At 74.4% G+C, this 112,709-nt stretch carries 112 protein-coding genes, 2 tRNA genes, 1 pseudogene and 1 riboswitch (2 of these 116 running past the window's edge); of the genes and pseudogenes, 76 read left to right on the top strand and 39 right to left on the bottom strand.

The window, feature by feature from the left end; all coding sequences use genetic code 11:
* Both topA and N555_RS0108370 read left to right on the top strand, forming a co-directional pair.
* A protein-coding gene (topA, locus tag N555_RS0108375; protein WP_034509367.1) for a type I DNA topoisomerase crosses the window boundary here: on the top strand, positions 1-455 show its 3' end. It extends 2,410 nt beyond the left edge of the window; only the last 455 of its 2,865 coding nucleotides appear in the window; its start codon lies beyond the left edge, outside the window; the stop codon is at positions 453-455.
* 8 nt (positions 456-463) lie between these two features.
* Entirely contained in the window at positions 464-1,225 is a 762-nt protein-coding gene (locus N555_RS0108370) for a class I SAM-dependent methyltransferase (RefSeq protein ID WP_231502654.1), read from the top strand.
* A gap of 1 nt (position 1,226) precedes the next feature.
* On the opposite strand, the gene N555_RS0108365 is transcribed toward N555_RS0108370, so the two are convergent.
* A complete protein-coding gene (locus N555_RS0108365; protein ID WP_029431042.1) occupies positions 1,227-2,030 on the bottom strand; it encodes a trans-aconitate 2-methyltransferase in 804 nt (267 codons plus the stop codon).
* A 113-nt stretch (positions 2,031-2,143) separates the two neighbouring features.
* On the opposite strand from N555_RS0108365, the gene tmk reads away from it, so the two are divergent.
* The 6 genes from tmk (at position 2,144) to N555_RS0108335 (ending at position 7,124) form a co-directional block, all read left to right on the top strand.
* Positions 2,144-2,794 carry a dTMP kinase gene (gene tmk, locus N555_RS0108360; protein WP_029431041.1) on the top strand — a complete coding sequence of 217 codons (651 nt, stop codon included), beginning with the start codon at positions 2,144-2,146 and terminating at the stop codon, positions 2,792-2,794.
* Complete coding sequence (locus N555_RS0108355; RefSeq protein ID WP_029431040.1) at positions 2,791-3,984, top strand: DNA polymerase III subunit delta'; 1,194 nt, start codon at positions 2,791-2,793, stop codon at positions 3,982-3,984. The genes tmk and N555_RS0108355 overlap by 4 nt, the downstream gene beginning before the upstream one ends.
* A gap of 50 nt (positions 3,985-4,034) precedes the next feature.
* Positions 4,035-4,107 (top strand) — tRNA-Thr (locus tag N555_RS0108350).
* Positions 4,108-4,326: 219 nt separating this feature from the next.
* The gene (locus N555_RS0108345; protein ID WP_029431039.1) at positions 4,327-5,196 is read left to right on the top strand and encodes an LLM class F420-dependent oxidoreductase; all 870 of its coding nucleotides are present in this window, start codon (positions 4,327-4,329) and stop codon (positions 5,194-5,196) included.
* A 64-nt stretch (positions 5,197-5,260) separates the two neighbouring features.
* Positions 5,261-6,529 carry an amidohydrolase family protein gene (locus tag N555_RS0108340; RefSeq protein ID WP_029431038.1) on the top strand — a complete coding sequence of 423 codons (1,269 nt, stop codon included), beginning with the start codon at positions 5,261-5,263 and terminating at the stop codon, positions 6,527-6,529.
* Between the two features lie 142 nt (positions 6,530-6,671).
* Entirely contained in the window at positions 6,672-7,124 is a 453-nt protein-coding gene (locus N555_RS0108335) for a hypothetical protein (protein ID WP_156036258.1), read from the top strand.
* Between the two features lie 169 nt (positions 7,125-7,293).
* Here the strand turns inward: N555_RS0108335 and N555_RS0108330 are convergent, their stop codons facing one another.
* Positions 7,294-7,788, bottom strand: a complete 495-nt coding sequence (locus N555_RS0108330) for an inorganic diphosphatase (protein WP_029431036.1) — start codon at positions 7,786-7,788, stop codon at positions 7,294-7,296.
* 56 nt (positions 7,789-7,844) lie between these two features.
* Between N555_RS0108330 and dacB the strand changes: the two genes are divergently transcribed.
* The 10 genes from dacB to N555_RS0108280 all read left to right on the top strand — a co-directional run bounded on the left by dacB (position 7,845) and on the right by N555_RS0108280 (position 17,233).
* A complete protein-coding gene (dacB, locus tag N555_RS0108325; RefSeq protein WP_051683846.1) occupies positions 7,845-9,272 on the top strand; it encodes a D-alanyl-D-alanine carboxypeptidase/D-alanyl-D-alanine endopeptidase in 1,428 nt (475 codons plus the stop codon).
* A gap of 36 nt (positions 9,273-9,308) precedes the next feature.
* Positions 9,309-10,400: a zinc-dependent metalloprotease gene (locus N555_RS0108320; RefSeq protein WP_081866070.1), complete on the top strand. Its 1,092-nt coding sequence runs from the start codon at positions 9,309-9,311 to the stop codon at positions 10,398-10,400.
* A 7-nt stretch (positions 10,401-10,407) separates the two neighbouring features.
* A complete protein-coding gene (gene tilS / locus N555_RS0108315) occupies positions 10,408-11,436 on the top strand; it encodes a tRNA lysidine(34) synthetase TilS (RefSeq protein ID WP_029431033.1) in 1,029 nt (342 codons plus the stop codon).
* Positions 11,433-12,020, top strand: a complete 588-nt coding sequence (gene hpt, locus N555_RS0108310) for a hypoxanthine phosphoribosyltransferase (protein WP_051683845.1) — start codon at positions 11,433-11,435, stop codon at positions 12,018-12,020. Before tilS ends, hpt begins: the two co-directional genes overlap by 4 nt.
* Before the next feature lie 295 nt (positions 12,021-12,315).
* Positions 12,316-14,325 (top strand): ATP-dependent zinc metalloprotease FtsH, encoded by a 2,010-nt coding sequence (ftsH, locus tag N555_RS0108305; RefSeq protein ID WP_029431031.1) that lies wholly within the window; start codon positions 12,316-12,318, stop codon positions 14,323-14,325.
* Positions 14,326-14,382: 57 nt separating this feature from the next.
* Positions 14,383-14,991: a GTP cyclohydrolase I FolE gene (gene folE / locus N555_RS0108300; RefSeq protein ID WP_369794018.1), complete on the top strand. Its 609-nt coding sequence runs from the start codon at positions 14,383-14,385 to the stop codon at positions 14,989-14,991.
* On the top strand, positions 14,988-15,851 hold the full coding sequence (gene folP, locus N555_RS0108295; RefSeq protein ID WP_029431029.1) for a dihydropteroate synthase: 864 nt from the start codon (positions 14,988-14,990) through the stop codon (positions 15,849-15,851). Before folE ends, folP begins: the two co-directional genes overlap by 4 nt.
* Complete coding sequence (gene folB / locus N555_RS0108290; RefSeq protein ID WP_029431028.1) at positions 15,844-16,206, top strand: dihydroneopterin aldolase; 363 nt, start codon at positions 15,844-15,846, stop codon at positions 16,204-16,206. The genes folP and folB overlap by 8 nt, the downstream gene beginning before the upstream one ends.
* Positions 16,203-16,706, top strand: coding sequence for a 2-amino-4-hydroxy-6-hydroxymethyldihydropteridine diphosphokinase (gene folK / locus N555_RS0108285; protein WP_029431027.1), 504 nt, complete (start codon positions 16,203-16,205; stop codon positions 16,704-16,706). The genes folB and folK overlap by 4 nt, the downstream gene beginning before the upstream one ends.
* Complete coding sequence (locus tag N555_RS0108280; RefSeq protein WP_029431026.1) at positions 16,703-17,233, top strand: DUF3180 domain-containing protein; 531 nt, start codon at positions 16,703-16,705, stop codon at positions 17,231-17,233. Before folK ends, N555_RS0108280 begins: the two co-directional genes overlap by 4 nt.
* A gap of 6 nt (positions 17,234-17,239) precedes the next feature.
* Here N555_RS0108280 and N555_RS0108275 read toward each other — a convergent pair whose 3' ends face one another.
* Positions 17,240-18,406: an ABC transporter ATP-binding protein gene (locus N555_RS0108275; protein ID WP_081866069.1), complete on the bottom strand. Its 1,167-nt coding sequence runs from the start codon at positions 18,404-18,406 to the stop codon at positions 17,240-17,242.
* 3 nt (positions 18,407-18,409) lie between these two features.
* Between N555_RS0108275 and N555_RS0108270 the strand changes: the two genes are divergently transcribed.
* From N555_RS0108270 to N555_RS0108255, 4 genes are all read left to right on the top strand, one after another.
* Positions 18,410-19,129 (top strand): ABC transporter permease, encoded by a 720-nt coding sequence (locus N555_RS0108270; protein WP_231502652.1) that lies wholly within the window; start codon positions 18,410-18,412, stop codon positions 19,127-19,129.
* A 10-nt stretch (positions 19,130-19,139) separates the two neighbouring features.
* Positions 19,140-19,877, top strand: a complete 738-nt coding sequence (locus tag N555_RS0108265; protein WP_029431023.1) for an ABC transporter permease — start codon at positions 19,140-19,142, stop codon at positions 19,875-19,877.
* A gap of 148 nt (positions 19,878-20,025) precedes the next feature.
* Positions 20,026-21,039, top strand: a complete 1,014-nt coding sequence (locus N555_RS0108260; RefSeq protein WP_029431022.1) for a glycine betaine ABC transporter substrate-binding protein — start codon at positions 20,026-20,028, stop codon at positions 21,037-21,039.
* A 115-nt stretch (positions 21,040-21,154) separates the two neighbouring features.
* The gene (locus N555_RS0108255; RefSeq protein WP_029431021.1) at positions 21,155-22,642 is read left to right on the top strand and encodes a DUF6779 domain-containing protein; all 1,488 of its coding nucleotides are present in this window, start codon (positions 21,155-21,157) and stop codon (positions 22,640-22,642) included.
* Between the two features lie 61 nt (positions 22,643-22,703).
* Here the strand turns inward: N555_RS0108255 and N555_RS0108250 are convergent, their stop codons facing one another.
* Positions 22,704-23,456 carry an SDR family oxidoreductase gene (locus tag N555_RS0108250; protein WP_029431020.1) on the bottom strand — a complete coding sequence of 251 codons (753 nt, stop codon included), beginning with the start codon at positions 23,454-23,456 and terminating at the stop codon, positions 22,704-22,706.
* A 288-nt stretch (positions 23,457-23,744) separates the two neighbouring features.
* On the opposite strand from N555_RS0108250, the gene N555_RS25750 reads away from it, so the two are divergent.
* The 9 genes from N555_RS25750 to N555_RS0108205 all read left to right on the top strand — a co-directional run bounded on the left by N555_RS25750 (position 23,745) and on the right by N555_RS0108205 (position 34,214).
* Positions 23,745-24,689 carry a Rossmann-like and DUF2520 domain-containing protein gene (locus N555_RS25750; protein WP_029431019.1) on the top strand — a complete coding sequence of 315 codons (945 nt, stop codon included), beginning with the start codon at positions 23,745-23,747 and terminating at the stop codon, positions 24,687-24,689.
* The gene (gene panC / locus N555_RS0108240; protein ID WP_029431018.1) at positions 24,686-25,540 is read left to right on the top strand and encodes a pantoate--beta-alanine ligase; all 855 of its coding nucleotides are present in this window, start codon (positions 24,686-24,688) and stop codon (positions 25,538-25,540) included. Before N555_RS25750 ends, panC begins: the two co-directional genes overlap by 4 nt.
* A gap of 8 nt (positions 25,541-25,548) precedes the next feature.
* Positions 25,549-25,962 (top strand): aspartate 1-decarboxylase, encoded by a 414-nt coding sequence (gene panD / locus N555_RS0108235; RefSeq protein WP_304412910.1) that lies wholly within the window; start codon positions 25,549-25,551, stop codon positions 25,960-25,962.
* The gene (locus tag N555_RS0108230; protein WP_029431016.1) at positions 25,959-27,641 is read left to right on the top strand and encodes an L-aspartate oxidase; all 1,683 of its coding nucleotides are present in this window, start codon (positions 25,959-25,961) and stop codon (positions 27,639-27,641) included. The genes panD and N555_RS0108230 overlap by 4 nt, the downstream gene beginning before the upstream one ends.
* Positions 27,638-28,543 carry a carboxylating nicotinate-nucleotide diphosphorylase gene (gene nadC / locus N555_RS0108225; RefSeq protein ID WP_231502651.1) on the top strand — a complete coding sequence of 302 codons (906 nt, stop codon included), beginning with the start codon at positions 27,638-27,640 and terminating at the stop codon, positions 28,541-28,543. The genes N555_RS0108230 and nadC overlap by 4 nt, the downstream gene beginning before the upstream one ends.
* Before the next feature lie 3 nt (positions 28,544-28,546).
* On the top strand, positions 28,547-29,368 hold the full coding sequence (locus tag N555_RS0108220) for a type III pantothenate kinase (RefSeq protein ID WP_029431014.1): 822 nt from the start codon (positions 28,547-28,549) through the stop codon (positions 29,366-29,368).
* A 59-nt stretch (positions 29,369-29,427) separates the two neighbouring features.
* On the top strand, positions 29,428-30,885 hold the full coding sequence (lysS, locus tag N555_RS0108215; RefSeq protein WP_156036297.1) for a lysine--tRNA ligase: 1,458 nt from the start codon (positions 29,428-29,430) through the stop codon (positions 30,883-30,885).
* 154 nt (positions 30,886-31,039) lie between these two features.
* Positions 31,040-31,393 carry a histone-like nucleoid-structuring protein Lsr2 gene (locus tag N555_RS0108210; protein ID WP_029431012.1) on the top strand — a complete coding sequence of 118 codons (354 nt, stop codon included), beginning with the start codon at positions 31,040-31,042 and terminating at the stop codon, positions 31,391-31,393.
* A 283-nt stretch (positions 31,394-31,676) separates the two neighbouring features.
* Positions 31,677-34,214 (top strand): ATP-dependent Clp protease ATP-binding subunit, encoded by a 2,538-nt coding sequence (locus N555_RS0108205; RefSeq protein ID WP_029431011.1) that lies wholly within the window; start codon positions 31,677-31,679, stop codon positions 34,212-34,214.
* Between the two features lie 132 nt (positions 34,215-34,346).
* Here N555_RS0108205 and N555_RS0108200 read toward each other — a convergent pair whose 3' ends face one another.
* Positions 34,347-35,258: an HhH-GPD family protein gene (locus N555_RS0108200; protein ID WP_029431010.1), complete on the bottom strand. Its 912-nt coding sequence runs from the start codon at positions 35,256-35,258 to the stop codon at positions 34,347-34,349.
* A 77-nt stretch (positions 35,259-35,335) separates the two neighbouring features.
* Between N555_RS0108200 and N555_RS0108195 the strand changes: the two genes are divergently transcribed.
* Positions 35,336-36,022, top strand: coding sequence for a hypothetical protein (locus N555_RS0108195; RefSeq protein WP_029431009.1), 687 nt, complete (start codon positions 35,336-35,338; stop codon positions 36,020-36,022).
* 12 nt (positions 36,023-36,034) lie between these two features.
* On the opposite strand, the gene disA is transcribed toward N555_RS0108195, so the two are convergent.
* The 3 genes from disA to N555_RS26715 all read right to left on the bottom strand — a co-directional run bounded on the left by disA (position 36,035) and on the right by N555_RS26715 (position 39,458).
* Entirely contained in the window at positions 36,035-37,120 is a 1,086-nt protein-coding gene (gene disA / locus N555_RS0108190; RefSeq protein ID WP_029431008.1) for a DNA integrity scanning diadenylate cyclase DisA, read from the bottom strand.
* A 79-nt stretch (positions 37,121-37,199) separates the two neighbouring features.
* Positions 37,200-38,564, bottom strand: a complete 1,365-nt coding sequence (radA, locus tag N555_RS0108185) for a DNA repair protein RadA (protein WP_029431007.1) — start codon at positions 38,562-38,564, stop codon at positions 37,200-37,202.
* A 102-nt stretch (positions 38,565-38,666) separates the two neighbouring features.
* Positions 38,667-39,458 carry a hypothetical protein gene (locus tag N555_RS26715; protein WP_029431006.1) on the bottom strand — a complete coding sequence of 264 codons (792 nt, stop codon included), beginning with the start codon at positions 39,456-39,458 and terminating at the stop codon, positions 38,667-38,669.
* 103 nt (positions 39,459-39,561) lie between these two features.
* Between N555_RS26715 and N555_RS0108175 the strand changes: the two genes are divergently transcribed.
* The 3 genes from N555_RS0108175 to N555_RS0108165 all read left to right on the top strand — a co-directional run bounded on the left by N555_RS0108175 (position 39,562) and on the right by N555_RS0108165 (position 42,810).
* Positions 39,562-41,109 carry a cryptochrome/photolyase family protein gene (locus N555_RS0108175; RefSeq protein ID WP_034509357.1) on the top strand — a complete coding sequence of 516 codons (1,548 nt, stop codon included), beginning with the start codon at positions 39,562-39,564 and terminating at the stop codon, positions 41,107-41,109.
* A gap of 88 nt (positions 41,110-41,197) precedes the next feature.
* A complete protein-coding gene (locus N555_RS0108170) occupies positions 41,198-41,818 on the top strand; it encodes an RNA polymerase sigma factor (protein ID WP_051683844.1) in 621 nt (206 codons plus the stop codon).
* Entirely contained in the window at positions 41,815-42,810 is a 996-nt protein-coding gene (locus tag N555_RS0108165; RefSeq protein WP_029431003.1) for a hypothetical protein, read from the top strand. Before N555_RS0108170 ends, N555_RS0108165 begins: the two co-directional genes overlap by 4 nt.
* A 19-nt stretch (positions 42,811-42,829) precedes the next feature.
* On the opposite strand, the gene N555_RS0108160 is transcribed toward N555_RS0108165, so the two are convergent.
* Complete coding sequence (locus N555_RS0108160; RefSeq protein WP_051683843.1) at positions 42,830-43,687, bottom strand: UbiA family prenyltransferase; 858 nt, start codon at positions 43,685-43,687, stop codon at positions 42,830-42,832.
* Between the two features lie 123 nt (positions 43,688-43,810).
* Here N555_RS0108160 and N555_RS0108155 point away from each other — a divergent pair, with 123 nt between their 5' ends.
* The 8 genes from N555_RS0108155 (at position 43,811) to N555_RS0108120 (ending at position 49,953) form a co-directional block, all read left to right on the top strand.
* Entirely contained in the window at positions 43,811-44,293 is a 483-nt protein-coding gene (locus N555_RS0108155; protein ID WP_029431001.1) for a CarD family transcriptional regulator, read from the top strand.
* Between the two features lie 42 nt (positions 44,294-44,335).
* Positions 44,336-44,998 carry a 2-C-methyl-D-erythritol 4-phosphate cytidylyltransferase gene (ispD, locus tag N555_RS0108150; RefSeq protein WP_034509352.1) on the top strand — a complete coding sequence of 221 codons (663 nt, stop codon included), beginning with the start codon at positions 44,336-44,338 and terminating at the stop codon, positions 44,996-44,998.
* Positions 44,995-45,504: a 2-C-methyl-D-erythritol 2,4-cyclodiphosphate synthase gene (ispF, locus tag N555_RS0108145; RefSeq protein WP_029430999.1), complete on the top strand. Its 510-nt coding sequence runs from the start codon at positions 44,995-44,997 to the stop codon at positions 45,502-45,504. The genes ispD and ispF overlap by 4 nt, the downstream gene beginning before the upstream one ends.
* Entirely contained in the window at positions 45,501-46,904 is a 1,404-nt protein-coding gene (cysS, locus tag N555_RS0108140) for a cysteine--tRNA ligase (RefSeq protein ID WP_029430998.1), read from the top strand. The genes ispF and cysS overlap by 4 nt, the downstream gene beginning before the upstream one ends.
* Positions 46,886-47,857 carry a 23S rRNA (guanosine(2251)-2'-O)-methyltransferase RlmB gene (gene rlmB / locus N555_RS0108135; protein WP_231502650.1) on the top strand — a complete coding sequence of 324 codons (972 nt, stop codon included), beginning with the start codon at positions 46,886-46,888 and terminating at the stop codon, positions 47,855-47,857. The genes cysS and rlmB overlap by 19 nt, the downstream gene beginning before the upstream one ends.
* Before the next feature lie 57 nt (positions 47,858-47,914).
* A complete protein-coding gene (locus N555_RS0108130; protein ID WP_029430996.1) occupies positions 47,915-48,325 on the top strand; it encodes a cupin domain-containing protein in 411 nt (136 codons plus the stop codon).
* Between the two features lie 96 nt (positions 48,326-48,421).
* The gene (locus N555_RS0108125; RefSeq protein ID WP_029430995.1) at positions 48,422-48,781 is read left to right on the top strand and encodes a YciI family protein; all 360 of its coding nucleotides are present in this window, start codon (positions 48,422-48,424) and stop codon (positions 48,779-48,781) included.
* Positions 48,778-49,953, top strand: a complete 1,176-nt coding sequence (locus N555_RS0108120; protein ID WP_197028933.1) for an RNA polymerase sigma factor — start codon at positions 48,778-48,780, stop codon at positions 49,951-49,953. Before N555_RS0108125 ends, N555_RS0108120 begins: the two co-directional genes overlap by 4 nt.
* On the opposite strand, the gene N555_RS0108115 is transcribed toward N555_RS0108120, so the two are convergent.
* Together N555_RS0108115 and N555_RS25740 are read right to left on the bottom strand one after the other, a co-directional pair.
* The gene (locus N555_RS0108115; RefSeq protein WP_029430993.1) at positions 49,942-51,222 is read right to left on the bottom strand and encodes a DUF445 domain-containing protein; all 1,281 of its coding nucleotides are present in this window, start codon (positions 51,220-51,222) and stop codon (positions 49,942-49,944) included. The genes N555_RS0108120 and N555_RS0108115 overlap by 12 nt on opposite strands.
* A 43-nt stretch (positions 51,223-51,265) precedes the next feature.
* Positions 51,266-52,573 carry a S1C family serine protease gene (locus N555_RS25740; protein ID WP_081866067.1) on the bottom strand — a complete coding sequence of 436 codons (1,308 nt, stop codon included), beginning with the start codon at positions 52,571-52,573 and terminating at the stop codon, positions 51,266-51,268.
* A gap of 230 nt (positions 52,574-52,803) precedes the next feature.
* Between N555_RS25740 and N555_RS0108105 the strand changes: the two genes are divergently transcribed.
* Together N555_RS0108105 and N555_RS0108100 are read left to right on the top strand one after the other, a co-directional pair.
* Positions 52,804-53,532 carry a hypothetical protein gene (locus N555_RS0108105; RefSeq protein ID WP_029430991.1) on the top strand — a complete coding sequence of 243 codons (729 nt, stop codon included), beginning with the start codon at positions 52,804-52,806 and terminating at the stop codon, positions 53,530-53,532.
* A gap of 90 nt (positions 53,533-53,622) precedes the next feature.
* A tRNA-Thr gene (locus N555_RS0108100) sits at positions 53,623-53,695 on the top strand.
* Positions 53,696-53,702: 7 nt separating this feature from the next.
* Here N555_RS0108100 and N555_RS25735 read toward each other — a convergent pair.
* Positions 53,703-54,122, bottom strand: a complete 420-nt coding sequence (locus N555_RS25735; RefSeq protein WP_051683894.1) for a DUF5313 family protein — start codon at positions 54,120-54,122, stop codon at positions 53,703-53,705.
* 102 nt (positions 54,123-54,224) lie between these two features.
* Between N555_RS25735 and N555_RS0108090 the strand changes: the two genes are divergently transcribed.
* The 6 genes from N555_RS0108090 to N555_RS0108065 all read left to right on the top strand — a co-directional run bounded on the left by N555_RS0108090 (position 54,225) and on the right by N555_RS0108065 (position 61,550).
* The gene (locus N555_RS0108090; protein ID WP_029430989.1) at positions 54,225-54,656 is read left to right on the top strand and encodes a CBS domain-containing protein; all 432 of its coding nucleotides are present in this window, start codon (positions 54,225-54,227) and stop codon (positions 54,654-54,656) included.
* 56 nt (positions 54,657-54,712) lie between these two features.
* Complete coding sequence (gene rarD, locus N555_RS0108085) at positions 54,713-55,630, top strand: EamA family transporter RarD (RefSeq protein ID WP_029430988.1); 918 nt, start codon at positions 54,713-54,715, stop codon at positions 55,628-55,630.
* An 82-nt stretch (positions 55,631-55,712) separates the two neighbouring features.
* Entirely contained in the window at positions 55,713-56,075 is a 363-nt protein-coding gene (locus N555_RS0108080) for a DUF3263 domain-containing protein (RefSeq protein ID WP_029430987.1), read from the top strand.
* 512 nt (positions 56,076-56,587) lie between these two features.
* Complete coding sequence (locus N555_RS0108075) at positions 56,588-57,742, top strand: LytR C-terminal domain-containing protein (RefSeq protein ID WP_197028932.1); 1,155 nt, start codon at positions 56,588-56,590, stop codon at positions 57,740-57,742.
* Positions 57,743-57,801: 59 nt separating this feature from the next.
* Entirely contained in the window at positions 57,802-60,681 is a 2,880-nt protein-coding gene (locus N555_RS0108070) for an alpha/beta fold hydrolase (protein WP_029430985.1), read from the top strand.
* A complete protein-coding gene (locus N555_RS0108065) occupies positions 60,678-61,550 on the top strand; it encodes an ABC transporter permease (protein WP_029430984.1) in 873 nt (290 codons plus the stop codon). Before N555_RS0108070 ends, N555_RS0108065 begins: the two co-directional genes overlap by 4 nt.
* Positions 61,551-61,592: 42 nt before the next feature.
* On the opposite strand, the gene N555_RS0108060 is transcribed toward N555_RS0108065, so the two are convergent.
* Positions 61,593-62,414, bottom strand: coding sequence for an HAD-IIB family hydrolase (locus tag N555_RS0108060; RefSeq protein WP_029430983.1), 822 nt, complete (start codon positions 62,412-62,414; stop codon positions 61,593-61,595).
* A gap of 58 nt (positions 62,415-62,472) precedes the next feature.
* Positions 62,473-62,610: riboswitch (SAM riboswitch) on the top strand.
* Between the two features lie 12 nt (positions 62,611-62,622).
* Between N555_RS0108060 and thrC the strand changes: the two genes are divergently transcribed.
* The 3 genes from thrC to groL all read left to right on the top strand — a co-directional run bounded on the left by thrC (position 62,623) and on the right by groL (position 66,333).
* The gene (gene thrC / locus N555_RS0108055; RefSeq protein WP_029430982.1) at positions 62,623-63,924 is read left to right on the top strand and encodes a threonine synthase; all 1,302 of its coding nucleotides are present in this window, start codon (positions 62,623-62,625) and stop codon (positions 63,922-63,924) included.
* 214 nt (positions 63,925-64,138) lie between these two features.
* Positions 64,139-64,339 (top strand): cold-shock protein, encoded by a 201-nt coding sequence (locus N555_RS0108050; RefSeq protein WP_029430981.1) that lies wholly within the window; start codon positions 64,139-64,141, stop codon positions 64,337-64,339.
* A 365-nt stretch (positions 64,340-64,704) separates the two neighbouring features.
* On the top strand, positions 64,705-66,333 hold the full coding sequence (groL, locus tag N555_RS0108045) for a chaperonin GroEL (protein ID WP_029430980.1): 1,629 nt from the start codon (positions 64,705-64,707) through the stop codon (positions 66,331-66,333).
* Between the two features lie 86 nt (positions 66,334-66,419).
* Here groL and N555_RS0108040 read toward each other — a convergent pair whose 3' ends face one another.
* Positions 66,420-67,853, bottom strand: a complete 1,434-nt coding sequence (locus N555_RS0108040; protein WP_231502649.1) for a glucose-6-phosphate dehydrogenase — start codon at positions 67,851-67,853, stop codon at positions 66,420-66,422.
* Positions 67,854-67,921: 68 nt separating this feature from the next.
* On the opposite strand from N555_RS0108040, the gene N555_RS0108035 reads away from it, so the two are divergent.
* Complete coding sequence (locus tag N555_RS0108035; RefSeq protein WP_029430978.1) at positions 67,922-68,764, top strand: DUF72 domain-containing protein; 843 nt, start codon at positions 67,922-67,924, stop codon at positions 68,762-68,764.
* Here the strand turns inward: N555_RS0108035 and N555_RS0108030 are convergent.
* The 3 genes from N555_RS0108030 to N555_RS0108020 are packed head-to-tail and all read right to left on the bottom strand — an operon-like array spanning position 68,719 to position 70,793.
* Positions 68,719-69,396: a hypothetical protein gene (locus N555_RS0108030; RefSeq protein ID WP_029430977.1), complete on the bottom strand. Its 678-nt coding sequence runs from the start codon at positions 69,394-69,396 to the stop codon at positions 68,719-68,721. The two genes, N555_RS0108035 and N555_RS0108030, sit on opposite strands and share 46 nt — an antisense overlap.
* Positions 69,397-69,444: 48 nt before the next feature.
* A complete protein-coding gene (locus N555_RS0108025) occupies positions 69,445-70,440 on the bottom strand; it encodes a Gfo/Idh/MocA family protein (protein ID WP_029430976.1) in 996 nt (331 codons plus the stop codon).
* On the bottom strand, positions 70,437-70,793 hold the full coding sequence (locus N555_RS0108020) for a bleomycin resistance protein (protein ID WP_029430975.1): 357 nt from the start codon (positions 70,791-70,793) through the stop codon (positions 70,437-70,439). The genes N555_RS0108025 and N555_RS0108020 overlap by 4 nt, the downstream gene beginning before the upstream one ends.
* Before the next feature lie 16 nt (positions 70,794-70,809).
* On the opposite strand from N555_RS0108020, the gene N555_RS0108015 reads away from it, so the two are divergent.
* Positions 70,810-71,103, top strand: a complete 294-nt coding sequence (locus tag N555_RS0108015) for a DUF4031 domain-containing protein (protein WP_029430974.1) — start codon at positions 70,810-70,812, stop codon at positions 71,101-71,103.
* Here N555_RS0108015 and N555_RS0108010 read toward each other — a convergent pair.
* Together N555_RS0108010 and N555_RS0108005 are read right to left on the bottom strand one after the other, a co-directional pair.
* A complete protein-coding gene (locus N555_RS0108010) occupies positions 71,027-71,704 on the bottom strand; it encodes an HD domain-containing protein (RefSeq protein ID WP_051683842.1) in 678 nt (225 codons plus the stop codon). The two genes, N555_RS0108015 and N555_RS0108010, sit on opposite strands and share 77 nt — an antisense overlap.
* Complete coding sequence (locus tag N555_RS0108005; RefSeq protein WP_029430972.1) at positions 71,701-72,972, bottom strand: ArgE/DapE family deacylase; 1,272 nt, start codon at positions 72,970-72,972, stop codon at positions 71,701-71,703. The genes N555_RS0108010 and N555_RS0108005 overlap by 4 nt, the downstream gene beginning before the upstream one ends.
* An 85-nt stretch (positions 72,973-73,057) precedes the next feature.
* Here N555_RS0108005 and N555_RS0108000 point away from each other — a divergent pair, with 85 nt between their 5' ends.
* The 3 genes from N555_RS0108000 (at position 73,058) to N555_RS29075 (ending at position 77,347) form a co-directional block, all read left to right on the top strand.
* Positions 73,058-73,861 (top strand): phospholipid scramblase-related protein, encoded by an 804-nt coding sequence (locus tag N555_RS0108000; RefSeq protein WP_029430971.1) that lies wholly within the window; start codon positions 73,058-73,060, stop codon positions 73,859-73,861.
* A 331-nt stretch (positions 73,862-74,192) separates the two neighbouring features.
* Positions 74,193-74,327, top strand: a complete 135-nt coding sequence (locus N555_RS28940) for a hypothetical protein (RefSeq protein WP_255347345.1) — start codon at positions 74,193-74,195, stop codon at positions 74,325-74,327.
* Positions 74,328-74,365: 38 nt separating this feature from the next.
* Positions 74,366-77,347 carry an ATP-binding protein gene (locus N555_RS29075; protein WP_029430970.1) on the top strand — a complete coding sequence of 994 codons (2,982 nt, stop codon included), beginning with the start codon at positions 74,366-74,368 and terminating at the stop codon, positions 77,345-77,347.
* Positions 77,348-77,516: 169 nt separating this feature from the next.
* Here N555_RS29075 and N555_RS0107985 read toward each other — a convergent pair whose 3' ends face one another.
* Both N555_RS0107985 and N555_RS28225 read right to left on the bottom strand, forming a co-directional pair.
* Positions 77,517-79,295, bottom strand: coding sequence for a DEAD/DEAH box helicase (locus N555_RS0107985; RefSeq protein WP_029430969.1), 1,779 nt, complete (start codon positions 79,293-79,295; stop codon positions 77,517-77,519).
* Between the two features lie 214 nt (positions 79,296-79,509).
* Entirely contained in the window at positions 79,510-79,794 is a 285-nt protein-coding gene (locus tag N555_RS28225; RefSeq protein ID WP_029430968.1) for a hypothetical protein, read from the bottom strand.
* A gap of 162 nt (positions 79,795-79,956) precedes the next feature.
* On the opposite strand from N555_RS28225, the gene N555_RS0107975 reads away from it, so the two are divergent.
* Positions 79,957-81,186 carry an aminotransferase-like domain-containing protein gene (locus tag N555_RS0107975; RefSeq protein ID WP_029430967.1) on the top strand — a complete coding sequence of 410 codons (1,230 nt, stop codon included), beginning with the start codon at positions 79,957-79,959 and terminating at the stop codon, positions 81,184-81,186.
* A 346-nt stretch (positions 81,187-81,532) separates the two neighbouring features.
* Positions 81,533-82,399: a hypothetical protein gene (locus N555_RS27840; protein WP_156036256.1), complete on the top strand. Its 867-nt coding sequence runs from the start codon at positions 81,533-81,535 to the stop codon at positions 82,397-82,399.
* A gap of 39 nt (positions 82,400-82,438) precedes the next feature.
* Here the strand turns inward: N555_RS27840 and N555_RS0107970 are convergent, their stop codons facing one another.
* The 3 genes from N555_RS0107970 to N555_RS0107960 form a co-directional block, all read right to left on the bottom strand.
* The gene (locus N555_RS0107970) at positions 82,439-83,287 is read right to left on the bottom strand and encodes a toll/interleukin-1 receptor domain-containing protein (protein ID WP_197028931.1); all 849 of its coding nucleotides are present in this window, start codon (positions 83,285-83,287) and stop codon (positions 82,439-82,441) included.
* 237 nt (positions 83,288-83,524) lie between these two features.
* Complete coding sequence (locus N555_RS0107965; RefSeq protein WP_231502647.1) at positions 83,525-84,064, bottom strand: GNAT family N-acetyltransferase; 540 nt, start codon at positions 84,062-84,064, stop codon at positions 83,525-83,527.
* Between the two features lie 178 nt (positions 84,065-84,242).
* On the bottom strand, positions 84,243-85,928 hold the full coding sequence (locus tag N555_RS0107960; protein WP_029430964.1) for a DNA repair helicase XPB: 1,686 nt from the start codon (positions 85,926-85,928) through the stop codon (positions 84,243-84,245).
* A 111-nt stretch (positions 85,929-86,039) separates the two neighbouring features.
* Between N555_RS0107960 and N555_RS29070 the strand changes: the two genes are divergently transcribed.
* Complete coding sequence (locus tag N555_RS29070) at positions 86,040-86,342, top strand: cold-shock protein (RefSeq protein WP_029430963.1); 303 nt, start codon at positions 86,040-86,042, stop codon at positions 86,340-86,342.
* A 9-nt stretch (positions 86,343-86,351) separates the two neighbouring features.
* On the opposite strand, the gene N555_RS0107950 is transcribed toward N555_RS29070, so the two are convergent.
* The gene (locus tag N555_RS0107950; RefSeq protein WP_029430962.1) at positions 86,352-88,607 is read right to left on the bottom strand and encodes a helicase C-terminal domain-containing protein; all 2,256 of its coding nucleotides are present in this window, start codon (positions 88,605-88,607) and stop codon (positions 86,352-86,354) included.
* A gap of 35 nt (positions 88,608-88,642) precedes the next feature.
* On the opposite strand from N555_RS0107950, the gene N555_RS0107945 reads away from it, so the two are divergent.
* Together N555_RS0107945 and N555_RS0107940 are read left to right on the top strand one after the other, a co-directional pair.
* On the top strand, positions 88,643-89,161 hold the full coding sequence (locus tag N555_RS0107945; protein ID WP_029430961.1) for a hypothetical protein: 519 nt from the start codon (positions 88,643-88,645) through the stop codon (positions 89,159-89,161).
* A 95-nt stretch (positions 89,162-89,256) separates the two neighbouring features.
* Entirely contained in the window at positions 89,257-89,490 is a 234-nt protein-coding gene (locus N555_RS0107940) for a hypothetical protein (RefSeq protein WP_029430960.1), read from the top strand.
* Between the two features lie 13 nt (positions 89,491-89,503).
* On the opposite strand, the gene N555_RS0107935 is transcribed toward N555_RS0107940, so the two are convergent.
* On the bottom strand, positions 89,504-89,815 hold the full coding sequence (locus N555_RS0107935; protein WP_051683840.1) for a hypothetical protein: 312 nt from the start codon (positions 89,813-89,815) through the stop codon (positions 89,504-89,506).
* Between the two features lie 49 nt (positions 89,816-89,864).
* Positions 89,865-90,644: an endonuclease/exonuclease/phosphatase family protein gene (locus N555_RS0107930; RefSeq protein ID WP_231502646.1), complete on the bottom strand. Its 780-nt coding sequence runs from the start codon at positions 90,642-90,644 to the stop codon at positions 89,865-89,867.
* Between the two features lie 60 nt (positions 90,645-90,704).
* Here N555_RS0107930 and N555_RS0107925 point away from each other — a divergent pair, with 60 nt between their 5' ends.
* The 3 genes and pseudogenes from N555_RS0107925 to N555_RS28610 form a co-directional block, all read left to right on the top strand.
* Positions 90,705-91,268, top strand: a complete 564-nt coding sequence (locus N555_RS0107925) for a nucleotidyltransferase family protein (protein WP_029430957.1) — start codon at positions 90,705-90,707, stop codon at positions 91,266-91,268.
* A 123-nt stretch (positions 91,269-91,391) separates the two neighbouring features.
* A complete protein-coding gene (locus N555_RS0107920; protein ID WP_081866104.1) occupies positions 91,392-92,645 on the top strand; it encodes a cytochrome P450 in 1,254 nt (417 codons plus the stop codon).
* 132 nt (positions 92,646-92,777) lie between these two features.
* Positions 92,778-92,963, top strand: a pseudogene (locus tag N555_RS28610) (cold-shock protein); the annotation flags it as partial.
* A 231-nt stretch (positions 92,964-93,194) separates the two neighbouring features.
* On the opposite strand, the gene N555_RS0107910 reads toward N555_RS28610, so the two are convergent.
* Both N555_RS0107910 and N555_RS25730 read right to left on the bottom strand, forming a co-directional pair.
* Positions 93,195-93,644: a DUF2771 family protein gene (locus N555_RS0107910; RefSeq protein WP_051683891.1), complete on the bottom strand. Its 450-nt coding sequence runs from the start codon at positions 93,642-93,644 to the stop codon at positions 93,195-93,197.
* A complete protein-coding gene (locus N555_RS25730) occupies positions 93,641-95,416 on the bottom strand; it encodes an MFS transporter (RefSeq protein ID WP_231502645.1) in 1,776 nt (591 codons plus the stop codon). Before N555_RS25730 ends, N555_RS0107910 begins: the two co-directional genes overlap by 4 nt.
* Positions 95,417-95,585: 169 nt before the next feature.
* Here N555_RS25730 and N555_RS0107900 point away from each other — a divergent pair, with 169 nt between their 5' ends.
* Entirely contained in the window at positions 95,586-96,353 is a 768-nt protein-coding gene (locus N555_RS0107900) for a DUF3027 domain-containing protein (protein WP_029430952.1), read from the top strand.
* A 129-nt stretch (positions 96,354-96,482) separates the two neighbouring features.
* Here N555_RS0107900 and N555_RS0107895 read toward each other — a convergent pair whose 3' ends face one another.
* Positions 96,483-96,704 (bottom strand): DUF2530 domain-containing protein, encoded by a 222-nt coding sequence (locus N555_RS0107895; RefSeq protein ID WP_029430951.1) that lies wholly within the window; start codon positions 96,702-96,704, stop codon positions 96,483-96,485.
* 97 nt (positions 96,705-96,801) lie between these two features.
* Here N555_RS0107895 and N555_RS0107890 point away from each other — a divergent pair, with 97 nt between their 5' ends.
* Genes N555_RS0107890 through thpR form a run of 5 tightly spaced genes read left to right on the top strand, consistent with a single transcriptional unit; the run spans position 96,802 to position 101,118 of the window.
* The gene (locus N555_RS0107890; RefSeq protein ID WP_029430950.1) at positions 96,802-98,328 is read left to right on the top strand and encodes an NCS2 family permease; all 1,527 of its coding nucleotides are present in this window, start codon (positions 96,802-96,804) and stop codon (positions 98,326-98,328) included.
* A 34-nt stretch (positions 98,329-98,362) separates the two neighbouring features.
* Positions 98,363-98,797: a MarR family winged helix-turn-helix transcriptional regulator gene (locus tag N555_RS0107885; protein WP_029430949.1), complete on the top strand. Its 435-nt coding sequence runs from the start codon at positions 98,363-98,365 to the stop codon at positions 98,795-98,797.
* 35 nt (positions 98,798-98,832) lie between these two features.
* Positions 98,833-100,089: an MFS transporter gene (locus N555_RS0107880; RefSeq protein ID WP_081866062.1), complete on the top strand. Its 1,257-nt coding sequence runs from the start codon at positions 98,833-98,835 to the stop codon at positions 100,087-100,089.
* Between the two features lie 49 nt (positions 100,090-100,138).
* A complete protein-coding gene (locus tag N555_RS0107875) occupies positions 100,139-100,525 on the top strand; it encodes a hypothetical protein (protein ID WP_051683839.1) in 387 nt (128 codons plus the stop codon).
* Complete coding sequence (gene thpR, locus N555_RS0107870; protein ID WP_029430946.1) at positions 100,522-101,118, top strand: RNA 2',3'-cyclic phosphodiesterase; 597 nt, start codon at positions 100,522-100,524, stop codon at positions 101,116-101,118. Before N555_RS0107875 ends, thpR begins: the two co-directional genes overlap by 4 nt.
* Positions 101,119-101,187: 69 nt before the next feature.
* Here the strand turns inward: thpR and N555_RS0107865 are convergent, their stop codons facing one another.
* Positions 101,188-102,156 carry an aldo/keto reductase gene (locus N555_RS0107865; protein ID WP_029430945.1) on the bottom strand — a complete coding sequence of 323 codons (969 nt, stop codon included), beginning with the start codon at positions 102,154-102,156 and terminating at the stop codon, positions 101,188-101,190.
* Between N555_RS0107865 and N555_RS0107860 the strand changes: the two genes are divergently transcribed.
* Positions 102,155-102,994 carry a thioesterase family protein gene (locus N555_RS0107860; protein ID WP_156036254.1) on the top strand — a complete coding sequence of 280 codons (840 nt, stop codon included), beginning with the start codon at positions 102,155-102,157 and terminating at the stop codon, positions 102,992-102,994. The two genes, N555_RS0107865 and N555_RS0107860, sit on opposite strands and share 2 nt — an antisense overlap.
* Here N555_RS0107860 and N555_RS0107855 read toward each other — a convergent pair.
* From N555_RS0107855 to N555_RS0107835, 5 genes are all read right to left on the bottom strand, one after another.
* The gene (locus N555_RS0107855; RefSeq protein WP_081866061.1) at positions 102,991-103,551 is read right to left on the bottom strand and encodes a TetR/AcrR family transcriptional regulator; all 561 of its coding nucleotides are present in this window, start codon (positions 103,549-103,551) and stop codon (positions 102,991-102,993) included. The genes N555_RS0107860 and N555_RS0107855 overlap by 4 nt on opposite strands.
* Before the next feature lie 59 nt (positions 103,552-103,610).
* Positions 103,611-104,378 (bottom strand): ABC transporter permease, encoded by a 768-nt coding sequence (locus N555_RS0107850; RefSeq protein WP_029430942.1) that lies wholly within the window; start codon positions 104,376-104,378, stop codon positions 103,611-103,613.
* Entirely contained in the window at positions 104,375-105,100 is a 726-nt protein-coding gene (locus N555_RS0107845; RefSeq protein ID WP_029430941.1) for an ABC transporter ATP-binding protein, read from the bottom strand. Before N555_RS0107845 ends, N555_RS0107850 begins: the two co-directional genes overlap by 4 nt.
* An 81-nt stretch (positions 105,101-105,181) precedes the next feature.
* A complete protein-coding gene (locus N555_RS0107840) occupies positions 105,182-106,210 on the bottom strand; it encodes an ABC transporter permease (RefSeq protein WP_156036252.1) in 1,029 nt (342 codons plus the stop codon).
* Positions 106,210-107,160, bottom strand: a complete 951-nt coding sequence (locus N555_RS0107835; protein ID WP_029430939.1) for an NAD(P)/FAD-dependent oxidoreductase — start codon at positions 107,158-107,160, stop codon at positions 106,210-106,212. The genes N555_RS0107840 and N555_RS0107835 overlap by 1 nt, the downstream gene beginning before the upstream one ends.
* A gap of 50 nt (positions 107,161-107,210) precedes the next feature.
* Here N555_RS0107835 and N555_RS0107830 point away from each other — a divergent pair, with 50 nt between their 5' ends.
* A complete protein-coding gene (locus N555_RS0107830; RefSeq protein ID WP_029430938.1) occupies positions 107,211-108,014 on the top strand; it encodes a TrmH family RNA methyltransferase in 804 nt (267 codons plus the stop codon).
* On the opposite strand, the gene N555_RS0107825 is transcribed toward N555_RS0107830, so the two are convergent.
* On the bottom strand, positions 108,011-108,484 hold the full coding sequence (locus N555_RS0107825) for a YflT domain-containing protein (RefSeq protein ID WP_029430937.1): 474 nt from the start codon (positions 108,482-108,484) through the stop codon (positions 108,011-108,013). The genes N555_RS0107830 and N555_RS0107825 overlap by 4 nt on opposite strands.
* Positions 108,485-108,534: 50 nt before the next feature.
* Positions 108,535-109,416, bottom strand: a complete 882-nt coding sequence (sepH, locus tag N555_RS25725) for a septation protein SepH (RefSeq protein ID WP_034509342.1) — start codon at positions 109,414-109,416, stop codon at positions 108,535-108,537.
* Between the two features lie 290 nt (positions 109,417-109,706).
* Between sepH and N555_RS0107815 the strand changes: the two genes are divergently transcribed.
* Positions 109,707-111,602, top strand: coding sequence for a S9 family peptidase (locus N555_RS0107815; RefSeq protein ID WP_231502643.1), 1,896 nt, complete (start codon positions 109,707-109,709; stop codon positions 111,600-111,602).
* A gap of 42 nt (positions 111,603-111,644) precedes the next feature.
* Here the strand turns inward: N555_RS0107815 and serC are convergent, their stop codons facing one another.
* Positions 111,645-112,709: the 3' portion of a phosphoserine transaminase gene (gene serC / locus N555_RS0107810; RefSeq protein WP_029430934.1), read on the bottom strand. 51 nt of this gene lie beyond the right edge of the window; the window shows 1,065 of its 1,116 coding nt (coding positions 52-1,116); the start codon falls outside the window, past its right edge; the stop codon is at positions 111,645-111,647.

Here is a 112,709-nt window from a genome sequence, read left to right as displayed (position 1 = left end):
GCTACGGGCCCTACCTCAAGAAGGGCACCGACTCCCGGTCCATCGAGGGCGAGGACAAGCTCTTCACCACCACGCTCGACGAGGCGCTGGCGATCTTCGCCCAGCCCAAGCAGCGGGGGCGCGCGGCGGCCAAGGCGCCACTGAAGGAGCTCGGCAACGACCCGGTCACCGAGGGCGCGATCACCGTCCGCGAGGGCCGGTTCGGGCCCTACGTGACCGACGGCGAGACGAACGCCAGCCTCCGCAAGGGCGACGACGTCGAGACGATCACGATCGAGCGCGCCGCCGAGCTGCTCGCCGACCGCCGCGCCGCCGGTCCGGCCAAGAAGAAGGCCACCAAGAAGACGACGGCCAAGAAGACGACCGCGAAGAAGACGACGGCCAAGAAGACCGCGGCGAAGGCGCCGGCGAAGAAGAAGGCCGCCTCGCCGTCGGACGCGGTGCCGCTGGCCTGAGGTCGACCGTGACCGACTCGCTGGACCCGGCCGCCTGGCAGGCGCGGCGGACGTCGTTCGGGTCGGTCGCGGCCGACTACGCCGCGCTGCGGCCGGGCTATCCGGCCGATGCCGTGACCTCCCTCGTCGGCGACCGGCCGCTGCGGGTGCTGGACCTCGGTGCGGGCACCGGGCTGCTCACCGAGGCGCTGGTCGCCGCCGGGCACGAGGTGGTCGCGGTCGACCCGTCGGCGGAGATGCTCGGGCAGCTGCGGTCCCGGCTGCCGCAGGTGTGGACCGCGACGGGCGGTGCCGAGCAGATCCCGCTGCCCGACGCCGACGTCGACGCGGTCGTCGCCGGCCAGGCCGCGCACTGGTTCGACCCGGAGCGGTCGGCGCCGGAGCTGCGGCGGGTCCTGCGCCCCGGCGGCGCGATCGGGTTCGTCTGGAACACCCGCGACGAACGGGTGCCCTGGGTCCGCGCCCTCGGGGAGGCGCTCTCCGCCGAGGCCCGCGGGCACGAGGCCGACCAGGGAGTCGTCGACGCGTTCGCCCGGACCCTGCCCGCGACGCTCACGCACACCCGGTCGTCGGTTCTGCAGCGGATCACCGCTGAGCATGTGGTCGCCGGCATCGGCACCCGCAGCTACGTCGCCACCATGGACGACGCGGCGCGCGAGGTCTTCCTGGGCCGGCTGCGCGCGCTGCTGGCCGAGCACCCCGACACCCGGGGCCGCACCGTTCTCGACCTGCCGTACCGGACCGACGCCTACCGGCTCCAGCCGGTCTGACTCACCCCTCGCGCCGGCCGACGGCGAAGACGCGGCGGAACGGCAGCAGCGTCGTCCCGTCCGGGCGCGGCGGGTAGGCCGCTCGGAGGGCCGCGGCGTACTCGCCGGTCAGCTCGGCGGCCTCGGCGTCCGCCAGCAGCGCCAGCACCGGGCGCAGGACGGTGCTGCGCACCCAGCCCAGGACCGGGTCCGGACCGGAGAGCACGTGCAGGTAGGTGGTCTCCCAGGCGTCGGCCCGGAGCCCCGCCGCCTCGAGCACCGCCAGGTACCCGGCGGGGTCGAGCACCGGGCGCGGCGGGGGAGCGGCGGCGGCCAGCCGGTCGGCCCAGCGGGCCGAGGTGCACAGCTCGGCGAGCAGCCGGTGGGTCGGCGCCCCGTGGTTGCCGGGCACCTGAAGGCCCAGCCAGCCGCCCGGTGCCAGCGTCCCGGCCCAGCGGTCGAGCAGCTGCTCGTGCCCGGGCACCCAGTGCAGGACGGCGTTGGAGACCAGGACGTCGACGGGGTGCTCCGGCCGCCAGTCCCGGACGTCGCCGGCGACGAACGAGATCCGGTCGGGCACGGCGTGTGCCGCGGCGGCGGCCAGCATCTCGGCCGAGGAGTCCACGCCGGTCACCCGGGCGTGCGGCCAGCGGACCGCCAGACCGGCGGTCAGCGTCCCCTCGCCGCAGCCGAGGTCGACGACCACCCGCGGGTCGACGGCGCCGACGCGGGCCAGCAGATCGGCGAACGGCCGGGCCCGCTCGCCGCCGAAGCGCAGGTACTGCGCCGGGTCCCAGGCGGCGGGACGGGCGTCGGGACCGGTCACGCCGCCGACCCTACGAGTGGACCGGGACCGTCACCCCCGGCCGGTAGCGTGGCGCCCGCGCGACCGGCCCGCACGGTCGCGCCCGCCTCCGCCACGTCCCCCGGGAGACCGCCATCCGCACCGCCGACCGCACCGGTCTGTTCCTCGCCTTCGAGGGCGGCGAGGGCGCGGGCAAGTCCACGCAGGTGCGCCTGCTGTCGGACTGGCTGACCGCGGCGGGCCACCGGGTGCGGGCGACGTTCGAGCCCGGCGACACCCCGGCCGGCGCGGTGATCCGCCAGCTGCTGCTCGACCGCGCCGACCTCGCCCTGAGCTCGCGGGCGGAGGCGCTGCTCTACGCCGCCGACCGGGCGCAGCACACCACCGCCGTCCTGCTGCCCGCCCTGGCCGCGGGCGAGGTCGTCGTGACCGACCGCTTCGTCGACAGCTCGCTCGCCTACCAGGGCGCGGGCCGGGAGATGGCGCGCGAGGAGGTGGCCCGACTGTCCCGCTGGGCCACCGAGGGGCTGGTCCCGGACCTGACCGTGCTTCTGGACCTGCCACCGGAGACGGGGCTGGCCCGCGCCCGGGGCCGGGCGGCCGCCGACCGCATGGAGGCGCAGTCCCTGGAGTTCCACGAGCGGGTCCGCCGGACCTTCCTGGAACTCGCCGCGGCCGAGCCGCACCGGTACCTGGTGCTCGACGCCACCCGGCGACCGGAGGACCTCGCGGCGGACGTCCGTGACGGCGTGGCCGCGCTGCTCGACCCGGCGGCGTCGCGGTGAGCGTCGGGGTGCACGAGGGCGTCTGGGCCGGCCTCGTCGGTCAGGACGACGTCATCGAGGTCCTGCGCGGTGCGATCGAGGACCCGACGGCGATGACCCACGCCTGGCTGTTCACCGGTCCGCCGGGGTCGGGGCGGTCCGTGGCCGCCCGCGCGTTCGCTGCGGCCCTGCAGTGCCCCGACGGCGGCGACGGCACCTGCCACGCCTGCCGCACGGTGCTGGCCGGCACGCACGCCGACGTCGCGGTGATCGTGCCCGATGGGCTGTCGATCGCGGCCAAGGAGGCCCGCGAGCTGGTGCGGGTCGCCGGTCGCGCGCCCTCGCAGGGTCGCTGGCAGGTCATCGTGGTGGAGGACGCCGACCGGATGACCGAGCACGCCGCCAACGCCGTCCTGAAGATGCTCGAGGAACCGCCGCCGCGGACGGTCGTGATGCTCTGCACGCCGAGCCTGCACCCCGACGACATCATGGTGACGATCCGCTCCCGGTGCCGCGTGGTGGCCCTGCGCACCCCGCCCGTCGACGCGATCGCCGACGTGCTGGCCCGCCGCGACGGCATCGACCCGGCGATGGCGGCCTGGGCGGCCGCGGCGTCCGGCGGGCACGTCGGCCGGGCCCGTCACCTGGCTCGCGACGAGGGCGCCCGGCTCTCCCGCAAGGCGGTGCTCGACGTGCCGCTCTCGCTGGTCTCGCTGGCCGCCTGCTTCAACGCCGCCGACGACCTGGTCGCCGCGGCCAAGGAGGAGTCCGACCAGGCCACCGCCGCGCTCGACGGAGCGGAGACGGAGGCGGTCAAGAACAGCCTGGGGGTGGGTGCCCGCGGCCCGGGGGTCGCCGCGGCCAGCCGTGGCGCCGGCCAGCTGAAGGAGCTGGAGAAGCGGCAGAAGTCCCGGGCCACCCGTCTGGGCCGGGACTCGCTGGACCGGGCGCTGGTCGACCTCGCCGCGCTGTACCGCGACGCGCTGGTGCTCGCCGCGGTCCGGGAGGCCGAGGGGCAGGTGCCGCCCCTGGCCCACCCCGACCGCCGGGCCGACGCGCAGGAGCTGGCCGCGCGGATCGGCGCCGAGGGTGCGCTGCGGCGGATCGACGCGGTGCTGGCGTGCCGGACGGCGCTGGAGCAGAACGTGAAGCCGCAGATCGCCGTCGAGGCCCTCACGGTGGCCCTGCGACTCCCCGCCGACCGCGCCTGACCGGTGCGCGGACGCGCGCCGGCGGTGTCGTAGGCTGGTCGCGCACGTCCGCCGCCTTAGCTCAGTCGGTAGAGCATCTCACTCGTAATGAGAAGGTCGTCGGTTCGATTCCGACAGGCGGCTCTCCTCTTCCCAGCGCCTCAGCCCTCCTGGGCCGGGGCGCTGAGTCGTCTCCGGGGCCATGTGCCCCTGTGTGGGACCGTGGCGGGACGGCGATGACCTGGGTCACAGTCCGGTATCGCAAGGCGTACGATTGCCAAGCCACCGTCCACCAGCGATGATGCGATCGATGTCTATTCGTCGAAGCATCCGCGAGTTCCGCCGGATGCCGAGGAGCGCTGCATGAGACTCGGTCTCCACCTGAACGACTACTCGCATCTGGGTGAGCCGGGCGAGATGGGGCCGGCCCTCGCACGCATCGCCCGCTCCGCGGAGGAGACCGGCTTCGCCCGGCTGAGCGTCACCGACCACCTCTGGCAGATCAGCCTCATCGGCGAGGAGAACGAGCCGATGCTGGAGGCGTACACGACACTCGCCTTCCTGGCCGGCTCCACCTCGAGGATCGAGCTGCAGCCGCTGGTGACCGCCGCGACCTACCGCGCCCCCGGCCTGCTGGCGAAGATGATCACCACGCTCGACGTGCTCTCCGGCGGCCGCGCGTGGCTGTCGATCGGGCAGGGCTGGAACGAGCAGGAGGCCACGGGCCTCGGCCTGCCGTACGACCACCACGACGGTCGGTACCAGCGGCTGGAGGAGACGATCCGCATCTGCCTGCAGATGTGGAGCGACACCGACGACCCGGTCGTCAGCGAGCACTACCAGCTGGGCCAGACGCTCAACGAGCCCCGCCCCGTGTCCCAGCCCCGCCCGCGGATCCTCATCGGTGGTGGTGGGGAGCTGCGCACGCTGAAGCTCGTCGCCCAGTACGCCGACGCGATGAACGTCTGGGGCGGCGACGAGGCCGGGCAGAAGATCGCCCGCCTGCGGGAGCGGTGCGACGAGGTCGGCCGCGACCCCGACGAGATCGAGAAGACGGCGCTGTGGACCTTCGACGTCGAGGGCCCCAAGGGTGTGGACGGCGTCCTGGCCGACCTGCGCCGCCTGCACGAGCTCGGTTTCACCACCGTCTACGGGTGGGTGCCCGATCTCGGCTCCGAGGCCCAGCTGGAGGTCCTCGGCTCGAAGGTCATCCCGGAGGTCAGCTCCTGGTGACCCCCACCGCGCACCGGCCAGCACACCGATCCCCCCAGATGTCGCAGATGAGAGAGGTACGGGCATGAACGTCGAAGACATGATCATGATCAGTATCGACGACCACGTCGTCGAGCCGCCCGACATGTTCAAGAACCACGTCCCGGAGAAGTACAAGGACGAGGCCCCGAAGTCGATCCCGGACGAGAACGGCTACGAGAAGTGGTGGTTCCAGGGCAACTCGATGGGGACCGTCGGCCTCAACGCCGTCGTCGGCTGGCCGAACGAGGAGTGGGGCCTGAACCCCGCGACCTTCGCCGAGATGCGCCCGGGCGCCTATGACATCCACGAGCGCGTCGCGGACATGAACCGCAACGGGATCCTCGCGTCGATGTGCTTCCCGTCCTTCGCCGGCTTCAGCGCGCGGTACTTCCAGGAGGCGAAGGACAAGGACCTCGCCCTGATCATGCTGAAGGCCTACAACGACTGGCACATCGACGAGTGGTGCGCGGCGTACCCGGGCCGGATGATCCCGTGCGCGATCCTGCCGGTCTGGGACCCGGTGGCCCTGGTCGCCGAGGTGGAGCGGGTCGCCGCCAAGGGTGTTCGGGCCGTGACGATGCCGGAGCTGCCGCACCTGCAGGGCCTGCCGAGCTACCACGACCTGGAGTACTGGGGGCCGTTCTTCGAGCGGGTGTCGGAGCTGGAGGTCGTCGTGTGCCTGCACATCGGCCAGGGCTTCGGCGCCATCAACGGCGCCCCGGAGGCGCCCCTGGACAACTTCATCATCCTGGCCACCCAGGTCTCCACCTTCGCCGCGCAGGACCTGCTGTGGGGCGGGGCGATGACGAAGTACCCGGACCTGAAGATCGCCTGGTCCGAGGCCGGCATCGGCTGGATCCCGTTCTACCTGGACCGCTGCGACCGGCACTACACCAACCAGCGCTGGCTGGGGCACGACTTCAAGGGCAAGCTGCCCAGCGAGATCTTCAAGGAGCACTCGCTGGCCTGCTACGTCACCGACCCGACCGCGCTCAAGGTCCGCCACGACATCGGTGTCGACATCATCGCGTGGGAGTGCGACTACCCCCACTCGGACTCGATCTGGCCCAACGCCCCCGAGTTCGTCAACGCGGAGATGAAGGGGTCCGGCGTGCCGGACGACGAGGTCCACAAGATCCTCTGGGAGAACACCACCCGGTTCTTCGGCCTCGACCCGTTCAAGCACATCGCCAAGGAGGACGCCACGGTCGGCGCCCTGCGTGCGCTGAGCCCGGACGTCGACACCGAGATCCGCTCCAAGCACGAGTGGCGGAAGCTGTACGACCTCCGTCAGAAGGCCCAGACGGCCTGAGTCGAACCGCCCTCCCGTAGGAGGGCGGCGAGAACCGACCGCCGCGTCGGTGCACGGTCCTCCGGGGCCGTGCACCGGCGCGGCGTCGTCGTCCCCGGGGGACGTGCGGGGGGAGCCCGCTGGCGGTCGTTACGGTTCCGCCGTGAGACGACGCGCGATCATGCTGATGCTGGGGACGGTCGCCACCGCCCTGCTGACCGGCTGCACCTCGGAGGTGACCGGCAGCGCCACGGCCGGCGGTGAGGCCCGCGTGCCCTCCGACGACGCCCGGCACGAGACGTTCTGCACCGACGTCCCGGTCCTCCTGCAGGACGTCATCACACAGCTCGGCGAGGTGTCCACCGACCCGGCCTCGGCCGTGCAGACGCTGACCGACGTGGTCGGCCAGATGGAGCAGGTGCAGCCTCCCGACGACGTCACCGACGAGTGGGAGCGCTTCGTCACCGCGATCCGCGACATGCGCGACCTGCTCGCCACGGTGGACCCCACCGACCCCACGCCGGACCCGGCGTTGACCCAGCAGGTGCTCGACCTCCAGCCCGAGCTGGTCGACGCGGGCAGCGCGATCGACGAGTGGGGCCAGGCGAACTGCTGAGCCGGCTCCTCGGGGCTCGGACACGCCGACGGCGGTGCACCCCGGGGGGTGCACCGCCGTCGATGTCCGTCGTGCGCTCGGCGGCCGCTCTGAGGAGGGCCAGGGGTTCGGCCACCCTTCAGGGGCCCGCGCCGAGCTTGCGAGGCGTGGGGGGAAGGGTGGTCCTTTCTCAGTGGTGGGGGCCGGCCTCGGCGGCACGCCGGATGGAGGCCTCGATCTCGGCCTCGGCCTCGGCGCGCCCGACCCACTCGGCACCCTCGACCGACTTGCCCGGCTCGAGGTCCTTGTAGGTCTCGAAGAAGTGCTGGATCTCCAGCCGGTCGAACTCCGAGACGTCGGTGATGTCCTTGAGGTGCGACATCCGCGGGTCGGTGGCCGGGACGGTGAGGACCTTGTCGTCCCCGCCCGCCTCGTCGGTCATGCGGAACATGCCGATCGCCCGGCAGGTGATCAGGCACCCGGGGAAGGTCGGCTCCTCCAGGAGCACCAGGGCGTCGAGCGGGTCGCCGTCCTGACCGAGGGTCATCTCGATGTACCCGTAGTCCGCCGGATAGCGGGTGGAGGTGAACAGCATCCGGTCCAAGCGGATGCGGCCGGTGGCGTGGTCCAGCTCGTACTTGTTCCGCTGGCCCTTGGGGATCTCTACCGTCACGTCGAACTGCACGGGTCGTAGTGTGGCGCACGACGCCCCGGCTGCTGCGCCGGAGGTGGTCTCAGGGGGTGGACACCATCGCGTCGAGCGGTTCGACGACCGTCACGCCGAAGTACTCGCGCTTCCGCCGGCGGCTGGTCCTGGCCCTCCTGGCGCTGGTCGTGGTGATCGCCCTCGCCGCCGTCTGGGCGGTGCGCTCGACCGGCGGGGACGACGCGGCCGAGCAGTCCGGCGACACCGGGGTCGCGGGTGCCCAGCTGCCCGACGTGGGGGAGGCCGCCCCGGTCCTGGCGGCCCTGTCCGCCGACGCGCCGGCCCCCGACCCGGCCGCGCTCGACGCGGCGCTGGCGCCGGCGCTGGACAGCTCCGCGCTCGGTGCGGCCCCCGCGGCGGTCGTGGTGGACGTCGCCACCGGCGACGTCCTGCTGGACCGGGACGGCGAGCGCCCTGCGGTCCCGGCCTCCACCGCCAAGCTGTTGACCGCCGCGGCGGCACTGACCACCCTCGGCCCGGAGCGGACGTTCACCACGACCGTCGTGGCCGGCGCGGCCCCCGGCGAGGTGGTCCTCGTCGGTGGCGGCGATCCGACGCTGTCCACGACCGACCCCTCGCTGACCTATCCGGGCGCCCCCACGGTCGCCGACCTCGCCGGCCAGGTGCAGCAGACCCTCGGGGGGATCCCCGTGACGAGCGTCGTCGTCGACAACGGGCTCTTCACCGGCCCGCTGACGGCTCCCGGGTGGGGGCCGGGTGACGCCCCCTCGACCTACGCCGCGCCCGTCACGGCCACGGCGGTGGACGGCGCCCGGATCGCACCCGGCAGCCCCCAGCGCAGCGGCGCCCCGGGCACCGACGCCGGGCGCGCCCTCGCCGAGGCCCTCGGCGTCCCCGAGGCGACCGTCCGGCTGGGCGACGCGCCCGAGGGGGCACGGGAGCTCGGCAGCGTCCGCTCGGCGCCGGTCGCCCGCCTGGTCGAGCAGACGCTGGCGCAGTCGGACAACCTGCTCGCCGAGGCCCTCGGCCGGCACGTGGCCCTGGCCCGCGACCTGCCCGCCACCTTCGACGGCGTGGCCGAGGCCGTCCCCGCCGCGCTGGACGAGGCCGGCTTCGACCTCGAGGGGGTGACCCTCGCCGACGGCAGCGGCCTGTCGGCCGTCGACCGGGTGCCCGCGGCGCTGCTCACCGGGCTCCTGACCGCCGCCGCCGACGGCTCCGCGCCGGACCTCTCGGCGCTCGTCTCCGGGCTGGCGGTCGCCGGCTACGACGGCACCCTCGCCGAGCGCGGGGACGACGACCCCGCGACCGCGCCCGGCGCCGTGCGCGGCAAGACCGGGACGCTGCTGGGCGTGCACGCGCTGGCCGGCACCGTCGTCACCGCGGACGGTCGGCTCCTGGCCTTCGCGTTCCTCGCCGACGGCGTCTCCGGCGGCGAGGCGCCGGCCGAGGCGGCGCTCGACGACGCCGCGTCGGCCCTGGCCGCCTGCGGCTGCTCGTGACGGCTCCCGGACGGTCGGCGCGCGTACGGTGAGCCGATGAGCAGCGCCTCCTCGATGGTCGACTGGGACCTCGCCGGACGCACCGCCCGCCGGCTGGTCAGCGCGGGTCCGCAGACGACGCGGGAGGAGGCCGCCGCCGTCGTCCGGGAACTCCACGAGGCGGCCGCCACCGCGATCGCGCACGTCGAGGCGCTCACCGGCCTGCGCCCGGTCCCCGGCGGCCCGGTGCCCGAGGTCGCCGTCGTCGACCGGCCCGGCTGGGTCGACGCCAACACGGCCGGCATGTCGGCGCTGATGGACCCCCTGGTCGACGCCCTCGCCGAGAAGCAGGGCTCCCGCCCCGGCGCCATCGCGACCGCGATCGGCTCGCGCGCCACGGGCGTGCAGGCCGGCGCGCTGCTGTCCTTCCTCTCCTCGCGCGTGCTCGGCCAGTACGAGGTCTTCGGCACCGGCGGCCGGCTGCTGCTCGTGGCCCCGAACATCGTCGACGCGGAGCGCCGGCTGGGCGTGGACCCCAGCGACTTCCGGCTCTGGGTCTGCCTGCACGAGGTCACCCACCAACTGCAGTTCACCGGCGTCCCGTGGCTGCAGGGCCACCTCGAGTCCCTGATCGCCGAGTTCGTCGAGGCGACCGACCTGGACGCCGACGTGCTGCGGGACCGGCTGCGTGACGTCGTCCGCAGCCTCGGCGACGCCGTCCGGGGCGGCGACGGTGACGGCGACGAGCCGCAGGGCCTGATGGCGCTGGTCAGCGACCCCGCGCAGCGGGCGGTGCTCGACCGCGTGACCGCCGTGATGAGCCTCGTCGAGGGGCACGCCGAGTACGTGATGGACGGCGTCGGCCCCGACGTCGTGCCCTCGGTGCGCACGCTGCGCAAGCGGTTCGCCCAGCGGCGTAAGGGCCGCGGCCCCGTCGACCGCGTGCTGCGCCGGCTCCTGGGGCTGGAGCAGAAGATGAAGCAGTACGCCGACGGCCGGGTCTTCGTCGGCGGCGTCGTCGACCTGGTCGGCATGGAGGGCTTCAACCGGGTCTGGTCGGGCCCCGAGGCGCTGCCGCGGATCGAGGAGCTGACCGAGCCGGCGCGCTGGGTCGAGCGCGTGATCGGCCGCCCGGCCATCCCCGCCTGAGACGGGCATGAGCGGGCCTCCCCGCGCGGTCGCCACCCTGCGGTCCGCGGTCCGGTCCGGCCTGCGGTCCTCGGACCGGCCGGTGCTCGCCGCCTGCAGCGGGGGAGCGGACTCCGTCGGCCTCGCCGCCGCCCTGGCCTTCGAGGCCCAGGCCGCCGGTGTGCGGGTCGGCGGCGTGACCGTCGACCACGGCCTGCAGCCGGGATCGGCCGACCGGGCCGGGCGGACGGCGGCGCTGCTGCGCGACCTCGGCCTCGACCCCGTGCGGGTGGTGTCCGCCGAGGTGGGCGGTGCCGGCGGGCCCGAGGCGGCCGCCCGTACCGCGCGGTACGCGGTGATGAGCGAGGTCGCCCGCGGGCTCGGTGCCCGCGTCGCCCTCGGGCACACCCTCGACGACCAGGCGGAGACCGTCCTGCTCGGCCTGGGGCGCGGGTCCGGGCCCCGCTCGCTGGCCGGCATGGTCGCCGAGCGGGAGGACGACGGCGTGCTCTGGTGGCGGCCGCTGCTGGGGGTGCGCCGCGAGACGACCCGGCGTGCCTGCGCCGACCAGGGGCTGCCCGTCTGGGACGACCCGTGGAACACCGACCCCGCGTACACCCGCGTCCGGCTGCGCACCGCGGTCCTCCCGCTGCTCGAGGAGGTCCTCGGCGGCGGAGTGGCGCCGGCGCTGGCGCGCACCGCCGGGCTGCTGCGCGAGGACCTGGACGCCCTCGACGGGCTGGCCGCGGCGGAGCTGGCCCGGCTGGCCGGCGAGGCCGGGGACGGGAGCCTGCCCGTGCGTCCGCTGGAGCCGCTGCCCGCGGCGCTGCGCCGGCGGGTGCTGCGCGGCTGGCTGCGCGCAGCGGGGATCGGCGACCTGCAGGCCGTCCACCTGCACGCGGTGGAGACACTGGTCACGCACTGGCGCGGTCAGGGCCGGGTGGACCTACCCGGCGGGGCGGGCGTGGTGCGGACGTCTGGCACTCTGGTCGTGCTGCCGCCGGTCCACCGCGGTGGCGACCCAGGAACCGCACCCCCCGAGGAGCAACCCGCGTGACGGACCCCGACAGCACCACCGGGGGACTCGGTCCCGACCACGGATACGGGCCCGACATCGACCACGTCCTGCTCAGCGAGGAGCAGATCCAGGCGAAGATCGCCGAGCTCGCCGTGCAGGTCGCCCGCGACTACTCCGGCAAGGAGGTGCTGCTGGTCGGCGTCCTCAAGGGCGCGGTCCTCTTCATGAGCGACTTCGCCCGGGCCCTCCAGCTGCCCACGCAGATGGAGTTCATGGCCGTCTCGTCCTACGGCAGCGCCACCAGCTCCTCGGGTGTCGTCCGGATCCTCAAGGACCTGGACCGCGACATCACCGGCAAGCACGTCCTCGTGCTCGAGGACATCATCGACTCCGGGCTGACCCTCTCGTGGCTGCTCAAGAACCTGGGCGGTCGCTCGCCGGCGTCCCTCGAGGTCTGCGCCCTGCTGCGCAAGCCCGACGCGGTCAAGGTGGAGGTGCCGGTGAAGTACATCGGCTTCGACATCCCGAACGAGTTCGTCATCGGCTACGGGCTGGACTACGCCGAGCGCTACCGCGACCTGCCCTACATCGCCACCCTCAAGCCCGAGGTCTATTCCAGTTAGGGGTGGCCGTGCCCGGTGGCGGGCCCGGAGGGTCCCCGCCGGGTGCGGCGGTGGGGCTCAGCAGCAGTCGGGGACGGCACCTGGCCGCGGTGCGGTCCGGAGGACCGCAGAATGATCGCTGCGCATCCGGGTGGTTCACAGTTCTCGTGGAGGGTTTGGCCAGGGTGCCCGGTGTACCGTCGATCGCAACGACGCTGCACCGACGCGCACGGGTGCCCGCCCGCCGCGCAGGGGGCGTCCCCGGGACGATCAGGAGGGTCGACGGGCTGGCCCTCGGGTCGCCCGGCATCGGTGTATGGAACGCAAGAAGATCTTCCGCTCCGTGTGGTTCTGGGTCGTCCTCGTCGTGCTGCTGGCGGTGGGCTTCTCCACGCTGTTCAGCGGCGGTGGTGACTACAAGAGCGTCTCCACGGCCACGGCCCTCGAACAGATCTCCGACGGCAACGTCGAGAAGGTCACGATCAACGACAAGGAACAGACGCTCGACCTCGAGCTGACGAACCCGGTCGAGGGCAGCGACAAGATCACGACGTCGTACCCGGCCGGCGCCTCCGACGACATCTTCCAGCTCGTCTCCGGCGAGAACGGCACGGGCGACGGCGACGGCGTCGACTTCGACACCAACGTGACGCAGGAGAACGTCCTCGTCAGCGTCCTCATCAGCTTCCTGCCGTTCGTCATCCTCCTGCTCCTGCTGTTCTGGCTGTTCAACTCGATGCAGGGCGGTGGCCGCGGGGTCATGGCCTTCGGCAAGTCCAAGGCCAAGCAGATCACCAAGGACACCCCGAAGACGACGTTCTCCGACGTCGCCGGCGCCGACGAGGCGATCGAGGAGCTCCAGGAGATCAAGGACTTCCTCGCCAACCCGGTGAAGTTCCAGGCCGTCGGCGCGAAGATCCCGAAGGGCGTGCTGCTGTTCGGCCCGCCCGGGACCGGCAAGACGCTGCTGGCCCGCGCGGTCGCCGGCGAGGCCGGCGTCCCCTTCTTCACGATCTCCGGCTCGGACTTCGTCGAGATGTTCGTCGGTGTCGGTGCCAGCCGGGTCCGCGACCTGTTCGAGCAGGCCAAGCAGAACGCGCCGGCGATCATCTTCGTCGACGAGATCGACGCCGTCGGCCGCCACCGCGGCGCCGGCATGGGCGGCGGGCACGACGAGCGCGAGCAGACCCTCAACCAGATGCTGGTCGAGATGGACGGCTTCGACGTCAAGGGCGGCGTCATCATGATCGCCGCCACCAACCGGCCGGACATCCTCGACCCGGCGCTGCTGCGCCCCGGCCGGTTCGACCGCCAGATCGCCGTCGACCGGCCCGACCTGCTCGGCCGCAAGGCGATCCTCGCCGTCCACGCGAAGGGCAAGCCGCTCGCGCCGGACGTCGACCTGGAGACCCTCGCCCGCCGGACGCCGGGCTTCACCGGTGCCGATCTCGCGAACGTCCTGAACGAGGGCGCGCTGCTCACCGCCCGTCACGGCGGCACGGTGATCAACGACGCCGCCCTCGAGGAGGCGATCGACCGCGTCCTCGCCGGCCCGGAGCGCAAGACGCGGGCGATGAGCGAGAAGGAGAAGAAGGTCACCGCCTACCACGAGGGCGGGCACGCTCTCGTGGCGCACGCACTGCCCAACCTGGACCCGGTGCACAAGGTGACGATCCTGCCGCGCGGCCGCTCGCTCGGGCACACGCTCGTGCTGCCGACCGAGGACAAGTACACCCAGACCCGCTCGGAGATGATCGACACCCTCGCCTACGCCCTCGGTGGGCGCGCGGCCGAGGAACTGGTCTTCCACGAGCCGACCACCGGCGCCGGCAACGACATCGAGAAGGCCACGTCGATGGCCCGCGCGATGGTCACCCAGTACGGCATGAGCGCCAAGCTCGGCGCGGTGAAGTACGGCAGCACCGACTCCGAGCCGTTCCTCGGCCGGGACATGGGCTCGCGGCCGGACTACTCCGAGGCCGTCGCCGCCGACATCGACGCCGAGGTGCGCGCGCTGATCGAGGCCGCGCACGACGAGGCCTGGGAGATCCTGGTCGAGTACCGGGCGGTCCTCGACCAGCTCGTCCTCGAGCTGATGGAGAAGGAGACGCTGACCAAGGAGGACATGGCCCGCATCTGCGCGCCGGTCACCAAGCGTCCCTCGCTCGCGCCGTACAACGGCTTCGGCAAGCGCACCCCCTCCGACCAGCCGCCGGTGCTGACGCCCACGGAGCGGGCCGGGCTCGCCAACGGCAGCAACGGCAACGGACACGTGTCCGGCGGGTCCACCCCGGTGGGCGACGTCGGCGCGCCCGTGCAACGGTGAGCTGGTCAGTTCCCAGGTCGTAGCAGCGCCGCAGCGAGGAGCCCAGCCGTGAGCGAGATCCCGGAGGAGGCCGAGGACGAGGTGCGCCCCGTCCCCGGCACGATCGACCACGCCCGGGCCGAGGCCGCCGTCCGCGAGCTGCTCATCGCCGTGGGGGAGGACCCGGACCGCCCCGGGCTGCAGAACACCCCCGGGCGGGTGGCCCGCGCCTACGCCGAGACGTTCGCCGGGCTCTGGCAGGACCCGGCCGAGGTCCTCGCCACGGTGTTCGACGAGGACCACGACGAGCTGGTCCTGGTGAAGGACATCCCGATGTACTCGACCTGCGAGCACCACCTGGTGCCCTTCCACGGCGTCGCGCACGTCGGCTACATCCCCGGCGAGGACGGCCGGGTGACCGGCCTGTCGAAGCTCGCGCGGCTGGTCGACATCTACGCCCGGCGCCCGCAGGTGCAGGAGCGGATGACCCGGCAGATCGCCGACGCGCTCAACGACGTCCTGAAGCCGCGCGGCGTCATCGTCATCGTCGAGGCCGAGCACCTGTGCATGGGCATGCGCGGCATCCGCAAGCCCGGCTCCTCCACGGTCACCTCCGCGGTGCGGGGCATGTTCCGCGACAGCGCGGCCACGCGCGCCGAGGCGATGAGCCTCGTGCTGGGGAAGTGAACGACCGCATCGAGCTGCCGCAGCCGGGGCGCTGCGTGGTGATGGGCGTCCTCAACGTGACGCCCGACTCCTTCTCCGACGGCGGGTGTTTCGCCGACGCCCCGTCGGCGATCGCCCACGGCCTGGCCATGCACGCGGCCGGTGCCGACTACGTCGACGTCGGTGGGGAGTCCACCCGCCCCGGGGCCGACCGTGTCGACGCCGACGAGGAGTGCCGGCGGGTGGTGCCGGTGGTCCGCGAGCTGGCCGCCGCCGGGGTGCGGGTCAGCGTCGACACCACCCGCGCCGAGGTCGCCGAGGCCGCGATCCACGCGGGCGCGACCCTGGTCAACGACGTGAGCGGCGGCCTGGCCGACAAGAACATGGCCGACCTCGTCGCCGAGTCCGGCGTGCCGTGGGTCCTGATGCACTGGCGCGGCCACAGCCGGGAGATGTACGCCGCGGCGCGCTACGGCGACGTGGTCACCGAGGTCTGCGCCGAGCTGACCGCGCGGGTGGAGGACGTCGTCGCCGCCGGGGTCGACCCCGGCCAGCTGGTGCTCGACCCGGGGCTCGGGTTCGCCAAGCGGGCCGAGCACAACTGGCGGGTGCTGGCCGGCCTCGACCGCATCGTGGGGCTGGGCCTGCCCGTGCTCGTGGGCGCCTCCCGCAAGACCTTCCTCGGCCGCGAGCTGGCCGGGCCCGACGGCGAGGTGCGCCCGGCCGAGCAGCGCGACGCCGCCACCCTGGCGACGACGGTGCTGGCCGCGGAGGCGGGCGCCTGGGGGGTCCGCGTGCACGACGCCGCGGCCTCGGTCGACGCCGTCGTCACCCTCGCCGCCGTCCAGCGCGCCCGACAGGAGAGCCGATCCCGTGGTTGACCGCATCACCGTCCGAGGCATCACCGCCCACGCCCACCACGGCGTGTACGACTGGGAGCGCGAGCGGGGGCAGAGGTTCGCCGTCGACGTCGTCCTGGAGCTGGACACCGCACCCGCGGCCGCCGGCGACGACCTCGCGAAGACGGTGAACTACGCCGAGCTCTCGCAGGGGCTGCACGCGATCCTCACCGGCGAGCCGGTCGACCTCCTGGAGACCCTCGCGCAGCGGCTGGCCGACGCCTGCCTGGCCAACCCCCTGGTCGACGCGGTCGAGATCACGGTGCACAAGCCCGACGCGGAGCTGGGCGTGCCCTTCGACGACGTCACCGTGGCGATCCGGCGGGCCCGGTCGTGACCCGCGCCGTGCTGTCGCTGGGCGCCAACCTGGGCGACCGCGCCGCCACGCTGACCGCGGCGCTCGACGCGCTGTCCGCCGACGGTCTGGTGGCCGCCTCCGCGCTGTACGAGACCCCGCCGTGGGGACCGGTCGAGCAGCCCGCGTACCTCAACGCGATCGCGCTCGTCGACGGCCCCCGGGACGCTGCCGGCTGGCTGGCCCGCGCGCACGAGCTGGAACAGGCCGCCGGCCGCACCCGCGAGGTCCGCTGGGGCGCGCGCACCCTCGACGTCGACGTCGTCCTGGTGACTTACGAGGACGGCAAGCCGGTGGTCTCCGACGACCCCACCCTCACGCTGCCGCACCCCCGGGCCCACGAGCGGGCGTTCGTGCTCGTGCCGTGGTCGTCCGTGGACCCCGACGCGGTCCTGCCCGGACACGGCCCGGTGGCCGACCTGCTGGCCGCCCTGCCGCCGGAGGAGGTCGGCGCCGTGGTGCGGTGGGAGGGCCGGCCGTGACGCCGGTCAGCCGCCGCGACCTCGCCGTCGTCGCCGTCGGTCTGGCGGTGGCCTCCTGGCTGGTCGTCCGGTCGGCCTACGGCGACCTGCCGCCGCTGCGCTGGTGGCTGCCGGTGCCGCTGGCCCTGCTCGCCGTCGCCGAGGCGCTGGCCGCGCGGACCCTGCGGACCCGGCTCGCCGTGCTCCGGGAGGCGCGCCGCGACGCCCGTCGTGGCCGGCCGGCGGCCGCCGCCCCCGTCCGGCCCGGGGACGTGCGGCCGGTGGAGCCGATGCTCGTCGCCCGCGCCGCGGTCCTGGCCCAGGCCAGCGCCTACGTCGGGGCCGCCTTCGTCGGGGTCTGGGCCGGCGTGCTGCTGCACGTCGTGCCCGCGCTGGACCGGCTGGACGCCGCGTCCGGCGACGCCGTCACCGCGGGCATCGGGGTCCTGGCGTCGGCCGCCCTGACCGCCGCGGCCCTGTGGCTCGAGCACGTCTGCCGCGTACCGCCGGCCGAGGACGACGGGCCCGCCGGCGGCGTCCGGGCCTAGCCGGGATCAGCCGCGCTCGACCGACCGGCGCAGGGTGGTGTGCGCGGCACCCGCGGTGAGGACGCCGAGGTAGGAATCGCCGTCGACGACCGGCACCGCGTCGACGTCGACGCGCAGCAGCACCGACAGCCCGGTCTTCAGCGTCGCCGTCACCGGCACGGGCTCGACCGCGCGCATCGCCCCGGCGACGGTGCCCGCCCCGCCGGCCCGGTCGGCCGGCAGCCAGCCGCACGGCCGTCCGGCGGCGTCCAGCACCACCGCGCCGGCGGCACCCCCCAGCACGCGGGCCGCATCGGCCGGCGAGGCGTCGATCCCGACCACCGGCGCCCGCTCCAGGTCCCCGGGGTCGATGGGCGTCACGGCGAGACGCTTCAGCCCGCGGTCGGCGCCGACGAAGTCGGCCACGTAGTCGTTGGCCGGCCGCCCGAGGAGCTCCGCGGGCGGGGCGAACTGCTCGACGTGCCCGCCCGCGCTCATCACCGCGATGCGGTCGCCCAGGCGGACGGCCTCCTCGATGTCGTGCGTGACGAAGACGATCGTCTTGCGCACCGAGGCCTGGAGCCGGAGGAACTCGTCCTGCAGGCGCTCGCGCACCACCGGGTCGACGGCGGAGAACGGCTCGTCCATCAGCAGGACGCCCGGGTCGGCGGCCAGCGCCCGGGCGACGCCGGCCCGCTGCCGCTGCCCACCGGACAGCTGGGCGGGGTAGCGGTCGCCGTGCACGGCGGGGTCCAGGCCCACCGTGGCCAGCAGCTCGTCGACGCGGGCGCGGGTGCGGCGGCGGTCCCAGCCCAGCAGCTTGGGGACGGTGGCCACGTTGGCGCGCACGGTCTGGTGCGGGAACAGCCCGACGTTCTGGATGACGTAGCCGATGCGCCGCCGCAGCCGGTCGCCGTCGACGCGGGTGACGTCCTCGCCGTCCAGGAGGATGCGACCCGTCGTCGGCTCGATGATCCGGTTGATCATCTTCATGGTCGTCGTCTTGCCGCAGCCGGAGGGGCCGACGAGCACGGTGAGCTCGCCCGAGGCGAGGGTGAGGTCCAGCTCCGCGACACCGACGGTGCCGTCGGCGTAGACCTTGCTGATCCCCTCGAGGCGGATCTCCGGGGCGTCGCCCCCTGCCGCGACCTGCACGGGAGCTGCGGCCGGCGGGGCGGCGGCAGTAACGTCCACGGTGTGGTCCTCCTGTCCGTGCGCCCGGAGCTGGGCGCAGCGGGCGACGTCCTCGCGGTGGAGGAGGCGCCGAACCCCTGGTTCGACCCGTCGTACGTGTCCCGCAACTGGGACACCATTCTGGGGTACCTCGGCGAACACGTCCGCCTGACGGTGGCAGCCGTGCTCCTCGGCGCGGTCATCGCCCTGCCGCTGGCGCTGCTGGCGCGGCGCAGCCGGTGGCTCGCCGGACCGGTGCTGGCGCTCTCGACGGTCGTCTACACGATCCCGTCGCTGGCCCTGTTCGCCTTCGTCCTGCCACTGACCGGGCTCTCGGCGACCACCGTCCTCATCGGGCTGACGGCCTATTCGCTGGTCATCCTCGTGCGCAACTTCCTGGCCGGCCTGCAGGGGGTGCCGCCCGAGGTCCGCGAGGCCGCCCGCGGGATGGGCCTGAGCCCGGCCCAGCTGTTCCTGCGGGTCGACCTGCCGCTGGCCCTGCCGGCGTTCATGGCCGGGCTGCGGATCGCCACGGTGTCGACGGTCGCGCTGGTGACCGTGGGGGTCCTGGTCGGCCACGGCGGCATGGGGCAGCTGATCACCGGTGGCCTGGCCGCCAACGAGTACCGCGCGGAGATCGTGACCGGTGCGCTCGGCTGCGTGCTGCTCGCCCTCGTCGCCGACCTGCTGCTGGCGGGGCTGGAACGGCTGCTGACGCCGTGGGCCCGGGTGGCCCGGACGTGAGGCGGCGCCGGTGAACGACTTCGAGCGCGCGATCAGCTATCTCAACGACCCGTTCAACTGGACCCGTCGCGGCGGCATCCTGGACCTGCTCGGCGAGCACGTGCGCGTCTCGCTGGCCGCGGTCGCCATCGCCATGGTCGTCGCCCTGCCGCTCGGGGTCCTGCTGGGGCGGGCACGGCGCGGCTCCGGCCCGGTCGTCGTCCTCTCCAACGTCAGCCGGGCGATCCCGACCCTCGCCCTGCTCACCCTCTTCGCGGTCAGCCCCATCGGGTTCGGCGACGAGGCGACGGCGCTCGCCCTCGCGATCTTCGCCGTGCCGCCGATCCTCACCAACACGTTCGTGGGCTTCCGCGGCGTGGACGCCGACCTGCGCGAAGCGGCGCGGGCAATGGGGATGAGCCGCGGGCAGGTGCTCCGCCGCGTCGAGGCGCCGCTGGCCGCGCCGCTCGTGCTGACCGGCATCCGGACGGCGACCGTGCAGGTCGTCGCCACGGCCACGCTGGCGGCCCTGGTCGGGGGCGGCGGTCTCGGCCGGCTGATCAACCTGGGCTTCGGCCAGCACGACTACGGCGTGATGATCGCCGGTGCGCTCCTCGTCGCCGTGCTGGCGATGGGGACCGAACTGCTGCTGGTCGCCGTCTCCTGGGCCGTGACCCCCGGGCCGCGCAGGCTGCCGTTCCGCCGCGTGCCGCGGGCGGCGGCCGCGAGCGGCACCCCGGAGCTGACCGCCGCGGGCGTCCCCTCGTGACGCCGCTCACTGGATAACAAGCGCACAACACATCGGCCGCGGATTTGGCCGTGCGGTCCCGGGAGGGGTTGCATGGCCGACGCGGGACACCTCCCGCCAGACACGCGCCCGGGCCTCGCGGCCGGGCGGGACACAGAAGGCGGCGGCCGTGACCAGGCGTTCCCGTGCATTCCTCCCCCTCGCGATCGCCGCGGTGCTCGCCACCGCGGCCTGCGGCGACTCCGGCTCGTCGGGCACCGGGGGCGACGAGACCAGCGGCAGTGCCGCCAGCGGTGACGCGTGCGCGCCGGTCGCCGGTGACCAGCTCGTCGTCCTCGAGGACGACATGGAGCTGCAGAACGCCGACAACATCATCCCGGCCGTGACGTCGGTGACCGCGACGAGCAACCCCGCGCTCCTGCCGGCGCTCGACGCGATCTCGGCCGCGCTCACCACCGAGGACCTCGTCGAGCTGAACGCGTCGGTGGACCTCCAGCGGGAGAGCGCCGAGGACGTCGCGGCCGCGTGGGTGGAGGACAGCGGCGTCACCGACGGCCTGGAGCAGGGCAGCGGCTCGATCGTCGTGGGCGCCGCGGACTTCACGGAGTCGACGATCCTGGGCAACATCTACGCCGACGTCCTCAAGTCCGCCGGCTTCGACGCCTCGGTCCGCACGGTGGGCAACCGCGACCTCTACCTCCCGGCGCTCATCTCCGGCTCGGACCTGCAGGTCTTCCCCGAGTACCTGGCGACCGTGACCGAGGCGCTCAACGCCCAGGTCAACGGCGCGAACCCCGACCCGGTCGCGAGCGGCGACGTGACGGCCACGCGGGACGCCCTGCAGACGCTCGCCGAGCAGGTCGGCCTCACCTTCGGGGAGCCCTCCGAGGCCGCCGACCAGAACGCCTTCGCCGTGACCCAGGAGTTCGCCGACGGCCTCGGGGTCTCGACCCTGTCGGAGCTCGCCGACGCCTGCGGCGACGGCTCGCTCGTCCTCGGTGGTCCGGAGGAGTGCCCGACCCGGCCGTTCTGCCAGCCGGGCCTCGAGGACACCTACGGGATGCAGTTCGCCGAGTTCGTCCCCCTGGACGCCGGTGGCCCGCTGACCAAGGGCGCGATCGAGCAGGGCGAGGTCTCGCTCGGTCTGGTCTTCAGCTCGGACGGTGCGCTGGCCCAGTCCTGATCGCACCGCCGTCCACGAGGCCCCCGCGGGAACTCCGCGGGGGCCTCGTGGCGTCTGCGTCACGGATGCAGTTCGGAGCGTGAGCGGAGGGCGATCCGCCGTTACGCTGGAGGCCATGCGCGGGGGACAGGTCGATCAGGGCGACTCATCGGGTCGACCCGCGACCGCCGACCGCCGTCACTGGGGGATCGCCGCCGGCGCCCTGCTGGCCGTGGCGGCGACGGTCGTGGTGTTCCTGAGCGACGACCCGCGGGTGCTCCGGCTGGGGGTCCTGGCCGGCGCCTGGGGGTTCGTGCTCGCGCTCCTGGCCACCGGCCGGCGCCGGGCGGGGACCTCGGCCGACACCTCCGCCCTGCGCCGCGCGCACGAGCTGGAGCTGGCCCGCGAGGTCGCCGGCCGCCGGCAGCACGAGCTCGAGACGGAGAACCGGCTGCGCCGGGAGTCCGAGGACGCGATGCGCACGGAGTTCGCGGCGCTGCGCCGTGACGTCGCGGCGCTGGGTGCGCTGCGGCAGGACCTGGCGGCCGTCGGCGCGCTGCGTCAGGAGGTGGCGGCCCTGGGCGCGCTGCGCCAGGACGTGGTCGCCCTCGGCTCGCTCCGGCACGACCTCGCCGCCCTCGACGGCCTCCGCCGGGAGGTGGCCGCCCTCGGCGCGCTGCGGCAGGACGTCGCGGCCCTCGGGACGCTGCGCACCGAGCTGGCCGCACTGGACACCCTGCGCGACGACGTCTCCGGGCCCGGTGGGCTCCGGGAGCAGCTCGCGGGCGTGTCGGCGATCCGCGCGGAGCTGGGCCAGCTCGCCGAGCTCCGGGCCGACGTGGGCCGGTTGCGCACCGAGCTGACCGAGCAGCTGTCCAGCGAGATGTTCCTCGAGCGGATCGTCATGCGGACGCAGTCGTCCCGGGCCACGCCGGCCTCCGTCGAGGGGCCGAGCACGCGCACCATCGACGCGGTCAGCTGGTCGGACCAGCCCCCGCGGGAGGTCACGGGCGCTTGGCCCGCCGCCCGCATCGAGCCCCCGGCGCAGGGACCCCGGGTCCCCGCGGCGCCGGAGTGGTCGCCGCCGCCGGTGCCGCCGGTGGCGCCACCGGCGCCGGAGACGCGCGGGTACGAGGCGCTGCAGGGCATCCGCGCGCAGCAGGCCGACCCGACGCCCTCCTGGCGGGCCGAGCCGGCGCCCTCCTGGCAGTCGGAGGTCCCCAGCTGGCGGCGGGACGTCGAGCAGGACGCTCCTTCCGCGGCCCCCGCCGGGGCACCCAGCCCACGACGCCGGCGCGACGACGCGGGGACCGCTGAGCAGCTGACCGTGGAACGGCCCCTCGCGGCGCCGGCCGAGCGGCACGTCTGGGACGAGCCCGCGGCGCGGCCCGACCTGCTGGGCGAGGCGTGGCCGCGCCCGCCGGCACCGCTGCCCCCGGAGCCGCTGCCCCCCGAGCCGATGACCGTGCAGACCCCGGTCGTCCCCACGCCGGGCGAGGCCCGGCTCGCGCAGATCCTCGCCGAGAGCGGGGCGGCCGCCGCCGGGTCCGGCCGCCGGCGGCACCGCTACCGGGACGACGACGAGGACGACGACGTCCTGGGCCGGGTCCTCGGCCGCCACTGAGGAAGGACCCCCTCGCCCCCCGCCCCTCGCACGCTCGCGGCGGGCCCCTGCGAGGGGGCCGTCACGCGGGGCCGCGGGAGAGCGTGCCGCCGTCCAGCACGAGCGTCTGGCCGGTGACCCACCCGGCACCGGCGCCGAGCAGGTAGGCCGCGGCCTCGCCGATGTCCTCCGGCTCCCCGAGCCGGCCGACCGGGTAGCCCTTCGCCGCCTCCTCCTCGCGGCCCTCGTAGAGCGCTCCGGCGAACCGGGTCTTCACCACGGCGGGGGCGACCGCGTTCACCCGAACCTTCGGGCCGAGCTCGACCGCCAGCTGGGTCACCATGTTGATCAGCGCGGCCTTGCTCACCCCGTAGCCGGCGATGCCGGGGGAGGACTTGAGGCCGGCCACGGAGGCGACGACCAGCACCGAGCCGCCGTGCTCCGCCATCCAGGCCCGCCAGGCCTCCTGCACCAGGCCCAGGGTCCCGACCACGTTGGTGTCGAGGATCTTGCGGAAGGCGTCGAGGTCCAGGTCGACCATCGGCCCGAAGACGGGGTTGATGCCCACGTTGCCGACCAGCATGTCGAGGCTGCCGAAGGTGTCGACGGCGGTGCGCACCGCCTCCGCCCGGTGCTGCGGGTCGCCCGCGTTGCCGGCGACCCCGACGGCGACGACCGGCCCGCCCAGGGCGGCGACGGCCTCGGTGAGCGCCTCGGGCTTGCGGGCGGTGACGACGACCCGCGCGCCGCGGCGGACCAGGCTCTGCGCGATCGCCAGGCCGATGCCACGGCTCGCGCCGGTGACCAGTGCGGTGCGTCCCTCGAGCTCGCTCATGTGCTCCTGCCTCTCCGTCGGTCGGTGCCGGCGTCACGGTAGGTGGGGCCGTCCGGGGCCCTCCCGCCCGGTGCCCGTGACCGACCCCACAGGCGCGTTGCGTTGCGGGGAGCCGAAAGCGGTCACACACTCGCCATCGGTACGTCACCCGCGTGACACAGCTGGTCGCAGCGGAGGTCGGCCACCGCACCGCCGCACGGCACCACCCGCACCATCCCGACGGTCTCCGATGGGGGAGACCGACCCGACGTCCGGTACCCGCACTGGGACTGGAACGAGGAGCACTCCATGCCTGCTGCCCGCAGGACCCCCCGCGCCGCCGGACTCCCGGCCGACGCCCCCGCCCGCCTCCGCGTGGGCATCGTCGGCGCCGGTCGCGTCGGCGCCGTGCTGGGCGCCGCCCTCGCCGCCGCCGGCCACGACGTCGTCGCCGCCGCCGGTCTCTCCGCCGCCTCCGCCGAGCGCGCCGCCCGGCTGCTGCCCGGTGTGCCGCTGCTGCCGACCGACGAGGTGGTCGCCGCCGCCGACCTCGTCGTCCTCGCCGTCCCCGACGACACGCTGGCCGGTCTGGTCGCCGGCCTCGCCGAGACCGGCGTCTGGCGCGCGGGCCAGCTGGCCTTCCACACCTCCGGCGCCCACGGGCTCGCCGTGCTGGAGCCGGCCGCCCGGATCGGCGTCCTGCCGCTGGCGCTGCACCCCGCCATGACCTTCACCGGCGTCCCCGAGGACGCCGACCGGCTCGCCGGCTCCCCGTTCGGGGTGACCAGCGCGCCCGAGTTCCGCCCGGTCGCCGAGACCCTCGTGCTGGAGATGGGCGGGGAGCCGTTCTTCGTCGCCGAGGCCGACCGGCGGCTGTACCACGCGGCGCTGGTCACCGGCGCCAACCACCTGGTCACCCTCGTGGCCGAGGCCGCCGACCTGCTGCGGACCGCCGGTGTCGGCGACCCCGGCCGGGTGCTGGCCCCCCTGCTGACCGCCGCGCTGGACAACGGCCTGCGGCGCGGTGACCGGGGGCTGACCGGGCCGGTCAGCCGCGGGGACGTGGGCACCGTCCGCGACCACCTCGAGACCCTCGCCGAGCGTGCGCCGCAGTCGGTGGACGCCTACGTCGCCATGGCGCAGCGGACCACCGAGCGCGCGCTGGCCGCCGGACGGCTCAAGCGGCACGAGGGCGCCCCGCTGCTCGACCTCCTGGCCGCCACCCGGTCCGACGACCCCGCCGGCTCGCGGTGACCGCCCTGACCCGCCCCTCCGTCGCCGAGACCCATCGGGACCTGCTCCGACTGCGCGCCGACCTGCCCGGCCGCGTGGCACTGGTCCCCACGATGGGTGCGCTGCACGAGGGGCACCGCACGCTGGTCCGCGCGGCCCGCGAGGTCTGCGACAGCGTCGTCGTCTCCGTCTTCGTCAACCCGACCCAGTTCGGCCCCGGCGAGGACTTCGACCGCTACCCGCGCACCTGGGACGCCGACCTGGCCGCGCTCGCCGAGGAGGGCGTCGACCTGGTGTTCCACCCGCAGGTCGAGGTCGTGTACCCGCCCGCGTCCCTCGGCGTCACCGTCCAGCCCGGTCCGCTGGGCTCGGTGCTGGAGGGGGCGGTGCGGCCCGGCCACTTCGCCGGCGTCCTCACCGTCGTCGCCAAGCTCTTCGGCATGGTCCGGCCCGACGAGGCGTTCTTCGGGGAGAAGGACTACCAGCAGCTGGTCCTCATCCGGGCCATGGCCCGGGAGCTGGCGCTGCCGGTCGGCGTGACCGGCGTACCCACCGTGCGGGAGGAGGACGGCATGGCGCTCTCCTCGCGCAACCGCTACCTCTCCCCGGAGCAGCGGTCGGCCGCCGCCGCGGTCTCCGCTGCGCTGCGGGCAGGAGCCGCCGCCGGCCCGGAGGGGGCGGACGCCGTCCTCGCCGCGGCCCGGGCCGTGCTCGCCGAGCGGCCCGAACTGGTTCAGGACTACCTCGAACTGACCGATCCAGATCTGGGGCCGGTGCCCGCCACCGGTCCCGCCCGACTGCTCGTCGCCGTCCGGGCCGGCTCCACCCGACTCCTCGACAACGCTCCGATCCGCTTGGGGGACCCCCGATGATGCGCACGATGCTCAAGTCCAAGATCCACCGGGCGACCGTCACCCAGGCCGACCTGCACTACGTCGGCTCGGTCACCGTCGACGAGGACCTCCTCGACGCCGCCGACCTGATCCCCGGTGAGCAGGTCGCCATCGTCGACATCACCAACGGCGCCCGCCTGGAGACCTACGTCATCCCGGGCGAGCGCGGCAGCGGCGTCATCGGGATCAACGGCGCCGCCGCGCACCTGGTGCACCCGGGCGACATGGTCATCCTGATCAGTTACGGCCTGATGGACGAGACCGAGGCCAAGGCCTACATCCCGAAGGTCGTGCACGTCGACGGCGCCAACCGCGTGGTCGAGCTCGGCGGCGACCCGTCGGCCCCGGTCCCCGGCGCGACCGACCAGAAGCGCAGCGACCTCGGCGTCCCGGTTCGGTGACACTGGCCGCGAGCGGCACCGTCACCGGACTCCCGCTGCGGCTGGCCGCTCCCGATCCCGGGTGGGAGCTGGCCGCCGACGTCTGCGTCGTCGGCTCGGGGATCGCCGGCCTCTGCGTCGCGCTGCACGCGCGCGCGGCCGGGCTGTCAGTCGCCGTGGTCACGAAGGTCGGCGTCGACGACGGCTCCACCCGGTGGGCCCAGGGCGGCATCGCCGCGGTGCTGGACCCCGCGGACAGCCCGGAGGCGCACGCCGTCGACACCGAGGTGGCCGGCGTGGGCCTGTGCGAGCCGGACGCGGTCCGGGCGCTGGTCACCGAGGGACCGGAGCGGCTGGCCCAGCTGATCGGCTGGGGCGCCGCCTTCGACCGCGACGCCACCGGCCGGCTGCTGCTGACCCGCGAGGGCGGGCACTCCGCCGACCGGATCGTGCACGCCGGCGGCGACGCCACCGGCTCGGAGGTGCAGCGGGCGCTGCACGAGGCGGTGCGGGCCGACCCCGGGGTCACCCTGGTCGAGCACGCGATGGTGCTGGACCTGCTGCGCGACGCCCAGGGCCGGGCCGCCGGGGTCACCCTGCACGTGCTCGGCGAGGGCAGCGCCGACGGCGTCGGTGCGGTCCGGGCGCGCGCGGTGGTGCTGGCCACCGGCGGGATGGGACAGATCTACGCCGCGACCACCAACCCCTCGGTCTCCACCGGCGACGGCGTCGCGCTGGGCCTGCGCGCGGGCGCGGTCGCGACCGACCTGGAGTTCGTCCAGTTCCACCCGACCGCCCTCTACCTCGGTCCGGACGCGCGGGGTCAGCAGCCCCTGGTCAGCGAGGCGCTGCGCGGCGAGGGGGCGGTGCTGCGCGACGACGCGGGGGACCGGTTCATGGTCGGCGTCCACCCGCTGGCCGAGCTCGCTCCCCGCGACGTCGTCGCCAAGGCGATCACCCGCGTGATGCTGCGCGACGACGTCCGCCACGTCTGGCTCGACGCCCGCTCGATCCCCGGACTGCCCGAACGGTTCCCGACGATCGTGGCCCGCTGCCGGGAGGCCGGCATCGACCCGGTCACGGACCTCGTGCCGGTCACCCCGGCGGCGCACTACGCCTCCGGCGGACTGGTCACCGACCTCGCCGGCCGCACGACCGTGCCGGGTCTGTACGCGTGCGGAGAGGTGGCCAGCACCGGCGTGCACGGCGCCAACCGCCTGGCGTCGAACTCCCTGCTCGAGGGCCTCGTCTTCGCCGCCCGGATCGGCGCCGAGCTGGCCCGGTCGCTGCCGCTGCCCGCCGCGCCCCTGGCCGGCGCGCCGGCCCTGTCGGGGCTGCTGGACCCGGCGGGCCGCGAGCGGGTCACCGACACCATGTCCGGCTCGGTCGCGGCACTGCGCACCGGCGCCGGCCTCGACAGCGCACTGGCCATCATGGCCGCCCTCAGCCGGGCGCTGGGGGAGTCGGCCGGCGCCGTGCCCGGGGTGGCGAGCTGGGAGGCCACCGACCTGCTCACGGTGGCCTCCGCGGTCACCGTCGCCGCCGCGGCCCGCGAGGAGACCCGCGGCTGCCACTGGCGCGAGGACCACCCGGAGACCTCCGAGGAGTGGCGGGTGCACCTCGACGTCCGGCTGGACAGCACCGGGGACCTGCACCTGACCCGCCGTCCGGTGGGGGCGGCGGTGGTGGTCCCGTGGTGACCGATGCCCGCTCGCTGGAGGGCACCGGGCTCGACGAGGCGTGGGTCGACGCCCTCGTCGAGCGCACCCTCGCCGAGGACCTGACCGGAGGCGCGGCCCTGCCCTCCGCCCCGGACCTGGCCGTCGCCTACGACGTCACCAGCGCCGCCACCGTGCCCCCGGCCCAGATGGGGACGGCGGACCTGGTCGCCCGGGCCGACGGCGTCGTCGCCGGGCTGCCGATCGCCGCCCGCGTCTTCCTGCGCCTCGCGCCCGGGGCCACGATCACCGCGGGTGCCGCCGACGGGGACCGGGTGCGGCGCGGCGACGTCCTGCTGACCGTCCGGGGCCCGGTCCGGGCGCTGCTGGCCGCCGAGCGCAGCGCGCTCAACATCGCCAGCCGGGCCAGCGGCATCGCGACCGCGACCCGCGCCTGGGCCGACGCCGTCAGCGGCACCGGGGCCACGGTGCTCGACACCCGCAAGACCACGCCGGGGCTGCGGCCCCTGGAGAAGTACGCCGTCCGCTGCGGCGGCGGGTCGAACAAGCGGATGGGCCTGTACGACGTCGCCATGGTCAAGGACAACCACGTGGCCGCCGCCGGGTCGGTGGCCGCGGCGGTGGCCGCCGTCCGCGAGCGGGCGCCGCGGGTGCCGGTGCAGGTCGAGGCGGACACCCCCGCCCAGGCGCTGGAGGCGGTCGAGGCCGGCGCGCAGTTCCTGCTGCTGGACAACATGACCCCGGCGCAGCTGCGCGAGGTCGTCGCCGCGGTCGGCGACCGCGCCGAGCTGGAGGCCACCGGTGGGCTGACCCTCGCCGTCGCCCGCGAGGTGGCCGAGACCGGTGTGGACTACCTGTCGGTCGGTGCGCTCACCCACTCCTCGCCGATCCTCGACCTCGCGCTCGACCTGCGGGCGGGCTGAGCGGTGCTCCTGACCGTGGACGTGGGCAACAGCCAGACCGTGCTCGCCACCTTCGACGGCGACCGCCGGGTGGGCGGCTGGCGGGTCACCACGCACTCCCGGGCCACCTCCGACGAGATCGCCATGCTGTGGCGCGGGCTGCTGCGCGACACCGAGGTCACCGGGGTCGCGGCGTGCTCGACGGTCCCGGCGCTGCTGCCGGCCCTGCGCCGGCTGCTGGACTCCCTCGACGTCCCGGTGGTGCTCATCGGCCCCGGCGTCCGCACCGGGGTGCCGCTGCACGTGGACAACCCGAGGGAGGTCGGCGCGGACCGGGTGGTGACCGCGCTCGCCGCCCACGAGCTGTACGGCCGCGACCCGGAGGGGCAGGCGCGCCCGGTGGTCGTCGTCGACTTCGGCACCTCGACCAACGTCGACGCCGTCGGCCCGGGCGGGCAGTTCCTCGGCGGTGCGCTCGCGCCCGGTGTCGAGGTCAGCCTGGAGGCGCTGGCCAGCCGGGCGGCCCAGCTGCGGTCGGTCGAGCTCACCGTGCCTCCGCAGGCGATCGGCAAGAACACCGTCGCGGCGCTGCAGTCGGGCCTGGTCCTCGGGTTCGCCGGCCTCGTCGACGGCCTGGTCTCGCGCATCTCCGCGGAGATCGTCGAGCAGTTCGGGACCGCTCCGGTCGTCGTCGCCACCGGGGGGCTGGCGCCGCTCGTCGCCGACAGCTGCCGCACGATCTCCGCCCGCGAACCCGACCTCACCGTGCACGGGCTGCGGCTGGCGTTCGACCGGCAGCAGGCCACGCACCGTTCCGCGGCCGGCCGCCGGCCGGCCTCCCCGTAGGCTCACCCTCCGTGAGCGAGGAACCGCCGGGGCCGCAGGACGACGAACTGCCCGAGCAGATGCGGGTGCGGCGGGCGAAGCTCGACCGGCTGCGGGACGCGGGGGTCGACCCGTTCCCCGTCGAGGTGGGGCGCACCACCTCGCTGGCGGAGGTGCGGGCGACGCATCCGGACCTGGAGCCGGACACCATGACCGGCCGGACCGTCGGCGTCACCGGGCGCGTCATCTTCTCCCGCAACACCGGCAAGCTGTGCTTCGCGACCCTCCGCGAGGGCGACGCCGAGCTCCAGGTGATGCTCTCCCGCGACCGGGTGGGCGAGGAGTCGCTCGCCGCGTGGAAGTCCGACGTCGACCTCGGTGACCACGTCCTGGTCACCGGCGAGGTGGGGACGTCGCGCCGCGGGGAGCTGTCGGTGTTCGCCGACTCGTGGCAGATCACGGCGAAGTCGCTGCGACCGCTGCCGGTGGCGCACAAGCCGATGAGCGAGGAACTGCGGGTCCGGCGTCGCTACGTCGACCTCATCGTCCGCGACGAGGCCCGGCGCACCGTGCGCCAGCGCTCGGCGGTCAACGCGACACTGCGCTCGGGTCTCACCTCGCGCGGTTTCCTCGAGGTCGAGACCCCCATGCTGCAGACGATCCACGGCGGTGCCGCGGCCCGTCCGTTCCGCACGCACATGAACGCCTTCGACCTCGACCTGTATCTGCGGATCGCGCCGGAGTTGTTCCTCAAGCGCTGCATCGTCGGGGGTCTGGACCGGGTCTTCGAGATCAACCGGAACTTCCGCAACGAGGGCGCCGACAGCTCGCACTCGCCGGAGTTCGCGATGCTCGAGTTCTACGCGGCCTACACCGACTATTCCGACGTCGCCGTCATCACGCGGGAACTGATCCAGGAGTGCTGCGCGGCGTTGTTCGGCGACCACGTCGCCCGCCACCACGACGGCACCGAGATCGACCTGTCCGGGGAGTGGCCACAGGTCCGCCTCTACGACCTGGTGTCGGCCGCCGTCGGCGAGGAGGTCACCCCGGAGACGCCGGTGGCGCGCCTGCGGGCCCTGGCGGAGCGGCACGAGATCGGCGTCGACCCGGCCTGGCTGCCGGGCAAGGTCGTCGAGGAGATCTTCGAGGCGCTGGTCCAGGACGACCTGCAGGCGCCGACGTTCGTCATGGACTACCCGGTGGACACCTCGCCACTGACCAGGGCGCACCGCTCGACACCGGGCCTCGCCGAGAAGTGGGACCTGTACATCGGCGGGATCGAGCGTGGCACCGGCTACTCGGAGCTGGTCGACCCCGTCGTCCAGCGGGAGCGGTTCACCCAGCAGGCGCTGCTGGCGGCCGCCGGCGACCCGGAGGCCATGGTCCTGGACGAGGACTTCCTCGAGGCGCTCGAGTACGGGATGCCCCCGACCGGCGGCGTCGGCATGGGCATGGACCGGCTGATGATGACGCTGACCGGACTCGGGATCCGGGAGACGATCCTGTTCCCATTGGTGCGCCCGCTCAGTTCCTGAGAATTGCGAGAACGGGCGTCTCACCCGTCACCCATTAAGCGGGACGTGTGGACATTCGCGCGTAATGGACCGGAGATGTGATGTAATGGCGTCGTCGCCTTCGGTGACGGCATCATCCGGTCACGGGGCTGGAAACAGAAGTGGGGAATGACGAATGGCGCGCAAGGTCCAGGTCATCCTGAGTGACGACCTCGACGAGAACCTCCCGGCGGACGAGACGGTGAGCTTCTCGCTGGACGGTACGAGTTACGAGATCGACCTCTCGGAGAAGAACGCCGGAGAGATGCGCGACGCGTTCTCCCGGTACGTGCAGGCCGCCCGCAAGGTCGGCCGCGGCAGCGGCCGCGCCTCCGGTGCCGGGCGCTCCCGGGCGACCGGTGGCGGCGGCCGGATGGACCGCGAGCAGGCCGGCGCGATCCGCGAGTGGGCCCGGAAGAACGGCCACGCGGTCAGCGACCGCGGCCGCATCCCGGGGACCGTCGTCGAGGCCTACGAGGCCGCGCACTGACGTCGTCGCACGACCGTCGACGGCCCGGTCCCCCCGCGCGGGGGGACCGGGCCGTCGTCTTTCCCTCTTCGCTCACGGCGTAACAGCAGCGGAACACCGCCCCGTCAGCATCAGTTGGACCGGACAACTCCTCCTCCCCACCCCCGGCCGTGCGCCGACGGGGAGTCGGAGTCCGCGACTACAGTGGAAAGACCGGCGCCCCGCGCGCCGACGGATGTCGGGTGCTCCTCCCCACACACGGGGAGGGCGGTGCCGGACCAGCCGGTCGAAGGAGAAGCAGCAGATGTTCGAACGGTTCACCGACCGAGCCCGCCGCGTTGTTGTCCTGGCCCAGGAAGAGGCCCGGATGCTCAACCACAACTACATCGGCACCGAGCACATCCTCCTGGGCCTGATCCACGAGGGTGAGGGTGTCGCCGCCAAGGCGCTCGAGTCCCTCGGCATCTCGCTGGAGGGCGTCCGTCAGCAGGTGGAGGAGATCATCGGTCAGGGCCAGCAGGCCCCGTCCGGTCACATCCCCTTCACGCCGCGCGCCAAGAAGGTGCTCGAGCTGTCCCTGCGCGAGGCGCTGCAGCTCGGCCACAACTACATCGGCACCGAGCACATCCTGCTCGGCCTGATCCGCGAGGGCGAGGGTGTCGCCGCCCAGGTCCTCGTGAAGCTGGGTGCCGACCTCAACCGCGTCCGCCAGCAGGTCATCCAGCTGCTCTCCGGCTACCAGGGCAAGGAGCCGGCCGCGGCCGGCGGGCCCGCCGAGGGCACGCCGTCGACCTCGCTGGTGCTCGACCAGTTCGGCCGCAACCTCACCCAGGCCGCGCGCGACTCCAAGCTCGACCCGGTCATCGGGCGGGCCAAGGAGATCGAGCGCGTCATGCAGGTGCTGTCGCGCCGCACGAAGAACAACCCCGTCCTCATCGGCGAGCCCGGCGTCGGCAAGACCGCCGTCGTCGAGGGCCTGGCCCAGGCGATCGTCAAGGGCGAGGTGCCCGAGACGCTGAAGGACAAGCAGCTCTACACGCTGGACCTCGGCGCGCTCGTCGCCGGTTCCCGCTACCGCGGTGACTTCGAGGAGCGGCTGAAGAAGGTCCTCAAGGAGATCCGCACCCGCGGCGACATCATCCTGTTCATCGACGAGATCCACACCCTCGTCGGGGCCGGTGCCGCCGAGGGCGCGATCGACGCCGCCAGCATCCTCAAGCCGATGCTGGCCCGCGGCGAGCTGCAGACCATCGGTGCCACGACGCTCGACGAGTACCGCAAGCACCTGGAGAAGGACGCCGCTCTCGAGCGCCGCTTCCAGCCCATCCAGGTGGGCGAGCCGACGCTGCAGCACACCATCGAGATCCTCAAGGGTCTGCGCGACCGGTACGAGGCGCACCACCGGATCAGCATCACCGACGGCGCTCTCGTCGCCGCCGCGACGCTGGCCGACCGGTACATCTCCGACCGCTTCCTGCCGGACAAGGCGATCGACCTGATCGACGAGGCCGGCGCCCGGATGCGGATCAAGCGGATGACCGCCCCGCCGGACCTGCGCGAGTTCGACGACAAGATCGCCGGCGTCCGCCGCGAGAAGGAGTCGGCGATCGACGCGCAGGACTTCGAGAAGGCGGCGTCGCTGCGCGACAAGGAGAAGACCCTCCTCGCCGAGAAGGCCGAGCGCGAGAAGCAGTGGAAGGCCGGCGACATGGACGTCGTCGCCGAGGTCGACGACGAGCAGATCGCCGAGGTCCTCGCCAACTGGACCGGCATCCCCGTGTTCAAGCTGACCGAGGAGGAGACCTCCCGCCTGCTGCGCATGGAGGACGAGCTCCACAAGCGGATCATCGGCCAGGAAGAGGCCATCAAGAGCGTCAGCCAGGCGATCCGGCGCACCCGCGCGGGCCTCAAGGACCCGCGTCGCCCCGGTGGCTCGTTCATCTTCGCCGGCCCCTCGGGTGTCGGTAAGACCGAGCTCGCCAAGGCGCTGGCCAACTTCCTGTTCGGTGAGGACGACGCCCTCATCCAGATCGACATGGGCGAGTTCCACGACCGGTTCACCGTGTCGCGGCTCGTCGGTGCCCCTCCCGGCTACGTCGGGTACGACGAGGGTGGCCAGCTGACCGAGAAGGTGCGGCGCAAGCCGTTCTCGGTGGTCCTCTTCGACGAGATCGAGAAGGCGCACGCGGACGTGTTCAACACGCTCCTGCAGGTGCTGGAGGACGGCCGGCTCACCGACGGTCAGGGCCGGATCGTGGACTTCAAGAACACGATCCTGATCCTCACGACCAACCTCGGTACGCGGGACATCTCCAAGGCCGTCGGCCTCGGCTTCCAGGCCGGGAACGACGAGACCAGCAACTACGAGCGGATGAAGCTCAAGGTCAACGAGGAGCTCAAGCAGCACTTCCGGCCGGAGTTCCTCAACCGCATCGACGACATCGTCGTGTTCCACCAGCTGACCGAGAACGAGATCATCACGATCGTCGACCTCATGGTCGCCCGCGTCGAGGGCCAGCTGGCGAACAAGGACATGTCGCTGGAGATCACCCCGGCGGCGAAGAAGCTGCTCGCGGCGCGGGGCTTCGACCCGGTGCTGGGTGCCCGGCCACTGCGCCGGACCATCCAGCGCGAGATCGAGGACGCGCTGTCGGAGAAGATCCTCTACGGCGAGCTGACCGCGGGTCAGATCATCGTGGTGGACGTCGACGACGCCGAGGGCCCGCTGCAGAAGTTCACCTTCCGCGGCGAGGCCAAGCCGATCGACCTGCCCGACACCCCGCCGGTCGCCCTCACGGGTGCCGACGGCGACGAGGACGGCCCGGCGGCCGCCGCCGAGTAACGCTCCTCAGCACGACGACAGGGCCGTCCCCGCACACGCGGGGGCGGCCCTTCGTCGTCCCGTCCTCTCGACGAGATCTGCACACTCGGCGGCATCAGCGCCTGATGGTGACGACTGTGCAGATCTCGTCGATCAGGTGGGGAGCGTGAAGCGGCCGTCCGGGGTCTGCTCGACCAGCCCGTCGGCGAGCAGGGAGTCCAGGCAGCGGGACCGCTGGACGGCGTCGGCCCACACGCGGTCGAGGGCGGTCGCGGCTACCGGCTCGTGCGCCGCCCGCAGGACGTCGAGCAGCCGCCCCCGCACCTGCCGATCGGTGCCGGCGAACCGCTGGACCCGCTTCGGGACGCCGTCGGCCGCGGGGCTGCCCGCCAGCCGCCAGGCGCAGGACCGCCGTACCGGGCAGGCGTCGCAGCGCGGAGAGCGGGCCACGCACACCAGCGCCCCGAGCTCCATCGCGGCGACCGAGAAGCGGACCGCACGGGTGGGGTCGGCGGGTGCGAGTGCCGCGACGTCGGCCAGGTCGGCGACCCGGGCGGGCAGCGCCTCCGCGCGGCCGTGCACGAGACGGGCGACCACCCGGCGGACGTTCGTGTCCACCACCGGCTGCGGCTGCCCGTGGCCGAAGCAGGCGACCGCGCGGGCGGTGTAGGTGCCCACGCCCGGGAGCGCCTCCAGCGCGGTCACGTCAGCGGGCACCGAACCGTCGTGCCGCTCCACCAGCGCGACGGCGGTCTCCCGCAGGCGCAACGCCCGCCGTGGGTAGCCGAGCTTCCCCCACGCCCGGATGACGTCGGCGGGTGAGGCGCCGGCCAGGTCGGCGGCGGTCGGCCAGCGGGCCATCCAGGCCCGCCACACGGGCTCCACCCGGGCGACCGGCGTCTGCTGCAGCATCACCTCGCTGACCAGGACCGCCCACGGGTCGGTGTCCGGACGGCGCCACGGCAGGTCGCGGGCGGCGCCGGCGAACCAGTCGACGAGCGCCTCCCCGAGGGCCGGACCGGTGAGGCCGGCGGGCGCCGGGAGCGGAGGGGCAGGGCTGTCCACGGGGGTCCAGTGTGCCGTCCGCGGGGCCCGGCGTGCCGGGGGCTCCGCCCGGTGGGCGCCGCACTACCGTTCTGCCCGTGCTGCACCCGGTCGGGCCCCTGCCCGCCGCCGTCTACTGGCGTCGGCGGCTGATGGTCGTGGCCCTGTTGCTCGCCGTGCTGGGGGGTGGCGGCTGGCTGGGGGTCGCGCTGGCCACCCGCGAGCCCGGCGGGACGGAACCGGCGGCCAGCAGCACCACCGTGGGCCCGTCGGCGGCCGGTACGCCGGCCCTCGAGCGCGTCGTCCCCTCGCTGGCGAGCGTGCAGACCCCCACCCCGCCGGCGCCGGCCACCGTCACGGCACCCGCGCCGGAGGCGCCCGCCGGACCCGAGCCGGGCGGCCCGTGCGGCGACGAGATGATCGCCGTCGAGGTCCGCGGTCCGGCCAGCGTGCCGGCCGGCAGCGGCCCGACCCTCGAGCTGGTGGTCACCAACACGTCCCCGGTCCCCTGTGAGCGGGTGCTGGACAAGGAACTCCAGGAGATCGTCCTGCTGGACGGCGCAGGCACCCGGGTGTGGGGGAGCAACGACTGCCGGCCGGAGACCAGTGACGACGTCCGCGTCCTGGCTCCCGGCGAGCAGGTCGTCTTCCCGCTGGTCTGGAGCGGGCTGTCGAGCGAGCCGGACTGCGCCGGGACGCGAGCGGCGATGCCGCCCGGTCAGTACACGCTGCGCGGCCGGCTGGACACGAAGCCCAGCGGTGACACCCCGCTGGCCCTCACCTGAGCGGGAGCAGCCTCAGCTGTAGCGGTCGAGGATCGAGGTCTCGGCGAGCCGGGACAGGCCCTCACGGATGCCCCGTGCCCGGGCCTCGCCGACGCCCTCCACGGCGAGGAGGTCCTCGATCGTGGCGGCCAGCAGCTTTTGCAGCCCCCCGAAGTGGTCGACCAGCCGGTCGATGATGCCGGCGGGCAGCCGCGGGACCCGCGCCAGGAGCCGGTAGCCGCGGGGGCTGACGGGGGAGTCCAGGGCGTCAGCGGTGGTGGGCAGGCCGTAGCAGCGGGCCACGGCCGACAGGTCGAGGAGCTCGGTGGCCGACAGCGCCCGCAGGTCGGTGAGCACCTGCTCGGTGCTGCGCGCCCGCCGGCCGGTGACGGGGAGGTAGTCCTGGACCAGCAGGCCGCGGTCCTCCTCCACCCCGGCGAGCATCTCGTCCAGCTGCAGGGCCAGCAGCCGGCCGTCGGTGCCGAGCTCGACGACGAAGCCCTCGATCTCGTCGGCGATGCGCCGCACCATCTCCAGCCGCTGGCTGACGCTCATGGCGTCGCGGACGGTGACCAGGTCCTCGATCTCCAGCGCCGACAGCGTGCTGGCGACCTCGTCGAGCCGGAGCTTGTACCGCTCCAGAGCGGCCAGCGCCTGGTTGGCGCGGGCGAGGATCGTGGTGGGGTGCTCGAGCGTGTAGCGGCGGCCGGCCACGTAGACGCTGATGATGTGCATCGACTGGCTGACCGAGATCACCGGGAAACCGGTCTGGATCGCGACCCGCTCCGCCGTGCGGTGCCGGGTGCCCGACTCCTCGGTCGGCACGGTCGGGTCGGGCATCAGGTGCACACCGGCCCGCACGATGCGCAGCCCGTCGTAGGAGACGATCACCGCGCCGTCCATCTTGGCGAGCTCGCGCAGCCGGGTGGCGGAGAGTGCGACGTCGAGGGCGAAGCCGCCGGTGCAGATGGACTCGACCACCCGGTCGTAACCCAGCACGATCAGCGCTCCGGTGCGGCCCGCGAGGATCCGCTCCAGACCGTCGCGCAGGGCCGTCCCGGGGGCGATGCGGCCGAGGAGCTCGCGCAGCGCGGCCTCGGTGTCCACAGCGGGGGGCACGAGCGCTCCTGACGGTCGACGTGGTGCGGCGGCTGAGTCTACGTGGGAGGCAACGGTACTGGTGCGGCTCGGTCGGAGATCAGCTGAGTCGGGTGAGCGCCCGCCCGAGGTCGGGCACCTCGATGAGCCGCATCCCGGCCGGGGCGGTGCCGGCGTCCTCCGGGACCAGCGCGACCCGGTACCCCTGCCGCGCGGCCTCGGCCAGCCGCCGGCCGGTACCGCCGACGCGGCGGATCTCGCCGGAGAGACCGACCTCGCCGAGCGCCACCATGCCCGCCGGGAGGGGGATGTCGCGGGACGCCGACGCGATCGCCAGGGCCAGCGCCAGGTCGGCCGCGGGTTCGGCGATCTTGACCCCGCCCACCGAGGCGGCGAAGACGTCGGCCTCGGCCAGCCGCACCCCGCCGCGCCGCTCGAGGACGGCGTTGATCATCGCCACCCGCTGGGGATCGAGACCGCTCACCGCCCGCCGCGGGGAGCCACCGCCACTGGGGGCGACCAGCGCCTGCACCTCGGCCAGCAGCGGCCGGCTGCCCTCCATCGTCACGGTGACGCAGCTGCCCGGCACCGGGGCGGACCGGCGCGAGACGAACAGGTGTGACGGATCGGGGACCCCGACCACCCCCGCGTCGCCGATCTCGAAGCAGCCGATCTCGTCGGCCGGGCCGAACCGGTTCTTCGTGGCCCGGATCAGGCGCAGCGTGGAGTGCCGCTCGCCATCGAAGGAGATGACGACGTCGACCAGGTGCTCGAGCGTGCGGGGTCCGGCGATCGCGCCGTCCTTGGTCACGTGGCCGACGAGGATCGTGGTCATCCCGCGGCTCTTGGCCACCGCACTGAGCGCGCTGGCCACGGCACGGACCTGGGTGGAGCCGCCGTCGGTGCCGTCGACGGCGGGCGAGCGCACGGTCTGGACGCTGTCGAGCACCAGCAGCGTCGGCTGGACCTGGTCGACGTGGGCCAGCACCGCGGACAGCTCGGTCTCGGCCGCGAGGTAGAGCCGGTCGTGCAGCGCGCCGATCCGCTCCGCCCGCAGCCGGACCTGCCCGGCCGACTCCTCGCCCGAGACGACCAGGGCCGGGCCGTTGGCGGCGGCCACCCGGTGCGCCACCTCCAGGAGCAGCGTCGACTTGCCCACGCCCGGCTCGCCGGCCACCAGCAGCACGGCACCGGGGACGAGCCCGCCACCCAGCACCCGGTCGAACTCGGGGATGCCGGTCGGCACCGCCCGGGCGCCGGTCAGCTCCACCTGGGCGATGGGGCGGGCGGGGGCGGTCACCGGCCCGGCGCTCACCGCCCGCAGGCCACCGGACGCGACGGCGCCGACCTCCTGGAGGCTGCCCCACGCCTGGCACTCGGGGCAGCGACCCACCCACTTCGCCGATGCGAAGCCGCACTCGGTGCAGCGGTGGGCGGGTCGAGCGGCGCGGGCGGCGGGAGGCACGCCCCGACGCTAGCCGCGGGGTCCGACGAATTCCTGCAGCCGGCTCCGCTGCAGGGGCCCGCGCCGAGCTCGCGAGGCGTGGGGGGCAGCGGGGTCCTTTCCCTACTCGGCCTCGGTGTCCTGCTCGTTGCCCTCCGCGGCGCCCTCTTCCTCGTGGAAGTCGAACGCCTCGCCACGCTCGACGGCGCCGTGCGGTCCCTGCACCAGGGCCGCGACGGTCGCCTCGCCGGCGTTCTCGAAGGTGAACGTCACGACCACCGACTGGCTCGCGGTGAGCGGGGACTCCGCGTCGACGTCGAGGTCGGCGAGGAACAGGCGGGTGGTGTCCGCCGCGATCTCCGGATCGCACGGCGAGTCCGCGTCGTACTGCCGCAGCCCGATCGTGATCGACGACTGTGCCGGGATCACGATGTCCGGGTCGTCGGTGGCCGTCGGCTGTGCGGCCCGCGGCGGGGTCGGGGTCGCGGGCGCCGGGGCGCCGCCGGTGGGGGCGGCCGTGCCGGTCGGGGTCCCGGGGGCGGTGGTGCTCGGCGCGGCAGCCGTCGTGGGCGCGGTGGTCGTCGCGGTCGGGAGCTCGTCCACGTAGACGCCGTCGAAGAGCTCGCCCTCGACGCCGGTGAGCGTGTCGTCCTCTTCGCTGGAGTTGACGATCGTCAGCATGAGCTCGGGGTCGTCACCGCGCTCGTAGGCCGTCGCGTCCTCGTCGCCGGCCTCGCACGGGTTGGCGATCGCGACCTGGCGGAGCTCGAGGTCGCCGATCTCCGCCGTCGGGCCGACCTTGTCGCGGTTCTGCGAGCTGGTCTGGTTGACCTGTCCGGCGCTGCAGGCGGACAGGGCGATCGGGGCGACCAGCAGGGCCCCGATCGTGGCGGCGCGAAGCGCGCGGCGGTTCACAGCCGTCGACCTCCAGGAGCACGTGCCGGCCACCGTGAGTTCGGTGGCCCGAGTCGCGCCGAGCCTAACGGTCGACCCACCATGTCCGCCGGGAGGTGAGGCCGTGGGTCCCCGCCAGGACGACGATCCGGCGACGGCCGAGTACCCGGAGCGCGCGCCCGGTACTCGGCGGTGGTGCTTCGCCGACCAGCTCGGCCCCCACTTCCTCGACGCCCCCGACCAGCCGGTGCTGCTGATCGAGTCCCGCGCGGTGTTCGCGCGCCGTCGGTTCCACCGGCAGAAGGCCCACCTCGTGCTGTCGGCGCTGCGCCACCGGGCGGCCGAGCTCGGCGACCGGGGGCAGCACCACCGGGTGACCACCTACGCCGAGGCCCTCGACCGGGTCGGCGAGCCGTTGTCGGTGTGCGCGCCCACGACGTGGAGCAGCCGCGACTACGTGCTGCGCCGACCGGGGCTGCAGGTCCTCGCCGCCCGCGGCTTCGTCGCCACCCAGGCGGAGTTCGCCGCCTGGGCCGACGGCCGGGGGAGGCGCCGGCTGCTGATGGAGGACTTCTACCGCGACTCCCGCCGCCGCCACGACGTCCTCATGAACGGCACGGAGCCGGTCGGCGGCCGGTGGAACCTCGACGCCGAGAACCGGGAGCCGCCGCCGGCCGACGGCCGGATCGGCGTGCCGGAGCCGTGGTGGCCGGAGGAGGACGAGATCGACGAGGAGGTGCGGGCCGACCTCGACCGGTGGGAGGCCGAGGGGCTCGTCTCGTTCGTCGGGGACGACGGCCCGCGGCGGTTCCCCGTCACCCGCGCGGAGGCCCTGCGCCGGCTGCAGGACTTCCTCGACCACCGGCTGGGCGCCTTCGGCCCGCACGAGGACGCGATGCTCGCCGGCGACCGCTGGCTGGCCCACTCCCTGCTCTCGCCCGCGCTGAACCTCGGGCTGCTCGACCCGCTCGAGGTCGTCGTCGCCGCGGAGCAGAACGCCCGCGACCGCGCCGCGGCGGGCGAGCTCCTGCCGTTGAACAGCGTCGAGGGCTTCGTCCGCCAGGTCATGGGCTGGCGGGACTACGTCTGGAACCTCTACTGGTACCTGGGCCGCGACTACCGGCACGGCAACGCCCTCGCCGCGACCGAACACGTCCCGGAGTGGCTGGCCGAGCTCGACGGGGACGCGGTGGAGGCCGCCTGCCTGTCCGGCGTCCTCACCGACCTGCGCCGGGACGGCTGGGTGCACCACATCCCGCGCCTGATGGTGCTGGGCAACTACGCCCTGCAGCGCGGCATCGACCCGCTGGAGATGACCGACTGGTTCCACCGGTCCTTCGTCGACGGCTACGACTGGGTGATGGTGAGCAACGTCGTCGGCATGAGCCAGCACGCCGACGGCGGGGTGCTCGCGACCAAGCCCTACGCCTCCGGCGGTGCCTACATCGACCGGATGAGCGACTACTGCGGCGGCTGCCGCTACGACCCGAGGAAACGGGTCGGCGAGGACGCCTGCCCGTACACCGCCGGCTACTGGGCGTTCCTCGAGCGCAACCGCGACCGGCTGGCCGCCAACCAGCGGATGCGCCGTCCGCTGCAGGGCCTGGACCGGCTGGAAGACCTGCCCCTGGTGGTCGAGCAGGAACGAGACCGCGGCACCGCCGCCCCCTGATCGCGCTCCCCGTCCGGGGGACATCCCGTCCAGATCCGGACCACCCCTGCCGATGCCCTTCCCGCACGGGGGAGACGGCGGAGGTGGGATGACGACCGGACCGGTCTTCGACGACGTGCTCGCGGCGGCCCGGGCGGGCGCCGCGTGGGCGTTCGAGGTGCTCTACCGCGACCTGGCGCCGGCCGTCACCGGCTACCTGCGGTTGCACGGCGCCCCCGACCCCGACGACCTGGCCAGCGAGACCTTCCTCGACGTCTTCCGCGGCCTGGCCGGGTTCGCCGGCGACGAGCAGGGCCTGCGGTCGTGGGTGTTCACCATCGCCCACCGGCGGCTGGTCGACGACTGGCGGCGGCGCGGCCGCCGTCCGCAGCTGGCCGACGGCGGCGACGAACTCGTGCCCGACACCGCCGGTGGGGACGTGGAGGACGACGTCCTGGACCGGCTGGGCACCGAGACGGTGCACCGGCTGTGCGCCGGGCTGCCCGCCGACCAGCGCTCGGTCCTGCTGATGCGCGTCCTCGCCGACCTCACGGTGGAGCAGGTCGCCTCGGCGCTGGGCCGCTCGGTCGGCTCGGTCAAGGCGCTCCAGCGGCGCGGCCTGCGCCGCCTGCGGGAGGAGCTGGACCCCGTCGGCGTCACCCCGTCGGGGGACGTCCGGACGGCCGGCGCACCCCTACGGGCCCGCCCGGCGATGACGGGAGTGAGATGACCACGCCAGCCGACGCCCGAGCCGCCGAGGACGCCTTCGAGGCAGCCCTCGCCGGCCGTCCGGTACCCGCGGGTGCCCGGCACCTGACCGCGTTCACCGACGCGGTCCGGTCCGAGGCCACCGCGCCCGGACGGCCGAACGCGGCCCTGGCCGAGCTCCTGGCGACCGGTCTCCTCCCCGACGCGTCCACCCGGACGGTCGGGCGATCCGCCCGGAGCTCACGGAAGAGACCCCGCATGATCCTCACCGCCCTCGTCACCAAGTTCGCCGCAGCCGGCGCCGTCGCCAAGGCGTCCGTCGCCGGAGGTGCCGTGGCCGCCCTGGCGCTGACCGGCGCAGCCACCGACGTGCTGCCCCTCCCCGGCGACACCGGCGTCGCCGAGGCCGGCGACACCGCGACCGACGACACCCCGACCGACACCGTCGACGACACCGCGACCGACACCTCCGGCGACAGCACGGACGACGCGACCGACCAGGACGACGCGACGGGCGACGAGTCGGACGGCTCCGAGCAGGAGCAGGTCGACGGCGAGGACCCGACGGCCGAGGGCCCGGGCGACGTGCCGCCGCTCACGGCGGAGTCGTGGGCGTTGGGCCCGCAGGGCACCCAGACCTTCAGCCAGTGGGTCAGCGCCGGCGCGAACGTCGGTCTGGTGCGCGGCGAGGTCGTCAGCTGCTTCGCGCAGGCCCGCCAGGACAAGCCGAACAAGCCGACCGTCGCGGACTGCCAGGCCCTCGCCGCGCCCCCCGTCGCCGCGGAGCCGGTCGCGCAGGCGCCGGTCCAGGAGCCGGTCGTCCCGACCGACGAGACCGACATCGAGGGCACGGCCGAGCCGGTGCCCGCGCCGACCGGGTCCAGCAGCACCGGCTCGGCCGGCGGACACGGGAACTCCGGCGGCCACGGCAACGGCAACAGCGGCAGTGGCAACGGGAACGGCAATGGCAACGGCAACGGCGGCAACCGGGGCAACGGCGGCGGCCCGCGCTGATCCGGCGGTGGGGCCGCGCTCAGGTGAGCGCGGCCCCACCGGCCAGCAGCAGGACGACGTCGAGCACCGTCAGGAGCATCACCGCGGGGAAGGCCAGCCGCCGGAACCGCTCGGTCCCGGACAGGGCCGCCACGACGACGGCGGGCACCGCGAGGCACAGGGCGGCCCACCCGGCCGGAGTCGGTGGGCCGTCGGGACCGAACACGAGCACCAGCGAGGCGGCGAACAGCAGCACCGCACCGGTGACGGCCGACGTCGCCGCGCCCATCCGGTGGGGCAGCCCGCGCACGCCGGTCGCGAGGTCGTCCTCGAGGTCGGGGGCGACGTTGGCCAGGTGCGCCGCGGCGCCCAGCGCCCCGCCGGCGGCCACCAGCCACCATGGCGCGGCCGGGGTGCCCGGGGCCGCCGCGACGACGCCGGCCGGCAGGAGTCCGAACCCGGTCACGTACGGCACGACGGACGCCGGGGTCCGCTTGAGGCCGGCGTTGTAGGCCCATCCGCTGGCCACGAGCGCCAGCAGCAGCAGGCCCGGGGCGAGGCCCAGCAGCAGGGACAGGACGACGGCGAGGACGACGCTGACGAGGGCCGCCGAGCGCAGCACCGAGGGGCTCACCGCGCCCTGCACGACGGGCTTGTCGACGCGGGCCACGGCCCGGTCGCGGTCGGCGTCGAGCCAGTCGTTGCTCCACCCGATGGACACCTGACCTGCGAGGACGGCCAGGCACACCAGCACCACCCGCCCCGCCGGCACGTCGGCGGCCACGGCGAGGAGGGTCGCCACCACGGTGACGGCGGCGGCCGGGCCGGGGTGCGTGGCCAGCACCAGCGCGCGTGCGGACGGGGTCCTCCGCAGGGGCTCCGCAGGCACATCGACCATGCCGGTGTCAACCCCTCCCAGGCGTACGAGGTGCCCTCTGACCTGCACCTTTGGCGATCTCGGGCCAGCCCTGGATGCAGTCTGCCGTGGTAGGCTGGGGACAGCGAAAGGGGTCACATCCACATGGGCTTCACTGTCGGCGAGACCGTCGTCTACCCGCACCACGGTGCGGCATTGATCGAGGCGATCGAGCAGCGCACCATCAAGGGCGTCGAGAAGGCCTACCTCGTGCTGAAGGTCGCCCAGGGCGACCTCACGGTGCGCGTACCGGCCGACAACGCAGAGATCGTCGGCGTCCGTGACGTCGTCGGTCAAGAGGGGCTGGACAAGGTCTTCGAGGTCCTGCGCGCCCCACACACCGAGGAGCCGACCAACTGGTCCCGCCGGTACAAGGCCAACCTCGAGAAGCTGGCCTCCGGCGACGTCAACAAGGTGGCCGAGGTCGTGCGTGACCTGTGGCGCCGCGACAAGGACCGTGGGCTGTCCGCCGGCGAGAAGCGGATGCTCTCCAAGGCGCGTCAGATCCTCGTCAGCGAGCTCGCGCTCGCCGAGGGCACCAACGAGGACAAGGCCGAGATCCTCCTCGACGAGGTCCTCGCCAGCTGAGCGCCGTCCCGCGCTCGTCGTAAGACCACCCAGACCACTCCCGTGTCCGCTGTCGGCATCGTCGCAGCGGCCGGGAGTGGTCTGCGTCTGGGGGCGGACCGTCCGAAGGCGCTCGTCCCGCTCGGCGGTCGGCCGCTGGTGGTCTGGGCCGTGGCCACGCTGCTCGACGGCGGGGTCGACGAGGTCGTCGTCGCCGTCCCGCCCGCCGAGCGGGAGGCCTTCGCCACCGTGCTGCGGGGCACGGCCACCCTGGTCGACGGCGGGGACACCCGCACCGCGTCGGTCCGCGCGGCGCTGGACGCCAGCGACCCGGGCGCGGCCGCCGTCCTCGTGCACGACGCCGCCCGCCCGCTGACCCCGCCCGGCGTGGTCGTCCGCGTGCTCGAGGCGCTGGCCGCCGGGGCCCCGGCCGTGGTGCCGGTGCTGCCGGTCGTCGACACCACGGTGGTGGTGGACGCCGACGGCGTCGTCACCGCCGCCCCCGACCGCGCCACGCTGCGCCGCGTGCAGACCCCGCAGGGCTTCTCCCGCGTGGTCCTGGCCGAGGCGTACCGAGCGCTGCCGCTCGGCGAAGAGCTGACCGACGACGCCGCCGTCGTCCGCGCCCTGGGCGTTCCCGTGCGCACCGTCGCGGGGGACGAGCGGGCCGCCAAGGTGACCGTCGCCCACGACCTGGCGCTCGCGGAACTGCAGGTGCAGCGATGAGCACCGAGCTGCCGCGGGTCGGCTCCGGGGTCGACGTGCACCCGGTCGAGAGCGGCCGCGCCTGCTGGCTGGCCGGGCTGGAGTGGCCGGGCGTCGACGGCTGCGCCGGGCACTCCGACGGCGACGTCGTCGCCCACGCGCTCACCGACGCCGTGCTCTCCGCGGCCGGGCTCGGCGACATCGGCGGCCTGCTCGGTACCGACGACCCCCGGTGGGCCGGTGCCCGCGGGGTGGCCGTCCTCGAGCACGTCCGCGAGGTGCTCGCCGAGGCCGGCTGGCGGGTGGGCAACGCCGCGGTGCAGCTGATCGCGCCCACGCCGAAGCTCGGCCCCCGCCGGGCCGAGGCCGAGGCGGCGCTGTCGGAGGCGCTGGGCGCACCGGTGAGCGTCACGGCGACGACGACCGACGGGCTGGGCCTGGTCGGCCGCGGTGAGGGCCGTGCGGCGATGGCCACCGCCCTGGTGGTCAGGAGCACCCGCCCGGGCTCCGTAGACTCCCCGCGGTGAGCCTCCGCCTCCACGACACCGCCGCCCGTGCGGTCCGCGCGTTCGAGCCCCTCCGGGCCGGCGAGGTCTCCATGTACGTCTGCGGCCTCACCGTGCAGGGGCCGCCGCACGTCGGGCACGTCCGGGCCGCCCTGAACTTCGACGTCCTCCGCCGCTGGCTGACCGCCACCGGGTACCGGGTGACCCTGGTCCGGAACGTCACCGACATCGACGACAAGATCCTGGCCAAGGCCGCGGCCAACGACGTGCCGTGGTGGGCGTGGGCCTACGAGAACGAGCTCGCCTGCACCCGCGCCTACGACGTCCTCGGCGTCGAGCCGCCGACCTACGAGCCGCGGGCCACGGGGCACGTGCCGGAGATGGTCGAGCTGATGCAGCGGCTGATCGACCGCGGGCACGCCTACGCCCTCGACGGCGACGTGTACTTCGACGTCCGCTCGTTCCCGGAGTACGGCGCCCTCACCGGCCAGCGGCTCGACGACCTCCAGCCGGCGGCCGACACCGAGACCGACGAGCGCAAGCACGACCCGCGGGACTTCGCGCTCTGGAAGGCCGAGAAGCCCGGCGAGCCGGAGACGGCGGCCTGGTCGACGCCGTGGGGCCGCGGCCGGCCCGGCTGGCACCTGGAGTGCTCGGCGATGGCCGGGAAGTACCTCGGTGCGGAGTTCGACATCCACGGCGGCGGTCTGGACCTGCGCTTCCCGCACCACGAGAACGAGCAGGCCCAGTCCCGGGCCGCCGGTGACGCCTTCGCCCGGTACTGGGTGCACAACGGCTGGGTGACCCTCGGCGGCGAGAAGATGAGCAAGTCGATGGGCAACACCGCGCTGGTCGACGAGGTCGTCACGCGGGTGCGCCCGGTCGAGCTGCGCTACTACCTGGTCACCCCGCACTACCGCTCGACGATCGAGTTCACCGACGCCGCCCTCCAGGAGGCCGGGGTCGCCTACCGGCGGATCGAGTCGTTCGTGAAGCGGGCGGTCGAGCGGGTCGGCGTCGTCGCCCCCGGCGAGCGGGTGCCGGCGTTCGACGCCGCCATGGACGACGACCTGCGCACCTCGGCCGCGGTGGGCGTCGTCCACGACACCGTGCACGAGGGCAACAGCGCCCTGGACCGGGGGGACGACGAGGCGACGGCGGCCGCGCTGGGCGCCGTCCGGGCCATGCTCGACGTCCTCGGGCTGGACCCGCTCGACCCGCGCTGGGCCGCCGGGGGGAGCTCCGACGGCCAGCTCGCCGAGGTCACCGACGGCCTCGTGCGCCTGGCGCTGGAGCAGCGGCAGGCTGCTCGCGCCCGCAAGGACTTCGCCACCGCCGACGCGGTCCGCGACCAGCTCACCGCTCTCGGCGTGCAGGTCGAGGACACCCCGGCAGGACCCCGATGGGAGCTGAGCCGCTGATGGCCGGCAACAGTCAGCGCCGAGGCCGGTCCACCGGCGCCGGCAAGAAGACCGCCAGCGCCGGGACCGGCGGCAAGAACCGCCGCTCGCTCGTCGGTCGGGGCGCCACCCCGCCCGCCGCGGAGCGTTACGGCCACCCCGCGCAGCGCAAGGCGCAGGCCGAGGCCCGGCGGCGCACCGAACGCGACCGCAGCCGCCAGCGCGCCGAGGAGGCACCGGAGCTGCTGCTGGGCCGCAACCCCGTCGTGGAGGCGCTGCGCGCGGCGATCCCGGCCACGGCGCTGTACGTGGTGACCGACGCCGGTCGCACCGACGAGCGGATCACCGAGGCGCTCACGCTGGCCGCCGACCGCGGGCTGCCGCTGCTCGAGGTCGGCAAGGCCGAGTTCGACCGGATGTCGAACTTCGCGCTGCACCAGGGCATCGGGCTGCAGGTGCCGCCGTACGACTACGCGCACCCGGACGACCTGCTGGACCTGGCCCGGAACTCCGGCCGGCCGCCCCTGCTGGTCGCGATGGACGGCGTCACCGACCCGCGCAACCTCGGCGCCGTCGTCCGCTCGGCCGCGGCGTTCGACGCGCACGGCGTGGTCGTGCCGCAGCGACGGGCGGTGGGCATGACGGCGTCGGCCTGGCGGACCAGCGCGGGTGCCGCGGCCCGCCTGCCGGTGGCCCGCGCGGTCAACCTCGCCCGCGCCCTGGGCTCCTACCAGGACGCCGGCCTGCAGACCGTGGGCCTGGCCGGGGACGGCGACGTCGACCTGCACGACTACGACGGCTTCGCCGACCCGGTGGCGCTCGTCGTCGGCGCGGAGGGCACCGGCCTGTCGCGGCTGGTGCGGGAGCGCTGCGACGTCGTCGTCCGCATCCCGATCACCCGGGAGACCGAGTCGCTCAACGTCAGCGTCGCCGCCGGCATCGCCCTCTACGCCGCGGCGGCCGCACGGCGGTGACGATGACATCGCGGTCCTCCGGACCGCACCGCGGCCAGGTGCCGTCCCCCTGAGCCGATGAGCCCCTCCGTCCTGCCCGGCGGGGACCCTCCGGGCCCGCCACCGAACCCGACAGCTCGTCGCCTCGGACTGCAGCCGCATCCCGAGGGGGGCTGGTTCCGGCGGACGTGGGCCTCGCCGGCGCTCCTCGACGGCGGCCGGCCGGCTGCCACGGCGATCCTCTTCCTGCTCGCGCCCGGTGAGCGGTCCGCGCCGCACGTGGTGGACGCCGACGAGCTGTGGCTCTGGCACGGCACCGGCACGCTGGCGCTGCGGGTGGGGGAGGAGCGGCTGGTGCTCGGGCCGGAGCAGCCGCAGGTGCTCGTGCCGGCCGGCCTGGAGCAGTCCACCGAGCCGGTGCACGACGAGGTGCTGGTCAGCTGTGTGGTCAGTCCCGGCTTCGAGTGGAGCGGTTTCCGGCTCGCGTAGCGGTCGCCGCAGGAAGTTCCTCCGGCAGGGTGTCGATCGGAGCTGTCGCCGTTCGTCTCCTTCACGACAGTCCGCACCAGCGACCAGGAGGACGACGTGAAGTACGTGGGTCTCATCTACCAGGGCTCGACCCCGCTGCCCGGCAGCCCCGAGTGGGAGGCGATGCCGGCCGAGGAGCAGCAGCGCGTCTACGCCGAGTACGGGGAGCTCAACCAGACGCCCGGCATGACCCCCGGGCTGCCGCTGGGCCTGCCGGAGGACGCGACGACGGTGCGGGTGGCCGACGGCCGCCCGCTGGTCACCGACGGGCCGTTCGTCTCGACGAAGGAGGCGATCGGCGGCTGGTTCGTCGTCGAGGCCGACGACCTGGACGCGGCCATCGCGGTGGCGGCCAAGGTGCCGGCCGCCCGGCTTGGCGGCGCCATCGAGATCCGGCCGGTCCAGACCTACTGGTGACCGGTCCGGCTGGGCTCGACGGCGCCTTCCGCGAGCACTGGGGTGTCGTGGTGGCGTCCCTGGCCGGCTTCCTCGGCGATCTCGACCTCGCCGAGGAGGCCGCCCAGGAGGCGTTCACCACCGCCGCCGAGCGCTGGCCGCGCGAGGGGACGCCGGCCAGCTCCCGCGCCTGGCTGATCACGACCGCGCGCAACCGGGCCGTGGACCGGATCCGGCGCGAGCGCGTGCTGGCCTCGAAGGTGGCGACGATGCAGGTGCCCGACGAGCCGCCCCCGCCGGAGCCGGCGACGTTCCGCGACGAGCGGCTGGAGCTGTTCTTCACCTGCTGCCACCCGGCCCTCGCCGTGGACGCCCAGGTCGCGCTGACGCTGCGCGCCCTGGGCGGGCTGACCACCGAGGAGATCGCCCGGGCGTTCCTCGTGCCGCCGGCGACGATGGCCCAGCGGCTGGTCCGGGCCAAGCGCAAGATCCGCACCGCCGGGATCCCGTTCCGGGTGCCCGGCCCCGACCAGCTGCCCGACCGGCTCGCCGCCGTCCTCGCGGTGGTCTACCTCGTGTTCAACGAGGGGTACGGGGGCCGGGGTGAGTTGGCCGCGGAGGCGCTCTGGCTGGGCACCGCGCTCGCCGACCTGCTGCCCACCGATCCGGAGGTGCACGGTCTCCTGGCGCTCATGCTGGTCAACGACTCCCGGCGCGACGCCCGGGTCGTCGACGGCGACGTGGTGCTCCTGGCCGACCAGGACCGGTCCCGGTGGGACGCTGCGGAGCTCGCCCGCGGCCGCGCCGTCCTCGACCGGGCCGTCGCACTCGGGGGCAGTGGCCCGTACGTGCTGCAGGCCGCCCTCGCCGTCCTGCACACCGAGGACCCGGTCGACTGGGTCCGGATCGAGGCGCTGTACCGCCGGCTGGGCGAGGTCACCGGCTCACCCGTGGTCGAGCTGAACCGCGCGGTCGCCGTTGCCGAGACCGAGGGCCCGGAGGCCGCCCTGCGGCTGGTGGACTCCCTCGGCCTCGAGGAGTACCGCTACCTGCACGCCACGCGGGCCGACCTCCTGCGCCGCCTGGGTGCCGACGCCGACGCCGCGACCGCGTACCGGCGGGCCCTGGAGCTCACCGAGGACCCGGCCGAGCGCCGCTTCCTCGAGCGGCGGCTCGCGGCGCTAGCTCAGTAGCTGGGCGACGGTGTAGATCACCAGGCCGGCGAGCCCGCCGACGACGGTGCCGTTGATCCGGATGAACTGCAGGTCCCGGCCCACCTGGAGCTCGATCCGCCGGCTGGTCTCCTCGGTGTCCCACCGCGCGACCGTGCTGCCGACGACGTCGGCGAGGTCGCCGGAGAACCGCTCGACGAGGTACCCGACCGCGCGCCGGGTCTGCCGCTGCACGAGCTCGCGCGCCGACGGATCGGTCTGCAGCAGCTGGGCGCCGTCGCGGATGAGGGTGGTCACCCGCGCGCGCAGCGCCGAGTCGGGATCGGCCGCCGCGGCCAGGAAGGCGTCCTTGGCGTTGGTCCACAGCGACGCCGACCAGGTCCGGATCGCCGGGTGCTCCAGCAGGTCCTTCTTGAACTCCTCGACCCGTGCCGCCGTCGCCTCGTCGGTCCGCAGCGCGTGCACGTAGGCCCGCAGCCGCGCGTCGTAGACCCGGCGCAGCTCGTGGTGCCGGTCGGCGCCGACCTCTTCCAGGAACTCCTGGAGGCCGGCGAACGCGCGGGTGAAGATCCGGTCGTCGACCCAGTCCGGCACCCAGGCCGGGGAGGCGTCACCGAGCTGGGCCCGGAACACGACGCGGTTCTCCTCGAGGAATCGCGCCATGTAGCGCAGCGCGGCCGACAGCACCTCCTGGTGCCGGTCGCCGTCGACGACGAGCTCCAGCACCCGGGCCAGGACCGGGGCGGCGGGGGTCTCGTGCAGCTTGCGGTCGACCAGCGCGGCGACGGCGGGCTGGATGTCCTCGTCGCGGAGCAGGTCGGTCACGCCCGACAGCGCGGCCGCGGCGTCCCCGGCGAGGCGCTCGGCCCGGCCGGGGGCGGCGAGGAACGCGCCCAGCCGGCCGGGGACGTCGACGGTGGCCAGCTTCTCCTCGACGACGGTGCGGGTGAGGAAGTTCTCCTGCACGAAGGCGCCGAGGCTGGCGCCGATCTGGTCCTTCTTGCGCGGGATGATCGCGGTGTGCGGGATCGGCAGCCGCAACGGGTGCCGGAACAGGGCGGTGACGGCGAACCAGTCGGCCAGCGCGCCGACCATCGAGGCCTCGGCGGTGGCCCGCACGTAGCCGACCCAGGCCCCGGCGTCCTCCCCGATCAGGACGCAGGCGAGGAAGACCGCGGCGGCGACCAGGAACAGGCCGGTCGCCAGCCGCTTCATCCGGGAGAGGTCCCGGGCCCGCTGGGGGTCGTCGAGCGAGCCCGCGAGGGGCGCGGTCGGGCGGGGTGCCGGCATCGTCTCCGAGCCTAGGCACCCCGCCCGGTCTCCGCGCCCGCGGTCACTTGGTGGCGGTCGCCAGGGACACGTCGACGGTGCGGGTCTCGCCGTCCCGCTGGACGGTCAGGGAGACCTTCTGGTCGGGCGCGTAGCTGCGCACGGCCGCGGTCAGCTCGGTCGACGTGGTGATCGGCCGGTCGCCGACCGCGGTGATCACGTCGCCGGCCGACAGGCCCGCCTCCGCCGCCGGGGAGCCCGGCTGCACCTGCACGACCTGCGCGCCGGTGCCGACCTCGCCCTCGCCGGCGGTGCGGGCGCTCACCCCGAGGTAGGCGGTGTCGGCCGACCCGTCGGCGATGATCTCCTCGGCGATCCGCTGCGCGGTGTTGCTCGGGATCGCGAAGCCGACGCCGATGTTGCCGCTCTGCCCCGACGAACCCGGGCCGCCCGAGGCCACGGTGGCGATGGCGCTGTTGATCCCGATCACCTGACCGGCCGCGTCGACCAGCGCGCCGCCGGAGTTGCCCGGGTTGATCGCGGCGTCGGTCTGCAGCGCGTCGATCACGGTGGCGTCGTCCTGCGTCGAGCCGGTGGCGACGGCGCGGTCGGTGGCGCTGACGATCCCGTCGGTCACCGTGTCGGAGAGCCCGAGCGGGGCGCCGATGGCCACCGCGAGGTCGCCCACCTGCACGTCGTCGGAGTCGGCGAACGTGGCCGGCGTGAGGTCGCTCGCGCCGTCCAGCTTGATCACGGCGAGGTCGGACGTCGGGTCGGTGCCGACGACCGTGGCGTCGTAGAGGGTGCCGTCGGAGGTGCGCACCTGCACCTGCGCGGTCGTGGTGCTGCTGTCGAGGGTGACCACGTGGTTGTTGGTCACGACGTAGCCGTCGTCGGTGAGGACGACGCCCGAGCCGCTGCCACTGGACGAGCCGCTGCTGACGTAGACGGTCACGACGCTGGGCGTGGCCTTGGCGGCGGCCGCCGTCACCGCGGTGGCGTTCTCCGGGTCGGTGATCGTCACCGCCTGGGCGGCCACGGGGGTCGAACCGCCGGAGCTCCCGCCGTCGTCGGCCAGGGTGGCGACGCCGGCTCCGGCGCCACCACCGATCAGGGCACCGGCGACCAGTCCGGCGACGCCGATCCGCAGCCGCCCGGACCGGCGGGCCGGCGCGGCCGGTGCCGTCAGGAACGGGCCGGCGGCGGGGGCAGGGGCGGTGTGCCAGACCTGCGCGGGCGGGGTGGGGGGAGCCGGGGGCGACCACGCCGGCGGCACGTGTCCCTGCGTTCCGGGCTGCGCTCCTGGCTGCTGCGGTGCTGCTGGGTGCTGGGGTCCGTTGCCGGTCCCGGCCCGGGGGTCCTGCTGGTCCATCTCGGTCTCCTCCTCCGGTGCAGCCGGTTCGCTGCTCCGGGGACCACGGTCGGCTCGCGGCCTCGGACCCGGCTGGACGGCGGCTGTGAGCTCCCTGGGACGACACGCCGGGGCACCGACACGCCGCCGGTGCGGTGTGGGCGCGGCCGGGGGGTGGGTAGAGCCCCGCCGCGGGCCACACTCCCGGTGGCGCCGCCCCTGCCCGACCCGCTCGTTCCGGAGGCCGTCCCGTGTCGTCCCGCGGTCTGCTCGTCCGTTGCCTCGCCTGTGCCGCGTTCCTCGTGGTCGGAGCGATCGCTCTCGTGGGCGGGTTGTCCCTCCGCCCGGCCGGGCTGCTGGCCGTGGGGCTGGCCGCCGTCGTCACCGGCGCTCTGGCGGCGGGCATCGCCCGCGAGGCCTCGGACGACGACCTGCGGGCCACGCTGGAAGCCACCTGGCAGACGGCGGCGTGGACGATCGGCGTACTGCTGGTGCTGGCCGGGGTCGCCGCGATCGCCGGTGCGCTGGTGACCACGCTCGTGGGGGCAGGAGCCGGAGTGGCCGGTCTCGCGGTCTGGCTGGCGCGCACGCGGCCGGCCGCGAAGCCGACGCGCGTCGTGCCGCCGTCCTCGGCCACGCCGGCCGCACCTGCCCGTCAGGCGCCTCCCGCGACGCCGCCCGCCCGCCCGGCCGCCGTCGTCACCGGCAACGTCGCCGGCACCCCGGCGTCCGGCGGTCCGCTGGCCGCGCTGCGCATCGAGGCGCTGGCCCAGGAGTGGGTGTCGACGTCGGCGGCGCTGGGGCTGACGCTGGACCCGCGGTCCCGGGCGGCGATCGTCCGTCGCCGGGAGGCCGTGCTCGACGAGCTCGAGCGGCGCGACCCGGCCGGCTTCGCCCGCTGGCTGGCCGCCGGTCCGCTCTCGGCCACCGACCCGGCGCGCTACCTCCGCGCGGGCGCGGCCGGCACCGACGCCGTCTGAGCCCTCCCCCGGGGGAGGGGACCGCGGCGACGGCACGGGTCGTCGCTGCCGTGTCCCTATCCTGGGGGTCGGCGCGGGCTCCCGCGTCCCGCCGACGTGGCGCAATTGGTAGCGCACCTGACTTGTAATCAGGCGGTTAGGGGTTCGAGTCCCCTCGTCGGCTCTCCCGGTCAGTCGAAGCTGCCCGCGCCGTCCACCCGGTGCGGCGCCCGGCGCTCCACCCGCTCGCGCTCCGTCCGCTCCTCGCGCAGCGCGGCCGCCGTCCCCGCCGGGTATCCCGCCTTGGCCACCCGGTGCTCGGTGGTCTCCACCATGAACGCCATCGAGAAGGTCAGGCCGATGAACAGCCCGCCGGCGGCCGCCGAGACCCGGTAGGCCCACGGCACCGGGACGGCGAGGCACAGCGCCACGAGGGGCAGCATCTGCACCACCGCCCGCGCGATGTGCCTGCGGATCCACCCGCGCTCGGTCGTGTCGGCCAGCACCCACGGCGAGAACCGCTCGGGCAGCCCGCCGCCGAGGGCGTAGCGGAGCCACCGGAGGGGCCCGGGCCGGGGCGGGGCCGGCTGCGCGGTCTGCTTCGTGCGCACGCCTCGACGGTAGGCCTCCCGGGTGAACCGCGGCAGCGCCATTGCCACGCAGATGTGACCGCGAGCACACTCCTCGCCGTCACTGCATCCCGAGGAGATCCCGTGCAGATCGCCCAGCTGCTCCGCCGCAAGGGCCAGGAGGTGGCCACGATCGACCGCGAGGCCACCGTCGCGGCCGTCCTCGCACTGCTCGCCGAGAAGGGGATCGGCGCCCTCGTCGTCTCTCCGGACGGGCGGACGATCGAGGGCATCGTCACCGAGCGGGACGTCGTCCGGGCGCTGCCCGAGCGGGGCGCGGCGCTGCTCGAGGAGCCGGTGTCGGCGGTCATGACCCCCGACGTGCGGACCTGCGTCGCCACCGCCTCGGTGCACGACCTGGCGCGCACGATGACCGACCACCGCATCCGGCACGTCCCCGTGGTCGAGGACGGCCGCATGATCGGCATCGTCTCGATCGGCGACGTCGTCAAGGCCCGGCTCGACGAGCTGGAGCAGGAGCGGGCGCAGCTGGTCGACTACATCCAGACCGCCTGACCGGCAGGTCGTGAGCCCGGCTCACGACCCGCCCCGGCCGGGCGTACGGTTCGACGGTGCAGGAAGGCCGGCTCGGGGTGCTGTGCGGCCTCGGGGCCTACCTCCTCTGGGGCGTCTTCCCGCTCTACTTCCGCCAGCTCGAGCCCGCCGGGGGCCTGGAGATCGTCGCCCACCGGGTGGTGTGGTCGGTCGTCTTCGTCGCCCTGCTGCTGACGGTGATCCGGCGGTGGCGGTCGGTGCCGCCGGTGGTGGCCGACCGGCGCGCCCTGCTCGTCCTGGCCGTGGCCGCCGTCCTGATCGCGGTCAACTGGCTGGTCTACGTCGTGGCCGTCAACTCCGGCCACGTGGTGGAGGCCTCGCTCGGCTACTTCATCAACCCGCTGGTCAGCGTCCTGCTGGGCGTCGTCTTCTTCGCCGAGCGGCTGCGGCCGATGCAGTGGACGGCGGTGGGCATCGCCACCGTCGCGGTCGTGGTGCTGACCGTCGACCACGGCCGGCCGCCCTGGATCGCCCTCGCCCTGGCGGCCAGCTTCGGCTTCTACGGCCTGATGAAGAAGCTCGTCCGGGTGGAGGCGGCACCGGGGTTGTTCGTCGAGACCGCGGTCCTGGTGATCCCCGCCGCGGTCTTCCTCGTGCTCCTGGAGGGGCGCGGCGAGGGGACGGCGGGCAGCGAGGGCGTCGGCCACCTGCTGCTGCTGATGAGCACCGGCATCGCGACCGCGGTCCCGCTGCTGCTCTTCGCCGCGGCCAGTCGCCGGGTGCCGCTGTCGACGATGGGGCTCCTGCAGTACGTGACCCCGCTGCTGCAGCTCGCCGTCGGCGTCTTCGTCTTCTCCGAGCCGATGCCCCCGGCCCGGCTGGCCGGCTTCGTCATCGTCTGGGTGGCGCTGGCGGTGTTCAGCCTCGACAGCCTGCGCAACGCCCGCGCCGGTGCCCGCCGGCGGGCTGCCGACACGGTGCCCGAGCCGGTCTGACGGGCTCCAGATCGTCGGTACCCCGGACTAGCGTCGCGGGTGTCGCGCCACTTCCCGGGCGCGCAGAACCGAAGGACGTCCGATGCAGTCCGATCCAGCCTCCGCGGTCTCCCCGCCGGGGGGCGAGGTGGTCCCGCCCGAGCCCGCCGCACCGGCGGCCGAGGCGGCTCTCCAGCACCCCGGCCCCGTCCTGACCGAGCGCGAGCTCGAGATGCTCGCCTTCGAGCGGCAGTGGTGGCGCCACGCCGGGGCCAAGGAGACGGCCATCCGCGAGCGCTTCGAGCTCGCTCCGACCCGGTACTACCAGGCGCTGAACGCGCTGGTCGACCGGCCGGCGGCACTGGCGGTCGACCCCCTGCTCGTGCGGCGTCTTCGACGGCTGCGCGCCGCGCGCGGGCAGCGTCGTTCGTCGCACCTGCTGGGAAATGACAACCGTGTTGTCTAGCCTCGACCACTGTGGGGAGGCATGACGCACCAGGCGGTGACGGACGCGACCGGGGGAACCCCTCGGCTCCGCTGAACCGTCGCCGTACCGACGCGGCGCTGCCGCCGCGGGTCGACGCCGCCGAGGACCCGGACGACCACCCCACCTCGCCGGCCCGCAGCCGGGCCGACCGGCGTCGCGACGGCCTGCTCGAGGCCGGGATCGACCCCGGTCGTCCGCCCCGCCTGGGCCCGCCCGCGCCTCCCGCGGCGGCCCGCCCGTCCGCGCCGGGCCGCCCGGCAGCGGCACCACCTGCGGGGCCCACGCCGGCGGTGGCCACCGCAGCCGCGCCGCCTGCCGGCCGACCGCGGCCGGTCGAGCCCCCGGCACCCTCCCGGGCCCGCCCCGTGGCCGCCCCGGCGGTCGCCGGGGCATCCACCCGGGCAGCCGCTCCCGCCGCGCAGCCCGCGGCGTCCGCCCGGGCAGCCGCTCCCGCCGCGCAGCCCGCGGCGTCGGCCGGGCCGCGGACCACCATGGCCCCGTTCCAGGCGGTGCCCGCGCCGGCGCCGACCGAGCACCCGTCCGCGCCGCTGCCCGACGTGTCCTCCCCGTCGTGGGACCGCGCCTGGCTGGACGAGGCGCCGCCCGCCGACGCGCCGGCGACCGTCGTCCCCACCGTCGGCCAGCGTCCCGGCAAGGCCTCCCGCGCCCCCGTGGCGCCGTCCCCCGCCGTTCCCAACGGGAACCCGGCCTACCGCGACTGGACCCGGCCGTCGGGCTCGGGGGCGGCACCGGCGACGACCGCCATCCCCGACCGGGAGATCGTCCGCGACCGGGTCGCGGCGCCCGAGACCGTCGTCCCGCCCACCGAGGTCCCGGCTCTCGCGGCCCCCGCCACGGAGGTGCCCGACGCCGGCCCGCACGAGGTGGACGCTCCCGCGGACGACCGGTTCTCCGGCGGTCGCGGTTCCGGCCTCCCCGACCAGGGCCGGGGCGAACGGCCCAGGTCGACCGGTCCCACCAGCGGATCGCAGACCGGGGTGGTGGGTGGCCGGGCCGCGCTGCGCGCCGAGCGCCGGGCCGCCGAGGAGGAGCGACGCCGCGAGGACAAGCGCAACGGCGTCAAGCACGTCCGGGTGACCGTCCCCGGCACGGAGGAGGACGAGCCGCGCCCGACCCGCCGACGCGGGGTGGGTGCACTGGTGGCCGTCGTGGTGGTCGCCCTGCTGGTGCTCGGCGTGTACTCCTTCGCCTCCCCGGAGACCCAGGAGGCCTCCGACGACGGCCGTGCCGCGGTGCCCACCACCTCCGCGCCGCTGCCGACCAGTGCCGCGCTGCCGCCGCTGAGCGCCGAGCCGCTGCCACCGGTGGACCAGGCGCCGGCCACGCCGGTGCGGGTGCCGGTCAGCGTCCTCAACTCCACCGACGTCACCGGCCTGGCCGGCGACATCGCCGACGTGCTCGGCGAGGGCGGCTGGCCCACGCTCGAGACGGGGCCCTACCCGGGCACCGACGTCGCGGTGACCACCGTGTACTTCACCGAGGGGAACGAGGCCCAGCGGCAGTCCGCGCTGCAGCTGGTCGAGGCACATCCCGAGGTGTCCGGTCCGGCGGTGCGCTTCTTCGAGGTCTCGGCGGCCGCGGCCGACGGGCTGGTCGTGGTCGCCGCCGGAGACTGGACGCCCTGACGCATCCGGCCTCCCGGCGCCGGCGGAACACTCCCGTGACGCCGTCCGTTGGCCGCTCCGTGCGCCCTCCCCGCGGGCCCGATCGTCCCCGCCCGCGCCCCGGCGCCCGGTCGACGCTCGTCGCCCTGCTCACGCTCCTGCTCTCCGGCGCCCTGCTCGTCGTCCCCGCGTCCGCCTCCGCGGCCGGGGTGAGCACCGAGGACGCCACGGTCGCGTCCGGGACCGGGGACGACGCGGTGGAACTGGACACCACGCTCTACCTGCCCGACGGCGACGACCCCGCCCCGGCGGTGGTCCTCGCGCACGGCTTCGGCGGCAGCAAGGAGTCGGTGGCCGACGACGCCCGTGACCTCGCCGGGCGCGGGTTCGTCGTCCTCACGTTCTCCGCGCGCGGCTTCGGCGCCAGCACCGGCCGGATCGGCCTGGACGACCCGCGCTACGAGGTCGCCGACCTCTCCACGCTGCTGGACCTGCTCGCCGACCGGGACGACGTCCTGCTCGACGGGCCGGGCGACCCGCGGGTGGGCGTCGCCGGCGCCTCCTACGGCGGGGCGCTCTCCCTGCTGGGAGCGGCCTACGACGACCGCGTCGACGCGATCGCCCCGCAGATCACCTGGAACTCGCTGTCGGCCGCGCTCTTCCCGAACTCGTCCGGCACCGTCGACGCCGCGACGGTGGCGGCCACGCCGCAGGGCGAGGGCGGGGTCTTCAAGCGGCTGTGGGCCGGGCTGTTCTTCGGCGTCGGCTCGGTGCCCACCGGCGGCGGGCTGCTCGACGTCCTGGGCGGCGGGGGAGCGGACCAGGTCGGTGCTCCGGACCTGACCGACATCGACCCGGGCACGCTGGACCCGGCCGCCGTCGAGGAGTTCCTGACCTGCGGCCGGTTCCGCGCCGACGTCTGCACGGCCTACCAGCAGGCGGCCGCGACGGGGACGCTGACGCCGGAGATCGCCGAGGTCCTCGACCGGAGCAGTCCGGCCGGTGTGCTGGACCGCATCTCCGCGCCCACGCTGCTGATCCAGGGCACCCGGGACTCGCTGTTCGGACTCGGCCAGGCCGACGCGAACGCCCGGGGGATCGCCGCCAACGGCACTCCCGTGCGGGTGGTCTGGTACGACGGCGGCCACGACGACAGCGGCTCCGACCGGACCGCGGCCGGGCTGCGCGACGAGGTCGCGGACTGGTTCTCCTGGTACCTGCGCGACGAGGGCGACCCCGCGCGGGGCAGCGACCCCGGCACGGGCTTCGAGTTCCCCGCACCCACCGGCGTCGCGACCAGCGGCCTGACCGTGCAGGGCGGCAGCGCCGCGCGGACCGTCGTGGCCGGGGCGTACCCGGGCCTGGCCGGCGACCGGCCGGCCGAACGCGACGCGGTCGCGCTCTCCGGGCCGGCCCAGCCGGTCGTCACCCCGGCCGGCGGGGCACCCGCGGCGCTGACCACCGTGCCGGGGCTCGGCGCGGTGACCGCGGCGCTGGGCGGGACGACCCTCGAGATCCCGGGACAGTTCGCCACCTTCGCCAGTCGGCCGCTGACCGCCGCCGTCGAGGTCGTCGGCGCCCCCACCGTCGACCTCGCGGTCTCCTCGCCCCGCGGTGAGGCCGTGCTCTTCGCCAAGCTCTACGACGTCGATCCCGACGGCGGCCTGACGCTGCCGTCGGGCCTGGTCGCGCCGGTGCGGCTCAGCGGCATATCGACCGATCCGGCCACGCCGACCGAGGTGTCCGTGACCCTGCCCGGCATCGTGCACCGGTTCGAGGTGGGCCACATCCTGCGCGTCCTCGTCTCGACCACCGACCAGGCGTTCGCCCTCCCGGCGGAGCCGGCGGTGTACTCGGTGGCGCTCGCGGATGGGGACGGCGCGGTGCTCGCCGTGCCCGAGGTCGACGGCACCCCGGTCGGCACCAGCGGGAGCGCCCGCTGGTGGGTGCTGCTCGGTGTGCTGGCGGCCCTGGCCCTGCTCGGCTGGCTCGCCGCGCGGCTGTGGGGTCGCCGGCAGCGGCGCCGGACGTCGCGGGTGGAGCCCGACGGCGAGGACGTGCCGCTGCGGTTCGAGGGGGTCACCAAGGCCTACAAGGACGGCTTCGTCGCCGTCCGGGACCTGTCGTTCGAGGTGCGGCGCGGCCAGGTCCTGGGCCTGCTCGGCCCCAACGGCGCCGGCAAGACGACGTCGCTGCGGATGCTCATGGGGCTGATCCGGCCCACCGAGGGGCGGATCAGCGTCTTCGGGCACTCGGCCGGCCCGGGCGCTCCCGTCCTCTCCCGGCTGGGGTCCTTCGTCGAGGGCACCGGCCTGATGCCGCACCTGTCCGGCCGGGACAACCTGCGGCTGTACTGGGCGGCGACCGGCCGGCCCGACGCGGACGCGCACATGGACGAGGCGACCGAGGTCGCGGGCCTGGGCGCCGCGATCGACCGGCCGGTGCGCCGCTACAGCCAGGGCATGCGCCAGCGGGTCGCGATCGCCCAGGCGATGCTCGGCCTGCCCGACCTGCTGGTGCTCGACGAGCCGACCAACGGCCTCGACCCGCCCCAGATCCACGCCATGCGCGAGGTGCTGCGCTCCTACGCGGCGACCGGGCGCACGGTCATCGTCTCCAGCCACCTGCTCAGCGAGATCGAGCAGACCTGCAGCCACGTCGTCGTCATGGCCAAGGGGCAGAAGATCGCCCAGGGCACCGTGGAGGAGATCGTCGGGACCGGTGGTCAGGTCCTGGTGGGGGTCGCCGCCGGTGACACCGAGCGCGCGATCGCCGTCCTGCAGTCGCTGCCCGGGGTCACCGCCGAGCGCACCGACGACGGTCTGGTCGCCGACCTCGGCGAGGGCACGACCCGGGCGCAGGCGCTGCAGACGCTCGTGGCCGCGGACCTGGCGGTCGACCAGTTCACCCCGCGGCGGCGGCTCGAGGACGCGTTCCTGGCACTGGTGGGGGAGTCGTGACCGCTCCGGAGCACGTGCAGCCGACCGGAGCGGTGGCCGGCTACCGGCCGGAGCGCACCCTGCGGTTGTCGGTGGAGCTGCGCCGGCAGTTCAAGCGGCGGCGCACCCTCGGCGCGCTCGCGCTCATGGTGGCGCTGCCGCTGATCCTCATCGCGGCCTTGAAGTTCGGGGCGAGCGACGACGCGCAGGAGAACAGCCGGCTGAACCTGGTCGACGTCGCCACCTCCAGCGGGCTGAACTTCACGCTGTTCGTGCTCTTCGCGACCACCGGGTTCTTCCTGGTCGTGGTCTACGCGCTGTTCTTCGGCGACACCGTCGCCAGCGAGGCGTCCTGGGGGTCACTGCGGTACACGCTCGCGACACCGGTGCCCCGGATGCGGCTGCTGCGGCAGAAGTTCGCCGCCGCGCTGTTGCTGTCCGGTGGCGCCCTCGTGGTGCTGACCGCCGTGGCGGTGGTCGCCGGCGGCATCGCCTTCGGGTTCGACGCGATCCGGACGCCACTCGGGGTCACCCTCGACCAGGGCGAGGGGATGCTGCGGCTCGCGGGGATGGTCGGCTACCTCGCCGTCCACCTGCTCGTCGTCGGCACGCTGGCCTTCTGGTTCTCGACGATCACCGACGCGCCCCTGGCCGCCGTCGGCGGTGCGGTGTTCACGATGTTCGTGTTCGCGATCCTCGACCAGGTGGAGCAGCTCGGCTCGATCCGCGACTGGTTCCCGACCGCGGGGGAGTTCGCCTGGACCGACCTGCTGCAGACGCCGGTCGACTCCGGTGACCTGTTCCGTGGCGTCGTCCAGTCGCTGGTCTACGCGGCCGTCTTCACCGCGCTCGGCTTCCGCCACTTCGCCCGCCGCGACGTCACCTCCTGAGTGGAGTGCGGGAGCGCAGGAAACCTGCGCTCCCGCACTCCGCTACAGCGAGGCGCGGACGGCCTGGGCCCAGCCCTCGCCCATGGGCGCGTCGGTCACCGCGGCGTTCGGGACGGCGTCCAGTCGCGCGCGCATCCCGTCGACCGCGGCGCCGTTCGCGGTGATCCAGAGCCGGCCGACGGCGGGGGCCATCTCGAGGTCGCTGACGCTGTCGCCGATCGCCACGGCGTCGGCCGGGTCGATGCCGCGCCGCTCGAGGTCCCAGGCGATCGCCGCGCCCTTGGAGATGCCGCGGGGCATCAGGTGGTAGACGTGCGGCGGCGCCGGGTCGGCGTCCAGGGTCATGTGCGACCCCGCACGGATGGCGCCGTTGTCATTGAGGGTCAGCCACTCGTACCCCTGCTCGGCCAGCTCGGCGTCGACGGCCAGCGGATCGACCCGGCCGCGGAGCAGGGCGTCGCTCTCGTGCGTCGCGTGCCAGGGCGCGTGCCACTCCAGCCGGCCGGCGTGCCGGGCCAGCAGGTCCTCCACCACGCGGGTCTCGGCGAAGACGTCCATGGGTGTCCGGCCGGAATGGTGGTCGGGCATCGCGCCCGTGAGCAGGTGCCGGTCGCGGCCGGAGTTCCAGCTGACCACCGCCCCCAGCTCGGCGATGGCGCCGTCCGCGGCGAAGATCCGCCCGGCCTCGATCACCTGCTCCAGGGTCCGCCCGCTGACCAGCACGAGCGCGACCCCCGCGCGGTGCAGCTCGAGCAGCGCGGTGGCCGGGTCGGCGGTGAGGTCGCGGCCGGCGGTGTGCCAGAAGGAGCCACGCGGCCCCACCATCGTGCCGTCGAGGTCGGTGTAGACGATGCGGGGAGCCACGCGAGCAGTCTGGCCGCGCGGGGAGGGCCGCCCGGACGCGGGTAGCATGACCGCGTTCCACTCATCCAGAGGGGCAGAGGGACACGGCCCGATGAAGCCCCGGCAACCGCGATGACGCAGCTCCCGAGCTGCGCCCATCGGCAGGTGCCAATTCCGTCCCGCGCGGCTCGACGGCCCGATGCGGGGAAGATGAGGAGGTAGTCGTCGCATGACTCTGACCGCTCCCGGTTCTCTGCAGGCCGACTCCAGCGAGGGCGGCCCCGTCGCCCCGTGTCCGGCCCGCGGCCTGGTCTGTCGCAACTGCGGCGCCACCTTCGGCCTGATCGCCGAGCACGCGTGCGCCGAGTGCTTCGGCCCGCTCGAGGTCGACTACGACCCGGAGATCATGCGAGCGGTCACCCGCGAGCAGATCGAGGCGGGCCCGCAGAACATCTGGCGCTACGTCGCGCTGCTGCCCGTGGGCCAAGACCCGGCCGGCCGCGTCTCGCTGGACCCGGGAATGACCCCGCTGGTGCGCGCCGACCGGCTCGCCACCGAGCTGGGCCTCACCGGCGGGCTGTGGGTGAAGGACGACTCGGCCAACCCCACCCACTCGTTCAAGGACCGGGTGGTGAGCCTCGCCGCCACCGCTGCCAAGGGTCTCGGCTACACGAAGATCGCCGCGGCCTCGACCGGCAACCTCGCGAACTCGGTGGCCGCCCACGCCGCCCGCGTCGGCCTGCCCTCCTTCGTCTTCATCCCCTCCGACCTCGAGCCGGGCAAGGTCGTGCAGTCGGCGGTCTACGGCCAGACGCTGGTCGCCGTCGACGGCTCCTACGACGACGTCAACCGGCTGACCAGCGAGCTCGCCGAGACCGACGAGTTCGAGGACTGCGCCTTCGTCAACCAGAACGTCCGGCCCTACTACGCCGAGGGCTCCAAGACGATGGGCTACGAGATCGCCGAGCAGCTCGGCTGGCGGATCCCGGCCCAGGTGGTCATCCCGATGGCGTCGGGCTCGCTGCTCACCAAGGTGGACAAGGCCTTCAAGGAGCTCGTCGCCGCCGGCATCGTCGAGGCGTCGGAGTGGACGATCTTCGGCGCCCAGTCGGCCGGCTGCGACCCGATCGCCACCGCCTTCGACAACGGCTGGGACGTCGTCAAGCCGGTCAAGCCGACGGGCATCGCCAAGTCCCTCAACATCGGCAACCCCGCCGACGGCCCCTACGCGCTGGACGCGATCCGGCGCACCGGCGGCTCGGTCGGCCGGGTGGGCGACGACGAGATCGTGCAGGGGATCCGCGACCTGGCCCGGACCACCGGCGTCTTCGCCGAGACCGCCGGCGGCGTCACGATCGGCGTCCTCCGGCAGCTGGTCGCCGACGGCCGGCTGGACCCGGCGAAGGAGACCGTCGTCCTGAACACCGGCGAGGGGCTCAAGACCCTCGACCCGCTCGAGCCCGTCGTCGGCCCGACGCACCGGGTGGAGCCCTCGCTCAGGTCGGTCCGGGCGGCCGGGCTCATCACCTAGACGGCCCGGTCCCGTCACCCGATCGGGTGGCGAGACCGGAAAGTCCGCGTGCTCGTGGCCGCGTCGCACGCCGATCGGCTGTGTCGAAGGTCTCCTTGTCGTAGCCTTCCGCGCGGTTCGAGTTCCACGCACGTGTCCCGACGGGCGGAAGAGCGAGTAACCCGGCTCCCGGAATCCGGGAGATCCGTCCGCACGCACGAACGTGGGAGCACACGTGGCACAGGGCAGCGTGAAGTGGTTCAACGCCGAGAAGGGCTTCGGCTTCATCGCCGTCGACGGCGGCCAGGACGTCTTCGTCCACTACTCGGCCATCCAGATGGACGGCTACAAGAGCCTCGACGAGGGCCAGCGGGTCAGCTTCGAGGTCGTGCAGGGCGAGAAGGGTCCCCAGGCCGACGCCGTCCGCGCCGTCTGAGTCCGGGAGTCCTCACAGAGGCCCGGTTCCCCGAGAGGGGAGCCGGGCCTCTGTCGTGTCCGGTGGCGGGAGTCCTCGACCGCGAGGCATAGGAAGCTCTCCCCACGTCTGGCGCCCGAAGACGTGGGGATTGCTTCCCATGCCTGTCGCGGCGGCTGCGGGAACAGCTCGCCCGGAACCCCCGTTCTTGCACTCGGCAGGGGCGAGTGCCAGACTCGGATTGGCACTCGACAGTGCCGAGTGCCAATCAGGTCGGAACGGTGAGGCAGCGGGATGCGGGCCAAGAGTGCCTGCCACCCCCCGATGTCGTCCGTCGCGGGCGCCCACCCGACCTGCAGTGATCCATGCATGGAGGACATCACCACATGGCCAAGATGATCGCCTTCCAGGAAGAGGCGCGCCGCGGTCTCGAGCGAGGGATGAACACCCTCGCCGACGCCGTCAAGGTGACGCTCGGCCCCAAGGGCCGCAACGTCGTCCTGGAGAAGAAGTGGGGCGCTCCCACGATCACCAACGACGGTGTCAGCATCGCCAAGGAGATCGAGCTCGAGGACCCGTGGGAGAAGATCGGCGCCGAGCTGGTCAAGGAGGTCGCCAAGAAGACCGACGACGTCGCGGGTGACGGCACCACCACCGCCACCGTGCTCGCCCAGGCCCTCGTCCGCGAGGGGCTGCGCAACGTCGCCGCCGGCGCCAACCCGATGGCCCTGAAGAAGGGCATCGAGAAGGCCGTCGCGGCCGTCACCGAGTACCTGCTCTCGACGGCCAAGGACGTCGAGACCAAGGAGCAGATCGCCGCCACCGCGTCGATCTCCGCCGCCGACCCGGCCATCGGCGAGCTCATCGCCGAGGCGATGGACAAGGTCGGCAAGGAAGGTGTCATCACCGTCGAGGAGAGCAACACCTTCGGCCTCGAGCTCGAGCTCACCGAGGGCATGCGCTTCGACAAGGGCTACATCTCGCCCTACTTCGTGACCGACACCGAGCGCATGGAGGCCGTCCTCGACGACCCGTACGTGCTCGTCGTCAACTCGAAGATCAGCTCGGTCAAGGACCTGCTCCCGCTGCTGGAGAAGGTCATGCAGTCGGGCAAGCCGCTGGCGATCATCTCCGAGGACGTCGAGGGCGAGGCCCTCGCGACCCTGGTGGTCAACAAGATCCGCGGGACCTTCAAGTCCGTCGCGGTGAAGGCCCCCGGCTTCGGTGACCGCCGCAAGGCCATGCTGACCGACATCGCCATCCTCACCGGTGGCCAGGTCATCAGCGAGGAGGTCGGCCTCAAGCTCGACAACGCCGGCGTCGACCTGCTCGGCCGCGCCCGCAAGGTCGTCGTCACCAAGGACGAGACGACGATCGTCGAGGGCTCGGGCGACAGCGACCAGATCGCCGGTCGCGTCAACCAGATCCGCGCCGAGATCGAGAAGTCGGACTCCGACTACGACCGCGAGAAGCTGCAGGAGCGCCTGGCCAAGCTGGCCGGTGGCGTCGCCGTCATCAAGGCCGGCGCCGCGACCGAGGTCGAGCTCAAGGAGCGCAAGCACCGCATCGAGGACGCGGTGCGCAACGCCAAGGCCGCCGTCGAGGAGGGCATCGTCGCCGGTGGTGGCGTCGCCCTCGCGCAGGCCACGGCCGTCGCGTTCGACAAGCTCGAGCTCGAGGGTGACGAGGCGACCGGTGCCAACATCGTGCGCGTCGCGCTCGAGGCCCCGCTGAAGCAGATCGCGATCAACGCCGGCCTCGAGGGTGGCGTCGTCGCGGAGAAGGTCCGCAACTCCGACACCGGCTGGGGCCTCAACGCCGCCACCGGCGAGTACGTGGACCTGATCAAGGCCGGCATCATCGACCCGGCCAAGGTCACCCGCTCGGCGCTGCAGAACGCCGCCTCCATCGCGGCGCTCTTCCTCACCACCGAGGCCGTCATCGCCGACAAGCCGGAGAAGAACGCCCCGGCCATGCCCGGTGGCGACGGCGGCATGGGCGGCATGGACTTCTGAGTCCCGCCGCTGCCTCCCGGTAGCACCCAGCACGTCCCGGCAGGGGCGGTCCGCTTCGGCGGGCCGCCCCTGTCGGCGTCTCCGGCTCAGTCCTGCTCGGGGGCCGGGCCCAGGACCCAGCCGCACGGCCCGGGCAGCTCGAGGGCGGCCTCCGGGCCCCACGACCCGGGGGCGTAGGGCTGCACCTCCGGCGGCTTCTGCTGCAGCGGGGCAAAGGCCGCCCACGCCCGGGCGAGGCCCTGGCTGCTGGTGAACAGCGACCGGTCGCCGGTCACGACGTCGTGCAGCAGGGAGACGTAGGGCGGCAGCGGCGTGCCGCCGGAGACGTCGGACAGCTGGAGCACGGCCGTCCCCGTGGACAGCTCCAGCCCCGGGCCGGGCCGCTTGGCGACCAGCCGCAGCTCGACGGCGCCCGAGCCGGACAGCGACAGCGTCAGCACGTTGCCCTGGCCCGGGATGTCGTCCAGCGGACCGTCGGGCGTCCGCAGGCACAGGCTGACCCGCTGCTCGCTGGCGGCCATCCGCTTCCCCGTGCGCAGCAGGAAGGGCACGTCGCGCCAGCGGTCGGTGTCGACCCAGAGCCGGGCGGCCACGAAGGTGTCGGTGGCCGAGTCGTCGTCGACTCCTTCGATGTCGGTGTAGCCCTCGAACTGCCCGAGCACGACGTCGTCGGGGTCCAGCGGGCGGAACGCGTCGAGCACGCCCTCCCTCGCCGCCAGCAGGTCGGCGGCGGCGAGGCTGACGGGTGGCTCCATCGCCACCTCCGCGGCCAGCTGGAACAGGTGGGTGACCAGCATGTCCAGGGCCGCGCCGGTGGCGTCGTAGAACGTGGCGCGCTGGGCGACGTCGAGCTCCTCCGGCACGTCGATCTGCACCTGGGCGACGTGCTCGCGGCTCCACAGGTGCTCGAACATGCCGTTGGCGAACCGGAGCACGTGCAGGTCCTGGGTGCCCTCCTTGCCGAGGAAGTGGTCGATCCGGAACACCTGCTCCTCGTCCAGCACCGACAGGACCAGCTCGTCGAGCTCCCGGAAGGAGTCCGGGGAGGTGCCGTACGGCTTCTCGTAGACGACGCGGGCGTTCTCGGTGAGGCCGTGCGCGTCCAGGCCGCGGGTCAGCCCGTCGAAGGCCGACGGCGGGACGGCGAGGTAGTGCACGTACTGCACGCCGTCCCCCAGGTCCTCGCGGGCCTCGGCGAGGACGTCGAGCAGGCTGCCGGGGTCGTCGCTGTCGAACCCGCCGCCGGCGAAGCGCAGCCGCTCCGCGAACGCCGGCCAGGAGTCCGCCGCATCGTCATCGCCGTCCCCGAGCGGGCCGAACTCCTCGAGGGCGTCGTGCACGAGGTCGGCGAAGTCCACGTGCGAGACGTCGCCGCGGCCGTTGCCGATCAGCCGCCAGTCCCGGGGGAGGAGGTCGAGGCGGGCGAGCTCGAAGAACGCCGGCAGGACCATCCGGCGGGCGAGGTCCCCGGTGGCGCCGAAGACGACGAAGACGGTGGGCGGCAGGTCGGGAGCGGACACGGGCAGCCTGTGCCCCGGACGGGGGACCGTCACGCGTCGGTGCCGCCGGACCCGGGTAGGCGGTCGCGGTGAGCGTGGTCATCGGGACGTCGGGGTGGCAGTACCGCGACTGGCGCGGGCGGCTCTACCCGCAGCGGCTGCCGCAGCGGCTCTGGCTCGAGCACCACGCAGCCCTGTTCGCCACCGTGGAGAGCAACGCCGCCTTCTACCGCCTGCCCGAGCAGCACACCTTCGAGGCGTGGCGGCAGCGCACCCCGCCGGACTTCCGCTGGGCGGTCAAGGCCAGCCGGTTCCTCACCCACATCAAGCGGCTGCGGGAGCCGCAGGAGCCGGTGGCCCGGCTGATGGAGCGGGCAGCGGGCCTGGGGGAGCGGCTGGACGCCGTCCTCCTGCAGCTGCCGCCGACGCTGAAGGCGGACGCCGCCCTGCTCCAGGAGTGCCTGGCCTGCTTCCCCCCGACCGTGCGGGTCGCTGTCGAGCCGCGGCACGACAGCTGGTGGACCGACGAGATCCGGGCGTTGCTCGAGCGCTACGGCGCGGCGCTGTGCTGGGCGGACCGGGCCGAGCGGCCGATCGCCCCGCTGTGGCGCACCACCGACTGGGGCTACCTGAGGTTCCACACCGGCGCCGAGGGGTGGGGGTACCCGCCTGCGGTGCTGCAGACCTGGGCCGACCGGCTCGCCGCGACCTACGGCGACACCGAGGACGTGCTCGTCTACTTCAACAACGACCCGGGCGGGAACGCCGTCGTCGACGCGGTCGGGTTCGCCGAGGCGGTCCGCCGGGCCGGCCGGACGCCGACCCGCGTGCCCACCCGCGACCAGGCGACCGGAGCCGCCTGGACGGGGGAGGAGCGGACGCCGGCTCAGTCGTCGTCGGAGCCGTGTCCCGAGGAGTCGCCGTCGTCGTGACCCGACCCGGAGTGGTGCCCGGAGTCGTCGTCGGAGTCGTCGTCCACGTCGTGCGAGCCCGAGTCGTCGGCGCCGGACGGCGATGCGGAGGTGGGGCCGGCCGTGGGCCCGGCGGTGTGGTCGTCGTCCTCGGGGTGGTCGCGTCCGCTGCCCGACCCGCTGGTGCTGCCGGACCCGCTGGAGATGCTGCCCGGGCCGGAGTTGCCGGTCCGCGGAGCCGCCGGGCCGGCCGGGGTCGGGCGCGGCGCGTGCGTGCCGTCGACCCGGCCGTCGGAGTCGTCGGGGGAGGACGTCGCGCTCGGGACGGCGGTCGGAGTGCCCGTGGCGGGCGGGTCCTCGTCGCTGTCGTCCAGGTCGTCGGGGCTGTCCATGCCGGAGTCGTCGGTCTCCGCCTCGTCGTCGGCCACGGTGTGCGGGCGCGCGTCGTCGTCGGACGAGTCGGGCAGGTCGAGCGGGGTCACGCCCTCGACCACCGACGCCACGCCGTTCTGGATCGGATCCGGCAGGGCACCGGTGAAGCCGGCGCCGGTCACCCCGGCGACGGCGATGCCCACGCCGGCAGACACCTGCGCGACGGTGGAGGCGGAGGCGACCTTGGCGGCCAGGGCGGCGAGACCCGTGATCAGCGGCATACCGGTGTGATCGGCAGCACGACGCAGAACTTGAATCGTGAAGGACCTCTAGAGGGGCGACGGGTCCTCGCGGTGCTCGACGCCGAGCGCGCGGGCGGCCCGGCCGAGCACGTCCTGCACCGCCACGGTGTCGGCCAGCGGCATGACCGGGCTCTCCGTGGCACCCGCCTGCAGGCACCGGGTGACCTCGATCAGCTCGTGGCTGTACCCGGTGCCCAGCGGCGGCCGGGTGATCGTCTCGGGCTCGGCGCCGAAACGGTTCAGCACGATCGTGTCGGGGTGGTGGAAGCGCGGCCGGACGTCGATCCAGCCACCGGTCCCCATCACCCGCGCCGCCCCGGGCGTCGGGTACCGCAGTGAGGTCGTCAGGGTCGCGCTGCGGCCGTCGGCGTACCCGAGCAGCAGCGCGGCCTCGGCGTCGACGCCGGTCGGGAAGGTCGATCCGGCGACGGCCACCGTGTCCGGCGTGCCCAGCAGCATCTGCGCGAACGAGACCACGTAGACGCCCAGGTCGAGCAGCGCGCCACCGCCGAGCTCCAGAGCGAACAGCCGGTCGGCCGGGTCGTACTCGCGGGCGACGCCGAGGTCGGCCTGTACGGACCGGACCTCACCGATGGCGCCGTCGGCGATCAGCTCGCGGAGCGCGACCACCGCGGGCTGGAACCGGGTCCACATGGCCTCCATGACGAAGACGCCGGCCGCTCGCGCTGCCGCCACCACCTCGGTGGCTCCCTCGGGCGTCGCGGTGAAGGCCTTCTCGACCAGCAGCGCCTTGCCGGCCGCGATCGCACCCAGGGCCACGGCGGCGTGCTGGGCGTGCGGGGTGGCCAGGTAGAGGACGTCGACGTCGGGATCGGCGAGGATCTCCGCGTACGAGCCGTGCGAGCGGGGGATGCCGTGCCGCCGGGCGAAGTCGGCGCCCCGCTCCGCCGACCGGGAGGCCACCGCGGTCACCCGCGCCCCCTCGACGTGCGCGAAGTCCGGCAGCACGTTCTCGGCGATGCGGCCCGGACCGACGACGCCCCAGCGGATCTCTGCACTCACCCGGCCGACGGTATCGGGCTGCCGAACCGGAGCAGGTTGCCGTCCGGGTCGACGTGCGCCCCCTCGCGCACTCCCCAGGGCCGGTCGGTGGGCGCGGTCGTCCCCGGGGCACCGGCCCAGGCGCGGGCCACCTCGTCGGCGTCCCGGACGTGCAGGAACACGGCGGTCGCGGTGCGGGCTGGGTCGTGGTCGGCGGAGCGCACCAGGTGCAGCTCCAGCCCGCGCCAGGCCGCGAAGCCGTAGTCCCCGTCGTGCTCGCTCACGACGAAGCCCAGGGACGCGTAGTGCTCCAGGGCATGCCGCAGGTCGGCCACGGGGAGGATGGGGGAGGCGCGCACCTCGACGTCGTCCATGGAGGGAGGGTGCCTGGTGGCGGTGCTCATCGACAGCCCCGTGTGGCCCTGGCGCGGCCGGCGCTGGTCGCACCTGGTCAGCGATGTGTCCTACGACGAGCTGCACGCGTTCGTGGCCGCCGAGCTCGGCATCCCGCGGCGGGCGTTCCAGGGCGACCACTACGACGTCCCCGAGGAGCTGCACGAGCACGCGGTGGCCGCCGGGGCGCTGCCGGTCGGGTCGCGGGAGCTGCTCAGCCGGCTGGCGGGGGCGGGACTGCGTCTCCGGAAGCCCCGCCCGCCCCAGCGGCCCGGCCCCGCAGCAGGGTGAGCTCGGCGGTCAGGTTGGCCCGCGCCCGCGGTGTCCACCCGGCGGCCACCGCGGGCAGCCGGAACAGCGTGGGCAGGCCGAGCAGGTGCTCGAGGACGGCGATCCGGCCCGCGGTGAACTCCGCATCGGACAGGTGGCCGTACTCCTCGCGGATCGCCGACGCGTAGGCTGCGTAGGCGTCCGGCGGGCCGGCCAGCACGGCCAGGTCCGCGTCGCAGAGGACGGCGCCGTTCGCGTCCCCCGGCGCTGCGTCGTGCCCGGCGGTCAGCAGCACGAGCCGCACGACCTCCTCGATCCGCTCCTCGGGGACCAGGCCGCGCAGCCCCGCGCGGGCCCGCTCGGCGCTGACCTGCTCGTTGTCGCCGCGCCGGGGGTCGTAGACGACGTCGTGGTACCAGGCGGCCAGCCGGACCGCGGCCGGGTCGCCGGCGGCGTCCGCCAGCCGCCCGACGATGCCGAGGACGGCGGCCAGGTGGGCGAGGTCGTGGTACCGGCGGTGCGGCTGGCCCCAGGCGTCGACGACCGCGGCCCACTCCGTGCGGGAGGTGGGCGAGTCGCCGGCCAGCTCGACCCAGGCGTCGAAGCCGATCAGGTCGGTCATGCCACCCCGCAGCGGCGCAGGGTGAGCAGCGCGAACGCCCGGGCCGCGGTGACGACCTCCGCCAGGGGCACCCGCTCGGCCGGTGCGTGCGCCAGGTGCAGGTCGCCGGGGCCGTAGTGCAGCGTCGGGATGCCGGCGGCGGTGTAGAGCCGCAGGTCGGTCCCGGCCGCCACCGCCCGCTCGGGCACCGGGCCGGAACCGGCGTCGGCGAGCGCGGTGTGCACCTCCGGCAGCAGCGCCGAGCCGGGCGGCAGCTCGCCGCTGGCGTAGGAGCCGCCGGTCCACTCGACCTCCACGGGGTGCGCGGCCAGCCACGGGTGCGCGGCACAGAAGGCGTCCACCCGGTCGGTGAAGGCCTGCTTCGCGGCCGCCACCGGCTCGCCGAGCCGCACGCCGTAGCGGCCCTCGGCGACCAGCAGGTCGGGCACGGTGCTGGCCCAGTCGCCGGCGTGCACCGTGCCGATCGACAGCCCGAACGGGTAGCGGGCCTCGCCGAAGCGCGGGTCGGCGCCGAGCTGGCGCTGCGCCTCGAGGTCGAGCAGGTCGGCGTGCAGCGCGGCGAAGAGCTCGACGGCGCTGACCCCGCGGTCGCGCATCGCCGCATGCGCCGCAGCGCCGTGCACCCGGAGCCGGAAGGTGAGGGCGCCCGCCGCGGCGGTGGTGATCGACCCGGCCGTGGGCTCGGGGATGACGCAGGCATCGCCGCGGTGCCCGCGCGCGAGGGTGGCCCAGGCCCCGAGCCCGCCGTCCTCCTCGCCGGAGACGGCGTGCACCGCCACGGGCCGGGCCAGCCGCACTCCCGCGGACCGGATGGCGGCCAGCGCCGCCAGCGCGGACACCAGGCCGCCCTTCATGTCGCAGGCGCCACGGCCGTGGAGCTCGCCGCCCTCGATGCGGGGCACGAACGGATCGCCGTCCCACTTCTCCTGGTCGCCGGGCGGGACGACGTCGGTGTGCCCGCAGAACACCAGGGCCGGGTCGCCGTCGTCGAGGCCGGGGAGGGTGCCGACGATGCCCCACGCCTCCTCGCGGAGGACCTCCTGCCCCGGCGCGTCCGGGGCGGCCGCCGCCGCGGCCAGGTCGATCGGCCAGCGGTCGACGTCGCAGCCCAGCTCGTCCAGCCAGTCGCCCACGAGGTGCTGCACCTCGACCTCGGCCGCGGTGCCGCCGACGGAGGGGACGGCGACCAGGCGGGCGAGCCGGTCGGTGGCCCAGGCCTGGTCGACGGCGGACAGCACGGCGGCCTCGGCGGCGGTCGGATCGGCCACGCGGCCGAGTCTGGCACGCGCCCGACCGGCGAGCCGTGGGGCCAGGGCGGCGCTTCTCCGTCGCGGTGGTGTTGACTCCCGCGGCGTGACGCAACCCCCTCCGCCCCCCGGCTGGTTCCCCGATCCCGGCGGCAGCGGCGGCATGCGCTGGTGGGACGGCCGCGGCTGGACCGAGCACGTCCAGCAGCAGGCAGCCCCGACGCCGGCCCCTGCGCCCCCGGCGGCCACCCCGCCCCCGCCACCGCCCGCGGCGCCGCAGTCCCCGGTGCAGCACGTCCCCGCGGGCTCGGGCCCCTCGCTGTACGACCAGTCGGTCCTCGTGGTGAACCAGAAGACCAAGCTGATCGAGCTGACCAACGAGTACGCGGTTCTCGACGCCCAGGGCCAGCAGATCGGCGCCGTCGTCCAGGTCGGGCAGAGCGGCTTGAAGAAGGCGATGCGCTTCGTCTCCAACCTCGACCAGTTCCTGACCCACCGGCTCGAGGTCCGCGACTCCTCCGGCGTCGTCCTCGTGCTCACCCGGCCGGCGAAGGTCCTGAAGTCGCGGGTCCTCGTCGAGCGGCCGAACGGGCAGCCGATCGGCGAGATCGTGCAGGCCAACGTGTTCGGCAAGATCCGCTTCGACCTCGTCGCCGGCGGTCAGGTGGTCGGCGGCATCCAGGCCGAGAACTGGCGGGCCTGGGACTTCGCGGTGACCGACGCGGGGGGCACGGAGATCGCCCGGATCACCAAGAACTGGGAGGGGCTGGCGCGGACGCTGTTCACCACGGCCGACAAGTACGTCGTCCAGGTGCACTTCAAGCTGCCCGAGCCGCTGGCCAGCATGGTCATCGCCTCCGCGCTGACCGTCGACACCGCGCTGAAGCAGGACGACCGCGGATTCAACTGAGCCGGCCCGTCCCGGGGCGCGGAGGGGTAGCCTGGACGTCGTCCGGACCGGGCTATCTGTGTCCCCGGGTGCCAATTGGATACCGCCTTCGTGGACTACCGCCCCGACCTCGGTCGGGGGCCTGGAGCCGCGTTGTGCAACTTCGCCGCGAGGCGACCAGAGCCCGGTCCGGACCCTGACCGCGCAGTACGGCTGAGGCCCCTCAGGAACTCCCCTGAGGGGCCTCAGTCGTCTCCCGGCGCCGGGCATGCGTGGTCTGCCGATGTCCCGCCGCACCCCTCAGGACCAGCGTCGGTCTCGTCCGCGAACGAGACGACACGAGGAGTCGGCCGTGTACAGCGCCTATCCCAACCCCGGCCTCGAGGCCGAGCTGGCCTACCGCCGCGAGCTGCTGTCGGAGCTCGGCCGCGGCACCCGCACCCGGCGCAATCCGTGGTTCTCGCGGCGGCGCCGGCGGGCGGACTGACGGGAACCCGGTCGGGCTCGTCGGCAGCTCGTGCCACCATGCCGGGCGTGCCGCAGTGGGAGGACCGTCCGCTCGTCGGCCGGGACGTCGAACTGGCCCGGCTGCTGGAGTCGGTGGAACGCGGCGCCGCCGGGAACGCGGCCGGGGTGCTGCTGGCCGGCGACGCCGGGGTGGGCAAGACCCGGCTGCTCGACGAGCTGTGCGCCCGCGCCACCGCGCGCGGTCTGCGCGTGCTCACCGGGCACTGCGTGGACCTCGGTGACGTCGGCCTGCCTTACCTGCCCTTCGTCGACCTGGTGCGCCCGGTCGCCGGCGACCCGGCCGTAGCGGAGTCCCCGGCGCTGACGGGCCTGCTGGCCGGGCGCCCGGGTCACGGAGCGGAGCACCCCCGCGAGGTCGGCGATCCCGGCCGCACGTCGCCCTACCGCGCCGCGCTCGTCCCGGTCGACGACGGCCGGCTCCAGCTGTTCGAGTCGGTCGCCGCGCTGCTGGCCGGGTTGGGGGCCGACACCCCGCTGGTGCTCGTGCTGGAGGACCTGCACTGGGCCGACCAGTCCAGCCGTGACCTGCTGCGCTACCTGCTGGCCCGGCTGTCCGAGGAACCGGTGGCGATCGTCGCCTCCTACCGGGCCGACGACCTGCACCGCCGGCATCCGCTGCGGCCGCTGCTGGCCGAGCTGGTGCGGTTGCCGGGGGTCGAGCGTCTCGACCTCACCCCGCTGCCCGCCCCCGCCGTCGGCCAGCTCGTCCGGGACCTCGCCGCGGACGTGCCCGAGGCGACGGTCGAGGACGTCGTGGCACGCGCGGAGGGCAACGCCTTCTACGCCCAGGAGCTCGTCGCCGCCGGGCTGGCCGGCGAGGGTCTGCCGCTGGGCCTGGCCGACGTGCTGCTCGCCCGCGTCGAGCAGCTGGGGCAGGCCGCCCAGCAGGTGCTGCGCGCCGCTGCGGTGGCCGGCCGGCAGGTGCGGCACGAGCTCGTCGCCGCCGTCTCCGGGGTGCCCCCGGCCGAGCTGGAGCAGGCCCTGGCCGAGGCGGTGCACCGCCACCTGCTGGTGATCTCGCCCGACGGCCGGTACCGGTTCCGGCACGCCCTGCTCCGGGAGGCCGTGCTCGCCGACCTGCTGCCGGGAGAGCGGGTCCGCCTGCACGCCGCCGTGGCGGTCCACCTGGCCACCCACCCCGGCGCGGGCACCGCGGCGGAGCGGGCGCACCACGCGCGGGAGAGCAACGACCTGACCACGGCGCTCACGGCGTCCCTGGAGGCGGCGGCGGACGCCGCGCGGGTCGGCGCGCCCGCCGAGCGCCTGCAGCACCTGGAGGCAGCACTCGCGCTCTGGCCGGCCGTGCCCGGCGCGGCCGACCTCACCGGCCGGCCGCAGGTCGGCGTGCTCATGGACGCGGCCGCCGCGGCACGGTCGGGCGGGGAGCTGCACCGGGCCGTGGCGTTCCTGCGCGCCGCCCAGGAGCTGCTCGGGCCGGAGGGCGATCCGGCCGCCCGGGCCCGGGTCCACTACACGCTGGCGCAGGTGCTGGGGCGGATCGAGGACTCGGTCGCCGCCCACCGGGAGAGCTCCCGGGCGATGGAGCTGGTGCCGATGTCCCCGCCGTCGGTGGTGCGGACCTGGGCCGCCGCCACCCACGCGCGCACCTGCTACGACGTCGACCGGTGGGAGAAGGGGGACGCCGCCGCCGAGGAGGCGCTCGCCGCCGCCGACGCGCTGGGCCTGGACGACGCGTGGGCCGACACCGCGGTGACCTCGGCCCGCGGGCGGGGCGGGTCGCCGGCGGCCGTCGCCGGGCGGCTGGAGGAGGCCCTGACGCGAGCCCGCCGCTCCGGGGACCGCGACGTCGAGATCCGGGTGCTGTTCAACCTGGCCACCGTCCCGTACGAGGCCGGCGACGTCGCGACGGCGCTGCGCTGGATCGACACGGCCTTGGCGCGCGCGGACTCGCTCGGCCTGCCCTGGACGTTCTACGCCGCGGAGATCCGGCACCTCGGTGTGGTGGCGCGGTACGTCACCGGCGACTGGGACGGCAGCCTCGAGCTGGCCGAGCGGCTGTCCCGCGTCCCGGACATGGCGGCGCACGTGCGGGCTGCCGGACTGCTGGTGCTGGCCGGCCGTGGAGACCCCTCTACCGGGGAGCGCCTGGCCGGCGCCCGTGCGCTGGCCGCGCGCATGGAGGCGCACGTGCTCCTGCTGCTGGCCACCGTCGGACCCGCGATCGAGCTCGCCGCCCGTGCGGGGGACGCCGACGCGGCCGCCGCCGAGGCGGAGCGGGCGATCGCTGAGATCCGCGCGCTGTGGGGCAGCAACAGCCTGGCCGCCGTCCGGTTGGCGGCGCTGGCACTCGGCGCGCTGGCCGACGCGGTCCGGGCGGGCGGCGACCCGGAGCAGGCACCGCGCTGGACGGCCCGCGGCGAGGCGCTTGTCGAGCACGCGCGCGCAGCGGTCGAGGCCCACCGCCGGGACGTGGGGGAGTACGGGCCGGAGGCCGCGGCGTGGCTCGCGCGGGTCGAGGCGGAGTGGGAGCGCCTGCAGGGCCGGGAGGCCGCGGCGGCGTGGCGGGCGGTGGTGGACGGCTTCGGCTACGGGCACGTCTACGAGCAGGCCCGCTCCCGGTGGCGGCTGGCAGAGGCGCTGCTGGCGTCCGGGGACCGGGAGGCGGCTGCGACCGAGCTGCAGCAGGCCGGCGACGTCGCGGTTCGTCTGGGTGCCGCACCGTTGCAGCAGGCGGTCGAGGCGCTGGCCCGGCGCGGCCGGCTCGCGGTCGAACTGCCGGGGCTGGGCCGGGTGCCGGACGCGGCGACGGTCTTCACGCCGCGGGAGGTGGAGGTGCTGGCGCTGCTGGCCCGCGGTCGCACGAACCGGCAGGTCGGCAGCGAGCTCTACATCAGCGAGAAGACCGCGAGCGTGCACGTCAGCAACATCCTGGCCAAGCTCGGCGCCCGCAGCCGCACCGAGGCGGTGGGTATCGCCGCGGCGCGTGGCCTGCTGCCGGTCGACGAGCCGACCGGCTGACCCGCCGGGCGCCCGGCCCCCGCTCTTTACGGTGTTCCTCGCGCCTCTGCGGTGCTGCAGCACCGCAATCGCCGGCACAACACCGCAGAAGTCGTCCCGTCGCGGGTGTTCCTCGTGCTCTGACCGTCCTGCAGGACCCGCGAGGCGCGAGTTCGACCCGCAACGGGCCTCACAGCATGGTGCGGAGGCGTTCCCGGCGGGCGCGGAGGACGTCGACCGACGCCGAGGCCGACGGCGGTCCGGGCACCTGCGTCCGCAGCTGGGTGTGCACGACCGCGTGCGGCGTCGACGTCTTCGCCGACACCCGGCTGACCAGGCGGTTGATCTCCCGCCGGAGCTCCGCGGCGTCCCGCCACGAGCGGCCGGCGTCGTCCTCGTCGGGGTGGTCGTCGACGATCATGAAGTCGCTGTCGTCGGCGCGGTGGCTCGCGGCGACGCGCAGCCGCAGCTCGTCGTCCCGCTTGGCCAGCAGCTCCGCCGTCTGCGCCGGGGTGAGCAGCCCTGGGATGCCGAGGAACTCCTCGTCCTCCTCGCGGACGACGACGGTCGGGCCGGAGCCCTCGCCGGTGTGCGCCGTCCCGCTGTGCAGCACGTGGGCGAACCGGGCGTCGGCCTCGAGCGCCTCCCACTGCTTCAGCTCGCCCTCGCGCGGCTCCCGCGGAGGCAGGTCCAGTGCCTCGAGCTCCTCGTCGGGCTGGCTCTTCGGCGGCGGCATGACGTGGTTGCGCTGCTCCTCCATGGAGGCGGCCAGCGACAGCAGCGGCCGCACCGCCGGGAGGAACACGGTCGCCGACTCGTGGGTGGCGCGGGCGCGCACCACGCGGCCGACGGCCTGGGCGAAGAACAGCGGGGTCCGGTAGGACGTCATCCAGGCGAGGACCGCGGCGCGCGGGACGTCGACGCCCTCGGAGATCATCCGGACGCAGACGGCGATGCGGGCCGACCCGGTGGCGAAGCGCTCGATCTTCTTCGACGCCTTGGGGTCGTCGGAGAGGATCAGCTCGGCCGCCTTGCCGGTCACCCGCCGGACGATCTTGGCGTAGGCGCGGGCGTCGTCCTGGTCGCTGGCGAGGATCAGGCCGGCGGCGTCGGGCATGCCGCCCTCCTCGCGCAGGTGCGTGATCCGGTCGTCCATCGCGGCGATGACGTGCGGCACCCACTGGCCCTTGGGGTCCAAGGCGGTGCGCCAGGCCTGCATCTCCACCGACTTGGTGCCGGCCTCCGACAGCGAGGCGGCGACGACCTCGCCGGCGGAGTTCCGCCAGCGCGAGGTGCCGGTGTAGGCGGCGAAGACGACGGGACGGACAACGCTGTCGGCCAGCGCCTCCTTGTAGCCGTAGGTGTAGTCGGCGCGGCTGACCAGCCCGCCGGCCTCGCCCTCGAAGGTGTCCTCCTCGTAGCGGACGAAGGGGATGCGCTCGTCGGGCTTCGTACGGAACGGCGTCCCGGTCAGGCAGAGCCGGCGCGCGGCCATGCCGAAGGCCTCCTCGACCGCCTCGCCCCAGGAGAGGCCGTCGCCGGCGTGGTGCACCTCGTCGAGGATCACCAGCGACTTGACGGCGCTGGCGCGGGCGGCGTGCAGCATCGGCTTGCCGGCGACCTGGGCGTAGGTCGTGACGTACCCCTGGGTGCCGGCGCGGACCGGCCCCACGGCGTTGGTCAGGTTCGGGTCGAGGACGATGCCCATCGCGTCGGCAGCCTCGGCCCACTGCAGGCGGAGGTGGTCGGTCGGGGCGACGACGACGACGCGGGCGACCTCGCGGCGCGACAGCAGCCGGGCGGCCAGCGTCAGGGCGAAGGTCGTCTTCCCGGCGCCGGGGGTCGCGGTGACGAGGAAGTCCTTGGGCGACTGCTCCTCGTACTGGCCGAGCGCGGCCTGCTGCCATGCGCGGAGCGGCCGGCTGGTGGTCTGCGGGGCGACCGCCTCCGCTCGTGCTGCACTCCCCATGTCGGAGCCCATCCTGCCGTCCGGAGACAGGACACGCCCAACCCGATCTGGCTTGCGTGCCCACCCGTCGACGACGTATGGGGGTCCGGTCACGCGGTCCTGACCAGCGCTTTCGCGCGCGAAGTGCCGGCGGGTGTGGCGAGCGTCATGCCGGGCCGGGACGGGTCCGTCCCACCCCGCCGGTCCCGGTGTCCCCAGCCGTCCCCGGAGGCGCTCAGCGCTCCTGCCCGACCACCTTGAGATGGGGGCGGGTGTCGATGTCGACCCGCGGATCGGGGACGTCGGGAAGCCCCGCGACTCGGCGCAACCGGGTCTCGGTGACGTCCAGTGCCCGGGCGAGCGGGCGGGCCAGACCCTCCGAGACGAAGCTGCTGCCACCCCGCGCCATGAGCTCCAGCACCTCGGCGGGGATCACCCAGCGGGACCGGCGGGCGGCCTCCTGGGGGCTGCGGCGGAGCTCCCACAGTCGGCGGCGCACGAGGTCCGACACATCGGCCATCCCCGCAGACTAGGACCGGGCCGGGCCCGCGGGCACCTCGGAGCGGCTAATCTGCAGGCGAGCTCCTCGACCAGGCAGCCCGACCGAGCGCGTCGACCCGCGGCACACCACCCGCCCTCCGCGCCGGACATCCCCTCCGTCGAGGCCCTGCAGGAGCAACCCGTGTCCGCCGTCGTCCCGTCCCGCCCCACGCCCGCGCTGGCCGCCCGTCTGCGTGACGTCGCCAGCTCCCCGGTCCGCGAGCTGCTCGCCCTGCTCGAGCGGCCGGAGGTCATCTCCTTCGCCGGCGGGCTGCCCGCCCCCGAGCTGTTCGACGTCGCCGGGCTGCGCGCGGCGTTCGACTCGGCGCTGGCCGACGACCGGGCCCGCCGCAGCCTCCAGTACGCGCCGACCGAGGGGGATCCGCAGCTGCGCGCCCTGGTGGCGCAGCGGATGACCGCACGCGGGCTGTCGACGGCCGCCGGCGACCTGCTCGTCACCACCGGCTCCCAGCAGGCGCTGACACTGGTGGCGACCGCGCTGCTCGACCCGGGGGCCGTCGTCGCCGTCGAGGAGCCGACCTACCTCGCCGCCCTGCAGTGCTTCCACCTCGCCGGGGCGCGGATCGTGCCGGTGCGATCCGACGAAAACGGCATCGACCCGGACGCGCTGGCCGACGTCGTCGCGCGGGAACAGCCGGCCCTGCTCTACCTGGTGCCGACCTTCGCGAACCCGACCGGACGCACGCTGCCCGCGCAGCGGCGGGCCGCCGTCGCCGAGATCGCCGCGGCGTCGGGGATGTGGGTGGTCGAGGACGACCCCTACGGCGAGCTCCGCTACCGCGGCACGGCGGTGCGCCCGCTGGCGGCCGAGCCGGCCGGCGAGGACCGGGTCCTGTATCTCGGCAGCTTCTCGAAGGTGGCCGCGCCGGGCCTGCGGATCGGCTGGCTGCGGGCGCCGTCGACGGTCCTGCCGGCGCTCACCGTGGCCAAGCAGGCCGCGGACCTGCACACCTCCACCGTCGACCAGGCCGCGGCCGCTGCCTGGCTGGCGGCGACGGACGTGGAGGCGCACGTGGCCCGGCTGAACGCGGCCTACGTCGAGCGGCGGGACGCGATGATGGCCGCGATGCCGTCGACGCTGCCGGCCGGCAGCACGTGGACCGACCCGGACGGCGGCATGTTCACCTGGGTGCGGTTGCCCGGGGACGTCGACACCGCGGAGCTGCTGCCCCACGCCGTCGCCGCCGACGTCGCCTTCGTGCCCGGGGCGCCGTTCTTCGCCGGGACGCCGGACCGGGCCACGCTGCGGATGTCGTTCACGACCAACACCCCGGAGCAGATCGCCGAGGGGATGGCCCGGCTCACCGGGGTGCTCAGTTCCCATGGCAAAGCCAACGCCTCAGCCTCCTGACAGCCGGCCAACGCTGCTCCGGCGGGTTGCTAACCTCGCGCGTACGTCCGGCCCCTGAGGCTGACGCGGCCGCAGTGGAAGCGGACGCAGCCCTCGAGCTGTGGACGGGGTTCGAACCCCCGACGCGTCACGTATGGAAGAGAAAAGCGACGTTACCGTCGAGATTACCTGGCTTGCAACGACCTCCGCGGGTGGTCTGCAGCCGAATAGTCGTGCGCTTGAGCGCTATTCATCACCGCGGCCGCACGAGGGCCTTTTTAGCCAACACGACATCCCCCGTCAATTGTGGGTGGTTCCGTTAAGCTTGGCCCCTCGAGATGGCTTTCACCTCCTCGCCACGAGGGCGATGGCCAAATACGGCGTGGAGGAGACGAAGCAACTTCCGTATCGCAACGTGCAGTTGAGTCCCACGTTGCGCGGGGAGATTCACAGCGTGACCGCAGACCTATTCCCAGGTGATATTTTGGTCCTTGGAGTGCGCGCTCGGCTCAGATTGCCCGCTGCCGTTTCTCTCAGGCAGACATTCACTAGCGTCCAGTCGCTGCGATCAGCCAAGACCATCCCTCCCGTTGACACGCTATTCCGAGAGATGGCCATGTTGGCGCGCGGCGTAAAGGACGGCGGGCGCGACTCATGTCGGTATGAGTCTTTCTTCGCCCTCTCTCTCGGATTGCCACTCGAACCATTGGAACTGGAGAGGCAGACTGAGAACCTGAATCCGGATTTGGTTGCAGCACTGATTGGCTCACCCAGTGCCGAGCTCTTACGGCCAGAACTGGTAGAGCGAGTGTTGAGCCAGAGCGAGGACCTTAACAGCAAAGCTGTGGGCGAAAAATTGTTGATCAATCGTCAGGGAATAGCGTACGTCAGGCCGCGAGGACTTTACAGTGGCCCGCATGCGAATCGTTATGCGAGGACTCGAGATCTGGCGAAGCTAGCGCTCTATGCGCGCGCTTTCCTTCGGGACGACTCTGGCTTTTCTCAGTCCGACGGCGCCTTTGCCGAGTTTATTGCGAGCCGCCTTCAGCAGTGGATCGAGTATCCAATGCTGGTATTTGAGAACAGCGTCTCCCATACTCATACTTGGGAACGACTGATTGAGTCGTTCCTTCTTGCGGACCGTCTTCAGGCATGGTCCGCCCTGCGCACCGCCGAGGGTTCTGATGAGATGCATGCTTACGCGCGCCAGCAGCCGGACTGGTGGTTGAAATAGCGAAGCATCCGCGCCTCCACCGTGTGACAGTACGGGAAGCTAGCGCAGAGTGTTAGCAATCTGCTCCGCCACCTCGGACATTCCATGACGGTCACCGTCTAGGCCAACGAATGTGCTGAGTATCGGACTATAGGTCTCCAGGTCTTCGAATCCAATGCCGAAGAGAATGGGGATTATGCGACGTCGGCTTCCGATCAAGGCCGTCATTTCTCGTTCGCCCCAGAACCGACCTGACAAAAATGACTCGGTCAGGAGTAGAACGCCGCAGCGTGAGCGAGCGATGCCACGGTCGAGCTGGCGCATAAGCGGTTCGCCAAGCCTTAGTTCCGCCCCGTCGAACCAAACATCGAGATCTCGAGCCATCATCTCGTCGTATAGCTCTTGAGCAACATCGGTATCCGGTGAGGCGTGAGAAAGAAAGACATCATGCTCGCGACCAACAGGGTCGGCGGCGACGTCCTCTCGTACGCGGTCCAGCAACTCGCTTTCGAGGTTCGCAACTCGACTACTGAGCTCATCTACCGCCGATCCAGTCTTTGACAATTGCTGACTAAGCTGTCGATCGCGGCGATGCGCAACGTCGTCTCGGCGCTTCTCCTGCTGCGCCTCAGTCTTTCGCAACTTATCCTCCTCGCGGGCAATTTTTGCCTGCAGGTCGGATATCTTGCTCTCGGTCTTCCTCATGACCTCGACCGCCTTGTCGAGCGCTGCTTGTAGACGCTCCAAATCGCGGCCGTATTGAGCCTTGGAGCTGTCGGTTCGGGCGCGCGCGAGCTGGGCGCGCTTATCGCGCACACGGCGCTCCGCCTGAGTGACGGTCGCGCGTTCACGAGTCAGAGCTCCGCGGGCGCTCGTCAGGTTGCGGCGGTACTGGTCCAGGAGAGGCACGTCCTCATCGTGGCACATCGTAAGCAGGAAGGTGACGCGCCACCGGGTCCGTTCGGGGTAGCGGCTGAGCCTGCCAATCATTTGTCAGATCAGGCCGACGGTGCGCGCTCGTAGTCCGGAGTGTGTCGCGACTGGCGGGCGGCGTGGAAAGGAATCAGCACACGCGGCCGTCGCAATCCGTCGAGTCGTCGGTGATTAGGGGGCGTGCCAGGAGGCCATGGGGCATCCGTGGTTGCGTTAGGGGAGCGGGCGGATGAAGCTGACTCGGTCGAGGCCGGGGCCGTCGTAGTCGGAGTGCACCGGGACGCCGTCCTCCTCGCGGTCGCCCGGTTCCAGGGTGAACCCCATCTGGGTGTGGAAGGCCACCGAGGCGAGGTTGGCCGGGCCGGTGATGCAGCGGACCTCCCGGGCGCCCCACTGGGCCGCCGCAGCGAAGAAGGCCTCATACAGCCGCCGGCCGAGTCCGCTGCCCCGGGTGGCCGGGTCGACGCCGACGAAGTGGATGTAGGCGACCGGCCGGTCGGGGGAGAGGAAGCCGACGAGGAAGCCGGTCACCCGCCCGTCGCCGTCCTCCACCAGCGTGCTGGTGGCGGTGAAGTGCTGGAAGAACAGCCGGGGGAGGAGCAGTGCCCGCTGCAGGTCGCCGAACTCCCCGCCCAGATGTCCCCACCAGTCGCCGAGCGTGGCCTGCACGCGAGCGTGGTCGGCCTCGGTGGGACGACGGGCGGTGAGCCCCTCGGGCAGCACCAACAGGTCCACGGGGTCGGCGGTCGTCACGTCCTCGACCCCACCACCCGACCGGTGCGGCCGTCCACCGGGTTCCCGGCCGACCGTGCGCGGAGGTGCAGCCAGAGCCGTCAGCGCTGCACCTCTGCGCGCACCGTCGGGGCGGGCGTCACCCTCGACCGGACAGCCGATCCCGGAACACGAAGGCGCCGGCGAGCGGGGTAATCCCTCAGTCGGCGGGCTCGTCCACCCAGTCGGGGCCGTTGACCTCGCCGGGGCCGGCCAGGTCGTCGGCGTCGACGATCGTGTACGCGTAGCCCTGCTCGGCGAGGAAGCGCTGCCGGTGGGCGGCGTACTCGCTGTCGAGGGTGTCGCGGCTGACCACCGTGTAGAAGTGCGCCTGGCGGCCGTCGGCCTTGGGACGCAGCACCCGCCCGAGCCGCTGGGCCTCCTCCTGCCGGGAGCCGAACGTCCCCGACACCTGCACCGCGACCGCGGCCTCGGGCAGGTCGATGGAGAAGTTGGCGACCTTGGAGACGACGAGCGTCTTGATCTCGCCGGTGCGGAACGCGTCGAACAGCCGTTCGCGCTCCTTGTTGGTCGTCGACCCCTGGATGACCGGTGCGTCGAGCGCGCGGCCGAGCTCCTCGAGCTGGTCGAGGTAGGCGCCGATGACGAGCTTCTGCTCCTCGGGGTGCCGGTCCAGCACCCGGCGGATCACCGGCAGCTTCGACGTCGCCGTCGCCGCGATCCGGTACCGCTCCTCGGGCTCGGCGACGGCATAGGTCATCCGCTCCTCGTCGTCGAGAGAGACCCGCACCTCGATGCACTCGGCCGGCGCGATGTAGCCCTGCGCCTCGATGTCGCGCCACGGGGCGTCGTAGCGCTTCGGGCCGATGAGGGAGAAGACGTCGTCCTCCCGGCCGTCCTCGCGGACCAGCGTCGCCGTCAGCCCGAGCCGGCGGCGGGACTGCAGGTCGGCGGTCAGCCGGAAGATCGGCGCCGGGAGCAGGTGCACCTCGTCGTAGACGATGAGGCCCCAGTCCTGGGCGTCGAACAGGTCCAGGTGCCGGTACTCGCCCTTCCGGCGGGTGGTGATCACCTGGTAGGTCGCGATGGTGACCGGGCGGATCTCCTTGCGCTCGCCGGAGTACTCGCCGATCTCCTCCTCGGTCAGGGAGGTGCGGGCGATGAGCTCGCGCTTCCACTGCCGCCCGGCGACCGTGTTGGTCACCAGGATCAGCGTGGTCGCCTTCGCCTCGGCCATCGCCGCGGCGCCGACCAGCGTCTTGCCCGCGCCACAGGGGAGGACGACGACGCCGGAGCCACCGGCCCAGAAGCCCTCGACGGCCTCCTGCTGGTAGTCGCGCAGGTGCCAGTTCGACTGGTCGAGCTCGATCGGGTGCGCCTGGCCGTCGACGTAGCCGGCGAGGTCCTCGGCCGGCCAGCCGACCTTGAGCAGCGCCTGCTTGAGCCGGCCGCGCTCGGAGGGGTGGACGACGACGGAGTCCCCGTCGATCCGCGCGCCGATCATCGGCGCCACCCGCTTGGAGCGGATGACCTCCTCGAGCACCGCGCGGTCGGTGGTGGTGAGCACCAGCCCGTGCACCGGGTTGTTCGCGAGGGTGAGCCGGCCGAAGCGGTCCATCGTGTCGGCGACGTCGACCAGGAGCGCGTGCGGCACGGGATAGCGCGAGTAGCGGACCAGCGCGTCGACGACCTGCTCGGCGTCGTGGCCGGCGGCGCGGGCGTTCCACAGCGCGAGCGGCGTCACCCGGTAGGTGTGCACGTGCTCGGGGGAGCGCTCCAGCTCCGCGAACGGCGCGATCGCCGCCCGGCACTCCTTGCTCAGCGGGTGGTCGACCTCCAGCAGGAGGGTCTTGTCCGACTGGACGATCAGGGGGCCGTCACTCACGCGGGGCAGTCCTTCGCTGGGGGATTGCGGCGCAGCGGTCGCGCCGGACTACCCAAGGTAACGCCCGGCGGCGACATCCCCTTCCGCGTCGCCGGCTGACACCCTGCTCGCATGGCGGTCGACGCGGTGGTGCGCGAGTGGCACGACGAGGACGGCTGGGGCGTGCTCGACAGCCCGTCGACGCCCGGCGGCTGCTGGGCGCACTTCTCGGCCGTCGCCGCCGACGGGTACCGGACGCTGTCCGCCGGCGACCGGGTGCTGCTGGAGCACGAGGCGGCGCGGCAGGACGGCTACACCTGGCGGGCGGTTCGGGTCTGGGCGGCGGACACGGTCCCGGTCGACCCGCCGCCGTCCCCGCCCGGCGAGGCCTACCGGAGCACCCTCGTGATCACCTTCGACGACGACGAGGGGTGAGCCCACCGCTCAGGTGGGTGCGGGGGCGTCGTCGTCGACCAGCGCCACCGAGGTGATCCGGTGGACGGCGAAGGTGCGGGTCTCGCCCCGGCCCTCGTCGAACGCCTGCAGGAACCCCCCACCGAGCGACACCGGCTGCACCACACGCTGGCTGCCGCTGCCCTGGGCGTCGACGTAGCCCAGCCACACCGGGATGCCCACGCGGATGGCACGCGACAGCAGCTCGAGGGTGCCGGCGGTGGTCACGCCGGGCACCTGCCGCACGGCCTCCCCGCGGCGGGCCGACAGCGCCGCGTCGCCGGCCCGGATCTCCCGGACGGTCGCGGCCAGCTCGGCCTCGGTCAGCGGCCGGGGTGCGGCAGTGGTGGACGTCGTCGCCTTCCGGCCGAGGGCGCGCGGCCGGGCCGGGGGCCGGGTGAGGACGGCGCCCCCGGAGGACTCGCCCGCGGGGGCGTACCCCGCATCGCGCAGCACGGAGAGGACCTCGTCGGCGCCGAGCCCGCTGACCAGCACGCCGGGAGCGAGGCGGCGCAGCTCGGCGTTGGCGGTCCGCCGGTCGTTGAGGACCTGCGACAGCAGCCCGTGGTCGTCGGAGCGCACGTAGCTCTCGATGGACCCAACCCGCAGCCGGCCGTGCTGGCGGGCGACGTCGTCCACCAGGTACGTCAGCGCCTGCGGCACCGGCGTCCGGGAGGCGCGGCCGAAGAACTCGTGCAGGTCGGTGGCCGACCAGCCGGAGTCGAGGGCGCGGCGGACGCTGGACTCCGAGACGCGGAAGACCGTCGCGCCGCCCGAGGACTCGACGTCGGCGACGACGGCGAGGGTGTCGGCCAGCTCCGCCACCAGCGGCCCGGGCGCCACGAGCGAGAGGTCGGGCTGGGCCAGCACGTGGTCGACCGGCTCGGGCAGCAGGCCGCGCATGCCGTCGGCGGCGCCGTCCTCGCCGGCGGTCAGCAGCCCCCGGCCGCCGGTCGACAGGACCCCGCCCACGAGCACGCCCAGCCGGCTCGCCTCGTCGAGCATCGCGGGCACCGGCGTGAGCCGGTCCGCGCGCCGCGGCGTGCGCCAGCGCAGCAGCTCCACCAGCTCGTCCGGGGCGAGCCCCGAGCCGGGCGGGTACTCGCCGAGCGCGGCCAGCGCACCGCGCCGGATGCCGGCCGCGGTGTGCCGGACGAGGTCGGGGGAGAGGGCGTTGACCGCCTTGCCGGCGACGTCGCGCTGCCCGACCAGCGACGGGATCCGCGCGCTCTCCAGCCAGCCGCCCACCAGCGTCGCCCACCGGTCGGCCAGGTCCTGCTCGCGCCACACGTCGTAGGCGCGGGTGGGCAGCCACTCGTCGCGGTGCGGGCCGCCGACGTCGAGCAGCCCGGCCGCGTGCGCCAGCTCGAGCAGCCAGCCGGCGTCGGCCTCGTCCACATGCAGGGCGCGGGCGATCCGCTTCTGGTCCCGGACGGCGACCCCGCCGCTGCGGAGCAGTCCGGCCGGCTCCTCCTCGAGCAGGGTCAGCAGCTCGCCGATGCGACCCACCGCCTCGAGGGCCGCCCCGGCCGCCCGCCGGTCCAGCATCGCCGGGTCCGAGGTCACGACCTGGGGCTCGGGACGCACCCGTGGCGGGCCATAGGGCCGGTCGCCGCGCAGCATCAGCCCCACCTCCCGGGGCAGCTCGACGTTCAGCGCGTCGATGCGGGCGAGCAGGCCGCGCTGCAGCAACCGCCGGGCGGGGGTCGCCGGACCGCCGGCGTTGTCGGGGAGGTGCCCGACCGGCCGGCCTCCCGACAGCCGCTCGAGGACGTCGCGCTCGTCGGCCGGCAGCTCGCCGATCGCGGCCGCGAGGTCGGCCGGGAGCACCAGTCGGAGCTCTGACGCCCGCCGGCCGAGCCCGGCGGGGTGCCGGACGGCGCGGCGCACCGGGTCGGGGGCGTGCAGCACGTCGTCCCCCCACAGCACGGCACGGGCCCTCAGCGCCTCGATCGCCCCGGTCAGCACCTCCTCCGGCACCTCGGGCAGCGCGCCGAACAGCTCCGCGGCCTCCACGCCGTCGGTCGGGGCGAGCAGGACGACGTCGAGCACCTGGAGCGTGGCCGCGTCGAGCTCGTCGAGGGCGCGGTCCACCGACACCGGGACGGCGAGCCGGCTGGCGAGGGCCACGACGTCCGACGGCGCGGGGCGCGCGACATCGGGCCGGGCCGCCAGCAGGGCGGCCACCTGGGCGTCGCTGCGGGTGCGCAGCCAGCCGGCCAGGGTGGCGGGGAGTTCGACGGACATCCGGACCACGGTACGGCGCCTGCGACGATGGCCGCGTGCAGCCGGCCGCCGACGACCCCGCGACGACCGCCGCGCTCACCGCCTACCGGGGCGGCGCCCTGCGCTGGGTGGCCGGCGGCGCGGTCGCCGGGGTGGTCGCCGTGCTGGGTGGGGTCGCCGCCGCGGCGGTCGCCGACGAGACCGGCCGCCGGGTGCCGGTCATGGGGCTCGCGGTGGTGGGGCTGCTCTTCGTCGCACCGGTCGCCGTCGCCATCGGGGTCGGTTCCCTGCTGCGCGCCCGCCGGTGGGCGCTGGCGATGGCCGCGACGCCGTGGGTGCACGGCGTGCTGCGGGCCGCCGGCCCCGCGGTGCTGTCGTTCGAGCACGGCGGGCCCGACGAGCCGGAGGCCGTGCGCCTGCAGCTGGAGACCACGACGCTCTGGCGTGCGCGGCTGGTGCAGGGCCTCGACGGCGGCGCCGTCCGGGCCGTCCCCGTGGGCGGCGGGGAGTGGGTGTTCACCGCCGACGGGCTGGGCACCCTGCTGGGGGCCCGGGAGCCCCGAGGCCGCCGCTGAACCGCCCGCGCCGGTGTCGCGCGCGCTCCGCGGCAGCGGGTCGGGGAGGATGACGGCGAGAGCGCACCGCGTGCGCAACGGACCTCGGAGGCGACATGGCGAAGCGAGACCCCAAGAAGGCGCACCTGGTCGAGCCCACCTGGGGGCAGTCGGAGGGGGACGGTCCGCCGGTGACCGAGCTCATCAGCGAGCTGGCCGGTGCCCTGTCGCCGTTCGGCGAGGACCACAGCTTCCCGCTGCCGCCGGAGCGGCTGCGGTACGCGCACCCGACCGACAAGCCCAACCGGGCCGGCCTGCAGGCCGGGGAGTCGCCCCGCCGGAAGCGCTGAGGGCAGCGGCTGGTCAGCCGGCCTTCGCCTTGGGGGCCGGCGCCAGCCGGACGAGCAGCTTCGACAGCGTCGTCCCGACGACGACCCAGACCAGCGCCGCGATCGCGGCGTTGATCGTCTCGCGGAGCTTCAGGTCCTCGGGCGTGAACAGGTCCGTCGTGAAGCCGCCGAAGTCCTCGCGGATGTTCCGCGTGAACTCGACGATGCCGTTCGCCGGGTTCGCCTCGAAGAAGACGAAGATCGCGTACAGCAGGATGACCGCACCGATGGCGGAGCAGACCACCCGCACCACGGTGGCGACGACGTTGAGCGCTCGGGCGGCCATGCCCCGATGATCGCGCAGGTCACACCCCCGCGCGACCCGTCGGACCGGGTCAGCCCACCCGGCAGTCGACCGCGAGGGCCCGGTGGTCGGACAACGGCAGCCGGACCGCCTCGGCCGGCCCGTCGGCGCTGACCGGTCCGCGCGCCAGGACGTGGTCCAGCTGCCGGGTCGGTTCCTCCACCGGGAAGGTTGCGGCCGAGCCCAGCGGCCGCAGCCCGCTCACCCGGACGGCCTGCCGCGGCTCCATGTTCAGGTCGCCCATCACCACGAGCGGTTCGCGGGTGCCGGTCAGCGAGCGCATCAGCCGGCGGAGCTGGAACACGTTCCACCCGGGCACGAACGACAGGTGGGTGTTCGCGACGGTGAGGTGGCCGTGCGGCCCCTCCACGACGGCGGCCACGGCCACCCGCGGCTCGTCGCCGACGATCTTCGGCCGGCGGTCGCCGCGGAACCACACCGGCACCCGGGAGGGCAGCGCCGGCAGCCGGACCACCCGCCAGGACACGACCGGCAGCCGCGACAGCAGCGCGATGCCGTAGCTCGCCGACCCCGGCTGCTCCTCTCCGGTGGCCGCCATCCAGGTGCCGCCGGGCGTGCCGGACAGCGCCGCCACGAACTGGGAGTCGACGGCGCCCATGGCCTCGGCGGCGACCGCGGTGAGGTCGGCGTTCATCGAGCGCGGCTGGTCCCGGTCGACCTCCTGCAGGCCGAGGACGTCGGCGTCCAGCGCCTTGACCGCGGCCGCCAGGCGGTCGCAGTCGACGCGGCCGTCGGCGAGCGAGCGGCCGTGCAGGATGTTGAACGTCGCGATGCGCACGGTGCTCCCCATGCCCCGATGCGGGCGGTCCATGCCGTGCGTGGGGCAGACGCGAGCGGGTAGCAGCCTGCGGTGCAGCCCGACGACCGTGACGAGATCCGCGACCTGCTGAAGCGCACCGCCGTTGCCCTGAAGGAGGGCGGCGTGCCCTTCGCGCTCTGCGGCGGCTACGCCGCCTGGGTCCGCGGCGCCCCGGAGCCCGACCACGACGCCGACTTCCTGGTGCCGGCCGCCGAGGCCGACCGGGCGGCGAAGGTGCTGGCGGAGGCGGGCCTCGAGGTGGCCGACCCCGCGGAGGACTGGCTGACCAAGGTCGTGCAGGGCAACTCGTTCGTCGACGTGCTGTGGCGGGTCTGCGGCAGCCCGGTGGAGACCGACCTCATCGAGCGGGCCGAGGACAGGCCGGTGCTCTCGGTGCACATGCCGGTCCTCGCCGCGACCGACATCGTCGTCACCAAGCTGATGGCGCTGGACGAGCACTACTGCGACTTCGCCCGGATGCTCCCGGTCGCCCGCGCGCTGCGCGAGCAGGTCGACTGGGACCAGGTCCGGCGGGACACGGCGGGCAACGACTTCGCCGTCGTCTTCCTCGTCCTGCTGGGCCGGCTCGGGATCGTGGAGCAGCCGGCCTCTTGAACTGAACGGCGCTCAGCGAGCATGATGCCGGTCACATACCAACCACTATGTGGTCGGCGGCGTGTCCGGTCGGGAGCTCCCGGGAGCGCTGTGCGGCGACTGGCGAGGGGACCCCCCGTGACCGTGACGGCGACGAGTACCACCCGGGCCGAGATCGACTTCTCCGTCTACAACCCGTACTCGATGGACTTCGCCCGCGACCCGTGGCCGACCTGGGACCGCTTGCTGAACGAGTTCCCCGTCGCCTGGCACCGCGACCTGCAGTGCTGGATGGTCTCGCCGCACGACCTGGCCGCGGAGGTGATGAAGAGTCCCCGCTTCAGCACCAACTTCGGCGACTACAAGCACGCGCCGCCGCCCAAGCCGCGGTCCGAGTGGACCCTCTACAACGAGGTGATGCAGTACCACCTACAGATGCAGGACGCGGCCGGCCACATGCGGCTGCGGCGGCTGACGGCGCCGGCCTTCTCCCGCCGGGTGATGGACGTCATCGAGGTCCGGATCAGGGACTCCATCGTCGGCGTCTTCGACGAGATCCCCGACCCGCGCCGCTTCGACGTCGCCGACGACATCGCCGCCAAGGTCCCGATCCGGGCCATCGCGCGCATGGTCGGCGTCCCCTCCGACGCCGACACCCTGTTCGAGCACGGCCTCGGCTGGAACCTCGTGCGCGCCGCGAACCCGCTGTACTCGGCGGAGGAGCGGGCCGAGTTCCAGCAGGGCACGATCCCCGGCCTGCAGTACCTCATCGACACGGTGCGGGAGGCCCGCAGCGGCGGCCACACCGACGACTTCATCGGCACGCTCATCGACACCGAGATCGACGGCGAGCGGCTGCACGACCTCGAGATCGTCGCGCTGCTGATCTCCCTCATCTCGGCCGGGGCCGACACCGCCGTCGACCTGCACACGATGGCCCTGCTCGCCTTCCTGACCCACCCCGATCAGTGGCAGCTGCTCGGCGAGCGGCCGGACCTGCACGAGGCGGCGGTCATCGAGGCGCTGCGCTGGGGCTCGATGGGGAAGCTCGGCGCCATCCCGCGCTTCCCCCGCGAGGACGTCGAGATCGCCGGGCAGGTCCTGCCCAAGGGCGAGTTCGTCCACTTCATGCTCGGGCCCGCCTGGGTGGACCCGAAGAAGTGGCCCGAGCCGCTGCGCTTCGACATCACCCGCAACCACGCCGGGAACCTCGTCTTCGGTGCCGGTCCGCACCTGTGCATCGGGCTGAACCTGGTCAAGGTGCAGGGCCGGCTGATGCTCGACGAGTTCCGCCGCCGCTTCGGGGACACCGCGCGGCTGGAGGGCGAGGTCGAGTACGACCCGCAGCACTGGAACGCCCGGCGGATCAGCCGGATGACGGTCACCACCGGCGCCTGAGCCGGCACCCGGCCCGGCGCCGGCGAATGCGGTCTCCGGTGCGGGGCGACCCCGACTAACCTGATCACCGGGGGCTCCGCGCCGCCCGCCGGCAGCCCGCCGGACCGACCGCGACGTGACTGAGGGATCGACGTGCCCACCGGCAGAGTGAAGTGGTTCAACCCGGAGAAGGGATTCGGTTTCCTCTCCCGCGAGGACGGTCCCGACGTCTTCGTGCACAAGGACGCACTCCCCGCGGGCACCGAGGAGCTCAAGCCCGGTCAGCGCGTGGAGTTCGGCATCGTGGCCGGTCGCCGTGGCGACCAGGCCCTGCAGGTGCGCGTCCTGGACCCGCTCCCGTCGGTCACCGCCGCGCACGCCGCGGCCAACCGCAAGACCCCCGACGAGCTCGTGCCGATCATCGAGGACCTCATCAAGCTGCTGGACGACGTCTCCGAGGGGCTGCGCCACGGCCGGCACCCCGACCGCTCGCACGCCCGCAAGGTCGGCACCGTGCTGCGGGCGGTGGCCACCGACCTCGAGCACTGAGGCGGGCTGCCGGCCCTGGCCCTACTCGGCGCGGATGAAGCCGATCGGCCAGGCGCCGGAGAACTCGCCGCAGTCGGTGCCCTTGTCCTCGACGACGACGAGGTAGAACGCGGCGGGGACGACGTCGGAGCTGGTGATGTCGTCGAACGTCGTGCTGCCCGCCTCGACCTCGACCTCGCCGAGCTGCTCCTCGAGCTGGTCGTCGAAGACCTGGACGCTCCATCCGCGCTCGGCCACCGCGTCGGGGACGCTGAGCGAGATCGGCGCGTCCGCGGACACCTCGATGATCGGCGGCTGCACCGAGGTGTACCGCTGTCCCTCGCCGTCCTCGCAGTACTGGACCGGCTGCACGCTCACGTCCTGCGGTCCCACGGTCACCTGGACCGACGGCGGCCCCTCGGGCTCGTCCTCCCCGCAGCCGGTGAGCAGGACCAGCAGTGCGGCCGCGGTCGCCGTGGCGGTGGGCCTCACGAGGCCCACTGCTCGGCCGGCGGGGTGCGCCGCTGCCGTTCCCGTCCCCACAGGACGACGCCGACGGCCAGCACGAGCAGCGCCGCCGCCACGGTGAAGCCGAGCCAGCCGGTGGGCGGCAGGGCGATGCCGAGCGCGCCGCCCACCACCCAGGCCAGCTGCAGCATGGTCTCCGAGCGGGCGAAGGCCGAGGCGCGCAGGGAGTCGGGCACCTCGCGCTGGATGATCGCGTCCAGCGACACCTTGCCGAGGGCGTTCGCGATCGCGGAGACCCCGGCCACCAGCGCCGCCGTCCAGAAGCTGAAGAAGACCGCGGCCACCACGGTGATGCCGGCGGCCACGCCGGCCGAGACGAGCACCATCTGGTCGGGGCTGACCGTGTGCAGCCGGGACCCGACCGCGGTGCCCAGCACGCTGCCGACCCCGGCCGCCGCGGCGATGCCGCCGAGGGCCACGGTCGCCTCCCAGCCGGTGGCCGTGGCCTGCACCAGGAACGCGGAGAAGATCGTGAGGAAGCCGGCCAGCCCACGCAGGGCGGAGTTCGCCCGCAGCGCCACGACGACGTGCGGGCTGACCTGGCGCCGCCGCTTGCCCACCGTCTCCTGGGGGGAGGTCGTCAGGACGTCGGCGGGCTGCTCGCCGGCCGGCACGTCGACGTGCGCCGGCAGCCGGATGGCCAGCACCCCGGCGACGGCGAAGACGATCGCGGTGGCCCAGAGCTCCGGGCGGAAGCCGAAGGCCCACGCCAGCCCCGCGGCGATCCCCCCGAACACCGCCGAGGTGAGCAGGCCGAACACCGACGTCCGGGCGTTCGCGCTGGTCAGCGACATCGCCGAGGGCAGCACCCGCGGCAGGACGGCGGCGCGCAGCACGTTGTGCGCCTTGGACAGCACCAGGACGCCGAGCGCGGCCGGATAGAGGTAGAGGTCGTCGTAGTGGGCCGCCATGACCAGCGCCAGGACGGCGCGGCCCAGCGACGCGCCGCCCATCGCCCACCGCCGTCCGCGCTGCATCCGGTCCAGCAGGGGCCCGATGACGGGAGCGACCACCGCGAACGGGGCCATGGTCACCAGCAGGTACAGGGCCACGTTGCTGCGCTGGGCGTCGCTGGTCGCGGCGAAGAACAGCGTGCCGGCCAGCGAGACGGCGATCATCGCGTCCCCGGCGGCGTGCAGGGCGTTGGTCCACAGCAGCTGGGTGAGACCGCTCTCCGCGGCGCCGTCGGCCCGGCTGGCGGCCTTGACCCTGGCCACGGCGGCGCCGGTCAGCTCACGGGAGCGGGCCACCGCCACCCGCGTCACCGTCGGCCGCTGCCCTGGCGGGAGCGCGGCGGCCGGCTGGGTCTGCCCGTCGGGCTGGTCGGTCGCCAGGACGGTGGTCTCGGCCGCCTCGTCGGGGCCGGGCTCCGGCCAGGCCGGCGGCTGCTGACCCGGGTACCACGAGGCGGGCGGACCCGGCTGGTACGGGCCCGGCTGCTGGTACGGCCCGGGCGGGTAGCTGCCCGGGGGGTAGGGCGCCGGGTACGCCCCCGGTGGCGGATAACCGGCCGGGGGATGGCCACCCGGAGGATAGCCACCCGGCGGGTACGGGCCCGCCGGGTACGGCACCGGGCCGTAGGGACCGGCGCCGTACCCGGGCGGCGGCTGCGGGGGCACGTACGGCCCGGGCGCCTGCGGCAGGACCTCCGTGACGTGCTCGGCGTCGGCCGTCGGCAGAGGGCGCGTGGCCGCGCGCGGGCGCTGCACGGGCGCGGTGTCCGGGGTCGGGCTCACCGCACGCGCCGACCTGCGGCGGAGCACGCCGCGGCGCGGACCGGGGGGCGGGGAGTCGGACACCGCTCCATGGTGCCGCACGAGCCTGAACAGGGGCGGGGAGGCGGGAGCGCCGCGCGCGTGCCGCACCGCGCGGGTCGGCAAGCGGGAGGTGCGCGACAATGGCGTCGTGTCCGAGACCCCGCCGCCCGCCCTGGCCGCCGCCGTCGACCTCGCCCGCGCCGCCGCGGTGGAGACGGCCGGCGATGCCGCCGTCGTCGGCGAGCACCTGGCCGCCGTCTCGGACGACACCGGCGACCCCGCCCGTGGCGAGGTGCTGACCCACTCCTTCGCCAGCACCCTGCCCGGCTACGTCGGCTGGTACTGGGCGGTCACGATCGCCCGGGCCACCGGCGAGGAGACCGTGACCGTCGACGAGGTCGTCCTGCTGCCCGGCGAGCGGGCGCTGCTCGCTCCCGCGTGGGTGCCGTGGCACGAGCGGCTGCGCCCGGGCGACCTCTCGGTCGGCGACGTCCTGCCCTCCACCGAGGACGACCCCCGGCTGGTGCCCACCTACACCGTCGACGACGACGCGGCCGACGACCCGGAGGCCCGCGTGGTCGCCCGCGAGATCGGCCTCGGCCGCGAGCGGGTGATGTCGCACGAGGGCCGCTCGGACGCGCTGGCCCGCTGGAACGACGGCGACTTCGGACCGCGGTCGCCCATGGCCCGCCAGGCCCCCGGACCGTGCGGGACCTGCGGCTTCTTCCTCCCGCTGGCCGGGACGCTGCGCGCGGCGCTCGGCGCCTGCGGGAACGCCTACGCCCCCGCCGACGGCCGGGTGGTCACCGTCGACTACGGCTGCGGCGCGCACAGCCAGGCGTCCCTGGTCGCGCAGGACACCACCGAGGTCGTCAACACCGCGCGCTACGACACGGCCGACTTCGACCTGCTGTAGCACTGCGGTCCTCCGGACCGCACCGCGGCCAGGTGCCGTGCCCCCGGTGCGCTGAGCCCCGCCGTCGCACCCTTCGCGGAACCCTCCGGGCCCCACTCGGGCACGACCCTCGCAGGGCGGCTTCGGGCCTTAGTCCTTGCGGCCGAGTTGGCCCTGCCAGCGCATGATGCCGAGGCCGAGGAACGGCAGCACGATCCCGGCCACGCAGGTCCAGGTCCACACCCGGTCGACCCGGTCGCCGAGCAGCAGCAGGACCACCAGCGCGACCGCCCACAGCGCTGTCCCGGCGAGGACGACCCGCGCGGTGTCGACCCGCAGCGGGGGCGGGGCCTGCTTCGTCGGACCGGGCATGTCCCCGACCTTAGGCGTGACCCGACGGTGACCTCGGTTCCCGCCGGATGTGGCACTCTGTCGCCGCCCGTCCGGCTGAACAACGGGGAGATCCGTCATGCCCGAGCAGTCCCACCCGACCACGGGGGACACCCCCGCCGACGTCTCGGCGGCCACGTCGGCGACCACGCCGCGGCGCAGTGACGGCCCGCGCATCCGGCCGCGCAACGGCCTCGACCGCTACTTCGAGATCAGCGCCCGGCGCTCCACCGTCGCCCGCGAGCTCCGCGGTGGGCTGACGACCTTCTTCACGATGGCCTACATCGTCATCCTGAACCCGATCATCCTGACGACCATCGACACCGGCAACGGGCCGGGCGTGGACGTCACCGGCGGCTCGCTGTCCTTCGCCTCCGTCGCCGCGGTCACCGCGCTCATCGCCGGCGTCATGACCATCCTCATGGGCGTCGTCGGCCGGTACCCCTTCGCGCTCGCCACCGGGCTGGGCATCAACGCCGTCGTCGCGGTCTACGCGGCGACCCAGCTGTCGTGGCCCGAGATCATGGGCCTGGTCGTCCTCGAGGGCCTGCTGATCACGGTGCTGGTGCTCACCGGCTTCCGGAAGGCCGTCTTCGAGGCCATCCCGCCCCAGCTCAAGACGGCCATCGCCGTCGGCATCGGCTTCTTCCTCACCATCATCGGTCTCGCCGACGCCGGGGTGATCCGCCCGGGCAGCCCGCTGATCACCTTCGGCGTCGGCGGTCAGCTGGCCGGATGGCCGCTGTTCGTCTTCGTGTTCGGCCTGCTGCTGATGGCCGTCCTCGTCGTCCGCAAGGTCAAGGGCGCGCTGCTCATCGGCATCGTGGCCACGACGCTGCTGGCCATCCTCATCGAGGCGATCGCCGACATCGGCCCGCGCATCGGGGACGAGAACCCGCACGGCTGGGCGCTGCAGGTGCCGAAGCTGCCCGACGACGTCGTCGACGGCCCCGACCTCTCGCTGATCGGCAACTTCTCGCTGTTCGGCGGCTTCGAGCGGATCGGCATCATCGCCGCCCTGCTCATCGTCTTCTCGATCATGATCGCCGACTTCTTCGACACGGTCGGCACGGTGACCGCCGTGGGTGCCGAGGGCGGCCTGCTCGACGAGGACAAGAACCTGCCGAAGTCGCAGCCGGTGCTGCTCATCGACTCGCTGGCCGCCGCGGCGGGTGGCGCGGGCAGTGTCTCGTCGAACACGACCTACATCGAGAGCACCGCCGGTGTCGCCGACGGTGCGCGCACCGGCCTGGCCAGCATCGCCACCGGCCTGCTGTTCCTCGTCGCGATGTTCTTCACGCCGCTGGTCCAGATGGTCCCGTCGGAGGCGGCCGCGCCCGCGCTGGTCATCGTCGGCGCCCTGATGATCACGCAGATCCGGTACCTGGCATGGGACGACATGTCCCTGGTCATCCCGGCGTTCCTCACCATCGCGCTGATGCCGTTCACCTACTCGATCACCAACGGGATCGGGGCCGGCGTCGTCAGCTTCGTGCTGCTCCGCCTGGCGGTGGGCCGCCGCCGCGACATCCACCCGCTCATGTGGGTGATCGCGATCGTGTTCGTCGTCTACTTCGCGCTGGAGCCGATCCAGCAGCTCGTCTGAGGGGGCGGAGCGGTCGTTAGGTAGGCTACGGATCGTGCCCCGGACGACGCTGGACACCGCGGCGCTCGCGCACGACCTGCGCCTCGCGGTCATGCGCTTCTCCCGGAGGCTGCGGAACCAGCGGGTCGACACCTCGGTGACGCTGACCCACCTGTCCGCGTTGTCGACGCTCAAGCAGCACGGGCCGATGAGCCCGGGCGAACTGGCGGGGCACGAGCGGGTCCAGCCGCCGTCGATGACGCGGGTCGTGGTGGCGCTGGAGGGGATGGGCCTGCTGACCCGCAGCCCGCACCCGACCGACGGGCGGCAGGTCGTCATCGACCTCACCCCGGCGGCGGCCGAGCTGCTCGGCGCCGAGGCGCAGGCCCGGGAGGCGTGGCTGAACGAGGCGCTGACGGAGCTGACCGACGAGGAACGGGCAGTCCTGCGAGAGGCCTCGACGATCATGGAGAAGCTGGCCGGACGGTGACCGGGACGGGCGCCGAGGCGAGGTCCTCGCGGGGGATGTTCCGGTCCCTGAGGGTGCGGAACTTCCGGCTCTACGCGTCGGCGAACCTGGTCAGCCTCATCGGCACCTGGATGCAGCGGATCGGCCAGGACTGGCTGGTCCTGCAGCTCTCGGGCGACAGCGGGGTGGCCCTCGGTGTCGTCACCTCGCTCCAGTTCGCGCCGGGGCTGGTCCTCGGCATGTACGGCGGGGTCCTCGCCGACCGGTACCCGAAGCGGCCGCTGCTGGTGGTCACCCAGGCGCTGATGGGGGTGATCGCGCTCGCGCTCGGCCTGCTCGTGATCACCGGCCACGTGCAGCTGTGGCACGTCCTGGCGTTCGCGGCCGCGCTCGGCGTGGTGTCGTCCATCGACCTGCCGGTCCGGCAGTCCTTCGTCTCGGAGATGGTCGGGCCCGATCTGCTGACCAACGCCGTCGGCCTGAACTCCACCGTCTTCAACGGGGCGCGGCTGGTCGGCCCGGCGGTCGCCGGTCTGCTGATCGGCGCCTCGTCGGGCGGGACCGGCCCGGCGTTCCTCATCAACGCCGGGAGCTTCGCCTTCACGATCGCCGCGCTGCTCGGCATGCGCGCGGCCGAGCTGTTCCCCAGCCCGCCGGTCGCCCGGGCGCGCGGCCAGCTCCGGGCGGGCCTGGCCTACACCTGGTCGCGCCCGGATCTGGTGCTGGCGCTCTCGCTCGCCTTCCTGGTCGGCACGTTCGGGTTGAGCACCCAGGTCACGATCGCGCTCATGGCCCGGCAGGAGTTCCACCTCGGGGCGAGCGCGTTCGGGCTGCTCACGACGTTCTTCGCCGTCGGCTCGCTCACCGGGGCGCTGCTGTCCGCCCGGCGCAACAGTCGCCCCAAGGAGGGCTTCCTCGTCCTGGCGCTGGTCGTCCTCGGGAGCTGCTGTGTGGTGGCCGGGCTCATGCCGGGATACGCCTGGTTCGCCGCGGCGCTCGTCCCCATGGGAGCCGCCGCGATGATGTTCACGGTGGCCAACAACGGCTTCGTCCAGCTGGGCGCCGATCCCCAGATGCGGGGGCGGGTCATGGCGCTGTACTTCGTGTGCCTCACCGGCGGCCTGCCGATCGGGTCACCGCTCATCGGGTGGATCGGCGAGCACCTCGGCGCGCCCTGGGCCTTCGTGCTGAGCGGAGGGCTGCTCGTCGTCGCCGGGTTGTGCGCCGCCGCCTGGCTCTCCCGCAGCACGCGTGCCCGGCAGCTGGCCGAGGAGCGGACGACGGTCGGCCGCTCGCCCATCGGGGCAGGCTGATCCGGCGTACCCTTCCGGCCACCCGCACTCCGCCGACCCGGAGGCCGCCATGGCCGGCGCTCTGCTGCAGATCGCGTTGCTCACCGCGGCACTCGTGGGCGCCTTCGCCCTCCTGGGCCTGCTGACCGGGCTCTTCTGCGGCACCGTGCGGCTGCGCCCCCGGCGTCGCGGGGCCGCCGAGCCGGTCCACCGCCCGCTGCAGGCCGTGGCCGCGGACCTCCGCCGGCTCGCCCGTGAGCTCGCGCTCGTGCCCGCCGGCGTCCCCGTCGCCCGCCGGCGCGGCCTGCAGAGCGCCTACGACGACGTCCTCGTCGAGGCGGCGGCCCTGCTCGAGGTGCCGCACACCATGACCCTCGCGTCGCCCGGAGCGCGCCGCGACGCCGAACGGAAGCGGCTGCAGGCCGCCCTGACCGACGCCGGCCTGGACCCGCGCTGAGCGCACCGCCACCGCTCCGGCTGTTCGTCGCCGTGGCCCCGCCCGAGGCCGCGCTCGCGCACCTCGCCGCGGTGGTCGCGCCGCTGCGCGAGGCACCGGGTGCACCCGCGTGGACGGCGGTCGAGCGCTGGCACCTCACGCTGCTGTTCCTCGGCGCCGTGCCCCCGGCGACCCTCGAGCCGCTGACGGAGCGGGTGGCCGGCGCCGTCGCCGCGGCCCAGCCCATGACGCTGCAGCTGATCGGCGGTGGGCGGTTCGGCTCCCTCCGGCGTCCGCAGGTCCTCTGGGCGGGGGTGGCCGGGGACGTCGACGCACTCACCGCCCTGGCGGGCCGGCTGGCCCGAGCCGCCCGCTCCCTGGAGCTGCCGGTGGACGACCGGCCCTTCCGCCCACACCTCACGCTCGGCCGGTGGCGTCCCGGACGGCCCGCCGACGCGACGCTGGCCGACCGGATCGCCGACTACCGGGGGCCGCAGTGGTCGGTCGGGGAGGTCGCGCTCGTGCGCAGCATGCTGGGCGCGAACCCCCGGCACGACGTCATCGCCGTCCTCCGGACGGCACCGCGGCCAGGTGCCGTGCCCGAGTCGCATTGAGCCCCGCCGCCGCGTCCGGAGGGGACCCTCCGGGCCCGCCACCGGACACGGCAACCGAACCTCCCCTTGCTACCAGGCGTACTCCATCGGGGCGGGCCGGTAGCCGGGGAAGATCTCGTCGAGGCGGGTCAGCGTGGCCTCGTCGAGGGCGATGTCCACCGCACGCATGCCGCCCTCGAGCTGCTCCATCGTGCGCGGCCCGATGATCGGCGCGGTCACCGCCGGGCGGTGCAGCAGCCACGCGACGCCGACGTCGGCCGGAGCGTGCCCGAGCTCGGCGCAGAGCGACTCCCAGGCCTCCAGCGCGGGACGGTGCTGCTCGATCTGCTTCCGGACGCGCTCGTCCTTGCGGCGGTCGCCGGCCGACTCGTCGAGCACCCCGGCCAGCAGCCCGCCGGCCAGCGGGCTCCACGGGATGACACCGATGCCGTGGTGCTCGGCCGCGGGCAGCACCTCCAGCTCCACGTGCCGGGTGAGCAGGTTGTAGTGCGACTGTTCGCTGACCAGGCCCTGGGAGCCGCGCCGCGCGGCGACGGCGTTCCCGGTGGCCAGCTGCCAACCGGCGTGGTTCGAGGCCCCGACGTAGAGCACCTTGCCCTGGGCCACGAGCGACTCGCACGCCTGCCAGATCTCGTCCCACGGCGTGGCCGGGTCGCTGTGGTGGAACTGGTAGAGGTCGATCCAGTCGGTCTGCAGCCGGCGCAGCGACGCCTCGCAGGACCGCACGATGTTCCGGGCGGACAGCTTCGAGTCGTTGGGCCAGTCGCTCATGGTCCCGTAGACCTTGGTGGCCAGCACGGTCTTCTCCCGGCGGTCGCCGCCCTGGGCGAACCAGGCGCCGATGACCTCCTCGGTGCGGCCGCGGCCGGCGCTGCGCCCGTAGACGTTGGCGGTGTCGAAGAAGTTCACGCCCTCGGCCAGCGCCCGGTCCATGATCGCGTGCGAGTCGGCCTCCTCGGTCTTCCACCCGAAGTTCATGGTCCCGAGGCAGAGACGGGAGACCGACAGACCGCTGCGACCGAGGTGCGTGTACTCCATGGGAAGCCACCCTGGCACCCTGACGGTCGTGCCGCAGAACCACCCCGACAGTGCCTTCGCCCGCGCCACGACCGTCGCCCGCGCCGAGGGCGGTGGCGCCGTCGCCGAGCTGGACCCGGGCTGGGAGGTCGGCGGCGGGATCCTCAACGGCGGCTACCTGATGGCGGTCGCGGCGCGGGCGGCCCTCCTGGACAGCCCCCACCCGCACCCGGTGGCGGTCTCGGCGACCTTCCTGCGGGCCGGCGCCGGGGGTACGGCGCGGATCGAGCTCCTCGCCGAGACGACCGGGCGCACGCTGGCCAACACGGCCGCCGTCCTCTCCACCGGCATCGGTCCGATCCTGACGGCGCAGGTCACCACCGCCACGCTGGGGGAGGAGCCGGTCGACTGGTCGGCCAACCCCATGCCCCAGGTGCCGGCGCCCGACGAGTGCCCGGCCGCGCTGCGGCCGCCGGGCGTCCCGGTGCCGGGGCTCGTCCAGCGCCTGGACATCCGCTTCGACCCCGCGACGGCCGGCTTCGTGCAAGGGCGGCCGGCGGCCGAGCCGCGGTTGCGGGCGTGGATGCGCCTGGCCGACGGCGGCGAGCCCGATCCGCTGGCGCTGCTGATGTTCGCCGACGCGCTGCCGCCGGCCGGGTTCGCGATCGGCCGGATGGGCTGGGCTCCCACGGTGCAGCTGCAGGTGCTCGTCCGCGCGCTCCCGGCGCCCGGCTGGTGCCTGGTCGAGAACGTCAACACCGAGGTCGCCGGCGGCTGGACCGACGAGGACTGCCGGATCTGGGACTCCACCGGCCGGCTGGTCGCGCAGAGCCGGCAGCTCGCCCGCCTGCCGCGCTAGTCCCTCCGACCGGGCAGGTCGACGTCGCCGGTCAGGTAGCGCTGCACGGTCGGGCCGACGGCGGCCACGACCTCGTCGGCGGACGCCGATGCCAGCGGCTCCAGCCGGAGCACGTACCGGCTGACCACGAGCCCGATCACCTGGGAGGCGACGAGGGCGCCCCGGGCCTCCCGCTCGCCGACGGGCATGTCGAGCGAGCCGACGACGCGGCGGATGATCTTCGCGAGGACGAACTCGCGGAGCAGCTTCGCCGAGAACTCGTGGGTGATCGCCGAGCGCACCAGCGCCAGGACGGCGGGCCGGGCCGGGCCGTCCCAGACGTGCAGCACCATCCGGACGACGGCGGCGCCCCGGGCGTCCGGGGGTGCGGCCAGCACGTCGGGCAGGAGGTCGTCGGGGTCGGCGGGGGCCTCGACGGCGGCGAGGAAGAGCTTGTCCTTCGTGCCGAAGTAGTGGTGCACCAGCGCGGGGTCGACGTCGGCGGCGCCGGCGATCCCGCGGATCGAGGCGCCGTCGAAGCCGCGCTCGGCGAACGCCGCCCGGGCCGCGGCCAGCACCGCGTCGCGGGTGCCGGGGTTGCCGGGGCGGCGTCCGCCGGGGCGCCGTGGGGTCTCGCTCAGCTGGTCCTCCTCCGCAGGGTCCCCGCCGCGAGCGCCAGGGCCGCCAGGGCGACGGCGGCGATGATGCCGACGTCCCGCCACATCGTCGCGGTCGCCGACGCCGAGGCGCCGACCTCCTGCAGGGCCTCGACCGCGTAGGTCAGCGGCAGCACGTCGCTGACCGCCTGCAGCCAGCCGGCCATCTGCTCGCGGGGGACCAGCAGGCCGCAGAGGAAGAACTGCGGCAGGACGACGACCGGCATGAACTGCACCGCCTGGAACTCGCTCGTGGCGAACGCGCTGGCCAGGAGCCCGAGCGCCACCCCGAGAACCGCGTCGACCACCGCGATGAGCACGACCAGCCACAGGGAGCCGGCGACGTCGAGGCCGTAGACCGTCGTCGCCACCCCGACGGTCACGAGGGCCTGCACCGCGGCGGCCGCACCGAAGGCGGTGCCGTAGCCGAGCAGCAGGTCCAGCCGGGACAGCGGCGTGGTCAGCAGCCGCTCGAGCGTGCCGGAGGTGCGCTCCCGCAGCATCGCGATGCTGGTCACCAGGAACATGACGACGAACGGGAAGATGCCGAGCATCGTGAGCCCGACCCGGTCGAAGACCGGTGCCTGCCCGGGGACCGCCGGGACGTCGCGCCACAGCAGGTAGAGCAGCCCGAGGAGCAGGCCGGGGAGCACGGTGAGCATCGCCAGCGTGCGGGGGTCGTGGCGCAGCTGGCGCAGCACCCGACCGGTGGTCGCGCCGGTCAGCCTCGGACTGAGGACGGCGGTCATGCGGCCACCTCCTGCTGCCGGGCCCGGACGAGGCGCAGGAACGCCTCCTCGAGGTCGTCGGTCCCGGACTCCGCCCGCAGCTGCGCCGGTGTGGAGTCACTGAGCAGCTCGCCCTCCCGGAGCAGCAGCAGCCGGTCGCAGCGGCCGGCCTCGTCCATGACGTGGCTGGAGACGACCAGCGTCGTTCCGCCGGCGGCGAGGGCGGCGAAGCGGTCCCACAGCTCCACCCGCAGCACCGGGTCCAGGCCCACGGTGGGCTCGTCGAGCACCAGCAGCTCCGGCTCGCCGACGAGAGCGCAGGCCAGCGAGACCCGCCCGCGCTGGCCGCCGGAGAGGTTCCGGACCAGCTGCCCGGCCGCGTCGCGCAGGCCGACGTCGGCGAGCGCGGCGTCGGCGGCGGCGGAGCCGCGGCCGAACAGGGCGGCGAAGTAGCGGGCGTTCTCCCGCACGGTGAGGTCCTCGTAGACGCTCGGCGCCTGGGTGACGTAGCCGACGCGGGAGCGGAGCGCGGGAGAGCCGGCTGGTTCGCCCAGCACGGTGACCCGTCCCGAGCGGACCTGCTGCACGCCGACGACCGCGCGCAGCAGCGTGGACTTCCCGCTGCCACTGGGACCGAGCAGCCCGGTCACCCGGCCGGCCGGGACGGCACAGGTGAGACCCGGCAGCACCCGGCGGGGTCCGCGGTCGACGACGAGATCGGTGACCGTGACGGCGTCGTCCATGGGGACCTCCGTAGGGAACTCAACGCCTGATGAACTCAACGCTAGATGAGTTACCGGACCGCCGTCAACGAGGAGGGGGTGTCAGGCGGGAGAGCGGCGGCGGGAGACCGCGTCCAGCGCGCCCACGACCAGGAAGGGCACCGCCGACCACAGCGCCAGCACTACGACGCCGTGCGCCACCGCGTGCCCGGACAGGTACGCCGTCCCGCGCAGCGCCTGGACCGCGACGCCGGGCGGCAGCACGTCGGCGAGCGGGGCCAGCCACCCGGGCAGGTACTCGGCGGGGAAGCTGCCGGTGCTCGTGGCCGCGCCGACGGTCAGCAGGACGGCGGTGGCGACGAACGTCCCGACCGCGCCCAGCAGCCGCAGCGCGAGCGCCGACGCCGCTCCGCACGCCAGGGCGAGCAGCGCGACCAGGCCGCCGACGGTCCAGAAGCCGGCGGGGACCGCGTCGAACGCCACCACCGACAGCGACGCGGCGACCAGCCCGGCGACCCCGGCGAAGAGGACGGCGCTCGCCAGGCGCAGCCGCAGCCGTAGCTGGGGCGCCACCTGGTAGCTGGTGATCCCGAAGAGGAAGCCGCCGAGGACCACGCCGAACGCGGTGTGGTCGATCGCCCGGCCGCGGCTGTCGCCGTCGGCCAGGGGTGCGACGTCGGAGACCTGCAGCCCGCCGCCGGCGACCGGTCCGAGCGCGTCGGTCAGGTCCTGGGTCACCGCCTGCCCGTGCGCGCCGGCCACGAGGAGCTGGGGTGCCGAGCCGTCGAGCACCAGGGCGGCGTAGAGGTCTCCGGAGGTGACCGCGCGCTCCGCGGCCGAGGCGCTCGGCAGCCGCTCCAGCTCGAGCACCCCCGGGCGGTCCCGCTCGAGGGTGGCCTGGAGCTCGGCGACCTGCGGCGCGGGCCCGACGACACCGACGGGGAGGTCGTGGGGCTCTGCGGCCGGGAAGGCCGCCAGGTAGACGACGATCAGCAGCGTGCCGATGGCGACCGCCACCAGGGCCGGCAGCACGATGCCGCGCAGTCCCGCCCTGACCGGAGAGCCGGCGGAGCGCTGCTCCTCGACGGACTGGTCGGCCGGGCCGGGCGGCGGTTGGAGTCCCGCCGGCATCAGCCCGCCCTGACCAGCGCCCTGCCGAGCGCGGTGCCCGAGGTCCAGGCGGCCTCCACCCGCGAGGGTGCGGCCCAGCCGTCCCCGCACGCGCCGATCCCGTCGACGAGCCCGAACGGCTCGGGGCGGGCCTCGGCGGGCCGGGCGAAGGTCCAGCGGTGCACCGTCGTCCAGGCCGGGGCCGTGCCCAGGCCCAGGACGCGGTCGACCGCCGCGGTCACGGCGGGGATCGCCGCGTCGGGGTCGGCGAGGTGCGCGCGGGCGAGTTCGGGGGTCGTGTGGGCCACGAGCACCGGGGCGCCGTCCCCCCGCCGGTCGCCGTCGTCGGCGATCCAGGCGAGGACGTCGTCGTCGTGGACGAACACCCCGTGCAGGTCCGCCGGCCAGGAGCGCCGTTCGAAGCCGACGACGACGGCGAGCGCCGGCTCCCAGGTGCGGTCGCCCAGCAGCCGGTCGGCCGTAGCCGCGTCGAGGAGCCGGCGGGCCTGGGGGTCGGGCATCGCGAGGGCGACGGCCGGCACCTCCTCGCCGTCGACCGTCGGGCCGGGACGCACGTGCTCCACGGTGCGCTCGTGCCGCACGTCGACGTCCGCGGCGAGGTCGGCGACCAGCGAGCGCAGCCCGCCGGGCGCCGCGTACCGCACCGGGCCGGTCGTCGTGCGCTCGATGCCGCCGGCCCCGGCGACGGCGAACGTGTCGGTCCAGGGCCGGGCCAGGCCGCGGTCCACCCAGCCGCCGACGACGCCGGCGAACTCCGATCCGTCCGAGGCGGTGAGGTACGAGGCGCCGATGTCCACGACCCGGCCGCCGCGCATGGTGCGCGAGGCCATCCGGCCGCCGGGCCGGAGTGCGCGGTCGAGCACCACCGCGCCGACCCCACCGGTGGCCAGGGCGCGGGCGCAGGCGACGCCGGCGATGCCGCCGCCGATGACGGTCACGGGGGAGGGCACCGCTTGATCCTGGCCGCCGGACGCGCTCCCCGCTCGGGGAAGATCGCCCTGTGGCGCCCGAGCTGATCACCGACCCCACCGACGAGCGGGTGTCGGACTTCCGCGACCTCGTGGCGGGGGACCGTCCCCCCGGCGTGGAGAAGGGCAGCGGACCGGTGATCGTGGAGGGCGTGCCCGCGGTGCGGCGGCTGCTGGCCTCGCCCTACCGGGTGCGCGCCGTGATCGGCGTCCCCGGCCGGCTGGCCGAGCTCGACCTGCCCGAGGGGGTGGCGGCGTACGAGGCCGACAAGTGGGTGCTGTCGGAGGTGATCGGCTTCCGCCTGACACGGGGTGTGCTGGCGTCGGCGGACCGTCGGCCCGCGACCGACGTCGACGCGCTGCTCGCCGGCCCGGACCCGGCCGCGCCCCGGCGGCTGGCGGTGCTGGAGGCGCTCAACGACGCGGAGAACCTCGGCTCGATCGCCCGCTCGGCGGTCGCGCTCGGGGTCGATGGCCTGCTGCTCGACCCGCGGTGCGTCGACCCGCTGTACCGGCGCGCCGTGCGGGTGTCGATGGGGCACGTGCTCTCGCTGCCGCTCGCCGTCCTGCCCGACTGGCCGGGCGGACTCGGCCGGGTGCACGACGCCGGCTACCTCACCGTGGCGCTGACCCCTGCCGACGACGCCGTCGACCTGGGTGACATCGATCCGCGGGCGCACCCGCGGACCGCGGTGCTGCTCGGCGCCGAGGGGCCCGGCCTCACGCCCGAGGCCCAGGCGGCGGCGCGGGTGCGCGCCCGCATCCCGATGCGTGCCGGGGTGGACTCCCTCGGCGTCGCGGCCGCGGCAGCGGTCGCCTTCGCGACCCTGCGTTAGCCCCGCAGGGAGAAGCGGGCGAGGATCGCGCGGGCCTCCTCCGCGCTGCTCGGCGCGCACATCACGTCGTACCGGCTGGCGGTGATCCGGCTGGTGCTCGTGAAGTCGCGCCGGCCCTGGGTGGCGGCGTAGCCCATGCCACCGAACAGGGCCCCGAACACCAGCCCGATGAGCAGCCCCGAGAGGACCGAGGCGACCCAGTTGCCGCCGTCCTCGGAGAAGATCCCGAGCAGCAGGCCGACGAACAGACCCCACCAGGCGCCCGCGGCGGCGCCGGCCGCGAGCGCGCGGCCCCACGTCAACCGGCCGGTGACCTTCTCGATCATCCGCAGGTCCGTGCCGATGATCGTCACGTCCTCCACCGCGAACTTCTCGTCCGAGAGGTGGTCGACGGCCGCCTGTGCACGCTCGTAGCTGTCGTAGGACCCGACCTGGACGCCGCCGAGCGGCATGGACACCGACATGGACATGGGCACCTCCTACCCCGCGTCAACGGAGGGCACGCCGGCGCTGTTCCTGGTCAGCGGTGGCGGCGGACCCCGAACACGATGTCCTCCCACGCCGGGACCCGCACCCGGGGGTCCTCGTCGTCGCCGTCGGGGCGGCCGAGCACGAGGGTGTCGTGCTCGGCGATGTCGTCGATGTCCACCTCGGCGTCCGCGGTCCGCCGGGAGGACTCGGCCGGCTCCTCGGGAACGGCGTCCTCGATGGGCTCGGCCGGCGGCACCTGCTCGGTGACGACGGCGACCGGGCGGGAGCGCTGCAGCGGGGAGGCCGGCAGCCCCGCGGGCACGTCCGGGACGACGCGCACCAGCCGGGTGCCCTCGGCGAAGTCGGTGGTGGCCGCGTCGACGGGGGCGACGATCCGGCCGCGCATGTCGTAGGCCCAGCGGGTGAGGCCGGACTTGGCGCCGGCGTGCCAGGCGGCGGTCACCTGCCACACCCCGTCGCTGCCGCGGGCGGCGTCCCACCGGACGGCGTCCAGGTCGCTGCCGAGCAACCGCAGCCGCTCGGCCATGAACTGCTGCAGCGGTGAGGTGATCACGCCGTCGGAGAGCCGGACGCGGGCCTCCCGCGCCTGGTCGGCGATCCGCTCGCGCTCCTGCAGCACCGGGCCGGCGAAGCGCAGCACCCGGTCCACCCGGATGCCGGCGGCCTCCGCGACCTGCTCGGGCGTCTCGCCCGCGCGGATGCGGGCCTGGATGACCCGGGGCGGCAGGCTCATGCCCAGGTCCACGTCGATCTGACCGAGCCGGCGGGCGTCACCGCGGGCGGCGGCCCGGAGCCGGTCGTCGACGGGCAGCTCGAAGCGTTCGCCCTCGTCGCCGGGCTCGGTCCCCTCGGCGACCAGCACGAGGCTGGAGCCGTCGTCGGACAGCCCCACGAGGCGCAACGAGCGCATGGGCGTCCTCCGTCGTCGGGTCGTAGCCGGGATGGACCGGCGTCCGAGGCTATCGACGGCCGGCGGGACGGCCCGGCAGGCACGCCCGGCGTGGCGGGAGTTGTTGCCGCCGTCATCTGGCCGCAACACCGCCTCGGCACTGTGGCACGTGGGGCGGGTGGGTCGGCGGCCCCGTGCACGGCGGAGCGCCGGGAGAGTGCGTGCGGGGCCACACTGCCCGGGCGTGCGACGCTCCCGCGGGCCGCTGCGCGCAGCCGCCGCCCGAACCCCGCTCGAGCCGAGGAGGTGCCGTGGCCAGCCCCCTGTCGACCCTGCCGTCCCCCGACGTGTCCGAGGCCGCCGACACCTCGTACGTCGGCCTGCCCACCGAGGTGCGGCTGGCCGTCGCGGAGATCGCCGGAGCCGCCGGCGCCTGGTGCCCGGCGCTCTCGCCGGCCGGCGACCGGGTCGCGTACGTGACCGACCGCTCCGGCATCCCGCGGCTGGAGGTGCTGCCGGTGGGCGGCTCGGCCGCCACGCTGCCGCAGGTGCTCTCCGGGCCCGGGCAGGAGGTCGTCTCGGTCGCCTGGGCACCGGACGGCGAGTGGCTGGCGTACCTGGTCAGCCCGAGCGGCTCCATCTGCGCGGAACTGCACGTCGTCCGGCCCGACGGCAGCGAGGCGCGGCTGGTGGCGGGGGAGGACGCGCGGGCCACCGTGTTCGCCGGCCACTGGACCCGCCCCGGCCACTACGTGTGCTCGATCGCTCCCGGCACCGGACCCGACGCCGACGTCGTCCTGGTCGACGTCGGCACGGGCGCGCAGCGGACGCTGGCCCGTGGCGGCTTCCTGTCCGTGACCGCGGTGTCGGCCGACGAGCGGTGGGTGCTGGCCCGCCGTGGGCCGCGCGGTCACCGGCACGTCGTCCTCGTCGACGTCGCCACCGGCGGGACCCGCCGGGTCATCCCGCGGGACGCTCCCGGCGGCATCGCCTCCGAGGACGGCCGGTTCGCCCCCGACTGCGGGTCGGTGCTGCTGCGCGCGTCCCTTCCCGGGCCCCCGTCCGCCGACCGCGCCGGCCTCGTCGAGGTCCCGCTCTCCGGCGACGGCGAGCTGGGCTCGGCGCGCGTCGTCCTGTGCCGGCCCGACGCCGACCTCGACGCCTACGCGCTGCGGCCCGACGGCACGGTCCTGGCCGTGTGGAACGCCGGTGGGGTCTCCGAGCTGCTGGTGCACGACCGCGCCGACGGCACGGTGCTCGAGCGGGTCGCGCTGCCCGAGCCCGTCCTGCCGGGCTGGTCGCTGGCGGCGGACGGGGCGACCATGCTCGCCGAGCTGACCGGGCCGCACGCCCCGCGGGCCCTGTGGACCGTCCCGTTGTGCTCGGGCGGCGCCCCGGAGCGGCTGCCGTCGCTGCCGCGCCGTCCGGACCGCGCGCTGTCGGTCGAGCCGGTCCGGGTGGACTACCCCGGCACCGACGGCACGCCGCTGCACGGCTGGCTCTACGCCCCGCCGGACGGGCACGGGCCCAACCGCACGGTGGTCAGCTTCCACGGCGGTCCGGAGGGCCAGGAGCGCCCGGCCTGGTCGCCGGTCGCCCAGTCGCTGGTCGCGGCAGGCCTCACCGTGTTCGCGCCGAACGTGCGGGGGTCCGGCGGGCAGGGCCGGGCGTTCATGTGTGCCGACGACGGCGCCGCCCGCGAGGCCTCGTTCGACGACGTGCCCGCCACCGTGCGCTTCCTCGTCGAGGCGGGCATCGCGGCACCCGGACGGCTCGGTGCCCACGGGTGGTCCTACGGCGGCTACCTGACGCTGGTGGCGCTCACCCGCTGGCCCGACCTCTTCGCGGCCGGGGTGTCCCTGGCCGGGATGAGCGACCTGCGGACCTTCTTCGCCGCGACCGAGCCGTGGATGGCCGCGGCGTCGGTGACCGAGTACGGCGATCCGGTGGCCGACCGGGAGCTGCTCGCGTCCCTCTCCCCGATGACGGCGCTGGACCGGCTGACCGCCCCGGTGCTGCTGGCCCACGGCGACCGCGACACCAACGTGCCGGTCGGCGAGTCGGTGCAGGCCCACCAGGCGCTGCAGGCACGCGGCGCGCGCAGCGAGCTGTTGCTGCTGCCGGGGGAGGGGCACACGGTCGTCGGCCGCGAGCACCTGGTGGAGCTGTCCGAGCGGGTCGCGGGGTTCTTCGACCGCTGGCTGTGACCGGAGTGTGGGAGCGCAGGAAACCTGCGCTCCCGCACTCCGCTACAGGCGCTCGGCGACGTGGTCGATGCAGGCGGTCAGCGCGCTGACGTCGTCGGGGTCGACGGCGGGGAACATGCCCACGCGCAGCTGGTTGCGGCCGAGCTTGCGGTACGGCTCGACGTCGACGACGCCGTTGGCCCGCAGGGTCTTGGCGATCTGCGCGGCGTCCACGCCCTCGGCGAAGTCGACCGTGCCCACCACGAGGGAGCGCTCGGCCGGCTCGGTGACGAACGGGGTGGCGATCTCGGACTTCTCCGCCCAGCCGTAGAGCCGGCCCGAGGACTCCCGGGTGCGGTCGACCGCGCCGGACAGCCCGCCGAGACCGTTCAGCCAGTCGATCTGGTCGGCGAGGAGGAACAGCGTCGCCACCGCGGGGGTGTTGTACGTCTGGTCCTTGCTCGAGTTGTCGACGGCGATCGACAGGTCGAGGAAGCCGGGGACCCACCGGCCCGACGCCTTGATCTCGGCCACGCGGGCGAGCGCCTTCGGCGACATCAGCGCGACCCACAGCCCGCCGTCGGCCGCGAAGGACTTCTGCGGGGCGAAGTAGTAGACGTCGGCCTGGGCGACGTCGACCGGCAGGCCACCGGCGCCGCTGGTCGCGTCGATCAGCACCAGCGCGTCGTCGTCGGCACCGGCGGGCCGCTCGACCGGCGCCATGACCCCGGTCGAGGTCTCGTTGTGCGCCCAGCCGTAGGCGTCGATCCCGGCCGCGCCGGCCGGCAGCGCGAGCGTGCCCGGCTCGGCCTTGGTGATGACCGGGTCACCGAGGAACGGCGCCTCCTTCACCCCCGAGGCGAACTTGGCGGAGAACTCGCCGAACGTGCCGAAGGCGGCCCGGTCGCGGATCAGCCCGAAGGCCGCCGCGTCCCAGAACGCCGTCGTCCCGCCGTTGCCGAGCACCACCTCGTAGCCCTCGGGCAGCGAGAAGAGCTGGCCGAGGCCCTCGCGGACCCGCTTGACCAGGTTCTTCACCGGCGCCTGGCGGTGCGAGGTGCCCATGACCGCCGCGCCGTCGGTGGCCAGCGCCTGCAGCGCTTCGGGGCGGACCTTCGACGGGCCACA

The sequence above is a fragment of the Blastococcus sp. URHD0036 genome, assembly GCF_000701365.1.
Taxonomy (GTDB): domain Bacteria; phylum Actinomycetota; class Actinomycetes; order Mycobacteriales; family Geodermatophilaceae; genus Trujillonella.
This window is presented reverse-complemented; position numbering and strand designations above follow the sequence as displayed.

Excerpts from the sequence above, each read along its gene's own strand:
- N555_RS0107895 (WP_029430951.1), bottom strand. The coding sequence starts at position 96,704 with ATGCCCGGTCCGACGAAGCAGGCCCCGCCCCCGCTGCGGGTCGACACC.
- N555_RS25750 (WP_029431019.1), top strand. The coding sequence starts at position 23,745 with ATGCCTGCTGCCCGCAGGACCCCCCGCGCCGCCGGACTCCCGGCCGAC.
- lysS (WP_156036297.1), top strand. The coding sequence starts at position 29,428 with ATGCGGGTGCGGCGGGCGAAGCTCGACCGGCTGCGGGACGCGGGGGTC.
- N555_RS0107860 (WP_156036254.1), top strand. The coding sequence starts at position 102,155 with ATGGGAAGCCACCCTGGCACCCTGACGGTCGTGCCGCAGAACCACCCC.
- N555_RS29075 (WP_029430970.1), top strand. The coding sequence starts at position 74,366 with ATGCCGGGCGTGCCGCAGTGGGAGGACCGTCCGCTCGTCGGCCGGGAC.
- N555_RS0107985 (WP_029430969.1), bottom strand. The coding sequence starts at position 79,295 with ATGGGGAGTGCAGCACGAGCGGAGGCGGTCGCCCCGCAGACCACCAGC.
- ftsH (WP_029431031.1), top strand. The coding sequence starts at position 12,316 with ATGGAACGCAAGAAGATCTTCCGCTCCGTGTGGTTCTGGGTCGTCCTC.
- N555_RS0107950 (WP_029430962.1), bottom strand. The coding sequence starts at position 88,607 with ATGTCCGTCGAACTCCCCGCCACCCTGGCCGGCTGGCTGCGCACCCGC.
- N555_RS27840 (WP_156036256.1), top strand. The coding sequence starts at position 81,533 with ATGGCCAAATACGGCGTGGAGGAGACGAAGCAACTTCCGTATCGCAAC.
- N555_RS0108075 (WP_197028932.1), top strand. The coding sequence starts at position 56,588 with ATGGCCCCGTTCCAGGCGGTGCCCGCGCCGGCGCCGACCGAGCACCCG.
- N555_RS0108010 (WP_051683842.1), bottom strand. The coding sequence starts at position 71,704 with ATGACCGACCTGATCGGCTTCGACGCCTGGGTCGAGCTGGCCGGCGAC.
- ispF (WP_029430999.1), top strand. The coding sequence starts at position 44,995 with ATGAGCACCGAGCTGCCGCGGGTCGGCTCCGGGGTCGACGTGCACCCG.
- N555_RS0108210 (WP_029431012.1), top strand. The coding sequence starts at position 31,040 with ATGGCGCGCAAGGTCCAGGTCATCCTGAGTGACGACCTCGACGAGAAC.
- N555_RS0108205 (WP_029431011.1), top strand. The coding sequence starts at position 31,677 with ATGTTCGAACGGTTCACCGACCGAGCCCGCCGCGTTGTTGTCCTGGCC.
- N555_RS0108115 (WP_029430993.1), bottom strand. The coding sequence starts at position 51,222 with ATGCCGGCACCCCGCCCGACCGCGCCCCTCGCGGGCTCGCTCGACGAC.
- N555_RS0108165 (WP_029431003.1), top strand. The coding sequence starts at position 41,815 with ATGACCACGCCAGCCGACGCCCGAGCCGCCGAGGACGCCTTCGAGGCA.
- N555_RS0107840 (WP_156036252.1), bottom strand. The coding sequence starts at position 106,210 with ATGCCGGCGGGACTCCAACCGCCGCCCGGCCCGGCCGACCAGTCCGTC.
- N555_RS0107865 (WP_029430945.1), bottom strand. The coding sequence starts at position 102,156 with ATGGAGTACACGCACCTCGGTCGCAGCGGTCTGTCGGTCTCCCGTCTC.
- panD (WP_304412910.1), top strand. The coding sequence starts at position 25,549 with ATGCTCAAGTCCAAGATCCACCGGGCGACCGTCACCCAGGCCGACCTG.
- groL (WP_029430980.1), top strand. The coding sequence starts at position 64,705 with ATGGCCAAGATGATCGCCTTCCAGGAAGAGGCGCGCCGCGGTCTCGAG.
- N555_RS0107930 (WP_231502646.1), bottom strand. The coding sequence starts at position 90,644 with ATGGGGAGCACCGTGCGCATCGCGACGTTCAACATCCTGCACGGCCGC.
- N555_RS0108340 (WP_029431038.1), top strand. The coding sequence starts at position 5,261 with ATGAACGTCGAAGACATGATCATGATCAGTATCGACGACCACGTCGTC.
- N555_RS0107850 (WP_029430942.1), bottom strand. The coding sequence starts at position 104,378 with ATGACCGCCGTCCTCAGTCCGAGGCTGACCGGCGCGACCACCGGTCGG.
- N555_RS0107875 (WP_051683839.1), top strand. The coding sequence starts at position 100,139 with ATGGCCGGCGCTCTGCTGCAGATCGCGTTGCTCACCGCGGCACTCGTG.
- N555_RS0108160 (WP_051683843.1), bottom strand. The coding sequence starts at position 43,687 with ATGGTCGATGTGCCTGCGGAGCCCCTGCGGAGGACCCCGTCCGCACGC.
- N555_RS0108255 (WP_029431021.1), top strand. The coding sequence starts at position 21,155 with ATGCGCGGGGGACAGGTCGATCAGGGCGACTCATCGGGTCGACCCGCG.
- N555_RS0107940 (WP_029430960.1), top strand. The coding sequence starts at position 89,257 with ATGGCGAAGCGAGACCCCAAGAAGGCGCACCTGGTCGAGCCCACCTGG.
- rlmB (WP_231502650.1), top strand. The coding sequence starts at position 46,886 with ATGGGAGCTGAGCCGCTGATGGCCGGCAACAGTCAGCGCCGAGGCCGG.
- N555_RS28225 (WP_029430968.1), bottom strand. The coding sequence starts at position 79,794 with ATGGCCGATGTGTCGGACCTCGTGCGCCGCCGACTGTGGGAGCTCCGC.
- tilS (WP_029431033.1), top strand. The coding sequence starts at position 10,408 with ATGAGCGGGCCTCCCCGCGCGGTCGCCACCCTGCGGTCCGCGGTCCGG.
- N555_RS0107825 (WP_029430937.1), bottom strand. The coding sequence starts at position 108,484 with ATGTCCATGTCGGTGTCCATGCCGCTCGGCGGCGTCCAGGTCGGGTCC.
- N555_RS0108080 (WP_029430987.1), top strand. The coding sequence starts at position 55,713 with ATGCAGTCCGATCCAGCCTCCGCGGTCTCCCCGCCGGGGGGCGAGGTG.
- N555_RS0108155 (WP_029431001.1), top strand. The coding sequence starts at position 43,811 with ATGGGCTTCACTGTCGGCGAGACCGTCGTCTACCCGCACCACGGTGCG.
- N555_RS0107935 (WP_051683840.1), bottom strand. The coding sequence starts at position 89,815 with ATGGCCGCCCGAGCGCTCAACGTCGTCGCCACCGTGGTGCGGGTGGTC.
- N555_RS0107880 (WP_081866062.1), top strand. The coding sequence starts at position 98,833 with ATGTTCCGGTCCCTGAGGGTGCGGAACTTCCGGCTCTACGCGTCGGCG.
- thrC (WP_029430982.1), top strand. The coding sequence starts at position 62,623 with ATGACTCTGACCGCTCCCGGTTCTCTGCAGGCCGACTCCAGCGAGGGC.
- N555_RS0107890 (WP_029430950.1), top strand. The coding sequence starts at position 96,802 with ATGCCCGAGCAGTCCCACCCGACCACGGGGGACACCCCCGCCGACGTC.
- N555_RS0107845 (WP_029430941.1), bottom strand. The coding sequence starts at position 105,100 with ATGGACGACGCCGTCACGGTCACCGATCTCGTCGTCGACCGCGGACCC.
- N555_RS0108320 (WP_081866070.1), top strand. The coding sequence starts at position 9,309 with ATGAGCAGCGCCTCCTCGATGGTCGACTGGGACCTCGCCGGACGCACC.
- N555_RS25740 (WP_081866067.1), bottom strand. The coding sequence starts at position 52,573 with ATGGACCAGCAGGACCCCCGGGCCGGGACCGGCAACGGACCCCAGCAC.
- N555_RS0108130 (WP_029430996.1), top strand. The coding sequence starts at position 47,915 with ATGAGCCCCTCCGTCCTGCCCGGCGGGGACCCTCCGGGCCCGCCACCG.
- sepH (WP_034509342.1), bottom strand. The coding sequence starts at position 109,416 with ATGCGCTCGTTGCGCCTCGTGGGGCTGTCCGACGACGGCTCCAGCCTC.
- N555_RS0108030 (WP_029430977.1), bottom strand. The coding sequence starts at position 69,396 with ATGCCGCTGATCACGGGTCTCGCCGCCCTGGCCGCCAAGGTCGCCTCC.
- N555_RS0108345 (WP_029431039.1), top strand. The coding sequence starts at position 4,327 with ATGAGACTCGGTCTCCACCTGAACGACTACTCGCATCTGGGTGAGCCG.
- N555_RS29070 (WP_029430963.1), top strand. The coding sequence starts at position 86,040 with ATGGCGGTCGACGCGGTGGTGCGCGAGTGGCACGACGAGGACGGCTGG.
- N555_RS0108020 (WP_029430975.1), bottom strand. The coding sequence starts at position 70,793 with ATGGACGACGTCGAGGTGCGCGCCTCCCCCATCCTCCCCGTGGCCGAC.
- N555_RS0108170 (WP_051683844.1), top strand. The coding sequence starts at position 41,198 with ATGACGACCGGACCGGTCTTCGACGACGTGCTCGCGGCGGCCCGGGCG.
- N555_RS0108250 (WP_029431020.1), bottom strand. The coding sequence starts at position 23,456 with ATGAGCGAGCTCGAGGGACGCACCGCACTGGTCACCGGCGCGAGCCGT.